Source organism: Pigmentiphaga soli, assembly GCF_039541095.1.
Classification (GTDB): domain Bacteria; phylum Pseudomonadota; class Gammaproteobacteria; order Burkholderiales; family Burkholderiaceae_B; genus Pigmentiphaga; species Pigmentiphaga soli.
Window position 1 is genome coordinate 1 of sequence record NZ_BAABFO010000009.1, and the last position, 112,667, is coordinate 112,667.

Consider the following 112,667-nt stretch of genomic DNA (forward strand, 5'->3'; position numbering starts at 1 on the left):
CCGCGGCAGCCGGGGGCGCGGCGGCGGGCCCGCCGCCCCCGCCCGGCACCGCGGCCTGCGCGCCGCGCAGCGGCGAGGCGCAGGCATAGGCGCCGGCCGCGCTCATGCCGGCCAGGAAGGAACGCCGGCTCACGCCGGCCGGCGCCTGCACGCCGGGATCGGCGCCGACGGTTCGGGATGGATGCTGCATGATCGGACCTCCGTCGTGGGTCCGGCGAAGCGGGACAGGGCCTCCACGTCGCCGCGACAATGAAACGAGGTCCGAAGTCAGCAATACGCATACCCGCGGTGGGCGCCGCCTGGCCCGTGGCCCATGCGGCATGGCATGCCAGGCATGCCCGCCTGCCGCCGCGCGAGGTCGCTTGCCGAGGAAAAAACTGCTCAGGCGCGCTGGCGCCGCCCGGCCGGGACAATGCCCAGCCGTGCCGCCAGCCGCGCCAGATTGGCGCGGTCCAGGCCGAGCGCCCTGGCGCTGGCTGCCATGTTGCCGCGGTTCGCTTCCAGCGCGGCTTCGATCATGCGCCGCTGGAAGGCGTCGACCTCGGAACGCAGGTCGGCGCGAGGCGCCCCGGGCGGCGCGGCGGCGTCCGCGGGCGGCGCAGCGGCCGGTGCCGGCGGCGCCATGTCGAGGTCTTCCGCGGTCAGCGTGGCGATGCCCGAGGCGTCTCCCTTGGCATGCCGCGCCCCTGCCTTGAGCGCGGCGCGCGCGAGCAGGTATTCCAGCTCGCGCACATTGCCCGGCCAGGCGTGCGCCAGCAGCGCGCGCTGGGCCTCCTGCGACAGCCGCAGCCCGCGCAAGCCCGTGCGCCGCCGGTTCTCTTCGATGAAGGCGCCGGCCAGCAGCAGCACGTCGCGGCCGCGCTCGCGCAGCGGCGGCACCCGCAGCGGAAAAACGCTCAGGCGATGATAGAGATCGGCGCGAAAGCGCCCGGCGCGGACTTCCGCGGCCAGGTCGCGGTTGGTGGCGGCGACCAGCCGGATGTCGGCCCGGTGCTCGCGGTCGGACCCGATCCGCTGCAGCTGGCCGTCCTGCAGCACGCGCAGGAGCTTGGCCTGCACGGCCAGCGGCAGCTCGCCGATCTCGTCCAGAAACAGCGTGCCGCCATGGGCCATCTCGAATTTGCCCAGGCGGTCGCCCACCGCGCCGGAGAAGGCGCCGCGCACGTGGCCGAACAATTCGCTCTCGACCAGGTGCTCGGGCAGCGCCGCGCAGTTGACGCTGACCATGGCCTTGTCGGCGCGCGGCGAGCGCGCGTGCAGCTGGCGCGCCACCAATTCCTTGCCGACGCCGGTCTCGCCGGTGACCAGCACGGTCAGGTCGCTGGGCGCCACCAGCTCGATCTCGGAAACCAGTTGCCGATAGGCCGGGCTGTGCCCGACCATCGCCTGCGGCGCCGGACTGGCGGCCAGGCGATAGGACTCCGCCCTGCGGCGCTCGTCTTCGATCGAACGCGCCAGCGCGTCGAGGCGGGCCGTCGCCGCCACGGTGGCAGCCGCCAGGCTGGCGAAGGTATCGAGGATCTTCAGGTCGGCCGGCGAGAAGCGCCCGGTTTCCAGCGCGTCGAGCGTCAGCACGCCCCACGCGCCGGCGCCCACGCGCAGCGTGCAGCCCATGCAGTCGTGGACGTCCAGCTGGCTGCCCTCGCCCGGTATCAGCCCGTCGTAGGGATCGGGCAATCCGCAGTCGGCGGCGAAGCGCACGGCGCCCGGCGCCTGCAGGATGGCGTGCAGCCGGGGATGGGCGGCAACCATGAAGCGCCGGCCCAGGGTGTCGTCGCTCAGCCCGCGCGTGGCCAGCGGCACCAGCGTATCGCCTTCCAGGCGCAGCAGCGCCACGGCATCGCAGGGCAGCAGCCGGCGCAGCGTATCCAGCAGGCGCCGGTAGCGCAGTTCGGCGGGCAGCTCCTGGGCGAGGTCGGAAATCAGCGGAACCAGGGCGTTCAGTACATCTGTGGTTCGAGTCAAAACGACATTTCCGGACAATATCGATCGAGTCAAAAAATAGCTTCCAATTTACCACATTGGGATATAAGTATTTGATTCGAATAATATTTCACTGCTGGCATGCATCGTGCGATTCCGGAAGAGGAACCACCTCCACTTGAATGAACTGGAATTTACCGTGCTGACCGACACCCAACTCGACATCGTCAAAGCCACCGTCCCCCTGCTGGAAAACGGCGGCGAGGCACTCACCACGCATTTCTACCGGCTGATGCTGGACGAATATCCCGAAGTCCGGCCGCTGTTCAACCGCGCCCACCAGGCCAGCGGCGCGCAGCCCAGGGCGCTGGCCAATGGCATCCTCATGTACGCGCGCCACATCGACCGGCTGGAGGCGCTCGGGCCGCTGGCCGCCCAGATCGTCAACAAGCACGTGGCGCTGCAGATCCAGCCCGGACACTATCCCATCGTAGGCGCGTGCCTGCTGCGCGCGATCCGCGAAGTCCTGGGCGCGGAGGTCGCCACCGATGCGGTGGTCGAGGCCTGGGCGCAGGCCTATCGGCAGCTGGCCGATCTGCTGATCGCCGCCGAAGGCGAGGTCTACGATGCCCTCGCGCAGGCGCCGGGCGGCTGGCGCGGCGCGCGCCAGTTCCGCGTCGTGCGCAAGGTGCCGGAAAGCGCCGAGATCACCTCCTTCCACCTGGAGCCGGCCGATGGCGGGCCGGTGCTCGCCTTCGAGCCCGGCCAGTACATCGGCCTGAGCCTGATCGTGGATGGCGAGGAAATCCGCCGCAACTATTCGCTGTCGGCGGCGCCCGGCAGGCGCGGCTACCGCATCAGCGTCAAGCGCGAACCCGGCGGCGTGGCTTCCAATTACCTGCACGACCGGGTGGCCGAGGGGGACACGCTGTCGCTCTTCCCGCCGGCTGGGGAATTCACGCTGGATGGACAGGAAAGCGGCAAGCCGCTGGTGTTGATCAGCGGCGGGGTGGGCATCACGCCCACGCTGGCCATGGCCGAAGCCGCGCTCGAACAGGGCGGGCGCGACGTGGTCTTCATCCACTACGCCCGCAACGCGCAGGTACAGGCCTTCGGCGGCACGATCGACGCATGGGCCAAGCGCTTCCCGCGCTTCAAGGCTTACGTCGTGCACGAGCACCCGGCGACGGATGCCGGCCGCCGGCCCGACGCGACGGGCCGGCCCAGCCTGGCGCAACTGCGGCAGTGGCTGCCCGCCGGCGGCGATTGCAGCGCCTACTTCCTGGGACCCAAGCCGTTCATGGCTTTCGTCCGGCGGGCGCTGCGGGAACTGGGCGTACCCGACAGCCAGGCCAGGTACGAATTCTTCGGTCCCGCCGAGGCGTTGAACTGACGGGACGCGATCGCGCGTTTACGGCGCTTACAGTACGCGGATCTTCGAAGCTTGCGGGCCCTTGGGGCTCTGGGTGGGTTCGAAGCTGACGCGCTGGTTCTCGAGCAGGGTCTTGCGGCCTTCGGCCTGGATTTCGGAAAAATGGGCGAACAGATCCTTGCCGCCATCGTCCGGCATGATGAAGCCGAAACCCTTATCGTCGTTGAACCATTTAACGGTGCCAGTGGCCATGGGACATTCCTTGAATGAGTGAGCTAAATCGGGAACTGCAAGAACGCATCAAGGAGGGCAACGCCATTGAAGCGACGTCGGACCAACGCCAAAGCCACAGCACGAACGAGACCGCAACACTTGAAATCTTGCCGAATGACTATGGCCCGCAAATCCGGCCCCGTCAACGGGGAGGCGGCCGGACAAGCCCGGCACCGGTCTGCGCGCGCCCATCCGCACCCCCCGGCGGCCGCGCTGCCACGCGGTTTTACGTCATTGTAAGAACTCGCAACCTGGCATTCGCCGCGTGCGGGAAGACTGCGTCCGGCGCATATAAAGTAAATACCTACACATAGCCTGGCGAACCGCATTCGCCTGCCGCGCACCATGGCCGCGGGGCAGAAACTGCATGTCCCGCCGCCTTTTTACACGCCCCCCTTGCGCCCGGCCCCGCGGCAGCCGGCGCCGAACCGGGCGGCACAAGGCTTGCTGGAAGACAAAGGCGCCGCCAAGACGGCCGCGACGGCCATGCCCGACATGGCAGACCTGTCTTTCCACCTTGGAGAACATCCATGAATCAGCAGAAGGACCAGAACCGCCAACAGCAGCAAAGCAACCCCCAGCAACAGCAGGCGAACCAGAACCGCCAGCAGAACCAGCAGGGGCAACAGAACCCCCAGAGCCAGCAGGGCCAGAACAAGCCCCAGGGCCAGCAGAACCAGCAGAACCCGTCGGGTTCGAACCAGCAGTCGCAGTCCCAGCAGCGCGGCCAGCAGGCAGGGTCGCAGCAGCAATCGGGCCAGCACAAACAGGCCGGCCACTGATCCGTCCCCCCGGCACGCGCCGCCGCCGTTCGCCGGCCGCACGGCCGGTGCGCCGCGGCGGCGCGGCAGTTTTCAGCGCTTGCGCCAGAAATGCACGTAGGCGCGGCGCAAACCGGTTTCCTCGCGGTAGCCGAGCATGGCCTCGTAGCCTACTTCGAACGGCACCGCGGCGTTCCAGGCCCATACGCCGAGCTGGTAATCGCACGATACGCAGCCCCGCTTGCGGGTACTGATTTCGGCGATGTCCGCAAGATCGAAGGTATCGTTCCATCCGGGCGGCAGGCAGCCGGCCAGTACATCAAGATCGAATCCGGGCAGCATCAGGGTGCGCTGTTCGCCCGGCGCAAAAGAGGCATGGGAGGTATCGAACGACAGCGCGCACAGCTTGCGCGCGCCTCTTTCGCCTTCGCCGTTGACGAGAATTTTTTTCACCTGCGCCCGCTGGGCCGAGGTGTTCTTCACCACGATGCCGACCTGGCTGTCGCCAAGCAGCACCGGCACGACGTCGAGCGCGCCGGCCGAGGCCGACGCGGCCCATCCGCATAACATCGCCGCAACAAGAAGCCGCATAGCATCTTCCCGATACAAGGGGTGCCAACGACCCTGTTAGCGGCAGCGCCAGCGAAAACTCAAGAAGAAATTCGGCGATTTATCCGGCGGCTTATCCGGCGGCTTTTTCCAGGGCGTCGATGTATTTGCGCGCCATGCGCTCGGCGTATCGATGAGCTTCGAATTCGCTGTCGAACACCTGGCCCTCCCCGAGATGGTCGGCGGCGATCTGGTTGTAGTTGGCCGCCGCGTTGCGCGAGATGCTGGCCGACGCCTCGTACAGCACCGAGGCGCCGTGGGGATTGACGGGGTGGGCTACCGTCTTGATGTAGTAGCCTTTGTACTGCTCACCTGCACCGTCGGACATATTTTTCTCCTACAGTCTGCGACTGTATTGGGGCAATCTTTCAGCAGGGAAAGTTCAATAGGCCCATGCGCGTGCCGCGAACGCGGCACGGCTGCCATGGACGGCGTCTGGCCTGGCTGGAGGGACTCGAACCCCCTACCTGCGGTTTAGAAGACCGCTGCTCTATCCGGATGAGCTACAGCCAGAACGGCCATCGGCGGCCGGATTGTAGCCCATCCCCGCGGCGCGACCGGGTTTTCAGGTGGGCTGGGCGGGCGCCGGCGACTCGGCGCGCTCCACGTTGCCGAGCGCGGCGATCAGCTTGGCATTGAAGGCCGGCAGGTCGTCCGGCTTGCGGCTGGTGATCAGGTTGCCGTCGAGCACCACTTCCTCGTCGACCCAATTGCCGCCGGCGTTGCGGATATCGTCCTGCAGCGACGGCCAGCTGGTGAGCTTCTTGCCGTCCACCAGGCCTGCCGACACCAGCAGCCATGCGCCATGGCAGATCACGGCCACCGGCTTGCCCTGATCGTGGATGGCCTGGACGAAACGCCGCGCCCCCGGTTCGCAGCGGATCACGTCGGAATTGAAAACGCCGCCGGGCACCACCACACCCGAGAAATCGGCCGGCTCGGCGTCGTCCCAGGCCAGGTCGACCGGGAAGCTGTCGGCCTTGACGTCATGCTTCATGCCGGTGACGGTGCCCTTCTGCTTCGACAGGATCAGCGGCTTGGCGCCCGCGCGCTCGAGCGCTTCCTTGGGGCCGGTCAGTTCCACCTGTTCGAAATTGTCGGTGACCAGAATCGCGACCTTCGCCTGCGCCAGAGAATTCGCCATGGCTTGCTCCTTCGAATAAATGCCCGAAGAGCTTGTCCGCAGATTGCGTGCCCGCCCTTGCCGCGGCATTCCACATGCCCGCCGGCAGGCCGGAGCCGTCCCCAATTCGGTGCAATCGGCGGCGCCGCGCACCATTCGGTTACGCGGGCACCGGCGGCGCCAGGGCCGGCAGGCTGGCGCCGAGGATCAGGTCGTGCACCGCCTCGGCCACCTGCTTGCGCAGCCAGCGATTGGCCGGGCTGGCGTGGTCGCGTTCGTGCCATAGCTGGTAGAAGCCCAGCGGCGAGAACTCGGCCGGCGCCGGCAGGATCGCCAGCGGCAGCATCTGCGCATAGTGCTGGGCGAAAGCGCGGCCGGTGGTGAAAACCAGGTCGGTGGTAAGCAGCACGTAGGGCGCGAGGTTGAATTCCGGCACGGTCGCCGCGATCACGCGGCGATAGCCGATGCGGGCCAGTTCGCCGTCGATCGGCCCCATGTCGTGCGGCGAGCCGGGCTGCGGCGCCAGGTGCTGGATGTTCAGGTAATCGGCCAGCGACAGGCCCGGACCGGCGGCCAGCGGATGGCCCTGGCGGACCAGGCAGACCGGATCGTCGGCGTACAGGCGGCCGATGCGCAGGTCTGCGCGCGGCTTGGGATTGGTATCGATCGCCAGGTCGATGCGGCCGTCGTCCAGCGCGCGCCCGGCGTCGAAACCGGGATCGGTGGGCCGCACGCGCACGCGGATGCGCCGCCCCGCGCTCGTCAGCCGCGCCACCAGCTGGGGCAGCAGGCAGGGCGGCACGCAGTCGGCGCAGGCGATGTGGAATTCGCGGTCGGCCAGATCGGGCGCGAAATCGCTGCCGGCCTCCAGCCGCGCCACCTGGGCCAGGATCTCCTGCAGCGGCGCGCGCGCCGCCATCGCCCGCTCGGTCGGCACCATGCGCACGCCGTTGCGCACCAGCAGCGGGTCGTCCAGGATCTTGCGCAGCCGCCACAGCATGCGGCTGACCGCGGGCTGGGCCTGGCCCGTCTTCTCGGCCACCTTGGTCACGCTGCCGTATTGCAGCAGCAGATTGAGAACGGTGAGATGGTGTATGTCCAGCGACTGGAGATCGGATCGCATCGGCGCGCCTGCTGAAAGAATTCCCCCGCGGGGAATTAGCAAATTGCGGGCCAGCGGCGCCTACGGCACGGCGCTGGCATATAAGACGAGGAAATATGAGAGCGGGGCCGGGAATCCGAAGCGCATATAAAATTGCCGCTGCGCCGGGCTTGCGGGGGCGAGCCGGCGCGCCGGTCTTCTTCCGGTCTTTCTTCTCATACGGGTTCTCCATGGTCTTGTTCCAACGGCAGCTGGCTTCGATCTATCTGCGGGGCCTGGCGCTGGCCGTGCTGTGCGGCATCCTGGGCGCGCTGGCGGCGCAGTTCTTCCGCTGGGCGACCGACGCCGCCAGCGAGCTGCTGTTCGACAGCGCCGCCGACATCACCGGCATCCTCGCTCACGTGTCGTGGCAGACGCGGCTGCTGGTGCCGGCCGCGGGCGGGGCCATCGCCGGCGCCATTCTGCTGCTGGCGCGGCGCTACGAGCGCCAGGGCGGGCCGCCGGTCGATTACCTCGAAATCATCGACAGCCGCGTCGGCCGCATCCCGGTCGCCGCCTCGCTGCTGCGCTGCCTGTCGTCGTTCTTTTCCATCGTGTCGGGCGGATCGGTCGGCAAGGAAGGCGCGATGGTGCAGTTGTCGGCCACCGCCGCCTCGGCCCTGGCCGGCCGCCTGGGCGGCGGCGACGGCGAACGCACCCAGCTGATCATCGCGATGGCCGCCACCGGCGGCCTGGCGGCGGTCTATCACACACCGCTGGCGGCCGCCATCTTCATTGCCGAAATCGCCTTCGGCGGGCTGGAGCTGTGGCGCATCGGCTTCCTGTTCGCCGCCGCCGTGGCCGCCACCTGGGTGGTCAGCCTGATGGGACAGTACACGCCGCTGTACGCGCTGCCGCCCTACCACTTCGACGTGCAGGGCGAGGCGATGATCGCGGTGATCGCGGTGGGCATCGCCGCCGGCGCGGTCGGCGCGGCCTTCCTGGCCAGCATCCGCGTCTCGCGTTCGCTGTTCGCGCGGCTGCCCGGCTCGGTGCTGGCGCGCATGACGGCCGGCGGGCTGATCGTGGGCGCGGTGCTGATCGCCGCGCCCGACGTGGCGGGCAACGGCTTCGCGCCGCTGTCGAGGCTGCTGTCGGGCGCGCCGCTGGCCGAGCCGCTGCTGGTGCTGCTGGTGCTGAAGATCGTCGCCACCGCGGCCACCGTCGGCGCCGGCGCCATCGGCGGCCTGTTCACGCCGTCGCTGCTGCTGGGCGCGCTGGTGGGCGTGGCCGGCGCCCCGCTGCTGGCGCATTACCTGGGCCTGCCGGAGATCGCCGTGGTGCTGGGCGTGGCCGGCATGGCCGCCTCGCTGGCCGCCGCCACCCAGGCGCCGCTGATGTCGACGCTGATGGTGTTCGAGATGACGCAGGAGCCGACCTTCATCTTTCCCATCATGCTGGCCACCGTGGTGGCCTACGTCACTTCCAACATGCTGGGGCAGACCGGCATGTATGCGGTGATCGCGCGCCACCGCGCGCGCTTTGCCAGCCGCAACAGCCTGTACGACGCCACGGTGCGCCGCCTGATGCGGCCGGCCGACCGGCTGGTGCCCAGCGACGCGACGCCGGCGGCGGCGCGCGAGGCCGGCATGGCGCACAAGAACCGTTTCGTGTTCCTGGTCGGTCCCGGCCAGGTGTTTGCCGGCACGGTGTCGATGCACGACCTGATGTCGCTGCCGGCATCGGCCGCCGGCGCGGCGCTGGCCGACATGGCCGACACGGCGTTCCCGGTGGTCTATGCCGACCAGAAGGTGGTCGAGGCGTGGGAAACCGTCATCGCCTCGCCCGCCGAACGCACGCCGGTCCTCAGCGATGCGCAGGAGCGCAAGGTGATCGGCTTCCTGCAGAAGAGCGACCTGCTGAAGGAAGCGCGGCACCTGCTGCCTTGAAGGCGGTGGCGTTGTCGAAGTAGCTGCGTTGAAGGCGGCTGCCCTCGAAGCCGCCGGGGCGGCCGCGAGGCGCCGCCGCTACGCGGCCAGCCCGCCGTGCACGATCCCGGCCAGCGCCAGCGCCCGCCTGACGTCGTGCCCCCGGCGCAGCCGCGCGCCCAGCCAGGGCTCGATCCGGCGCAGCCGGCCCAGCCAGCGATCCGCCGCCCCCAGCGCGCCGGCCACGCCGGGCGACTGCACGCGCGCCAGGTAGCGCGCCAGGAGGCGGGTGCCGGCCGCCGGGTCGCCGCCGAGATGATCGACCATCGAATGGAAGGTCAGCAGCACGTCGTAGGCCTGCGCGATCGGCAGCGGCAAGGCCGCGCCCACGTTCTCTTCGAAATCGATGCGATAGATGCGGCCATGCATCATCGTCAGGTTGCGCAACTGCGCGCCGCCGTGCCAATGGCCGGCGCGATGGAAATCGGCCAGGTCGTCGACCACCCTGGACAGCAGCGCCAGCCGGGCGGCGGGCCGCATGTGTTCGAGGATTCTTTCCACCGTCAACCCGCAGTACTCGAAGACCAGATGGTTGCCGGTTTCGAGATAGACTCGGGGCACGGCCTGCCCCTGTTCGCGCAGGGCGCGCAGGCGCGCGGCCTCGTGGTGGATGTCTCCCACCCGCAGGCGGCCCGGCGCGGGCCAGACGCCGAACACCGCCAGGCACGACAGCGCGCCGGCCCAGGCGCGCAAGCCGGCCCAGCGCGGCGGCCGGCTGCGTTTCATGACATAGCGCCAGCCGTCCACGTCGAAGGCCTGCACCGAGACGCGCGACGATGGCCACTGTTCGGCCCGTTCCCGCAGCGTGCGCAGCGGCAGGTGCTCGCACGGCGGTTCGCAGTCGTAGGAATGAAGCGGATAAAGCGATGACATTGCCATTCCGGCATGCGCTTTCATGCGCCTGCATCGGAAATACTACAGACCGGTCGTGTCCTCAAACGTTCGAAATGTTTCAGCGAGACTGCGGCGGTAACGGCCTGCTGCACGCAGGGATGGCGTCATCCGCGCGCCGGGATCGCCTGCATCCCCGGCATCCGGTTAGACGGCGCATGCCGTCTCGGCTTATAGTTCCGCGCCGGCGCTTCCAGCGGCGCCGAAGCTGCGCGCGCCGCCGTGCGGCTGCCTTCCCCTTTCCGACCGCCGCCATGTCCACGCCAACCTCCGCCCCCCTCGCCCCCGACGACGCCCCGCCCATCGAGCGTTGGAGGATGCTGCTGTTCGCGGTCACCGCAGGCGCGATGGTCGCCAATCTGTACTACCTGCAGCCGCTGCTGGCCGCGGTGGCCGCCGCTTTCGGCCGCGAAGTGACCGATGCCGGCTACCTGGTCACCTTCACCCAGGCCGGCTACGGCATCGGCGTGCTGCTGATCGTGCCGATCGGCGACGTGCTGGACCGGCGCAGGCTGCTGTCGATCATGATGGCCGCCAACGCCGCGGCGCTGCTGGCGGCCGCCGCCAGCCCGACCTTCGCCATGTTCTGCGCGAGCAGCCTGCTGATCGGGATCACTGCGTGCGCGACGATGATGGTGATCCCCTACGTGGCCTCCATCGCGCCGGCGCGCACGCGCGGCAAATCGATCGCGCAGGCGATGACGGGGCTGCTGCTGGGCATCCTGCTGGCGCGCACGGTATCGGGGCTGATCGCCCAGGCGGCCGGCTGGCGCGTGGTGTTCGTGAGCGCCGCGGCGGCCGTCGCGGTGCTGGCCGTGCTGCTGCGGCGCGCGATGAAGACCGATCCGCCGCGCGGCCGGCTGCGCTACCGGCAGTTGATCGCCTCGCTGGCGGCCGTCGTGCGCGCGCATCCCGAACTGGGGCGGCGGGCGCTGTACGGAATGCTGGCGCTGGCCAGCTTCAGCATGCTGTGGACCGGCCTGACCTTCCTGCTGAGCGCGCCGCCGTTCGGCTATTCCGAAGCGCAGATCGGCCTGTTCGGGCTGGTGGGCGCGCTCGGCGCGGTGTCGGCCAACGCCGCCGGCCGCCTGGCCGACCGCGGCCACGCGCGGCTGGCCACCACCGCGCTGGCCATCGTGCTGCTGGCCTCGTGGGGACTGCTGGCGCTGGGCGCGCATTCGCTGGCGGCCGTGATCGGCGGCGTGTTCCTGCTCGACGTGGGCGTGCAGGGCCTGCAGGTCACGCACCAGTCGGTCATCTACAGCATCGCGCCGGAGGCGCGTTCGCGCGTCACCGCCGTCTTCATCACTTCCTGCTTCGCCGGCGCCTCGCTCGGCTCCGCGCTGGCCAGCGCCTTGTACGCGGCCTACGGCTGGGCCGGCCTGTGCGTGGCCGGCGGGCTCTTCCCGGCCCTGTTGCTGGCGGTGTTCCTGGCCTTCACGCCGCGTGCCAGGAAGGCATAGGAAAGGGCTAGCCTCCTGGAGTAAGCCTGAGCAAGCGGCCATCGTTGCCGTCTTCGAGCACCCATAGCGCGCCGTCGGCGGCCACCGCCACGTCGCGGATGCGGTGGCCCATGTCCCAGCGCTGCGCCTGGTCGGCGCCGCCCTTGCCGTCGAACGCGATGCGCACCAGCGTCTCGCCGCGCAGGCCGCCGATGAAGGCCGACCCCTTCCAGTCGGGGAACAGGTCGCCGGTGTAGAAAGCCATGCCGGCCGGCGCGATCACCGGCGTCCAGTACACCACCGGCGCGGCGAAGTCGGGCCGCGTGTCGTGGTCGGGAATCGGCGTGCCGTTGTAGTTGATGCCCTTCGACACGAGCGGCCAGCCGTAGTTGAGCCCGGGCCGCAGCAGGTCGAGCTCGTCGCCGCCGCGCGGGCCCATCTCGTTCAGCCATAGCTTGCCATCCGGCGCGAAGGCCAGGCCGTAGGGATTGCGGTGGCCCAGCGTCCAGGTCTGCGCGCGCACGCCGCCGGCGCGCACCCATGGGTTGTCGGGCGGCGTGCCGCCGTCGGGCAGCAGGCGCAGCACCTTGCCCTGTGCCGAGTCCGGGTCCTGCGCGGTGTCGGGCGCCATGCGGTCGCCCGAGGTCAGGAACAGGTGGCGGCCGTCCGGCGCGAAGGCGATGATGCCGCCCGGCTGGCCGCCCGATGCCGCGCCGTTGGCGCGCCAGATCACCGCCAGGCCGTCCAGCCGGTCGCCGCCGCCCTCTTGCAGCCTGGCGCGCGCCAGCGCCAGTTGCCCGCCGCCGCCTTTGGCGGGCTCGACATAGCTCAGGTAGATGGTGCGATCGCGGGCGAAGCCGGGCGACGGCGCCACGTCCAGCAGCCCGTTCTGGCCCTGGTAGACGACCTTGGGCACGCCGGCCACCTCGCGCTTCTCGCCGCGCTGCGTAACCAGGTAAAGCCGGCCGCGCTTTTCAGTGACCAGCATGCGGCCGTCCGGCAGGAAGGCGACGGCCCACGGCACCGTGAACGACGCCACCGGCGAGGCGACGAAAGGCTGGTCGGGATCGGCGCGGCGTTCGCCGGCGTTGATGCCGGCCGCCGATGCCGCGGCGCATATCAGCGCGGCGGCAGCCGCCGGCGCGATCCTGGAAAAAAGTATCGATCGCATTGCTGCTCCTTGTTGGCGGGGCCGCCGCCGCGCCGTGCATACATGCCGACCGGCCCGTGCATAACGGCCCGCGATGCGGCCCTGATCCATGTTAGTGCACGCCATGCACTGGAACCGTATCGCCGACGCGCCAGGCCGGCTTCCGTACTGGCGGAACGCAGCGTACGCATCCCGGCCCGCATGCACCGCCCTGGAACACGTGCCAGTCCGGACGATAACGCGCCCCGCTTGCCGCCGCATTGCGGAAGGCATGGCGCCGGGAAGCCGCGTTGACAGCATATTCCGCGCAACCAGATACTTTTTGCGCCGCACCATCCCTTCTCGTCAGATCGCCGGAGTCAACGATCATGCGCCTTTCCGCCCGCTTCCGCATCGCCGCCCTGCTGCTCGGCCTCTGTCCGCTCGCCGTGCCTGCCCAACAATCCGAAACGTTCACTGTCCGCGACAGCTGGACGCCCAGCGGCCTGCAGGCGGGCTGGCACTGGGGACTGGAGAAGGCCATCTTCGCCAGGCACGGCGTGACGGTCCGGCACGAGGACGGCAACGGTTCGACGACCACGGTGCAACTGGTCAGCACCGGCCAGATCGACGTCGGCTATACCGACCTGTCGGTCATGGCCATCGCGCGCGGCAAGGGCGCGCCCATCGTCTCGATCGCCGGCCTGATCAAGAAGACTTCGCTCGGCGTGTTCGTGCCGAAAGGCTCCGGCATGAAGACGCCGAAAGACCTGGAAGGCAAGGAAGTCATCTACACCGCCACCTCGTTCGAGGCGCCCTTCATCGACACCTTCCTGCGCGCCGGCGGCGCCAGCCGCGACAAGGTCAACCTGGTCAGCGTCGACGCCTCGGCCAAGGTGTCGACCTACGTCAACGGCCGCGGCGACGCGATGATCACTTCGCTGCCCTTCGGCGCGCCCTACGTGCAAGGGCCGCGGCCGTCCGACACCATCTCGTTCGGCGATTACGGCCTGGTGCTGCCGTCGTACGGCCTGGTGGTGCGCGAGCAGACCCTGAAGAGCCGGCGCGAGGGGCTGCGCCGGCTGACCGCCGCCTTCCTCGAATCGTGGCAACAGATCGTCGACGGCGGCGAGTCCGCCATCGCCGAGGCGGCCGACATCATGATCAGGCGCCGGCCCGACGCCAAACTGGACCGCGCCCAGACCATGGCCTCGATCCGCGAACACATCCCTTACTTCAAGACCGAGGCGACGAAATCGGAGCCGCTCGGAATCCAGTCGGAACAGGACTGGAAAGCCGTCATCCGCTCGCTGGAAGAAGCCGGGCTGATTCCGGCCGGCAGCCGCCCGGCCCAGTACTACACCAACGACCTGATCGGGAGCGGCAATTGAACACCGTCGCCGACGCCGGTCTCATGGCCGAGGCCGCCTGCGCGGGCGAGGCCCATCTGCAGGTGGCGCAGGTCTGCAAGACCTACGCCTCGCCGCGCGGCGCCACCCACGCGCTGCAGGACATCACGCTGGACGTGCCGGCCGGCCGCTTCGTGAGCGTGGTGGGGCCGAGCGGCTGCGGCAAGAGCACGCTGCTGCGCTGCATCGCCGGTCTGGACCGCCCCACCTCGGGCGAGATCCGGCTCAACGGCGAACCGATCGTCGGTCCCTCCGCGAACACAGGCATCGTGTTCCAGCGCGACCTGCTGCTGGACTGGCGCACCATCCTGCAGAACGTGCTGTTCACCACCGACTGCCGCGGCCAGCCGCGCGCCGCGTGGGCCGAGCGGGCCCGCGACCTGCTGGACCTGTTCGGGCTGGAGAATTTCCACCACCGCTATCCGTGGGAACTGTCGGGCGGCATGCGCCAGCGCGTGGCGATCTGCCGCGCGCTGCTCGACGAGCCCAAGCTGCTGCTGATGGACGAGCCGTTCGCCGCGCTCGACGCCTTCACGCGTGACGACCTGAACCTGGAACTGCAGAAGATCAGCCTGCAGACTGCGTGCACGACGATCTTCATCACGCACAACATCGGCGAGGCCATCTTCCTGGCCGACCAGGTGGTAGTGATGGACCGCCGGCCGGGCCGCATCGCATTGGTGCTCGACATCGACCTGCCGCGCCCGCGCCGGCTGGCGGTGCGCGAAAGCGCCGCCTTCGCGCAATACACCCGTACCGTGCGCCAGGCCTTCGAAGAACTCGGGATTCTGAGGAGCTCGGCATGAGAGCCCTCGCCCCGGGGGCCGGCCTGCTCGCGCTCGCGGCCTGGGAAGTGGCGGTGCGCGCGCTGGGCGTGCCGCTCTACCTGCTGCCGCCGCCGTCGGCCGTGGCCGTCGCGCTGGCCGCCGAGCCGGTCATGTTCCTGCACCACGCCGTCTACACCGCGCAGGCCACGCTGGCGGGCTTCGCGCTGGCCGTGGCGCTGGGCGTGGCCGCCGCCATCCTGATCGTCCAGTTCAGCCCGGTGGAGCGCACGCTCTATCCCTTCCTGGTCACGCTCAACAGTATCCCCAAGGTGGCGGTGGCGCCGCTGTTCATCGTCTGGATGGGCACCGGGCTCGAGCCCAAGGTGTCGATCGCGGCGATGATCGCGATCTTCCCGATCGTGATCGACATGGTGCACGCGCTTCGTTCGGTGGACCCCGACATGATCGACCTCGGCCGCTCGGTATGCGGCCCCAAGGGCATGAAGATCCTGTGGCGCATCCGCTTCCCGCATTCGCTGCCCACGCTGTTCGCCAGCATGAAAGTGGCGATCTCGCTGGCGCTGATCGGCGCGGTGGTGGGCGAGTTCGTCGCCGCCAAGCGCGGCCTGGGCTATCTGATCCTGATGGCGCAGGGCCAGTTCGACGTCGTCAGGATGTTCGCCGCCATCGCCGTGCTGTGCGCGGCGGGGCTGGCCCTGTTCTATCTGGTCGGCCTGGCCGAGCGGCTGCTGCTGCCGTGGCAGACCGCGCGCCGCGCCGCGTCGGCCGGCCACTGACCGCCCTCCCGGAGGAACCCATGACCGCACCCACGACAAGAGCCAAGCCGGCCCCGTTCAACGGCTACTACACCCCTGTCTCGCAAGACACCGACAGCGCGCTGACCGCGGCCGGCCCCGGCACGCCGGGCGGCGACTACCTGCGCCGCTTCTGGCACCCGATCGCGATGGCCTCGGAAGTGAAGGACACGCCGCTGCCGCTGCGGGTGCTGGGCGAAGAGCTGGTCCTGTTCCGCGACCTGAGCGGGCGGCTGGGCCTGGTGCACCGCCACTGCAGCCATCGCGGCACGTCGCTGGAGTATGGCATCATCGGTCCCGACGGCATCCGCTGCGCCTACCACGGCTGGAAATACGCGATCGACGGCACCGTGCTGGAAACGCCCAGCGAACCGCCGCGCAGCCGCCTGAAGGACAGCTTCAGCCACGGCGCCTACCGCACCCACGAATACGCCGGGTTGATCTTCGCCTACATGGGCCCGCCCGAGGCCACGCCGGAATTCCCGGTGTACGACTCGCTGACCTGGCCTGACGGCAACGAGCTGGTGCCGTACAAGCTGGAGATGCCCTGCAACTGGCTGCAGGTGCACGAGAACGCGGCCGACCCGATCCACACCGCCTACCTGCACGCGATCGTATCAGGCGTGCAGTTCACGCCGGCCTTCGCCGAGCTGCCCGAACTGGAATTCATGGAAACGCCGATCGGCCTGCTGTCGATCGCCACCCGCCGCTGCGGCCAGAACCTGTGGATCCGCGCCAGCGACGTGATCCTGCCCAACGTGGCCCAGTTCGGCACCGGCTTCGTCGACGGCAGCAAAGAGAAATTCGCGCTGTGCGCCGCCTTCACGCGCTGGATCGTGCCGATCGACGATACCCATTGCTGGGTCATCGGCGTGCGTCATTTCAACCCGGTGATCGACCCGCGCAACGAGGGTCGCGCCGACCGGATCGGCCTGGGCCGGATCGACCTGATGGGCCAGACCGACGAGCGGCCCTATGCCGAACGCCAGAAAAACCCCGGCGACTGGGATGCGATGGTGGCCCAGGGCCCGATCGCGATCCGCGCCAACGAGCACCTGGCTTCCACCGACAAGGGCGTGGCCATGCTGCGCCGACAGTTGCGCAACGGCATGCGCGACGTGCAGCAGGGCATCGAGCCCCGCATGCCGCAGCGCTACCCGGGCGGCCCGGTGCCCACCTACAACAACGAAACCATCCTCGGCGTGCCCGCCCTGGTGCCGGACGACGCCGCCGTGATGCGCGCCTTCGGCAACAAGATCTGCCGGACCGTGATCGACAGCGCCGCGCTGCCGCCCGGCCGGCGCCAGGCCGAGGTGGAAGCGCGCGTGCGTGCCATGCAGGCCGAGGGCGCGTTCTATCCCCAGGCCCTTCCCGAAACCCGTCTCGCGGAGAACCTCTGATGCAGGACGCGATCTACCATTTTTTCGACGACGGCCCGCGCGCCGTGGCGCCGTACAGCCATGCGGTGCAGGCCGGCGACTGGCTGTTCGTGACCGGCCAGATGCCCTTCCTCGACGACGGCACCGTGCCCGAAGGCATCGAAGCGCAGACCGAAGCCTGTGTGCGCAACCTGCGCACGATCATGGCGCGCAGCGGTTTCGGCGAGGCCGCCGTCATGTTCTCGCGCGTCTACCTGACCCGCTTCGAGACCCACTACGAGCGCATGAACGCCGTCTACCGCACCCTGTTCGAGCCCGGCAGGCTGCCCGCCCGCACCTGCATCGGCGTCACGGGGCTGGCGCGCGGCTGCGACATCGAAATCGACTTCGTCGCCAAGCGCGCATAGGCCAGGCCATGGATACCCGCCGCCATCCCCGCCGCCGCGACGAGCCCGTCTGCGTGCTTCCCGTCCGCGCGCTGGTGGGCGAATGCCCGCGCTGGCACCCTGCGGAAGAACGCCTGTACTGGGTCGACATCTACGAACCCTCGCTGAACTGTTTCGACCCGGCCACCGGCGACAACCGCAAATGGGCGATGCCGGAACGCATCGGCTGCTTCGCCTTCTGCCGAGGCGGCGGCCTGATCGCCGGCATGCAATCAGGCATCGCCATGATCGATCTGGCCGCCGACGGCCGCAGCACGGTGCGCCGCGTGTTCGACTTCGAACCCGACAACCCCGGCACCCGCTTCAACGACGGCCGCTGCGATCCGCTCGGGCGCTTCTGGGCCGGCACCGTCATCGAAACCATGGACCGCCGGGTCGGCTCGCTGTTCCGCTACGATCCCGACGGCCGCTGCACCCGCATGGTGGACGGCCTGATCTGTTCCAACGGCCTGGGCTTCAGCCCCGACGGCCGCACCATGTACCACTCCGACAGCCGCCAGGACTACGTGTGGGCGTGGGACATGGACGCGCAGGGCGAGATATCGAACCAGCGCGTATTCCTTGGCATCGACATCCAGGAAGGCCGGCCCGACGGCGCCGCGGTGGACGCCGAGGGCCACTACTGGCTGTGCCATGTGGGCGGCTGGCACATCGCGCGCTATTCGCCCGACGGCATCATCGATCGCGTCATCGGCCTGCCGGTGCAGCGGCCCACCATGTGCGCCTTCGGCGGCCCGGGACTCGGCATGCTGTACGTCACCAGCGCCACCCATCCGCTGCCCGAGGCGGCGCTGCGCAAGCAGCCGCTGGCCGGCGGCCTGTTCGCCATCGACGTGGGCGTGCCGGGGCTGCCGGAGCCGTACTTCGGCTCGCCGGAATAAAGGGACGGGCCTTCCGGCGCGCCGGCGGCGGCCGACAACGCGGCATGCCCCGTATCCTGCAAATGCCCCGTACCCATATACTGAGCCGTCGGCGCACCCTACCCCGCCCCCTCTCCGACGGCCATGGCGCTTGAGAACTTCGACTTCGAGCTGGACCTGACCCAGCTGCGGCTGCTGGCCGCGCTGGGCGAATCCTGCAACGTCTCGGCGGCGGCCAGCCGCATCGGCCTGTCGCAGTCGGCGGCCAGCCATGCGTTGGCCAAGCTGCGCAAGCGCTTCGGCGATCCCCTGTTCGTGCGCACCTCGGGCGGCCTGCGCCCCACGCCCTACGCCGAACGGCTCATCAACGCCTCGCAGCAGGCCATGCGCGCGATCCAGACCGGCGTCGAAGGCCCGCACCCGTTCGACCCGGCCACCTCGCGCCGCACCTTCACGGCCTACATGAGCGACGTCGGCCAGGCCGTGCTGCTGCCGCGCCTGGTGCAGGCGATGCGCGACGAGGCGCCGCACGCCAACCTCAACGTGCTGCCCTTCCCTGCCTTCAACCAGGAAGCCGCGCTCGAGGCGGGCGAAGTCGACGTCGCGCTGGGCTACCTGCCGTCGCTGTCGGCCGGTTTCCGCCAGCGGCTGCTGTACAAGGAACAGTATGTTTGCGTGGCGCGCGAAGACCATCCCGCCTTCCGCAACGGCATGACGCTGGAAGGCTTCCGTTCGACGCCGCACGCCGTCACTTCGGCCAGCAGCACCGGCCACAAGCTGCTGGGGCAGGTGCTGGCGCGCGAGAAGATCCGCCGCCGCGCCGTGCTCGCCTTGCCGCAGTTCATGGTGCTGCCGATGGTGGCGACCCATTCCGACCTGCTGGCCATCGTGCCGAGCCGGCTGGCGGAGATCTTCGCGCCGCTGGGCAGGCTCAAGATCATGCCGCCGCCGGTCAGGATGCCGGAATACGACGTGCGCATCTTCTGGCACGACCGCTACCATCTGGACCCCGGCAACAAATGGCTGCGCGACCTGTTCGTGCGGCTCTACCAGGTGCGGCGCGGCTCGGAATGACCCGCCGCCGCCGGCAGCTGCCAATGGACGCTCAGTCGGGCAGCGCCACCACCACGTTGCCCAGCACGCGGCCGCTTTCCACCGCCTGGTGGGCCGCGGCGATATCGTCCAGCGCATAGGCCGGCGCCACCAGGTGGGCCAGGCTGCCGTCCGACAGCAGCGCGTTGAGGCCGTCCACCGCCTGCCGGCGCGCGGCCGGCGGCAGCTCGTACACCAGGAAGAACTGCAGGCCGAGCGAGCGCGGCAGCCAGGCGCCGAACTCGACCGGGATCTCGCCGCGGTCGTTCGAGCCATAGCAGACGAACTGGCCGAACGGCGCCAGCGCGCCCGCCGGCACCAGGCGCGAGGTGGTGGAGAAGTCCATGTCGACGATGCCGTCGACGCCCTTGCCGCCGGTCATCGCCAGGATGCGTTCGGCCACCGGTTCGGTCTTGTAGAAAATGACGTCCTCTATGCCCACGCCCGCCAGCACCCGCGCTTTTTCGCCGGAACCCACGGTGCCGATCACGCGTGCCCCGCGCAGCCTGGCGACCTGCGCCGCATAGAAGCCGACGCCGGAGGTCGCGCCGGTGACCAGCACCGTCTTGCCGGCAACGTCGCCCAGCCGGTCGACCGCGTGGATCGCCGTCATCGCAGGAATGCCCAGGCAGGCGCCGGCCTCGAACGATGCGCCTTCGGGCAGCGGCACCGCCTGCGCGGCCGGCAGCGCGATGAACTGGGCGCAAGTGCCCAGCGGGCGCTGGTACTGCCCGTTCCAGACCCACACCCGCTCGCCCACCCGCGCGGCCGGCACGCCTTCGCCCACCTTGTCGATCACGCCCGCACCGTCGCTGTGCGGCACTATCCGCGTGCCGGCCGCGACCGGCCGGCTGCCGGCGCGCGATTTCACGTCCGAAGGATTCACGCCCGAGGCGGCCAGCCTGACCCTGACCTCGCCCGGGCCGGGCTCGGGGGCGGGCAGGTCGCCCAGCTGCAATACCGCTTCGGCCTCGCCGTTTCTTTCATACCAGGCTGCACGCATCGTCTTCGTCCCGTTTGGCGTTCGCATCGTCCTCCCTATATTACGGCTTCGCTGCTCCGGCGAGTCGGCCACCGCCACCGGCCCGGGCGGGCCATCCGGCCACGCGCTCCATCGTGCCGCGGGCAATGGGCAGTACCATGGGCGCTTCCTCTTTGCGACGAGGCCAGGCCATGATCCGGTTCTACTTCCACCCGACTCCCAACCCCGCCAAGATTTCCCTGTTTCTCGAAGAAACCGGGCTGCCGTACGAAGTGCTCGCCGTCGACACCAGCAAGGGCCAGCAGCACGACCCGGCCTTCCGCGCCATCAATCCGAACGGCAAGGTTCCCGCCATCGTCGACACCGACGGCCCGGGCGGGCGGCCGGCCACCGTGTTCGATTCCACCGCGATCCTGCTGTACCTGGCCGAAAAGACCGGCCGCCTGCTGGGCCAGCCGCAGGACCGCCCGGAGCTGCTCTCGTGGCTGATGTTCATCGGCACCGGCCTCGGGCCGTTCTCGGGCCAGGCGGTGCACTTCCAGTATGCCGCCCCGGCGGGACTCGACTATGCCGTCAACCGCTACCGGCGCGAGGCCGAGCGCCACTACAAGGTGCTCGACGACCGCCTGGCCGGGCGCGACTACATCGTCGGCAAGAAATACACGATCGCCGACATCTCCGGCTGGGGCTGGCTGGACCGGGCATCGCGCGTCATGAAAGGCGCCGAGGATCCGCTCGCGGCCTATCCCAACATCAAACGCTGGTTCCAGACGATCGATGCCCGGCCGGCCGCCGCGCGCGCCCGCCAGGTAGGCGCCGGCATCGAATTCAAGAAAGTGAACGACGAGGAAACGCGGCGCGCCCTGTTCCCGTCGAATTTCCCGCCGGCCGCCTGACGCCGCGCGGCTGAGCCGGGGCGCCGGCCGCCCGGGCGCCCGATGGACAGGAAGTGATGGATAAGCTCGGGGAAGGCCCGAAGACTAGGCCGCGCGGCCGGCGAACGCGGGCGCCTCGAAGGCCCGCACCGGCGGCGCCTCGCCTTCCCACTTGGCAATCTCCACCAGCGCCGACAAGGCGCTGGGCGCTTGCGTCAGGCGCGAGGTGCCGATGTCGAGCGTGAGGACGTTGGGATTGCCGTGGCGTTCCAGCGCGTCGCCGGCGGGATCGAACCAGGCGCCGGTCGACATGATGGCCACGCCGGGCATCACGCCGTCGTGCACCACCGCCGCGGCGATGCACGCGCCGCGCGCGTTGTACACCTTGACCAGGTCGCCGTCGGCGATGCCGCGGCGGGCGGCGTCGGCCGTGGCGAGCTGCACCCGCTCGCGGCCGTGGATCTTGCCCGCCGTGGATACCGCGCCGGCATCCAGTTGCGAATGGAGCTTGTCGGCCGGCTGCGACGTCACCAGGTGCAGCGGATAGCGCGCGGCGGCCGGCGCGCCCAGCCATTCGGCCGGCGGAATCCAGGCCGGGTGCGGCGGGCAGTCGTCGGCGTAGCCGAAGCCGGCGATGCGCTCGGAATAGATCTCGATCCTGCCCGACGGCGTCTTCAGCGGATGGGCGGCCGGATCGCGGCGGAAGTCCCCGAACAGCACGAAATCCTGCGCCGGCTCCGGCAGCTCCAGGTAGCCCGCGCGCCAGAACGCATCGAATTCCGGCACTTCGAAGCCGCCGCCGCGCCAGTTCGCCGCCAGCCCGGCATAGATGTGGCGCAGCCACTGGAATTCGTCGCGGCCTTCGGTGAAGGCGTCTTCGAAGCCGCCGCGGGCCGCCAGCTCGCGGTAGATGTCGAAGTCGTTGCGGCTTTGCCCCTGCGGCGGCAGCGCCTTGTGCATCGCCAGCACGAAGCGGTCGCGCGACGAGCCGCCGATGTCGTTGCGCTCCAGCGTGGTGGTGGCAGGCAGCACGATATCGGCGCGGCGCGCCGTGGGCGTCCACCAGCTTTCGTGCACGACGATGGTCTGCGGCCGGCTCCAGGCCCGCAGCAGCCGGTTCAGGTCCTGGTGGTGATGGAAGGGGTTGCCGCCGGCCCAGTACACCATGCGGATGTCGGGGTAGACGTCGGTGCGGCCGTTGAACTCGAACGGCTCGCCCGGCTGGAGCAGCATGTCGGCGATGCGCGCGACCGGGATCGACTTGCCGGCTGGATTGGCGCCGGCCGACATCTCGGGCGCGGCCACGCCCGGCCGCGGATTGCCCACGCCATTCATGGAGGCATGGCCGAAGGCGAAGCCGCCGCCCGGCAGGCCGATCTGGCCCAGCGCCGCGGCCAGCGCGATCACGGCCCAATAGGGCTGCTCGCCGCGGTGGGCGCGCTGCAGCGACCACGCGCAGGTCAGCAGCGTGCGGGTGCCGGCCGCCTGCCGCGCCAGCGCGCGGATCTCGGCTGCGGGCACGCCGCAGATGCCTTGCGCCCATTCCGGGCTCTTGGGCTGGCCGTCGGCGCGGCCCGCCACGTAGTCGGCGAAGCGGTCGAAGCCGGCGCAGTGCGTATGCACGAAATCGGCGGCATGCCGCCCGTCGGCCAGCAGCGCGTGCACCATCGCCAGCATCAGCGCGGTATCGGTATTGGGCCGGATCGGGATCCAGCGCGCGTCCAGCCCGGCGGGCACGTCGGCGCGCGTGGGGCTGACGATCACGAACCGCACGCCGGCGCGCCGCGCCTGTTCCAGCCAGCGCGGCGTGGAATGCTCGCCGGCGCCGCCCGAGGTGATCTGCGTATTGCGCAGCGGCAGGCCGCCGAAGGCCACGAACAGGCGCGTATGCGCCGCCACGTTCTTCCAGTCGGTGACCCGCCCGGTGACCGGCGCATAGGTGCCGATCACGTGCGGCAGCAGGAACTGCGCCGCGCCCCAGCTGTAGTTGCCGGCCTGGTTGACGCAGCCGCCGCCGGCGTTGAGGAAGCGATGGGTAAGCGTGCGCGCGTGGTGCAGCCGGCCGGCCGACGACCAGCCGTACGAGCCGCCGAAGATCGACGTGGCGCCGTATTGGCCGCGCATGCGCGCCAGTTCTTCGGTCACCAGTTCCAGCGCGGCGTCCCACCCGACCTCGACGAAGGGCTCGCTGCCGCGCGCCGCGCGGTCGGCGCCTTCCCGGCGTTCGAGCCAGCCCTTGCGCACGGCGGGCCGCGCGATGCGCAGCGGCGAGTGCACCATGCCCGGCATCGACTGCAGGATGGCCGACGGCGCCGGGTCGCGCTCGAAGGGCTCGCAGGCCTGCAGGCGGCCGTCCGCCACCACGGCGGTGAAGGCGCCCCAATGGGACAGGGAGGGATAGCGTTTCACGTTCATGCGTAGTCCAACGGCAGCGCCGTCGTGTATTTCAGCTCTTCCATCGCGAAACTGGAACTCACGTCGAACAGTTCCACGACCTGTATCAGTTTCTTGTACACCAGATCGAAGCCCTGGATGTCGGGCGCCACGACCTTAAGCAGGTAATCGATGTCGCCGCTCATCCGGTAGAACTCCACCACCTCCGGCATGTCGCGCACGCCGGCCGCGAATTTGCGCAGCCACTCCAGGTCGTGGTGGTTGGTCTTGATGGCCACGAACACCGTCACGCCCACGCCCAGCTTGCGGTTGTCGAGCAGGCAGACCTGCTTGCGGATGACGCCTTCCTGGGTCAGCCGCTGGACGCGCTTCCAGCAGGCCGTGGGCGACAGGCTCACGCGCTCGGCGATCTCGTTCACCGACAGGGTCGCGTCTTCCTGGAGGATGGAAAGGATATTTCTGTCTTTTCGGTCCACGGGAAACCTTGAATCATTCTATTGGCGGAATGGGGAATATTTTTTCCATTTTCCCGCAAAGAAGGCGAAACAAGGAAAAAAATTTAACGCGCCCCGCCCCTACACTTTTCCCATGACGGCACGCAACGCCGCGCATTTCCAAGGACAGCAGGCAGCAATGAAAGAGAAGACCAAGCTGGTGACCGCCGGCCGCCACCCCGAACGTTTCGCCGGCCTCGTGAACACGCCCGTTTGCCGCGGCTCCACGATCCTGCACGGGTCGATGGCCGAATGGGAAGACAAGAAGCGGCGCCGCGCCGCCGACGAGGCCGGCGCCAGCACCTACGGCCGCTTCGGCAACCCCACCCACCACGCCCTGGAAGAGGCGATCGCCGAACTGGAAGGCGGCTACCGTTCGCTGGTCTATCCGTCCGGCCTGGCCGCGGGCACCACCGCGCTGACCTCGCTGCTGGCCGCGGGCGACCACGTGCTGCTGACCGACAGCGCCTATTCCCCCACCCGCACCTTCCTGACCCGCGTGCTGGGCCGGTTCGGGGTCGAGACGACCATCTACGACCCGGCCGCCGGCGCCGGCATCGAAGCCAGCATGCGGCCCAACACGCGGGTCGTGTACGTGGAATCGCCCGGCTCCGAAACCTTCGAGGTACAGGACGTCCCGGCCATCGCCGCGGCGGCGCACCGGCACGGCGCCAAGGTGGTGATGGACAACACCTGGGGCACGCCGCTTTTCTTCAAGCCGTTCGAACACGGGGTCGACGTTTCCATCCAGGCCGCCACCAAATACATCGTGGGCCATTCCGACGCCTTGCTCGGCATCGTCACCTGCACCGAGGAAACCTGGCCGCTGGTCAAGCGCACCACGCAGGACCTGGGCCAGACCGCCGGCCCCGACGACATCTATCTGGCGCTGCGCGGGCTGCGCACCATGAACGTCCGCCTGCACCAGCACTGGCGGGCGGGGGTCGAGGTCGCCGCCTGGCTGCAGACGCGGCCGGAAGTGGAAGCGGTGCTGCACCCGGCGCTGCCCGGCCATCCGGGCCACGCGCTGTGGAAGCGCGATTTCCGCGGCGCCTGCGGCCTGTTCGCCATGGTGCTGAAGCCGGCCGCGCCCGCCGCGGTCGAGGCCTTCGTCGACAGCCTTCGATTGTTCGGCATCGGCGTGTCGTGGGGCGGCTACGAAAGCCTGGTCGTTCCCTTCAACCCGGCCGGCGACCGCGTGACCGCCAAATGGCCTTACCGCGGCCAGGCGCTGCGGCTGCACGTGGGCCTGGAAGACCCGGCCGACCTGATCGCCGACCTGGAACGCGGTTTCGCCGCGCTGGCCGAGCGGCGCGAAAAGGGGCGCCGCGCTGCATGAGCGTCCCCCGGCGCGGCCGCCCCCGGGCGGCGCGCGCCGGCATGCGTGGAGCCCGCCGCCCGGGGAGTATCATGTAACAGTTTTCCAAATCGGTGAATCGCCATGGCCAAGATGCAAATCGAAGGGTCGTTCGTCGCCCTCGTCACCCCGTTCAACAAAGATGGCAGCGTGGATTTCGAAGGCTTCCGCACCCTGCTGAAGTTCCACGAAGACAACGGCACCGCCGCCGTGCTCATCATGGGCTCGACCGGCGAGGTCTCGATGCTGTCGCCGCAGGAACGCCAGCAGATCATCGTCGAGACGGCCAAGATGAAGACCGGCAAGATGAAGTTCTTCTACGGCTGCACCGGCAACAACACCGCCACCACCATCGACTATCTACGCTTCGCCCGCGCCAACGGCGCCGACGGCGCGATCCTGGCGGCCCCGGCCTACATCTGCGCCGCGGAATCCGACATCGAGGACTACTTCCTCGAAGTGGCCGATGCCACCGACCTGCCCCTGGGCATCTACAACAACCCGCCGCGCGTGAAGACCGACCTGCACTGGGACAACCTGCTGCGCATCTTCAAGCATCCCAACTACGTGGTGCACAAGGAATCCACCACCCGCGTGGGCCAGGTGGCGCAGGTCCTGCGCGGCCGCCCCGACGTGTCGGTGATGTGCTGCGACTCGCCCAACCTGGGCCTGGTCGTTCCCACCATGAGCCTGGGCGGCCACGGCACCGCCAACATGACCGGCAACATCGCGCCGGCCGAGATCGCCGTCATCTCCAGGCCGTGGAAAACGCCCGAGGTATCGGTCAGCTTCCGCGACATGTACCTGCACATGCTGCCGATGCTGCATTTCTCGTATTCGGCCATCAACCCGGTGGCGATCAAGTCGCTGATGAAGGCCGTGGGCCTGCCCGCCGGCGAGCTGCGCAAGCCGCTCAAGGGCCTGGCGCCGGAAGCGCTGCAGAAAGGCCTGCGCATCGTGCGCGACCTCGAACTCGACCAGAAATACGGCTGGAGCTCGCCCGAGCTGAAGTCGTTCTGATCGCGCAAGGGGCCAGGGCATGGATCTCGGCATTCAAGGCCGGCGCGCGCTGGTATTCGGCGGCAGCCGCGGCATGGGGCGGGCCTGCGCGCAGCAGCTTGCGGCCGAAGGCGTACAGGTGACGATCGCCGCCCGCACGCTGGCCACGCTGGAACAGGCGGCCGCCGAAATCACAGCCTGCACCGGCCATCCGGTGCAGGCGGTGGCGGCCGACATCACCACCCAGGCGGGCCGCGACGCCGCGCTGGCCGCCTGCCCCGCTCCCGACATCCTGGTGAACAATGCCGACGGCCCGGAGCCGGGCGATTTCCGGCAATGGACGACGGACGACTGGCATGCGGCGCTCGACGCCATGATGCTCGGCCCGATCGAGATGATCCGCCGCACGGTGGACGGCATGATCGAGCGCCGCTTCGGCCGCATCGTCAACATCGTGTCGCGCAGCGTGAAGACGCCGCAGATCGAGCTGGGCCTGTCCAACGGCGCGCGCTCGGGCCTGGTGGGCTTCGTGGCCGGCCTGGCGCGCCAGACGGTGCGGCACAACGTCACCATCAACAACCTGCTGCCGGGCGTGTTCGCCACCGATGCCCAGCGCCGCCACATCCGGGGCATGCTGGAAAGCACCGGCAAGACCTTCGACCAGCTGTGGGAAGAACGGGGCAGCAACAATCCGGCCGGCCGCTATGGAAAGGCCGAAGAACTGGGCGCCTATTGCGCTTTCATCTGTTCCGCGCACGCCGGCTACATCACGGGGCAAAGCCTGCTGATCGACGGCGGCGGATACCCCGGAACGTTTTGAGACGGTCGTTGAAGAAGAATTCGTCGCGTATTTCCTAATAACCGAAAAATATAAAGAAAACAGAGACAATTCTTTTTTCGTACATGGGGAAAAACATGAACCGCTCTACCCGCCGCACCTTTCTCAGCACCGCCATGGCCGTGGGCGTGGCCGGCCTCGCCTTCTCCTGCGCCGCCGCCGCGCAGGACGCCTATCCCACCCGGCCGATCACCATCATCGTCCCGCACGCGCCCGGCGGCGCGGTCGACAGCACGGCCCGCCTGTTCGCCGACAAGCTCAAGGACGAACTGAAGCAGTCGGTGGTGGTGGAAAACCGCGCCGGCGCCTCCGGCATGATCGGCGCCGCCTACGTGGCGCGGGCCGAGCCCGACGGCTACACGCTGTACTTCAACGCGTCCATCCACGCGATCAATCCGCTGCTGTACAAGAAAGACGTCAAATTCGACGCCGTCAAGGACTTCACCCCGATCAGCATGCTGGCGCAGGGCGCGCTGATCTTCAGCGTCAACCCCAAGGTGCCCGCCCGCAACGCGCAGGAGATGGCCGCCCTGCTGAAATCCGATCCCGCCAAGTACACCTTCGTGACCAGCGGCTTCGGCTCGGCCGGCCACCTGGGCGCCGCGCAGTTCCTGTACGACGTGAAGATGGCCGGCGACATCCCCATCGTGCTGTACAAGGGCGCCGCGCCGGCGCTGCAGGACCTGGTCGGCGGGCAGGTCTCGGCCATGATGGACCCGATGCTGTCCTCGCTGCCCTTCGTCAAGGCCGGCAAGCTGCGCGCCCTGGCCGTGACCGGCCACGACCGCAGCCCGCTGCTGCCCGACGTGCCCACCATGCGCGAATCCGGCTTCAAGGATTTCGAGTTCTATTCCTGGTACGGCCTGTGGTCGCCCGCCAAGGTGCCGGCGCCGATCGTCAGCAAGCTCGAAGCCGCCTCGGCCAGGATCATGGCCTCGCCCGACGTCAAGGAACGCCTGGCCTCGCTCGGCTTCGAATCGGCCTACAAGAACTCGGCCGACTTCGCCAAGTACATCGACTCCGAAATGGCCCGCTACCAGAAGATCATCGACGCGGCCCACATCACCGTCGAATAAGGCCGGGCGGCGCCCATGAAAGTGCTCGTGCTGGGCGCCGGCGTGGTCGGCGTGGCCACCGCCTATTACCTGCGGAAGGATGGCCACGACGTCACCGTGGTCGACCGCCAGCCCGGCCCCGGCCGCGAAACCAGCTACGGCAACGCGGGCGGACTGTGCCCCAGCTTCGCCGGCCCCTGGGCCGCACCCGGCATGGTGACCAAGGTGCTGAAGCAGTCGCTGCAGCGCCATTCCCCGATCCGCTTTTCGCCGCTGCCCGAACCGCGCAGGATGGCGTGGGCGCTGCAATGGATGCGCAATTGCACGCCCGAGCGCTTCCGCGTCAACAAGCTGCGCATGCAGCGGGTGGCGCACTACAGCCTGCAATGCCTGCGCGACCTCGTCGCCGCCGAACCGCTGCCAGGTTTCGATTTCCACGAAGGCGGCGTGCTGCAGATTTTCAGGACGCCGGCTGAACTGGAACTGGGCCGACTGTCGGCGCGGACGCTGGAGGAATACGGCGTGCCGCGCCGCATCCTCGACGCCGCGCAGGCGGCCGAAGTCGAACCCGCCCTGGCCCGCAGCGCCGTCGGCATGGCCGGCGCGCTGCATCTGCCGGCCGACGCCTCCGGCGACTGCCACAAGTTCTCCCGCAACCTGGCGGCGCTGCTGCAACAGCGCGGCGTTGCGTTCCGCTATGGCGTGGCGATCGAATCGATCGCGCGCGAGGGCGATGCCATCGGCGCGGTACGCGCGTCGAACGGCGAAACGCTGCGGGCCGACGCCTACGTGGTCGCGCTCGGCAGCCATGCGCCGTTCCTGCTGCGGCCGCTGGGGCTGAAACTGCCCGTCTATCCGCTGAAGGGCTACTCCATCACCGCGCCGGTCGACGATCCGGACGGCGCGCCCACGATGGCTGTGATGGACGAGCACAACAAGGTAATGATTTCGCGCCTGGGCGACCGCATCCGGGCGGCCGGCATGGCCGAACTGACCGGCTACGGCCTGGGCCTGGATCCGGCCCGGCGCGAGCTGCTGGTGGGCGTGGTGCGGGAGCTGTTCCCGCAAGGCCTCGACTGGAGCCGGGTGGAATTCTGGGCCGGTCTGCGCCCGATGACGCCGGACGGCCCGCCCATCCTGGGCCGCACGCGCTGGCCCAATCTGTTCCTGAACGGCGGGCACGGCTCGAACGGCTGGACCCAGTCGTGCGGCACGGCCCGGATCGTGGCCGACATCGTGGCCGGCCGGCGCCCCGCGGTCGACCTCGACGGGCTGACCGCGGAACGTTTCCACCGCGCCTGAAACCGGCCCGGGCTCAGGACCGCACGCTTTCGAGCAGGGCGGTGACGAAGCGGCTGCCGGCGGGTGCCCGATGGCCGGACGTGGGATGAATGACCGCAATGACCTGATGCGCGCGCGAGGACTTGATCGGTATCGCCACCAGCGTGCCATTTGCCACGTCCCGCTCCACGGACAGACGGGACAGGAAGCCCGCGCCGAACCCACGCAGAATGGCTTCCTTCACCCCTTCGACGCCCACCGTCTGGAACTTCACGTTCAAGCGCGCACCGGCGCTTGCCACAAGACGGTCCACCAGGCCCTGCGTGGCCGAGCCGGGTTCGCGGCTGACGATGTCGAGCCCATCGAGCTTGCGCAGGTCGACGCTCTTGAAGCGCGCCAGCTTGTGGCCATGCGGCACCACCAGCACCGTGTCGTCCTTCATCAGATGTTCGGCCACCAGATTCGGGGGCAGCTTCGACAGCAGCGCCGGCGCGCATCTCACGACGGCCAGGTCGCCCTGCCCACGCTTGAGCGCTTCGATGGCGCTTTCCGCCTGATGGCGCGAAATCTTGATGTCGATGCCCGGATAGCCGGCATGGAAAGAGGACAGAACCGGCGGCAGGAAATATACGGCGGTCGATGTGCTCGCCAGCAGATGCAATGAGCCGACCTCCAGCCCCTTGAGCCGGACCACCGCCTGGTTCGCCCCCTCGACGGCCCGCGCGCAGGCTTCGGCATAGGGGAGCAGGGTCTCCGCCTCGCGCGTCAGCGTGACCCCGTAGCGATGCCGCAGGAACAGCGGCGTACCGACGGAATCGGCGAGTTCGCGCAACTGAGCGGACACCGCGGGCTGGGTTTTTCCCAATTCGTTGCCGGCGGCCGTAAGACTGCCTGTGCGCGCCACGGCAGCCAGCGCAAGCAGATGATCGGCGACGATGCGCATGTCTTCCAGATATAAATAAAACGTACATCTTACCCATTTCAAGTCTATTTGACTGTGGTCTGGAGGCTGCCTAGAGTACGGAACACCACCGCTATGCAAAGGAGACGAAGCGATGAAGATCACAAAGGTATCGTGCGAGATGGTCACCATCCCCTACAAGAACCCCTATCGGATGGCGCCGGGCGAGACGCGGTCGAAAAAGCAGATTCTGGTGTTCATCGAAACCGACGAAGGCTTCACCGGCGTCGGCGAGAGCGGCGTCACGCTGCTGGAACGCGGCGGCGAATCGCAGGAAGCGATCTACATCGCCATCAAGAAATATCTGGGCCCGCTCGTCCTCGGCATGGACCCGTTCGAAATCGGCCGCATCATCGACACGATGGAGGGATCGATCCAGGGGCGGACCGGCAACCTGTGCGCCAAGGCGGCCATCGACACTGCGCTCTACGACATCATGGGCAAGGCCACCGGCCGCCCGGTCGCCGCGCTGCTCGGCGGCGTCTACCGGACCGACTTCGGCGTCAGCCGCAGCCTGGGCGTGAAGTCGCCCGCCGAGATGGGCGCCGACGCGCTGCGCCTGAAGGCCGAGGGCTACGCCATGCTGACCGTCAAGGCCGGCTTCGATCCCAGGGAGGACATCGAACGCGTGGCCGCCGTGCGCGATGCCGTGGGCGCCGACTATCCGATCGAGGTGGACATCAACGGCGCGTATACCGTCGAGGTCGCCATTCCTACGCTGAAGAAAATGGAGCGCTACGGCATCGAGGCGGTCGAGCAGCCCGTCGCCTGGTGGGATCTCAAGGGCATGCGCGAGGTGCGCTGCGCGATCGATACCCCGGTCACCGCCGACGAGAGCGCCTGGACGCCCTACGACGTGGCCAACATCGCGCGCGAAGGCGCCGCCGACACGATCTGCCTCAAGCCCATCAAGAACGGCGGCCTGTATCTGAGCCGCCGCATGGCGGAAATCGCCGATGCCGCGGGGATGGGCGTGCTGATGGGCAGCAAGCATCCGTTCGGACCGGGCACGTCGGCGCTGATCCATTTCGCCGCCGCCATCCCGGCCATGCATCCGGTGCTGGGCTATGGCTCTCCGCTGGAACGGCTGGTCGACGACATCTGCGATGACCCGATCCGGATGGTCGACGGCAAGGTCGCGCTGCCGCCCGGCGCCGGCCTGGGAGTAACGGTATCGGAAGAAAAGATGCAGAAGTACCGGGAGACGTTCGCCATCTAGATACCCGGCCCAGGGCGGGCACCCGCCATAACGATAAGGAGACACGACATGAACACGCCTACGCGCCTTGCAGCGGCGTTGGCCCTGCTCTGCACGGCCGCCTGGACGGGGCCGGCGGCGGCGGACGATTTTCCCAGCCAGCCGATTCAGCTCTACGTCGCCTTCGCCCCGGGAGGCGGCGCCGACATCAACGCCCGCATCGTCGCCAGGAAGGCATCCGAAATCCTCGGCCGCAGCATCGTGGTGGTGAACCGCGGCGGGGCCGGCGGCATCGTGGCGGCCAAGCTGGCCGCCGCCGCCCGGCCTGACGGCTATACGCTGCTGCAGGTCACCATCACCCATGCGATCGCCGAAGGCGTCTATACCGGCCTGCCCTATCGCCTGCTGGCCGACTTCGCACCGGTAGCCGCCACCGGTTCGACGCGCTACATGCTGGCAGTCAACGGCAAGGTACCGGCGAACGACGTCCGCCAGTTCATCGACTACGCGAAATCGGCGGCGCATCCGGTAACGTCCGGCACATCGGGCAACAACGGGCCGACCGACCTGGCGACCAAGCTGTTCGCGCGCTCGGCCGGCATCGAGATCCAGGGCATCCCGTACAAAGGCGCCAACGAAGCCGTCACCGACCTGGTGGCCGGGCGAGTCGACATGTCGTTCATCGTGCTGCCCGCCGCCATGCCCCTCATCAAGGCCGGGCAGATCAAGGCGCTCGGCGTCACCGGCCTGCAGCGCAGCGCGCTGGCGCCGGATTTCCCCACCGTGGACGAATCGGGGCTGAAGGGCTTCGAAGCCTCGACGTGGTTCGGCATCGTCGCGCCGGCCGGCACGCCGGATCCCGTGCTCGACAAGCTGCACGACGCCTTCGCCCGGGCACTGCAGGATCCCGACACGCAGAAGCAGCTGATCCAGGGAGGCATCGAAGCCGAACCCCGGTCCCGGCAGGCGTTCGCCGGGTTCCTGAAAGGCGAGGTCGACCGCTGGACGCGGATCGTCGACGAGACGGGAGTGCCGAAGCAGATCCTGAACTAGGCCTGACGATCCAGGCCGGAAGCGGCGGCATGGCGGGCGATCGCATTCCGCAATCCCCGCCCTGCGCCGTCAGGCCGGCCTGTTGGCCGCCACCGGCGCCGCCGGCGAACCGCGCCGCAGCGCCAGGATGATGCCGATGGCCACCAGGATCGACCCGGCGCTGATGATGAAGCCGCCGGTATAGCTGCCCGTCGCGTCCTTGATGGCGCCCATCAGCCAGTTGGTGCTGAGCCCTGACATCACGCCCAGCGAATTGATGATGGCGATGCCCGCGGCCGCGGCCGGGCCGCTGAGGAACGACGCAGGCAGGGTCCAGAACACGGACTGCACGGTGCTCTGCCCCAGGATGCCCAGCACGATGCCCAGCATCTTCATTTCCGGCGACGAGGCCAGCACGAAGATCGCCGCGCCCACGAAGGCCAGGCACAGCGAAGCGATGGCGTAGCCGCTGCGGTCCCTGCCCTTGTCGCGGTCGGACCAGCGGCCGTAGATGATGCAGCCGATGGTGCCCAGCAGATAGGGAATCGCCACCAGCAGGCCGGTCTGCATATTGGTCAGCCCGAAGCCCTTGACGATCTGCGGCAGCCAGAAGCCGTTGGTGTAGACCATCGCCGCGATGACGTAGTACACCGCGGCCAGCAGCAGCACGCGGGGGTTGAGCAGCACCTGCCCGACGCTCAGCTTGACCTGCTTCTCGCGCTCGGCGTTTTCCTGGGCCAGCCGGGTCGACAGCCAATCCCGCTCGGCCGGCGCCAGCCAGCCCGCCTGCCCGGGATTGTCGGGCAGCCAGCGCAGGACCACCGCGGCCAGGATGATGGCCGGCGCTGCTTCCAGCAGCAGCAGCCATTGCCAGCCGCCCAGGCCGCCGATGCCGTCCATGCCGAGCAGCGCGGCCGACAGCGGGCTGCCCACCACGTTGGCGAACGGGCTGGCGGCCATCAGCAGGCCGACGGCGCGGCCGCGGTACTCGTTGGGCATCCACTGCATCATGTAGTAGACCAGGCCCGGGAACAGGCCGGCCTCGGCCAGCCCCAGCAGGACCCGCATGACGTAGAAGCTGTGCTCGCCCTGGATGAAGGCAGACCCGCCGGCGATGATGCCCCAGGTGACCATGATCCGCGCGATCCAGCGGCGCGCGCCGAAACGGACCATCATGAGATTGGACGGCACTTCGCACAGGAAGTAGCCGAGGAAGAACAGGCCCGCGCCGGTGCCGTAGGCGGTGGCGCTCAGGCCCAGCGCCTTGTTCATTTGCAGCGCGGCGAAACTGATGTTGACGCGGTCGAGCCACGCCACCAGATAGATGATGATCAGCAGCGGCATGAGCCGCCACAGAACCTTGCGCATGGTAATGCTTTGCATGATGAAGGGATCCTCAGTTCCGGTAGTCGGAGCCGTTGCGGTCGATGATGCGCTTCAAGGCCTCGAAGTGCAGATCCCACGTCGACTTCGAGCCGGTGATCACGTTTTCTGAATAGATGCGGGCCGTGCGGGTCACCGCCTCTTCGGTGCAGTCCAGCAGTTCCTGGTTGGTCCACATGGCGTACATCTGCACCTGCGCGGCGCGCTCCAGGTAGTACAGCCGGTCGTAGGCCTCGGCCACGGTGCGGCCGGTCACCAGCACGCCGTGATTGGCCATGAACAGGATGTTCTTGTCGCCCAGTACGCGGGCCAGGCGCTCGCCTTCTTCCACGTCGCGCACCGGGCCGTCGAAATGCATGTCGTAGACGGCGTCGCGCGCCACGCCGATCTCGGTCTGGCCGATGAGCTTGATGCGCGGATCCTTCAGGCGCGTCAGCGCGCTGGCGTAGGGCATGTGGGTATGCAGGACGCACTTGGCGTGCGGGGCCAGCCGATGGATGGGCGCGTGGATGCAGTACGCCGAACGCTGGATGCGGCCGTCGCCCTTCAGGATACGGCCGTCTTCCAGCGACACTTCCATGAAACAGCTGGCCGTCACCTCGGCCCAGTGCAGGCCGAACGGCATGTGCAGGTAGCGGTCGGGCTTGCCCGGAACCACCAGCGTGAAGTGGTTCATGATGCCTTCGGCCAGATCGTGCATGACGGCGATCCGATGGGCCGCGGCGAGGTCGACGCGCGCCTGCCATTCGATCGCTTCCTGGTCTTGCGCGCTGACAGCCTGGACAGAGGTATCCATGGCTTTCCTCCTCGATATGCTTGAAGCTTGAAAAAGATGCGTGAAACCCCGGCACGACACGACGCGCGGCCGGGGGTTGTCGGGCGGTGCAGCCGAGGGGATGGGCGGGGGGGGGGGTAATCCCGGATGTTATGCCGACACGCTTGACAAGCGGCTTAAAGCGGCTGTCCGAGCGGCCGGCGGCCCCATGGAGCGGCGCCGTTCAGCGCGCGCCGACGGCAGCCAGCAGCGGAGCGGGCGCGTCGCCGGCCGGCCGCAGCAGCTTGGCCGCGTTGCGGAAAATGAATTCCAGCACCGCTTTCTGCGTGCGCGTGGACGGGCGCAGCGAATACGTGGCCATCGACAGGCGGCTGTACAGCGGCGGATCGACGATCCGGTGCAGACAGAAGGCGCCGGGCCGCGCGGCCGTTTCCACCGCGCGGCGCGACAACAGCGTGCCGCCCACGCCGTCGGCCACCAGGTCGAGAATGGCGGCAATGCTGTCCACTTCCAGCGCAACGTCAGGCTTGCAACCCATCAGCTCCATCTCGCGGTCCACCAGCAGGCGCAGCGTGTGGGGCCGGGTCGGCAGCACCAACGGCTGCGCGGCCACCTCGCGCAGCGTGGCAATTTCCGCCGCGATGCCGCCCCTGCCCGCAGCGCGAACCAGGAACAGTTCCTCTTCCATCAGCGGCACGATGTCGATGTCCGGCGTGGGACCGACGTTGTACAGCAGCGCGATGTCGAGCCGCCGGTCCAGCAGCATTTCGAGCAGGGACTGCGCCATGCCTTCGCTCACCGACAACCGGGCCTCCGGCAGGGTGCGGTGCACTTCGCGGATCAGCGGCGCCGCCAGCACGCGCGCCACGCTATAGGGCAGGCCGATGGCCACGTGGCCGGCCAGCGAGCCGCGCACCTTGCCCAGGTCCTCGCGGGCGCGATCCACCTGGTGCAGGATGGAACGCGCATGGTCCAGCAGCACCGTCCCGGCCTCGGTCGGCATCACGCCGCGCCCGGTGCGCGTCAGCAGCGTCTGGCGCACCTCCACCTCCAGCAGCCGCACCTGGCGGCTCAGCGCCGACTGCGCCACGTCCAGCACCAGCGCCGCGCGCGAGAAGCTGCCGAACTCGATGACATTGACGAAGTACTCGAGTTGCTTGAGGTCCATGGCGTCGTTCCTGGGGGTCGCAGGCATGCAATGTGCCGTGCAATCCCCCAAGATGTCCATGGTTTTATTGGGCATGCGGATTATTCGGGTTTGCCGATAAATACGCAGGGACGCGATGCAGCATAGCCCGGCGGCATCGGGGCCGCCCCCAGGATACTCACACGCGGCCGGCCTGGCGACGCCTCTGGGTCAACGCCATCAATTCTCCGACCCGCCCGCCATGCTCGATCCCGCGCACCCGCTCCACCAGTTCCCCGGCCGCCTCCGTGCCTATCACCGGCGCCGCCAGGCTGGTGAACTTGGCTTCGATCTCGGCATCGCTCATCGGCACCTGGATCGAGCCCTTGGGGTAGTCGACCTGGGCCGAGAACCTGCGGCCGTCCTTCATCGTGACGGTCATCCGGCACGACACGCCGCGCGGCAGCGAGGGATCGGCGGCGATATCGGTGATCCGCATCAGGCGCACGATGGCGGGGTCGTGGAGATTGCGGTCCGAATACTGATCGAGCAGGGCCCGGCCTTCGCGCAGCGCCACCGCGACGGAAAAGTGCAGGCTGAGTTGGGCCGCGTGATACGACTCGGGCGCTTTGTTCTGGTGCTTGTGCGCCCACGACGGATGGCGTTCGACCAGGATGGCGTCGATGTCCTCCAGCCGCGGCTCGTCGCGCCGGCGGATCTGCAGCGCGCAATCGATGGCGTTGTGGATGGGCCGGGCGCAGGAATACGGCTTGAACTCGATGTCGAGCCGGTACGGCGTGTCGAGGCCGGCCGTCAGCTGGGAAGGATCCGGCTCGTCGGTGAAGGCCTTGAGGAAGCCGCGCGGGCCTTCCAGCACGGTGTCCTGGCCGGTGAAGCCGAGCAGCGCCAGGTGGGCCGCCGTCAGGCCGCCGCGCGCGCCGGGGCCCGGGCTGAAGCGCTTCTGCATCGAATGCCCGTGGAACTCCAGGATGCCCGAGGCCTGGGCGCCGGCCAGGCCGATGGCCGACACCATCTGCTCGGCGGACAGGCCCCACAGCTTGCCGGCCGCGACCGCCGCGCCGAACACGCCGCAGGTGGGGGTCGAGTGGTAGCAGCGGTCGCGCAGCGACGGATTGGCCGCGCGGCTGACGCGTTCCATCATCTCGCAGCCGGCCGCCAGCGCCGCCAGCAGTTGCGCGCCGCTGGCGCCGGCTTTCTCGGCGGCGGCCAGGGCCGCGGAGAACACCGGCGGGCTGAAGTGGAAGTAGGCGAAGACGTCGATGTCGTCGAGCTCGATGCTGTGCGAGGCAATCGCATTGGCGAACGCCGCCTGTGCGGCCGGCGCCTTGCCATTGCCGCCGATCAGCGTGGACTGGGGCTGGCCGCCGTCGGCCAGCGCGTAGGCGCCGGCGATGCGGCCGCTTTCGGTCTGGCTGCCGGCCAGCGCCACGCCCAGGTAGTCGAGCAACAGCCGCTTGACGGCGGTCTTCGCCTGGTCGGTGATCGTCTCGGGCGTGAGCCGGGAGAAATGCCGGGCGAGGCGGTCCGCCGCCGTCGCGTTCGCCGTGGCCGTCATCGCCTGGGCTCCAGGTCGAGCCGGGCGACGATGCCTTCCAGCTCGGGCGAAGGCGCCGGGTAGCGCTTCATGACCAGCGGATCGTGGCCGGGGATGATGTGGTCGATCGACGCCGCCAGCGAGCGCAGGATGCGGTAGCCGTCCAGCATCTCGCCGACGTTGAACACCGAACGGAAGAAGCGCTCGGTCTCGATGTGCTCGTAGTAGTGCGAGGCGTCGGAAGCCAGCACCATCCAGCCGCGCTGCGTGTGCACCCGCACCGATTGCAGCCCGTGGGTATGGCCGCCGATGCGGTGCACGCTGACGCCGGGCGCCAGTTCCGCCGTGCCGTTGTGGAAGGTGACGCGGTTCTTGAAGACCCGGCGCACCATCGAAATCACGTCTTCCACTTCGATGCCGTGGCTGAACTGGTGGTTGCCCATGTAGCGGCCGGTGGCGTAGGCCATCTCGTCGTCCTGGATGTGGAACTGGGCGTTGGGAAAGTCGTGCAGCGTGCCGGCGTGGTCGTAGTGCATGTGGGAGATGATCACGTCCTTCACCTGCTCCGTATCGCAGCCGATCATCGCCAGGCCCTCGCGCGGGGTGCGCAGGTAATTGCGCTTGCGCTTGGCGCCGACCTCGGCGGTGAAGCCGACGTCGACCACGAAGCTGCGCTCGGCGTTGCGGATCAGCCAGACGAAGTAATCCATCGGCATCGGCCCTTCGTGCGGGTCGCCGCCCAGGAAGTTGTCTTTTCTCTGCAGGGGACGCCAGGCGTAGCGGATGGCGTAGACCTCGTAGGTGGGAAGCGTCATTCTGGTTTGCCTCGGAGGATGGTTGTTCGGTGGAAGGGGCCGGGCCTCAGCGGCGGGCCAGCAGCCGGCCCAGAGGGGCGGCGTCGTCGAGCCGGTCGAGGTTCAGCACCGTGTCGCGCAGTTCGGCCATCTGCGCTTCGGGCAGCACGTGGCGCACCAGCTTTTCGAACTTGGAAACGATGTCGGCGGCCGGCGCGAAGCGCTTCTCGCTGCCGCGCGAGGTTTCCACCGTGCGCTCCAGCTTCGTGCCGTCCTTGAAGAACACCTCGACCCTCACCATGTGCCGGTAGCGCCCGCCGCGCGCGGTGATGGCGGGATCGTTGACGACCTCGACCTTGTCGGCCAGCGCGATGCGGCGCGGGTCGAAGATTGCTTCCTGGGTGAACTGGTCGACGAACACGTCGCCTTCGAGCAGCAGCGTGGCGATGCAGAACGGCAGGTTCAGCTGGGCCGCGGTCATGCCCTCGGGGTGGTATTTCCAGCCGACGTGGTCGACCGTGACCTGCGAGCCGTGCACCACGATCTTTTCGAAATCGTCCGGGCCGAACGGCCGTTCATCCTGGATCTCGCGGATCGCGTCGAGCGCGGTGTGGCCGCTGAACACGCAGGAATAGAACTTGAGCGAGACGTTCATCGTCTCCCACACCTGGCCCAGGCCGGCGGTCAGTTCTTCCAGCTTGAAGCGATCGGTCGAGCGCGAGAAGGTGGTGCAGAAGCCGCCGTATTCGCATTCGAATACGTTGCGGATACCCGTCAGGCCGTCCTCGGCCATGAAGGCGCCGAGCACGCCGCATTGCGCCGAATGGCCCGCGTGCACGCGCTTGACCATCGCGCCGTACTGCGCCGCCATCAGCCCCGACGATTGGGTGCCGGCATGGCCGAGCGTATGGATGGTCCGTTCGACATCCAGCCGCAGCGCCCGCGCCGCGCCCGCCGCGGCGGCGAACACGCCGATGGTGCCGGCGGGGTGCCAGCCCTGGCCGATGTGATCGGGCGTCATGCAGATGCCGACGCGCGGCCCCACCTCGTAGGCGGCGATGGTCGCGGTCAGGAAATCCTTGCCGCTCATGCCGCCGCGCGCCTCGGCGATGGCCACCAGGCCTGGCAAGGTGGCGGCGCCCAGGTGCACCACGCCGCGGTGGTGCGCGTCGTCCAGCTCGAAGCCCTGCACCTGGGTGCCGTTGACCAGCGCCGCGTTGGGCGCCGACAGGCGCTGGCCGGTGCCCCAGACGGTACATGCGCGGGTATCGTCCAGCCGGCCGAGCGAACGCTGCAGGATCTCGCTCCATTGCAGGCCGGCGCCGTACAGGCCGCAGGCGAAGGCGTCGAGCAGCAGCAGCTTGGTGCGCTCGCGCACCTCGGCCGGGATGGCGTCGTATTCGAGTCCGGCAACGAACCGGGCAATGCCGCGCGAGTAGGTGTCATTGAAGTCGGCCTGTTGTTTTGCCATGAAGTTCTCCTGTCAGGGGCGCGGCGTGGCCGGGCCGCGCGCGATGGTCATGATCTCGGTGATGTCGGGCAGGGTTTCCAGCCGCTCGGCCTGTTCCAGCACCCGGCGCGCGTCCCGTTCGTCGATGGCGTGGCGCGTGCACGAGAAGAATTTCTTCAGGCGCTGCTCCCGCGTGAGCGGGTGGCCGATCCAGCCCGACAGGGTTGCCATGCGCAGGCCGAGCGCGCGGCCGTCCTTGAGCCAGACGTTGACGGTGGCCCAGGTCTGGTCGAAATCGGTGGGGATGGACGGATCCACCGTCAGCGTGACGGCCGGCAGCAGCGCCTCGACGTCGGGCGCGAAGCGGCGTTCGTTGGTGAACGAGTCGACGGTGATATCGCCGTCCAGCAACGCGACCAGCGTCGTGTACTGGATGCTGAACTTGCCGTCCAGGCCGCTGCGCGGATGCGGGCGGTTGACGTAGTCGAACGGCGGGAAGACAACTTCCACCCGCGCGATCTGCTCCGGCCGGATGCGGTGTTCCTCGCGCAGCGCCAGCGCCGCATCGATCGGGCGGTGGGTGAAGTAATTGCTGGGGTACTTCTTGAAGCCGACGCCCGGTTCCACCATCCGCAGCGGCGCCGCGAAGCCTTCGGTGAGCAGTTCGGGCCGGCCGTCGCCGTTCAGGAAGGTGTCGAAGAATCCCTTCGGGCCGAACACGTCGGCCGTGGCCGTCCACCCCATCTGCGCCAGCACGGCGCACTCCACGCCCATGCGCGCAGCGTGTCCGGAATGCGAGGACTTGGTCATCGTTCCGGTGTTGAGCGCGATGCTGCCGGCGCGCGAGCCGGCCAGGCCGAGGGCCATCAGCGTCTGTTCGTGGTCCAGGCCGAGCAACCGGGCCGAGCCGGCCACCGCGCCGAAGGTGCCGGTGGTGCCCGGCTTGTGGAAGCCCTGTCCCGTCTTCAGCCCGGTCGCCGCCAGCCGCAGCCGCGCCTGCACCTCGAAGGCCGCGGCGATCGCCTCGATGATGCGTTCGCCCGGCAGGCGGCGATGTTCCGCGATGGCGAGGATGGCCGGCAGCGTGGGCGAGGTGGGATGGTTGAGCGGATACCAGGTGTTGTCCCAGTCGAGCGCGTGCGCCATCGTGCCATTGGCGTAGGCAGCGTTCTGCATCGAGGTCTTGAAGCCGCCGGTGACGACGGTGGCCTGCTCGGCGCCGCCCATGGCGCGCACGTAGTCGATCGAGATGCGCCCCACGCCCAGCGGTTCAGCGGCGCCGGCGACGATCACGCCGAGGCCGTCGAGGAATACCTGGCGCGCCATGTCGACGGCCGGCGCCGGCAGCGTGCGGTAATCGATGGCCCGCAGCCTTTCGACGAAGGCCGAAGTGGTGGTGGATGGTTTCATTGCCGATTCATTCCGGCGTGGCGCCGGAGTCCTTGAAGACCTTGCCCCATTTGCCGATTTCGGACTGGATGTAGCTGCCGAACTCGGCGGGCGTGGAAGTGGCGGGCTCGACCCCGATGGCGGCCAGCTGCTTCTGCATTTCCGCGCTTCGCATCGCGTCGCCGATGTGCCGGTTGAGCAGGCCGACGATGGGCTGCGGCGTGCCGTGCGGCGCCAGCACGCCGTACCAGCAGGTCGCCTCGAACCCCGGCACGCCCGCCTCGGAAACGGTGGGCAGGTCGGGCGCCTGCGGCGAACGGTGCGACGAGGCGATGCCCAGCGCCTTCAGCCTGCCGGCCTTCAGGTAGGCCGACACCGCGCCCAGCGGGGCGATCATCACGTCGACCTCGCCCGCCATCAGGGCCGTCAGCGAGGGCCCCGCGCCCTTGTAGGGAATGTCGGTGATCTGCGTGCCGGTCATGCCCTGGAACATGATCATGGCCAGCGACGTGATGCTGCCCGGCCCGTTGGACGCGTAGTTGAGCGACTTGGGCTTGGACTTGGCCAGCGCGATCAGCTGCTGCACCGATTGCGCCGGCAGCTTGGGATTGGCCACCAGCACCATCGGCGAATCGGCCACGCGCGAGACCGGGTCGAGATCCTTGACGGCGTCGTACGGCAGGTCCTTGAAGCTGACGGCGCTGATGGCATGGGCACAGGTGTGGAACAGCAGCGTGTAGCCGTCGGCCGGCGCCTTGGCCACCATGTTCGTGCCCAGCGCGCCGGAGGCGCCCGGCTTGTTGTCGATGTAGAAGGTCTGCTTGAGCGACTTGCCGAGATGTTCGCTGAGCAGGCGAGCGACGGTGTCGGAGCTGCCCGGCGGGAAGGGGTTGATGATGCGCACCGAGTGGTTCGGATAGTCGTCCGCCGCCTGGGCGCCCTCGCCTGCCGCCAAGGTGCCGGCGGGGGCGCACAGGAACGACGCGAGCGCGGCCGATAGCGCCGTGCCGAGAAGCTTGAGCCGCATGAATGTCTCCTCTTTCGGGTTGATTCGTTCAACCGCTTGTCGGCGCCGCGGCCTGCCTGCGCGCCGCATTCGCCATGCGCCGAGCCGCAACGCTTGAACGCCCGACCATTATTAGGGAGACGACGCAGCCCACTCATGAAAGTTTGGAACAGCTGCGTTCAAAGTCCGCCGGCCGCGAAACGGCCCGCGCGCGAGAGAAGAAGGAGGGCTCAGTCGGGCTGGTTCTGACGCGTCTGGCGCAGGTAATTGAGCAGGTCGAGGGCGGCGCCGCGCAGGGTTTCCGGGTCGCGCACGCAGATGAAAAAGGCCCGTTCGGCCCACTCGTCGGTAAGCCGCAAGAGGCTCAGCGCAAGCGGCCGCAGATAAGTCCTGACAATGTTCTCCGGGGCGATGGCCAGGCCCAGCCCCTCCCGTACCATGAGGCAGCGCGCCTCCAGGTTCGACACTTGCAGCTTGATCGACGGCGGCCGCGAAATGGTGTGGCCGGCGATGCCCATGAAGGCCTCCAGCGTGTGCAGCGGGAAGTAGCCGAGGAAGTCGTACTCGAGGGCGTCTTCGAGCCGCAGCGCGCTGTGCCTTTCGAGCGGGTGGCCTTGCGGGACCACCAGGCCGATGCGATCCTTGCGATACGGAAACGACACGACGCCGGGGTTCGGATGCAGCGCGTGATAGATGCCGATGTCGGCATCGCCGTCGGAAATCAGGATCGGAATGTTCTTGCTGTGCGCCTCGACCAGGTCGACGCGCACGCCTGGGTGCAGCCGCGCGAATCCGCTCACCACCCGCGGCAGCCACTGGATGGTGGTCGACGGATTGGCCACCAGGCGGATCTTGGAATTGCCGTCGCGGTTGTAGGCGGCCAGCGCGTCTTCGGCCACCTGCACGCTGCGCAGGATGGCCTTGGCGCGGTGGTAGAGCATGGCGCCGGCCGCGGTGGGCTTGACGCCGCGCCCATGCCGCTGGAGCAGCGCCGTCCCCACGCGCGCTTCCAGCATCGACAGGCGCTTGCTCGCGGCCGAGGCCACCTGGTTTTCCAGCTTGGCGGCCTTGGTGAGACTGTTTTCTTCGATGGCCAGAACCAGCAGTTCCAGCGAAGCGATGTCGAGTTTTTTCATTGTGGTCGACGGTGTCGCGCCGTAGTGGCGATGATGCCCGTATGTATAACTCCGGCGCGCGGCGAACGCATCAGCGGGCGCGCGCGGCCCATGCCTTTCCGCACACAGGGAGACCGATGATGCTTACCCGGCGCCTGGCCGAATTCGTGATCGAGACAAGCAAGCAGGATATCCCGGGCGCAGTGCTCGACGCCGCGCGCAATGCCTTCATCGATACCGTGGGATGCGCCCTGGCCGGCGTGTCCGAGCCGGTGAGCGAGCTGGCCGCGCGCTGGGTCGACGAGACCGGGGCCCGCCCGCAGGCCACCGTGTGGGGCCGCAGGCTTTCGAGCTCTCCGGCCGAGGCCGCGTTCGCCAACGGCATCGCCAGCCACGCGCTGGACTTCGACGACGCCATGCCGACCCTGCGCGGCCACCCCAGCACGACCCTGGTGCCGGCGGCGCTGGCGGCCGGCGAAGTGGTGGCGGCCGCGGGCGAGTCGGTGCTGGCCGCCTACGTGCTGGGGCTGGAAGTGGCCGGCAAGCTGGGCAGCGCGGTCGGCGACGGCCACTATTTCCGCGGCTGGCACACCACCGCCACCATCGGCATGCTGGCCTCGACCGCCGCCGCGGCGCGGCTGTGGAAGCTGACCCCGGCCGAGCTGTGCACCGCCTGGGGCCTGGCCGCCTCGCAGGTATCCGGACTGGTGCGCAACTTCGGCTCCATGGCCAAGCCCTTCCACGCCGGCCACGCCGCCCGCGCCGGCATCCTGTCGGCCTGGATGGCCAAGCGTGGCTTCACCGCCGAGCCGGCGGTGTTCGACGTTCCCGGCGGCTTCATGTCGACCTACGGCGGCGGCGACGGGCCGCCGCTGGAAGAATGCGTCGCGCGGCTCGGCCAGCCTTGGGAGATCTTCGAGCCCGGCGTGTTCGTCAAGCGCTGGCCCTGCTGCTATGCCAACCACCGGCCGGTGGGCGGCATTCTCAGGCTGGTGGCCGAGCACGGCATCCGGGTGGAGGAGATCGAAGCGGTCGAAGTGGGTTTCCTGCCGGGCGGCGACGGCGCGCTGGTCAGCACCGATCCGCAGACCGGGCTCGAAGCCAAGTTCAGCATCGAATACTCGGCCGCCGCGGTGCTGCTGGACGGCGACCTGACGCTGGCGACCTTCACCGATCCCATGGTGCGGCGTCCGCAGGCGCGCGCGCTAATGGCCCGGGTGCGCCGCCACCGGCTCGAGGCCGAAGGAACGTATTCCGGCCTGAAGGGCTATACCGACGTCGCCATCGTCACTGCCGGCCGCGGCCGGTTCGCGCTGCGCGTCGACAAGACGCCCGGCTCGCCCGCCTGGCCGCTGACCGATGCGGAACGGGAACGGAAATTCATCGGCTGCGCCGCCCTGGCGCTGGACGACGCGAGCCTGCGGCGCCTGCTGGACCGGCTCGTCGACATGCGGGCGCTGCCCGACGTGCATGCCGTGACGCAGGCCACCGTCCGCCGGGAGTAGCCGGGCGGCGACGGCGATGCGTCCGACGCATCGGGCCCGGTCCACGCACGTTAGAATGGCCGTCCCTCCTTGGCGGACAAACCCGGATCTCCCCATGCCATTTTCCGTCTTCGCCATCGTCCTGTTCGCCGCCGCGCTGCATGCGGGCTGGAACGCCGCCGTCAAACTGGGCAGCGACAAAACCGCCGCCAGCATCCTGGTCGCCGCCAGCGCGGCGGCGATTGCCGCGGCGGTCCTGCCCTTCCTGTCCTTGCCCCAGGCACCGAGCTGGCCGTTCATCGCCGCATCGGCACTCATCCACGTGGCCTATTTCCTGCTGGTCGGCCGCGCCTATCATGCGGGAGACATGGGCCAGACCTATCCCCTGATGCGGGGGACCGCGCCGCTGGTCGTTGCCTTCGTCGGCACGCTTTTCCTGGGCGAGCCCCTGACCGAGGGCGGCGCCGTGGGCATCTTCCTGATCTGCTTCGGCGTGCTCGGCATGGCGCTGGGCAGCCGGCGCGGACAGGCGCGCGGCATCGCCTATGCCCTCGTCAACGCGCTGGTGATCGCGTCCTATACCCTGGTGGACGGCCTGGGGGTGCGGAATTCCGGCGCTCCGGCCGCCTATACGCTGTGGGTCTTCCTGCTGACCGGGCTGCCGCTGGGCGCGTATATGGCGGTCAGGAGCCGGGGCGCTTTCAAAGACCAGACGGTTGCGACGCTGTGGCGCCCGCTGCTTGGCGGGGCGGCCAGCCTGCTGTCCTATTCCCTGGTCTTGTGGGCGATGACTCAGGCCTCCATTCCCCTCGTGGCGGCGCTGCGCGAAACCGCCATCCTGTTCGGCGCGGCGATTTCGATCCTGGTGTTCAAGGAAAACGCCCGGCCCATCCGCATGGCGGCCGCTTGCATGATCGCGGCGGGAGCGACGGCGATGCGGGTGAAATAGGGCTACAACGCAAACCGGAAGGCGCGTTGACCGGCGGCGGGCGTTGGGATCACTCGGGCCGGACGTGGCCGGTCAACGCAGCACCGCGCACGCCACCCTGTCGCCGGCCCCGCCGATCGGCTGCGTCCGATAGTCGTCGGGATTGGCATGGATGACGAGGGCCGAGCCGTCGGCGTCGAGCAGCGCCGGGCGGCTGCTTCCCGACTTCAGCGCCACCAGCGTCGAATAGAGCTCCACCGTTGCCGAACCATCCGAGCCCGCATGGATATTCGGCAGGTCGCCGGCATCGTTGGCATTCGCGTTCAGCAGCCCGTGCACCACCGGCGTTTGGGCATGGACGTGCGCCCCGGCGCTCGTGAATTTCGGCGCGCCGCAATCCCCTTTCTCATGGAAATGGACGCCGTGCCAGCCCGGGGTCAGGCCCTTGATTTCGATGCGCACCAGGACACCGGCCGGCGCCTCCATGACCTGCACGGTGCCATGGGAGGCGCCGTCGGCGCCGATCAGTTCGCCGGATGCCGTATCGGCCAGCGCCCATGCCGGCGCAAGCCCCATGGTGAAGGCAACGGCGGTCGCGAGCCCGCGACGTGAATGAAATAGCATGGTCATCCCTCCATCTGAAGACGGCCACGACGGCCATGGCCGCTGTGGCCATATTACCGGCTTCCGTATCGCAGGCGCGACTCCGCGCAATCCGTGCCAGGCTCAGCGCCCCAGTTCCACCAGCCTGCGATGGATGGCGGCGTCGATCTCGATACCCCGCGTGCGCAACGCCGCCTATCCGTACATGATGGACATCGCCAATCGCTTCACCGCTTCGCTTTCGCTGGCAGGCCGGGCCAACACGAAAATGATCATCGTGCAGCGCGCCGAGGCGCCCGGCACGCTGCGGCTCAACTTCTCGGTCGGGCGAATGCTGTCTATGCGCCGTTCCGCCGTCGGCGCCGCCTACCTGGCTGCCACCTCGGAACAGGAACGCGCCGAGCTGATGGAGCAGCTACGGCGCGAGGCGCCGGAATCGTGGCCTTCGGTCCGGGCATACTTGGACGAGGCCAAGGCCATGTACCAGGAACACGGCTACGTCCTGAACCTGCGCCGCTACCATCCGGACATCAACGCCGTCGGCGTGCCGCTGATCGCGCCGAACGGATGGACCATCATGGCGACCAATTGCGGCGGCCCCAGTTCCGCCATGACGGTAGAACGCCTGACCGGCCCTATCGCGCAAGCCATGTTCGGCCTGGCGGCCACGTTGCGGACCATGCTGTAGGCGTCTAACCCCTTTCCACCCACCCGAGCCCCAGGCTCTTCTGCACCGCGGCGAAATCCTTGACCAGTTCGGCCTGCCCCGCCACGCGGTTCTGCTCGGCCTGGTAGCGCGTACGCTCGGCGTCGAGCAGGTCGAGCGCGCTGGCGGTGCCGCCCTGGTAGCGCTGGCGCGTAAGGGTTTCGGCGCGGGTGGCCGATTGCTCGATGTGGTCGAGGCTGGCCAAGTTATCGCGCTGGTGGCCATAGCGCGACAGCGCCGTGTTGGCGTCGCGCAGCGCCGCCAGCACCACGCTCTCGTAATGCGCGCTGGCCTCGTCGCGGCCGGCCTCCGCCTGGCCGATGCGGGCGCGGGTGCGGCCCATGTCCAGCAAGCTCCACTGCAGATAGGGTACGCCCAGCCAGGAGAAATTGTCGGAGCGGATCAGATGGCCCGGATCGGAGGCGCTGAAGCCCAGCGTGCCCAGCAGCGTCACCTTGGGGAACAGGTCGGCGGTGCGTTCGCCGATCTGCGCGTTCTGCGATGCCAGCCTGCGTTCGGCGGCACGGATATCGGGCCGGTGGGCGATGAGCGCGGCCGGGTCGCCCACCGCCACCGTGGCGGGCACCGCCGGCAATGGCGTGGGCTGGCCGAGCTCGTCGTCGAGCGCGCCCGGCTCGCGGCCCGTCAGCGCGGCCAGTTGGTCGAGCGACTCGGCGATCTGCGCCTGCAGCGGGATCAGGGTGCCGCGCGTCGTCTCGACCTGGGTGTTCAGGCGTTCCACGTCGAGGTCGGAGGCGACGCCACGGTCGCGCCGCTGGCGGGTCAGGTCCAGCATCTGCCGTTCCAGTTCGGCCGAGCGGCGCACCAGCTCCAGCCGGCGCTGGCGGTCGCGCAGGTCAACATAGGCCTGCACCACCTCGGCCGCCAGCGATACGTGCGCGTCGGCCAGGTCGGCCTGCACCGCGTCGGCCTCGGCCACGGCGGCCTCGATGGCGCGGCGCGTGCCGCCGAACAGGTCGAGTTCCCAGGTGGCGTCGAAGCTGGCGTTATAGAGATTCATCGACGTGGCGCCGCCGCCCTCTCCGTCGCCGCCACCCGTCAGCCCGCCAGGGGGCAGGCGCGCATGCACGTAGGCCGCGTTGGCGCTGGCCGACGGCAAGGCGTTGCGGCGCGCCTCGACCAGGCTGGCGCGCGCCTGCCGCAGCCGGGCGCGGGCGGCGCGCAGATCGGGGCTGCGCGCCAGCGCGTCGGCCACCAGCGCGTTCAGTTGCGCATCGCCGAGCGCTTCCCACCAGGCGGCCGCGGCCGGGCCGGCCGTGACGCCGGTGGCCGGCGCGCGCGCAAAGGCGGCCGGCTGCGCCACGTCGGGCGCGCCCCGGTAATCGGGGCCGACGGCGGCGCAGCCCGCCAGCGACAGCACGGCCAGCGCGACGGACAGCGGGACCAGGCGTGGAAAGGATATCGAGAGCTTCATGGTCGTCGGTAGCCGGGTTCAGTGGCCGGCCGAGGGTGTGCCCCGGGCCGGCGTTTTGAGGAGCAGCGCCAGCGGGATGCAGACCAGCAACGCGATCGCCAGCACGTAGAAGGTTTCGCTGAAGGTCATCACCATGGCCTGCAGGCGGATGCTGCCGGCCAGCTGGCCCAGGGCCTGCATCTTGGCGTAGGCCATGTCGCCGTGGCGGGCGAAGAAGCCGGCCGCGCTGCCGGCGATGCGTTCCTGGCCCAGCAGCGAATTGGCGCTGACCGATTCGCGGATGATGTCGTCGTGGAAGGCATTGCGGCGGTCGATGAAGGCGCCCAGGATGGCCAGCCCGATCGAGCCGCCCAGGTTGCGCGCCATGTTGTAGAGCCCGGCGGCATCGCCCGCGTCGGCGCGCGCCACCGCCGCCATCGAGGCCTGGTTGAGCGGCATCATCGCAAAGATCTGCCCAACCCCGCGCAGCAGCTGCGAGGCGTAGAAGTCGTGCCCCACGCTCTGCGCCGTCAGCGAGGTGTCCAGCAGGCAGCTGGCGGCGAAGCAGACCAGGCCCACCACCACCATCAGCGCGGTGGGGGCTTTCTGCAGCAGGCGCGGCAGGATGGGCATCATCACGAAGGCGGGCAGCCCGCTCAGCAGCATGATGGCGCCCGACTGCGAGGCGTTGTAGCCCGACACGTTGGCCAGGAACTGGGGCACCAGATAAGCCACGCTGTACAACCCCGCCCCCACCGTCAGCACGATGACGATCACGCTCAGGTAGTTGCGGTTGCCCAGCAGGCTGAGCCGCACCACCGGCTTCTTCGCGGTGAACTGGCTGACCAGCAGCAGCGCGATGCCGATCGCCGAGACGATGCTGAGCACGACGATCATCTGCGATTCGAACCAGCGTTCGCGCTGGCCTTCCTCCAGCACCACCGTGAGCGAGCTCAGGCCGGCGGCCAGGCCGATGATGCCCAGCCAGTCGGCCTCGACGAACTGGCGCCACTGCGGACGCTCCTGCGGCAGGCCGAACAGCAGGAGCAGCAGCAGGCCGGCGCAGACCGGCAGGTTCAGGAAGAAGCACCAGGTCCAGCTGACGTTCTCGGCCAGCCAGCCGCCCAGCACCGGCCCCAGCAGCGGGCCGAGCAGCACGATCAGGCCGAACATGGTCATGCCGATCGGCATCTGCCGGCGCGGCAGGCGGGTGGCGATGATGGTCTGGCCGGTCGGGATCATCGCGCCGCCGGTGAAGCCCTGGCCGATGCGGCCGGCGATCATCTGGGGTAGGCTGTGCGACAGGCCGCACATGATCGAGAATAGCGTGAACAGCGCGGCTGCGCCGAGCAGGAAGTTGCGCAGCCCGAACACGCGCGTGAGCCAGGCGGCGAGCGGGATCATCACGATCTCGGACATCAGGTAGCCGGTCGAGATCCAGGTGCCTTCGGTGCCGGTGGCGCCGATTTCGCCCTGGATCTGCGGCAGCGCCGAATTGGTGATCGAGATGTCGAGCGTGGCCATCAGCGCGCCCAGGCCGCCGGCCGCCACCGCGATCCAGTCGGCAGCGCTGGCGCGCGCGGGTTCGGCCGGCGGCGCGCCGGCGCCGGCTTCAGCCATGGTCCTGCCCGCCGGCCGAACGTGTATCGACGTCGACCGTTACCGATAGGCCCGGCACCAGCACGGCCCGGGTCCGGTCGTCGGCCTCGACGCGGATGCGCACCGGTACGCGCTGCACGATCTTGGTGAAGTTGCCGGTGGCGTTGTCGGGCGGCAGAAGCGCGAACTGCGCGCCGGTGCCGGGGGCGAAACTGTCGACCGTGCCGCGCACGTCGACGCCGGGCAAGGCGTCGATGTGCAGCGTGGCCGCCTGGCCCGGCCGCATGCCGCCGACCTGGGTTTCCTTGAAATTGGCCTCGAGGTAGATGTCGTGCACCGGCACCACAGACAGCATGCGCGTGCCGGGTTGCACGTATTGGCCGACGCGCACCGAGCGGTCGCCGATGCGGCCGGCGATGGTGCTGCGCACCAGCGTGTCGCCGACGTCGAGCTGCGACTGGCGCAGCGAGGCCTGCGCCACTTCCAGCTGGGCGCGCGCCTGTTCGACCGCGCTGCGGCCCACCGCCAGTTCGCGCTCGGCGGCGCTGACGGCGGCCGACTGCGCGGCCAGCGTGGCGTTGGCCTGCTCCAGCGTATTGCGCAGCGAAGCCAGGTGCTCGGCGGTTTCGGCGCCGGTGCGGGCCAGCGGCTCGTAGCGCTGCACTTCGGCCGCGGCGTGGCGGGCGTTGGCGCGAGCCACTTCGCGTTGGGCACGCGCCTGCTCGATGTCGGCCTGCTGGCGCTGCAGTTCGGCCTCGGCGCGGGCGATGTCGGCCCGGCGCGAATCGACCGTGGCGGCGGCCTGGTCGAGCGCCGCCTGGTACTGGCGGACATCGAGGCGCACCAGCGGGTCGCCAGCCGCCACCAGGGCGTTATCCTTTACGTATACCTCGGTCACGTAGCCCGACACCTTGGGCGCGATGGTGACCATGTCGGCTTTCAGGTAGGCGTCGTTGGTGCTTTCGATGAAACGACCCACCGTCCACCAGTGCGCCAGCCAGGCGATGCCGGCGACGACCGCGACGGCGAGCAGCGCGAACAACAGGATGCGGCCGCGCCGGGAGCGCGCAGGCGGCGGCGCGGCGGGACGTTCGGGCAGGGATTCTTGGCTGGCGGACATCCGCGGCTCCATCGGATCGAACGCGAAGAATTATTCCACTTGGAAAATATCTGTCAAATGGTATATTTTTTGTTGCGTCAGAATTCCTACAAGGTATAACCATGGCCACGGCGGCACGCCCGCGGCATCCGCGTGACGGCGGGTACGCGCGCGGCGAGGAAACCCGGCAGCGCATCATCGAGGCCGCGCTCGACCTGTTCGGCGAGAACGGCTTCGAAGGCACCAGCACCCGCCAGATCGCCGCGCGCGCCGGCGTCAACGCGCCCGCGCTCCAGTATTACTTCGAAAACAAGGAAGGCCTCTACCTGGCCTGTGCCCGCTACATCGCCGACCATTCCTGGGCCCGCCTGGCGCCGCCGGTCGAGCGCGCCGAGGCCCTGCTCGCGCGCGCCGACACATCGCCGGGACGGCTGATCGGCGCCTTCTGCGACATCCAGGAGGTCATCGCCGACTACCTGCTCGGCCCCGACGCCTCCAAGACGCAGAGCTGGCGCCTGTTCGTCGCGCGCGAACAGGGCGGGCGCGGCAAGGACGGGCCGGGCGGCGGCATCGCCTTCAACGTGATCTTCCGCAGCGTCAGCGGGCGCGTGTTCGACGTCGGCGCCCAGCTGGTATCGCGCATTACCGGCCTGCCGCCCGACGATCCGCTCACGCTGATCCGGATGATGACGCTCAAGGGCCCGTTGATGTATTTCCACGGCGGCCGCAGCACCGCGCTGGCGGCGCTGGGGTGGGACCGCATCGACGATGCGCGGCTGGAGATGCTCAAGCGCGCGGCGCGCGAGCAGACGGGCGTGCTGCTGCGCCACTGGCGGGCGCAGGGGCGGCGCGCCGGCGGCGATCAGCGATGGCGCCGCCGGTAATCGTCCATGAAGCCGACCAGTTTCTCCACCGCCCCGAGCTGCAGCCCGTTGTAGATCGAAGCGCGAATGCCGCCCACGCTGCGGTGGCCCGCCAGGCCGGAAAAGCCGGCATCCTCGGCTTCGGCCAGGAACCGCTTCTCCAGTTCGGGCGAGGCCAGGGTGAAGGCCACGTTCATTGTCGAGCGGTCCGGCACGGCCGCGCGCGGGCGGTAAAAGCCATCGGCACGGTCGAGCGCCCGGTACAGCAGGCGGGCCTTCGCGGCATTGATCCCGCCCATGGCCGCCAGGCCGCCCACGTCATCGCGCAGCCAGCGGGTCACCAGCAACACGGCATAGATCGCGAACACCGGCGGTGTATTGAAGATCGAGCCGGCCTCGATCTGCCTGCGGTAATCGAGGAAGCCGGGCATGGCGTCCGGCGCGCCGTCGAGCAGTCCGTCCTTCAGCACTACCACGGTCACGCCCGAAGGGCCGATATTCTTCTGCGCATGCGCATAAATCATCGAGAACCGCCCGAACTCCCCGGGCGCGGAAAGAAAATCCGACGACATGTCGCATACGCGCGGCACCTCGTCGCGCCCGATGACGCGATGGAACTGGAGCCCTTCGACCGTCTCGTTCGAGACATAGTGCAGATACGCCGCATCGGACGCGAAATCCAGCTCTTCGTCGCGCGGCAGCCGGCCGAACCCGCAGGCCTGGCCGCTCCACACCACGCGCACCGGGCCCTCGCGCCGGGCCTCGGGCAGCGCCTTGCCGCTCCAGTAGCCGGTCTGCAGATAGTCCGCCGGCCGCGACCGGCCCGCCAGCAAGGCCATCGGCACCATGGAGAACTGCTGCGTCGCCCCGCCTTGCAGGAAAAGGACGTGATAGCTTGGCGGCAGGCCCAGCAGCCCTCGGATGTTGGACTGCAGCTCGGCCACCACCGCCGCGAACCAATCGGAACGGTGGCTGATTCCGAGGATGGACAGGCCGACCTCCGGCACGGCATGGATCGCCTCCTGCAACTGCCGCAACACGCTTTCCGGCAGCGCCCCCGGCCCGCCGGAGAAATTGAGCTGGTTCCGTTCCCGGACCGACACGGTTTTCATGCGGCTCACGCGATCAAAGGGGTTGGGACTCGCGGGCCGTCAGGGCGAAAAGAAACGCCTCGAACGCCTGCCTGACCTTCAGCATGTGCACCTGCTTGTGCGGAAACATGTCTTCGGGATCCATCGCATGGACGACCATCGCATGGTCCACTTCGAAGACGAGCAGTTCGCCCTCTCGGCTTTCGGCGCAATCCACGCACAGGTAATCCAGGCCGCAGCACCGCGCGATCGCGTCCAGCGCCGTCCGGTGGCGGCGAGCGAACGCGTCGAATGCCTCCATGAAAGCCGCCTCCTCGGCGCGCTTGGCGGCATCGGCATACATGCCGGCATTGGCATAGTGGACCATCCAGTGCGACGAGATCGCCATATGGCAGGCGAACGGCTCGCCGGCGATCAGGGCGATGCGATATTTGCGAAACAGCCCGTCCGCGCCGCTGTAGTCGACGAAGCGCGAGAGATAGAACTCGCCGCCGGGCACTTTTTCCAGGTAGGCCCCGATGCCCGGCGCGTCGTCGATCCGGTCGAGGTCGTTCCCGGCGTGCGAGCCCACCGGGCGCAGGATGATCGGGAAACGGAGTTCTTCGCTCAGTTCGCCGAGGCTAGACGCGCCGCCGGCGACTGCCTCCAGGCGCTCGCGGGCCACCTGGTGCGTCAGCGGCATCGCCAGGCCGGGCACGCCTTGCAGCAGCACACTGGCGGCATTGCGCTCGACGTTCGGAATATTGCGCGGCCGGTTGATGACCGGCCGGCTCCAGTCCGCCAGCAGCGGATCCAGCGTTTCCAGGATGGGCCGGTTCTTGCCCGTGTCCGACAGCGCCACCAGCAGCGCGTCGTGGGCCGGCGGCGCGGGCGGCAGCGGCGCTTCCGGCGTGACGTAGTACAGGGTCAGGTCGATGCTGCCGGATTCGAGCAGGCAGTCGAGCGGCGTGTTTTCCGCGAGGTCTCCCGGCGCCATCAGCACCAGCACGCGGCAGCGCGCCGGCTGTGCGGAAGCCGGCAGATGGAACAGCCGGCCCCCTTGCAGCGCCTGCTGTTGTATGGCCAGGCCGAGCTGGCGCTCGTTGACGGAAAAGAACGCGGTCGCCAGGTTCATCCAGAGCACCGCGTTGTCCTGCTCCTGCGCCGCCCGGTCCAGCAAGGCCTGCGCCACATGGCGCAGGTCGCCGCATTCGACGCTCAGCCGCAGGAACGGCGCCAGGCCTAGGAACTCGCCGGCCGAGCGGGCGATGACCTCGCCGCAGCGCCTGGCCGTTTCGGCATGCTGCTCGCGCCGCGGGAAGGACTGCGGCGGGCGGGCGAGGAAGGCCTCGAAAAACGCCGCCTTGGCGCGGCTGCGCGGCTGGGTCCAGAACCCGCCGTAGGCGGCGGCCAAGCGACCGTCCTGGTGGATCCGGACTTCGTGCGGTTGGTCCAGCAGCACCGCGTGCACGTAGGTGGCGAAGGATTCGGCAAAATCCTCGTGCACGCTGCTGGCGGCATACAGCGTGGGGAATACCGTGTCGTCCAGATTCCGGTAGATCTGCGCGATCTGGCTTCCTACCAGCCGCGGGGCCGAATACAGGCCGATCTGCTCGCGCAGCGGGAAATCCTGGCCCGCCAGCGGCGCCATGGCGCCGTCTGCCATCCGTCGCCAGGCCAGCGGCGGAAAGCTGTCCTGCCCGAAAGGCGTGGCGGGAATGCGCTCCTGCCACCAATCCGGCATGGCGTCGCTGCCGCTCGCCAGCACATGCCCGAACTCGTGCAACAGCACGTAGCGCAGCGCGGCCCGGCGGTCGTCTTCGCCGTCGCGGGCGATGCGAACCTCCAGACGGGCCCCCGGCTCGGGCGCGAACGCTGTGTTTTCCCGCCAGCTTGCCCATTCGTTGGCGCGGCGACAAGAGAAAACGTCCGTATCGATCGCCACCACGGCCCCCAGCAGGTCGCCGTTCGCATACGCGACCAGATCGGTAATCGCCGACCCGCCCACGCCGTTCATGAAGAACACGCCAAGCAGCCGGGGCTCCAGGTGCCGCTTGACGGCCGGCGGAAGGGACTCCATGGCGGCGCGCACGTCGGCCAGCAGGTCGTCGGCGGCCGCGGCGGCCTGCGGCCGGGCGGTGCTGCCCGTGGCGGCGTTGTAGCGCGCGACGAAACCCACCAGTTCGTCGGGGGCCGGCGCCAGGCGCTGCAGGAGCGGCCTGGCCAGCATCTGTTCCCACCCGGTGGGCAATCCTGTCAACATCATGGCTCGGCTTCCAAGAGCAAAAAACGCGGCGACGAGCGAGTCTGCCATGGCGCCGGGAAGCGGCATCGCGCGATTTGCGGGGACAAAATGGGGGATTGCCGGGGACCGGCCTTGATTTACGCGGGGGAGCCCTGCCAGAGACTTACTCCGAACGCGCAAGACGGCGCTTGGATCTCTCGCCGGGTGCGTCGTCCACCGGCAACACGTCCTGATCCGTCAGCGTCCTGAGAAAGGCCGCCACGCTGGCGATGTCGGCCTCCGACCAGACGGGCTTGCCGCCGGAAGGGGTGTCGAACGGCGCGTTGAGGAAATCGACGTTGCCCTGCAGGTCCGGCGGCAGATCGTCGTAACGCTGCCTGCCGCCGGGATGCGGATACCACTTGCCCGGCGCCGTGTTGCGCTCCACATAGAAGCGCAGCACTTCGGTCAGGTCATGGAAACGGCCGTTGTGGAAAAAGGCGCCGCGCGACGCCACGTTGCGCAGCGACGGCGTCTTGAACATGCCGCAATACTTGCGCTGGGCGCTCTGGTCGCCGCGCACCGGGCCGCACAGGCCCAGGTCGTAATAGGCCGGATCGGCATTGGCCGGGATTTCCGGATTGCGCGGCACGCCCACCACCTGGAAATTGAAATCGGTGAACACGGGATGCGCCCCTGCCCCGCCCATCGCGGCCAGATGGCAGGACGCGCAATTGCCGCGCGCAGGGTCGACGAACAGCGCGAAACCGCGCTGCTCCTGCGCATCGAGCCGGACCTTGCCGTCCAGGTATCGATCGAACTTGCTGCTGAATGGCTGGAAGCTCGGATCGTCGAGTTCGAAGCGCTCCAGCGCCTTGCCCAGCGCGGCCAGCGCCCGGTCGGGGCGCGACAGGATGTCGCGCCCGAACGCCTGCCGGAAACGCTCGGCATAGGCCGCCTTGGCAAGGCGGGCCGCCACGGCGGCGGCATCGGCATTCGCCATTTCGTCGGGATTCAGGAGCGGGAATGCGGCCTGGTCGGCCATGCTGTTGAAGCGGCCATCCCAGGCGAAGCCGCCGGAGGGCTTGAGATCCGGCTCGGACAGGCGCTCTTTCATGCTGACCGGGATCGCATGCGACCAGATCGGCGTGCGCCGCAGATAGCGCAGCGAAGGCACCGCGCGGGTGCCCGGATGCTTCATATCCGGGCCGCCCAATTGCACGGCCAGCGAATTGGGCGGGCCGTACGCATGCTCGGGGCTATGGCAGCTCGCGCAGGACTGGCGGCCCGACGCCGACAAGCCCGGATCGAAGAAAGCCAGCCGCCCGATGTCGGCCAGCTCCTGCGCGGACACGGGCCGGGCGGCTGCCGGCGGGTCGTCCTGGCGGCCGCAAGCTGCCAGCACAAGAACGAGTGCCAGGGCAGCGAGCCTGCCCATCCATCCGGACATCGGCCTACTGCATATTGTTGAAGATGTCGTCGCCGAACGTCTTCAGGTTCTTGTCGTCGGCATAGCCCAGGTAGCCCTTGGTCTGGAAGATATCCTCCAGGCTCTTGAGCATCGAGTAGTGGTTGTAGGCCATGTCGCTGATCGTGCCCGGCTTGATCCATTTGGACAGCATGATGGCGCCGGTGCGGTCGCCGCCGATGCCCTGGTAGTGCAGGACGTACTGCATGGTGGGCGACAGGGGGATGATCTGGTCGTCTGGGCGCGGCACGTTGGGGCCGGCTTCCTGTCCGCAGCACGAATCGCCCGTCATGTTGAGGGTGATCTTGGTGACGCCGGTGGTGGCGTCGGTCGTGGTCGTCGTGCCGCCCTTGCTGGCGTCGGACTCGTCGAAGTTGATGATGATCAGGCCATCCTGCTGATAGGCCGGCGAAGCCTGGATGATCGCCACCCACTTCTTCACGAAGTCGTTGATGCCGGCCAGGCCGCCCGGCTGGCCGTTGACGCAGGCATTGCCCGAGCCGTCGGCCGCGAAGCCGTCGTGGCCGTCGTCGCACAGGTTGGGGGTGATGAATACGAAGTTCGGCGTGGTCTCGATCTTTTGCAGGTCATGCTGCAGGCCGAGGCTGGCATCGTCCAGCGGAACGACGTGCTGGTCGCAGTACTGCAGGTCGTCGATGATCGAATGGAAGTACACGAAGGGATTGTGGCGAGTCGCGTACTGATCGCCCAGGGGCACGTCGGCAGACGGCGCCTCCGCCGATTGCGTGCCATCCAGCACCGTGGCCGGGTCATAGGCCGGGCCGCCCTTGGCCGCGGCCAGTTGGGCGGTGCGGGTCGGGAAGCTACAGGTCTTGGTGCCGTCGCGGTTCAGGTCGTTGCCCATGTCGCCCATGTAGCCCTTCCAGGTGGCGCCGACCTCGTCGAGCTGGTTGACGAAGGTCTTGATCTCCTTGGGATACACGCATCCCTGGCGGCCATCGGCATTGGCCTTGGCCTTGAGCACCTTGGGATTGGCAGCGTCCCAGCCGTCCGAAACGATGTCGATCCACGGCTGGAAGCAATCGCTTTCAGTGTCATTGGTCGAGGGCTGGCCGCTCATCATGGCGATGTAGTTGTCCAGGCTGACGTGGCCCGTGCCGTAGTACTCGCGCAAGGTGGCGCCTTGATTGGCGATCGCCTGGAAATCCGGATCCTGCTTGCTGGATACGAAAGAATCTAGGAAATCCTTGTTCTCCATCGTCAGGACGAAGACGTGCTTGATCGACTGTTGCGTGACGGGGGTGGGGGTGGTGGGGTTGGTGTCGGCTGGCGGCGTGTCGTCATCGTTGCCGCCGCAGCCGCCGAGCAGGACTGCCGCGGCGGTACAGGCGAGCAGCAGGGATGCGAGGCGTCCCGGAATACTGCGCGAGGCCTGGCTCGTGAATGTGGGCATTTGGCTTCCCTTGGGGTGGAAACGGGTGTGTGCGGGTGGGCCGCGCCCAGTAGGATAGGGGGAGCCATATGGCGGAGAAATGACAGTGCTGTCTTTTTTGCGCGTGCTTACATTGCTCGGAAATATGCTCGGGAAAAGAAAAAGGACCCACAGACCCAAATCTGTAAGCCCTTGATTTCATTGGTCGGGGCGGCGGGATTCGAACTCGCGACCCTCTGCTCCCAAAGCAGATGCGCTACCAGGCTGCGCTACGCCCCGACTGATCCACTTGAAATGGACGTGAATTGTACAACGGGATGAAGCGACGCCCCCCGCGCCCCGTCGCTAGTGGATCATGGTCGCCAGCAACACGGTGTCGGCATGCGCCTGCAGCGAATAACGTTCGCCGGCCGGCAGGACCACCAGTTGCCCGGCCACGACCCGGCACGTGGCCTTGGGCGTCAGCACGCTTGCGTCGCCTTCAAGGCACTGGATGGCGACTTCTCCGGCCACGTGGTGCTCGGGCACCTGCTGGCCGGCGGCCAGCACGAGGCGCAGGATCTGCAGTTGTGCCGTTCTGAGCAGGCTGACGCTCTGGGACGTCGCCTGCGGCGGCCCGGGCGCATGGAGGTCGATGACATCGAGCAGTTGGGCATGTTTCAAAGCCATATTGGTCGTCTCCTCGATCAATGCCCCGCCGGATGAGCGGCTGCGGTCAGGCCCACGATACCAGCAACCACCCATGCTGTCGGGAAATCAGCCCGCTGCCGGCTTGCCGGCGTTGACCGCCAGCTGGGCGGCGAAAGCCCGCTCGTATGCGGGCCGGGCTTCGCCGCGGGCGACATAGGCCGCCAATTTCGGGAATTCGCCCAGGATGCCCGACGCTCTAAGCCTGAGCAGCACCGACACCATCATCAGGTCGCCCGCGCTGAACGCGCCATCGAGCCAGTCCGCATCGCCCAGGCGAGAAGAAAGCTGGCCCAGCCGATGGCGGACGCGGTCCTCGACCAGAGGCAGGCGCTCCTTGGTCCACGGCTTATCGCCCTCCAGGATCCTGGCGGTGACGAGTTCGAGGATCACCGGCTCCACGGTATTGACCGCGGCGAACATCCATGTGATCGCACGCGCCCGGGCATTGGCATCGTCGGACAGCAGGCCCGCATGGCGTTCGGCGATGTGCAGGACGATGGCGCCCGTCTCGAACAGGGCGAGGTCGCCTTCCTCATAGGTGGGAATCTGGCCGAAAGGATGAAGGCGCAGATGCGCGGGTTCCTTCATCTCAAGGAATGAAACCAGGCGAACCTCGTACGGTTGGCCTGCTTCTTCGAGCGCCCAGCGAACGCGCGTATCGCGCGCCAGTCCCTTGCCGCCGTCGGGCGAGCGTTCAAAGGCGGTAATGATGATGGCCATCGCGATACTCCTGTTGGCGAAAGTCATTGGTTGCGGAAGCGGCCGCGGGCCCGTAGCAATTGCATGCAAGCAAAGCCATCCGCATCCTGGATTTTCAGTAGAATGCAACATCCTGGATACGGCAGCCGCGGCGATCGGGCCGCACGCGCTCTTCCGTAGATGCTTCGATGATGGTTTCCGCAAACGGCAAACGACTCACGGCCTGGCTTGGCATCATTGCCATGCTATTGCTCGTGTGCGCGCCAACGGTCACCCATCTCCTGGCGGCCGCGCAGAACATCACGCTGTCGATCTGCAGCGAAGCCACCACGCCCGGTCAATCATCCGTCGCCCTCACCGTCTCGCTGGATGAGCAGCATGACGCATCGGGCCACCAGCCGGGCTCGCATGCCCTGGGCGATTGCGGCTACTGCGACCTGCTGACGCACGAGGCGGCGTTGCCGGCAATGCCTCCGGCGCTGCCCTCTCCGCTCCTGCTCGTCATGCTGGCGCTGCTGCTGCCGCCGCTGCGCCGGTTCACGCCGATTGGCGCCTTCCCTTCCGGCCGGCCACGCGACCCGCCTCGTTTTTCCTGATCCCTTGAGTCTCAGATGCCTTGATGCGCCCCCTGGGCGACATCGGGCCGTCCTCATCCGCCAGGAAAAACCATGCCAGATATTCTTGTCGGCGCCATGGTCCGGCGCGCAGGGCCGGTAGCCGGCCACGCGCTGGGCGTGCTGCTGCCCCTTCTTTCCATTGCGCCGCCCGCGCACGCCGCGGACGCCGCCGCCTCGGAATTGCCCGCCATTACCGTGACGGCGGGCCAGGCGGACCGGCCCGCCACGGACCCTGACATCCCTTCGACGACCGAATCCGTCACGCGCGACCAGATCCGGAACTGGAACGTGATCAATAGCGAAGACGCCTTGAAGTACCTGCCCAATCTGGTGGTGCGCAAGCGCTACATCGGCGACCAGAACGCCACCATTGCCGTACGCGGCACCAACAACGTCCAGAGCGCGCGCGGCCTGGTCTACCTCGATGGCCTGCTGGTGAGCAATCTGCTGGGCAACAGCTACGCATTCCCGCCGCGCTGGTCGATGGTGTTTCCCGAGGACATCGAACGGGTCGACGTGGCCTATGGGCCGTTTTCCGCCCTGTATCCGGGCAACTCGCTGGGCGCCACGGTGCTCGTCACTACCCACATGCCGGACGCCTTCGAGGCCAATGCCGACCTGAAGGGCTTCACCCAGCATTTCGACCTGTTCGGCGTCGATCGCAGCTTCAATGGCTCCGAGGCATCGGCCTCGATCGGCGACAAGGTGGGCAGGCTTTCCTACCTGATAGGCGTCAACCGCCTGGAGAGCACCAGCCAGCCGATGCAGTTCGCCACGCTGGCGCAGTCGAACACGCCCGCCACCGGCGCGGACCTGCCCGTGGAGGGCGCCTATTTCTACGACAACCAGACCGGCAAGCGCACCGCCGTGCTGGGGGTGAGCGGCGAGGGCATCGTCCACACCAGCCAGGATCAGTTCAAGCTCAAGCTGCAGTACGACTTCACGCCCACCCTGCAGGGCGGCGCGACGCTGGGGTACTGGCACGACAGCTACCACAGCGACAATCCGACCTTCCTGCGCGATGCGGCCGGCAATCCGGTCTACCAGGGCAAGGTCGACATCGGCGGCTACGAATATACGATCCCCGCGCCGGCCCTGGCCCCGAGCAACGGCGAGGCGGAGAACTGGCTCTATGGGCTGTCGCTGCGCACGCGCCGGGCAACGGGCTGGAACGGCCAGGCCATCGTGTCCTACTACGATGTCAGCCACAGCGTGGACCGCGCGGCCGGCCAGGGCGGTCCCGGCAGCGGGCCCGGCACCGCCACCTTCGGCGACGGCACGGGCTGGAAGACCGTGGATCTGCAGACCACGTACACGCCCGAGACGGCGCAAGGCGGCTGGCGCGCGCACTGGCTCACCTTCGGCTACCACTTCGACACCTACTACACCAGCAACGTCACGTACGACAGCCTGGACTGGCGCGCGGGCGACCGCGCCGCCTTCGACAACGCCTTCGCCGGCCGCACCCGCGCGCAAGCCTTGTATGCGCAGGATGCGTGGCGCTTGCTGCCGCGGTGGAAGCTGGTGTACGGCCTGCGCTACGAGGATTGGCACGCCTATGGCGGTTCGCAGGCGCTGGGCGATGTGCGCCTGCCCTATCCCGAAGCCGGCCAGCAGCATGTTTCGCCCAAGGCTTCGCTGTCGTTCGAGGCCACGCAGGACCTGACGCTGCGCGCCTCCATCGGCCGTGCCTACCGCTTCCCGACCGTGGGCGAGCTGTTCCAGGGCCGGATCAGCGGGACGAACCTCGTCAACAACAATCCCAACCTGCAACCCGAGAACGACCTGTCCAAGGAACTGAGCGCGCAATGGGCGCACGGCAACGGGGTGTACCGCGTGTCGCTGTTCGAGGACGACGTCAAGAACACGATCTTCAGCCAGACCGACACGACCGTCCTGCCCAACGTCACGAGTTTCCAGAACGTCGACCGGGTGCGCTCGCGCGGCATCGAGACCAGCTACCAGGGCCAGGATGTGGGCATCAAGGGGCTGGACCTGATCGCCAACGCTGCCTATACCCGCTCGCGCATCCTGGCCAACGACCGCAATCCGGCGTCGGTGGGCAAGTATTTCTACCGGATTCCGCTGTGGCGCGCGAACGTGGCCGGCACCTACCACATCGACGATCGCGCGTCGGTTACGGGGGCGGTCCGCTACTCCGGGCGCCAGTACAACACGCTGACCAACGAAGACAGCAATCCGAACGTGTACGGCGGCACCAGCACCTATGCCGTGGCGGACGCGAAGTTCACCTATCGGCTCAACCGCCACGCCGATCTGAGCCTGGGCATCGACAACATTTTCGACAAACGGTATTTCGTCTATCACCCCTATCCGGGGCGGACGGTCTACCTCGAGACGAAACTCCGGCTGTGAGGCCGGGCGCGAGGCCATTCATGCAGACCCTTTCCTCTTCCGCGCGGCCGGCGGACGCCCACAACGCCGCCTATCGCACGCTGTGGCGCTGGCACTTCTATGCGGCGCTGTTCGTCATGCCCTTTCTGGTGGTGCTGGCGGTGACGGGCACGCTGTATTGCTTCCAGCCGCAGATCGAGCCGCTGCTGTATCCCGGCCGGCTGGTCGTGACCCCGGCCGGCACGCCCCGGCTGTCCGAGGACGCGCTGCTGGCGCGGGCCAGGGCCGCGGTGCCGCCGGGCGCGCGTCCCGCCACCGCGACCATCGGGTCCGATCCGCGGCGCAGCGCGGAATTCGTCTTCCGCTATCCCGACGGCGAGAAATACAGCGTCTATCTCAACCCCTATACCGGCGACATGCTGGGCACGCTGAACGTGGAGCGGCGCTTCATGCAGGTCGACCGGATGATCCACCGCAAGCTGCTGCTCGGCAAGCCGGGCGAGCTGCTGATGGAGTTGGCGGCCTGCTGGACGCTGGTGATGGTCGGCACCGGCATCGCGCTGTGGTGGCCGCGCGGGGCCTTCGCCTGGCGCGGCACGCTGTGGCCGCGGCTGGAACTTCGCGGGCGGCCGCTGTGGAAGAGCGTGCACGCCGCGATGGGCATCTGGCTGGCCGCCGGCGCGGTGGCCTTCATCCTTACCGGCCTGCCGTGGTCGGGGTCGTGGGGACAGCAGTTCAAGTCGCTGGCCACGCGCGCGCACCTGGGCTCGCCGCCGGGCGCCTGGGGCGGTTCGGCGCTGCAATCTACGATTCCCGGTCAGGCCGCGGCGGCGCCGGCCGGCCAAACGCAGTACGGCGGCACGCCGCACGAAGGTCATGGCATGGATGGGATGGGCGATATGGGCGACATGCCCGGCATGGTCATGGACGACCTGCCGCTGCCCCAGACACCGTGGGCGGTAGGCGCGACGGCCGTACCGGAATCGCATCCCGCCGGTCGTCCCGCGACGGCGTTGCCGCTGGGCCGCGTACTCGATATCGCCAGGCAAAACGGCATCTCCGATGGATACGACGTGGCTTTTCCCACAGGCCCGTCCGGGGTCTACACCGTCTCGTATTTCCCGGCCGACCCGAAGCGCGAACATGTGCTGCATATAGACCAGTACAGCGGCAAGGTGCTGGAAGACATCGGCTACGCCGACTACGGCGCGGTGTCGCGGGCGGTGTCGTACGGCACGGCGCTGCACATGGGCCGTTACTTCGGCCTGGCCAACCAGCTGGTCTGTGCGCTCATCTCGCTCGGCCTGGCGGGCATGGTGGTCACGGGATTCGCGATGTGGTGGAAGCGGCGGCCGCGCAATGCCCTCGGGGCGCCCGCCCGGCTGCTCACGCCGGTGACGATGCGCCGATGGAAGATCGGGCTGACGGCGCTGGGCGTGATCTTCCCGCTCATGGGCGGGACGATGCTGCTGGTGTGGGCGCTGGATAGCGTGGCCATGAGGCGCCGCGCGGCCGGCTGACGCGCGGCGTCCCGGGGCAACGATGTCTTGCCCGGCTACCCCCGGAACCGCGCCGCCGCCCGCGCGATCGCCTGCAGCTTTCCTTGCGCGATCTGCGCCGAGCAGATGGGATTGTCGGCGAAGGTCGCGAACCCGCAGTCGGGATGCAGCAGCAGCCGTTCCTGCCCGAACAGCTCGATGCCGCGCCCGATGCGGGCGGCGATCGCGTCTTCGCTTTCCACCGCGGGATCCTTCTGGTTGACCACGCCGATGCCGATGCGCGCATGGTCGGGCAAGGCCTTCAGTATCGACACGTCGCCCGCGCGCGGCGTGCACATCTCCAGCAGGTAGGCGCCGACGCGGACTTGCGCCAGCGTGGGCAAAAGCGGCACGTAGTCGCCGCTCAGCGCCACGCTCTCGTCTGCCGTCCAGTTGCCGCGGCACACGTGCAGCGCGGTGCGTTCCTGCGGCATGCCGTCGAGCACGGCGTTGAGCAGTTCGCGGGCAAACGCCAGTTCGTGCTCGGGCGCGAGCGATTCGGACAGCGCGCCGCACATGAAGCTGCGCTTGTTCTTGGCGCCGGCGAAGACGACCTCCGACAGCACGGGCTCGTCGAACTGCACCAGCGCCGCGCCGGCGTCGAGCAGCTCGGCCAGTTCCTCGCGCAGCACGCGCACCACGTCGGCGGCCAGCGCCTCGCGGCTTTCGTAGGCGCGGTCGGAAATGCACTCCATCCACATGGTGCGCGTCAGCAGGTAGGGCCCGGGCAGGGCTACCTTGACCGGCCGGCCCGTTATCGAGCGCGCGAAATCCACCTCGTGCGCGACCAGCGGGCGCGAGCGCGACAGCCGGCCGAACACGGCCGGGTGCCGCACGTCGCCGGCCGGGATGTCGAGCGCGCGCAGCTCGGTGGCGAATTCCTCGGGGTCGTCCACCAGGGGCAGTAGGTCGGTCAACGGGATGAGCTGGCAGTTGTCCAGGCGGGAGGCGACGAAGCTGGCGTAGCTGTCGCGCCGCTGTTCGCCGTCGGTGACCATGTCCACGCCGGCCTTTTCCTGGGCAGCGATGGCGAGCCGCACGGCATCGTCGGCGGTTTCGTGGAAAGCGGCCTCGGCCAGGCGGCCTTCGACGTGCGCATGCATGGCGTCGATCATCCAGCGCGGCCGGGGCCAGCTGCCCACCCCCGTGACGGCGAGCGGCGGCACGGGCGCGGCCGGCACCGGCTGCCGCTCGCGGCTCGGCGACGAAGGCGCGGCCGACGCAGGTGCAGTCGATGCGGGCGCGGCCGGTGCGGACGGCCGCCGGCTCATCGGCGCCGCCACGCTTGGTGCCGGCTCGGCCTCCACCGGCGCGGCGGCGCGTTCGGCGAGCCGCCCCTTGCAGACCAGGAAACTGCGCTGGCCGCCCGCCTTGGTCCACGAGACGAGTTCGTTGCCCGTCAGGCGGCACCAGGCGGGCAGGTCTTCGTCGACCGAAATTTCGCGCGAAAGGATTTCCAGCAGGCCGCCGCGCGGCAGCGGGTCGATGTGCTTGCGGATCAGCAGCAGCAGGCCGTTGCCGCAGTCGAGGTCGCCGCCGTCGAAGCTGACGTCGGGCGCGTGGGCGTGTCGGGCGATGGGGTCCATGGACGATGCTCCAGTCGGTGCGCTAGCGCCGGCGCTTGCCCCACTCGAAGCCCACCCCCAGGCAGCCGAGGGCGAGAATGACGAGCACTGCGATCATCGACGGCGACAGGCCGTCGGCCGGCGCGGCCGGTTGGGAAGATGGGGCCGCGGGTGCCGGCGCGGGCGTGGCCGGCGCCGCGCCCTCGTCGGCCCGCTGCGCGGCGGCGTAGGTGCGGGCCAGCATGGCGCGGCCGACGTCGGCCAGGATCGCCTGGCCGGCCACGCGGCCCTGTCCCAGCACGAGGTCGACGTTGGCGACCTCGGGCCCGCCCAGGTTGATCGAGCGCGCGCCGCCGCGGTCCTCCACGTGCCAGCCGGTCACCTTGTCGCCGTCGATGGCGTCGACCACGATCTTGAAATAGCCTTCGGGACCGGTGAACGACTCGCCCGGCTTCAGGCGGACTTCGCTCTTGTTGACCAGCATGAAGCCGAAGTCGTGGCCCGTGGGGCAGCCCACCGGATAGCTCGCGTAGCGCGGATCGGGCGCGTAGTCCTGGCCGTAGCGCAGGCTGAAGGCCTTGCCGTAGACCTTGAGGCTGGCCTTGCCACCGTCGAAGGCGGCGGGCCAGGGCGACAGGAAGGCGACCATGTCGCCGTCCTCGAACACCAGGGCCTTGCGGGCGGCGGTGTCCTCGATCAGGCGGTCCTGCCGCACCGGCCCGAGGGTGCGCGCGCTCTTGACCTGGCCGTTCTCCAGCAGTTCCAGCCGGACGGTGCCGGCGGCCGCGTCGACGGCGGCCACGCGCACGGTGCGCGCGCCGACCTGCCATTCATCGCCGGCGGCCGCCAGGCCCGCGAAGACCTTGTCCTGCGCATACAGCATGCGGTCCATGCGCACGCCGCTCAGCCAGTCGAACACCATCTTCTGCGGCGTGATTTCGCGCGCCTGGCCCTGGTTGTAGAGCTGGGTGAAACGGTTGCCCCACCAGCCGGTTTCGGTGGCCGACAGGATGGGGTTGCCGAACGCCCATTCCCAGTCGGTGCCGGCGATGGTGCGCACGTGCAGGGCATGGTTGGACAGGGTCTGGTGGCCGACCGTGGCGTAGTAGTAGTACACCTGGCCGCCCACCACGGCGCTGCCGCCGGCGGGAATGGTCACGTTCTCCCGCACCTCGATCGACATGTCGTAGTCGACGTAGGTGGCCATGCGGCCGAGGATGGGCACCTGTTCGCCGCGCAGCGCGACCTCGCCGCCCCAGGTGTCTTCCAGGTAGTAGAGGCCGCCGGCGGGGATCACGACCTCGCCGTTCTCGACCTTGCTCTGGCGGATGAATACGCCGTCGTACTTGGGAATCTTGCGGCCGAAGTCGTCGGCGACCATGCGGTTCTGGGCCAGCCCCGGCAGGCCAGGCACGTAGGCCGGCTGCACCGGCCGGTCGGCCATCAGCGAAAGCGGCGGCGGCTCGATCGCCTCGGCGGCGATCGGGTGCGCCAGCGGCAGGCCCTGGCGGGCCGGGGTGAGCACGGTCGAGTAATCGACGGCGGCGGCGGGCATGGCGTGCAGTGCGGCCAGCGCCGCCAGCCCCAGGGTGGCGAGTCGGGTTTTCATGTGGGTGCGCGTCCTATGGGGTGCTCAATGCTCAAGCCTGTGGGGAAGGCTCCGGCGATGCGGGCGCGCGGGGCGGCAGCGCGCAGGCGCTGGCGCGGCGCGACAGGAACAAGGTTCCCCAGCTGGTCAGCAACAGGGTGTTGAGGGCGATCAGTCCTTTCGGCACGCCGGCCAGGAAGCCGCCGGCGATGCCCAGCCCGACCACCGACAGCGCCGGCGCCAGGCAGCTGACGCACAACGCCGAGACCGCCAGCACGCCGCTGCCGGCCGCCACGCCGGCCGAGGCCGCGCCGCCGCGCCGGCCGACCGCCAGCGCGAAGGCCATGAAGGCCAGCGCCAGGCCTACCGTGATCGCGGTGAAGTATTCCTGCTTGCGCACGAAGCTGATGGCCCAGGCCTGCGAACGCTCGTAGGCCAGCGTGCCGGTGGCGGCGAATTCGCCGGGCAGGAAACCGCATTCCTCGGCCGCGGCCGGCGTGGCGGGCAGCTTGAACACGGCATAGCTGACGGCCACGTAGCCGAGCGCGGCGAGCAGGAAGACGATGAGCATCAGGCGTCGGGGGATCATGGGAGTCGTCCTTGGTGGTTGCGGGCGTGGCCGGCCATGCGGCGCTGCGTTCAATAGCTGATGCCGGGAGCGCCGTCGCTCATGAATTCCACCAGCTTGGCGCCGCCGACGATCTTGGCGCCGTCGATCAGATTGTTCTCGTCCAGGCCGCGCTTCTTGAAGCAGGGCGAGCAGACGTAGATCTCGCCGCCGGCCGCGACAAAATTGGCGATCAATTCCTTGAGCGGCGCGAAGCCTTCTTCGTGGATGTCGTCGGCGTAGCCCTTCTGCGAGAGCCGCGTGCCCTCGACCGACAGGAAGACCAGGGCCTGCTTGTCGGAGGCCACCGCCGCGTTGGCGACGACGAAGGCCACCGTCGCCTTGTCGGTATCGTTTTTCGAGCAGGTCAGCGAGACGACGAATTTTCCAGCCATGATGTTCTCCGTGAGCAAAGTGAGCAGAAAAAAGGACCGGCAGCCTATCGGGATCCCGGGCTTACCAGTCCAGCCGCGACCGTATCCAGAACGTATGGGTTTCGGGTTCGTGGCGCAGCAGTTCGTTGCGCGTCATGCGGCAATACGCCGGGATGTCCGCCGCCGCGCCGGCGTCGCGGGCGACGAGCTGCAGTACCTGGCCCGGCATGCTCCGCAGGTGCTTGCGCAGCTTGAGGATGAGTTCGCCGCAGCCCATGTGGCCTGCGTCCCAGAAATCGGCGGCGTCGCCGCCGGGCGTTGGTGTCGGCATGACGAATCGTGTAGGTGCGTCTGCGCGCAGAGCGCACGAGCGAATGGGAGGAACCGAGGAAGTGCCCGGACGCGGCCGGCCGGATGCCATCCAGGCGGCGGCGGGCATGAATGGCGACCGCGCGTCACGCGCGCGGCGGACGGGCCAGGGACGGCGGATGGATGCGGAGGTAGACGATCATGGGGGCAAGGCCATTGCGCAGCGGAGCCGTTGGCACGGCCGGGTTGTATCCAAATCGGGATCTAATGATACCTGCGGCTATATACAGGCGATAGTACCCGCGGCTCTTGTAATTTCGGCAAGCGTGGCGCGGCGGCGTCAGCGTTGCGCCGCCGGCGGCCTTGCCGCCTTTTGCCGGTTCCACCAGAAACCGGCGCACAGCGCGATCACCATCAGGGCCTGCGCGAACAGGGTCTGCACGGTCGGGAACACGCCCAGCAGCTCGACGCGCGGCACGGACGACAGCGGCGCGATGCCGACGATGCCGGCCTCCTGCAACGCCGAGATGCCCTTGCCGGCCAGGACCACCGTCAGGATCGCCATCAACCAGGCGCTGTAGACGAAGAATTTGCCGATCGGCAGCGCGCGGCTGTAGCGCAACATGGCCCAGGCGACCAGCGCCAGCGCGACGCAGGCGGTCGCCGCCCCGGCCAGCATCGCGCCGCCATTGCCCTGGGTCCACAGCGCGGCATAGAACAGGATGGTCTCGAACACCTCGCGGTAAACCACGACGAAGGCCAGGCCGAACAGGAACCAGGCCGAGCGGCCCGACAGCGCCTTGGCCATTTTTTCGCGGATGTAGCGCTGCCATTGGCCGGCCTGGGCTTTGCCGTGCATCCAGATGCCGACCGACAGCAGGACCACGGCGGCGAAGACCGAGCCGAAGCCTTCGGTCAGTTCGCGGCTGGCGCCGCTGATGCCGATGACCCAGGTCGCCACGGCCCAGGTGAGAAGGCCGGCGGCCAGCGCGCCGATCCAGCCCGCGTGGACATAGGGCATGACCTCCGTGCGCCCGGCCTTGCGCAGGAAGGCGATCATCGCCACCACGATCAGCAGCGCCTCCAGCCCTTCCCGCAGCAGGATCGTGGCGGCGCCCAGGAAAGTGGAAAGGCTGCTGGCGGCGTCCGGCGACAGCGCCGCCTCGGCGTCGTCGAACAGGCCGTCCAGCGCCTGCACGCGGCGGGCAACCGCGTCCGGCGCCTCGCCCTGCTGGATGGCGGCGCGGTACTCGCCCATCGCGCCTTCGATGTGCGCCAGCAGCGCCGAGTCGCGCGATCCCAGCATCGGCTCGACGGGCTCGAAGCCGTCGAGGTAGGCCGACAAGGCCAGCTGGCCCGCCTGCCGGCGGTTGCCCGCCCGGTAGGCGGCCAGGCTGTCCGCCAGGCGGCCGCGCGCCAGCGCCAACGGGGATCCCGCCGGGGCCTGCTGCGCCACGGCTTCGGGATGGCGGCGCAGATAGGCCATCAGGGCGTCGGCCTTCTGCTGCCCGATCCGGCCGCCCAGTGCGGCGGGCGTCGTGCCCGCCAGGGTCTTCAGGTCCGGCACCAGCGCGCGGAGGGAAGAATCGTCTTTCCAGAGCCGCTCGCCTTCGGCCGCCTGCTGGTCGGAAAAGGCGAAATGGCCGGCGAACAGCGCGAGCGCCCAGCGGTCGTCGGTGGGCAGGCTGGCGAAGCTCTGCATCGGCGTGCCGTCCAGGCCCTGGGTGATGACCTGGTAGAGCGCGAACAGGCTGCGCTGCCGCGCGCGTTCGACGTCGGTGAAGGCGATGGGCGGCGTGGCGAGCGCCGCCGCGGCAGGGCCATGGCCGTCGCCGGCGACGCCGTGGCAGGCGGCGCACTGCTGACCGAACAAGGCGGCACCCCGGGCGAAGACGGGCGGCGTGCCGGGCGCGAGCGGCACGGGATACGCGGCGAGCAGCGACGCAGCCAGGCCGTGGGCGATGTCGGCCACCTGCGCCGGGTCGGCCTTGTCGGCGATGGCCCGCTGCAGGCGCCCGGCGCCGGCGACCAGCTCGGGCTGCGCGGGCCTGGGCGGCAGCGCGGCAAGCCTGGCGGCGACCGTCGCCGCGAATTCGCTCTGCTCCGCATACTCGGATGGGCTCGACACCGCGCCGTTGGACACGGCGCCGGCGTAGTCGACGGCGATGTAGTCGAGCAGGCGCCAGGCGGTCTGTACCTCGTCGTCCTGGGTCTGCGCCACGGCGGGCCAGGCAGGCGCCAGCAACAACGCCAATATGGCGATCAGTTTTCCGAGCAGCAGAGGCGCCAGCGGGCGATTCATCGTGCAGGACTACATCTCATTCTCACTTGCAGATACTACCATCCGGGCCACCCGGATCGTCGCCGCCGCCGTTGTCGCGGCGGCCAGGCCAGGCCATCCCATGGCATCGGCCGCATTCCGTTCGCGAAGCTCGATTAACATGCGTTTCCCGACACGCATTGGGGGCAACGCATGGCCGGCTCTCGCATCGACGATCGTGGCCGTGGCGCATGGCCGGTGTTCCTCGTTTTCCTGCGCCTGGGGCTGACGTCTTTCGGCGGCCCGGTCGCGCACCTGGGCTATTTTCACGACGAGTTCGTGACCCGGCGGCGCTGGCTGACGGCACGCGGCTATGCGGATCTGGTGGCGCTCTGCCAATTCCTGCCAGGGCCGGCGAGCAGCCAGGTCGGCATGGCCGTGGGGATGGCGCGCGCGGGCTACCGCGGGGCCTTGGCGGCCTGGGCCGGCTTTACGCTGCCGTCCGCCCTGCTGCTGGTCCTGTTCGCGCTCGGGATCTCGCATCATGGCGACGCCGTGGCGCCCGGCGCGCTGCATGGCCTGAAGGTGGTGGCCGTGGCAGTGGTGGCCCAGGCGGTGTGGGGCATGGCGCGCAATCTGTGCACCGGCGCATCGCGCGTGACCATCATGGCGATCGCCGCCTGTGCCGCGCTGCTCATACCGTCGGCGTGGGGACAGGTGGCGATCATCGCCGCCGCCGGCGTGGCGGGCCTCTTGCTGTTCGAGCCTTCGGCGGGCGAACCGCACGAACCGCTGCCCATCGCGATCGGCCGCCGCGCCGGGCTGTTCTGGCTTGGCCTGTTCTTCGCACTGCTCGCCGGCCTGCCTGTGCTGGCGCAGCTGCTGCCGGGCCGGAGCGTGGCGATGGCGGATGCCTTCTACCGCGCCGGGTCGCTGGTGTTCGGCGGGGGCCACGTCGTGCTGCCGCTGTTGCAGGCGCAGGTCGTCCCGCCGGGCTGGATCGACAATGAAACCTTCCTGGCCGGATACGGCGCCGCGCAGGCCGTGCCGGGTCCGCTGTTCACGTTCGCCGCGTTTCTCGGCGCATCGATGCGCGGCGAACCGTCGGGGTGGACGGGCGGCGCGCTATGCCTGCTGGCGATCTTCGTGCCTTCCTTCCTGCTGGTGGCGGGCGCCCTGCCCTTCTGGGAACGGCTGCGCCACAGCCTGCGAACGCAGGCCGCGCTGGCCGGCATCAATGCATCGGTGGTCGGCCTGCTGCTGGCCGCGCTTTACCAGCCGGTGTGGACCAGCGCCATCTTCGCGCCGCAAGACTTCGCCCTGGCGCTGGCCGCACTGGTTGCGCTGATGTTCTGGCGGCTGCCGCCGTGGCTGGCGGTAATCGCCGGCGGCGCGGCCGGATGGCTGCTGGAGGTTGCCGGCTGAGCGTCAGCTGCGTTCGTACCAGGCGCGCGAGCGGTTGACGATACGCACCACCATCAGCATGACGGGCACTTCGATCAGCACGCCGACCACCGTGGCCAGCGCGGCGCCCGAGTGCAGGCCGAACAGGCTGATGGCGGCCGCCACGGCCAGCTCGAAGAAGTTCGATGCGCCGATCAGCGCCGACGGGCAGGCCACGGCGTGGGACTCGCCGGTTCGGCGGTTGAGCCAGTACGCCAGGCCGGCGTTGAACAGGACCTGGATCAGGATCGGCACAGCGAGCAGCGCGATGACCAGCGGCTGGCGCAGGACGGCCTGCCCCTGGAAGGCAAAAAGCAGCACCAGGGTCAGCAGCAGCGCAACCGTCGACAGCGGCCCGATGCGCGCCATTGCGCGGTCGAATGCGCCTTGTCCGCGGCGCAGCAGCGCGCGCCGCCAGGCCTGCGCCAGGATGACCGGGATGACGATGTAGAGCGCTACCGAAGCCAGCAGCGTGTCCCACGGCACGGCGATGGATGAGATGCCGAGCAGCAGGCCCACGACCGGCGCGAAGGCGAACACCATGATGGCGTCGTTCAGCGCCACTTGCGACAGCGTGAACATCGGATCGCCGCCGGTCAGGCGGCTCCAGACGAACACCATGGCCGTGCAGGGCGCGGCCGCCAGCAGGATGAGCCCGGCCACGTAACTGTCGAGTTGATCGGCCGGCAGCCAGGCGGCGAACGCATGGCGGATGAACAGCCAGCCGAGCAAGGCCATCGAGAACGGCTTGACCGCCCAGTTCACGAACAGCGTTACGGCGATGCCGCGCCAATGCCGGCGGACCTGGCCGAGCGCGCCGAAATCGACCTTGACCAGCATGGGGATGACCATGACCCAGATCAGCACGCCGACGGGCAGGTTCACCTGCGCGATTTCCATGCCCGCGATGGCCTGGAACGCGGCCGGCGCACCCTGGCCCAGCGCGATGCCGGCCACGATGCAGGCCAGCACCCATAGCGTCAGGTAGCGTTCGAAACGGTTCATCGCGGCGGCGGGCGCGATGGATCCCGCAGCGGTCGCGGCAGCCAATTCGAAGCCCCTATTGTTTGCCGATGCCTTGCAGTTCGTGCTGCAGCGACATGGCATCGAGCCGCTGCAGCGGCAGGGACAGGAACAGTTCGATGCGCCGCTTCAAGACCACCGCCGCGTCCAGGAAGGCCTTGAACCGCTGTTCCTCGCTGCCTTGGACGGCGGCCGGATCGGGCAGGCCCCAATGCGCCGATACGGGCTTGCCGGGCCAGACGGGACAGGCTTCCCCTGCCGCGTTGTCGCACACCGTGAAGATGAAATCGAAGCGCGGCGCATCGGGCCGGGTGAACTCGTCCCAGCTCTTGCTGCGGTAGCCCGCGGCAGGCAGGTGCAGGCGCTCCAGCGCAGCCAGCGCCAGGGGATGCACTTCGCCCTTGGGATGGCTGCCGGCCGAATAGGCGCGGAACCGCCCCTGCCCCATGCCGTTGAGCAAGCCTTCGGCCAGGATGGAGCGCGCCGAATTGCCGGTACAGACGAAGAGGATGTCGTAGAGCTTGTTTTCCACGAGGGTGACTCACAGGCAGGTTGAGGATATGGAGGCGGCCTTCCCGCACCGGTTCAGCATGACGCGCAGCCTGCGGCATTGCCGACTTCGCAGGGCTGGCCCTGGCAGCAATGTTCGGTCAGGTAGCCCAGCAGGCCATTCATCCGGCCGAAGTCGGCGCGGTAGATCAGGTTGCGGCCCTGCTGTTCGATGCCGACGAGGCCGGCGTGGGCCAGCTCCTTCAGATGGAAGGACAGCGCGTTGCGCGCCACGCCGAGGCGGTCGGCCAGGACGCTGGGGGTAAGCCCCGCGGGGCCGGCTACGACGAGGGCGCGGAACACGCGCAAGCGCTGGGGGTGGGCCAGCGCGCCGAGAGCGGAAACGGCTTGGTCTTCGTTCATTATTCAATTGTACAACAATTATTGAATTGTTGTACCGCCAGCATATGCCGCCCCGCCCGAATGGTCGTCTGCTAGGCGGCCACCACCGGTTCGTGCACCGCAAACCGGGCCGCCTCGGGTACGAATACAAGGCATCGACGCGTAGCTGCCATGCTCATTTCCCTGTGGCCGGCGTTGCGGCCATTGCTTCGGCCGGTCTGCCAGGCTTGGCGATCACCAGCGCATCGGCCGCCACGACGCCGTGCGGCGCCAGGAACAGCGGGTTGACGTCCACCTCCTGCACCGCGTCCCGGTGTTCCCAGGCGAAGCGCGACAGCGCCGCCAGCGCGCGCGCCGCGGAACGCACGTCCAGCGTCGCGCCGCCCCGCACGCCGTCGAAGATCGGGCGGCAGCGCAGTTCGTCCAGCATGGCCATCGCGGTCGCCTCGTCGAACGGGGCCAGCCGGTAGCTGGCGTCCTTGAATATTTCGGCGTGGATGCCGCCGGCGCCGACCATCACGACGGGGCCGAAGACTTCGTCGTCGACCGCGCCGGCGATCAACTCGTAGCCGCCGGCCACCATCTCGGAAACCAGCACGCCTTCCAGCCTGGCGTCGGGCGCCAGGCGCCGGGCGTTGGCCGCCACCTCTTCGATGGCGGCGCGCACCGCCTGCTCCGACGCCAGGTTCAGCTTCACGCCGCCGATGTCCGATTTGTGCGGGATGTCGGGCGAGGCGATCTTGACGACGACCGGATACGTCATCCCGCCCAGGTCCGGCTGCTCGCCGGGCCCGACCAGCACGTCGCGCGTGACCGGCACGCCGGCGCGGGCCAGCAGATCCTTGGACTGGGCCTCGGAAAGCACGCTGCCCGGCGCGATGGAAACCGCCTGGACGGCCGCGTCGGCCGGCCTGGCCGCCGCCGGCAGCAACCGGCGCGCCTGGCCCAGCCTGAGCAGCATGGCCAGCGCATTGGCGGCGCGCGACGGCGACGGGAACACGGGCACCCCGGCTTCCTCGAACAGCGCCAGCGCTTCGCCGTTGATGGAACGCGGCATCGAGGAGAAGACCACCACCGGCTTGCGGCCGTCGCCCGCCACGCGCACGATCGCCCGCGCCGCCGCCAGGCTGCCCCGGGCTCCCGTGGTGGCGAGGTTGACGCACACGCCGCCCACGGCGGGGTCTTCGGCCAGCGCGCGCAGGACGGCCTCGATCTTGTCTTCGTTGCCCGGCGCGAAGTAGCCGGCCGTCAGGTCGACCGGATTGTGGATGGCGCCGATGCCGGGCACCCATGGCGCCAGCCGCTGCCGGGTCTGCTCGCCCAGGTCGCACAGCACCAGCCCGTGGCGGGCGCCGGCGTCGGCGAACACGATGGCCGAGCCGCCCGATACGCCCAGGATGGCGATGCCGTTCGAGTCCAGCGATTTGCCCGCTTGCAGCATCTGCAGGTAGTCGGCGGCCTCGTGCAGTTCCGATATTTCGACGATGCCGGTCTGCTTGTACAAGGCCTTGTAGAAGTCGTAGGTGCCAGTCATGCTGGCGGTGTGCGAGGCCGCCGCGCGCGCGCCCTGGTCCGTCACCCCGCCCTTCCACAGCAGCAGCGGCTTGCCCGCCGCCAGCGCCTTGCGGCCTGCTTCGAGCAGGCGCCTGCCGTCGCGCGTGCCTTCGATATAGGCCACGATGCAGCGGGTCTGTTCGTCGTCGATCAGCGCGTCGATGAATTCCACGGTGTCGACGTCGGTTTCGTTGCCGGTGGCGATCACATGGCGAAAGCCGATGTGCGCCTGCGCGCAGGCCAGCGCGATGCTGTAACCGAAGCCGCCGCTTTGCGTGACGAGCGAGACGCCGCCGGCCTCCAGCCGGGGTTCGCGGGTCATGCTGCCGAAAGCGGCATAGACGTTGGCGTGCACGTTGACCAGGCCCAGGCAGTTGGGCCCGACCAGACGTATGCCCGAGCGGCGCGCCAGTTCGAGCAGCCGGCGTTCGAGCCCGATGCCGTCCGGGCCGCTTTCCCGGAAGCCGCCGCTGAGCACGAGCACGTAGCCCACTTTCTTCGCGGCGCACATTTCCATCACCGCCGGCACCGCCTTGGCGGGCACGCCGACGATGACCAGGTCGATCGGCTCGTCGATCGCCTCCACCGAGGGATAGCACCTGAGGCCGTCGAATTCCTCGTATTTCGGGTTCACCGGGAAGATCTTCCCCGCATAGCCGTTCCTGCGCAGCGCGCGCACGGCCTGGGAGCCCGGGCGGGCGGCTTCGTCCGACACGCCGACGACGGCGATCGAACGAGGTTCCAGCAAGTACCTGAATTTGTTCATCTCGTTCCGATCCGTTCGGAATGGCCGGGCGCCGCCGTCATGGCAAGGCCGTCATGCCCATCCAGTACTGCAATTCGCCGGCCGGCGTCTCTACCGCGTAGCGGCGCACGTACTCCAGGCGCCGGCCGGCGACGCGGAACACCGATAGCGCGGCCGGCACGCGCTCGAGCTCGCCCCCGCGGTCGACGTCCATCGGCCTGATGCTGGCCGCCACCAGCAGGCCGGCCGTCGGGTCGAGCGCGAACGTCCGCGCGTGGAAGGCGTGGATGTCCGCATGCTGGACCAGGTTCGGCGCGCCGGTCCGCGGATCGATCTCGTACACCGCGATGCTGTTCTCGCCGCCGGCGAAGACTGGCCGGCCGTCTTGCTCGGCCACGCCGTCGGCCCGGTTGGCCACGTAGACGGCATCGCCACGCGGATGCACGTGGATGGGGCCGCTCAACTGCCGCGGCCCCGCCGCCGCGGGCCGCGCGAGCGTCGGCACGCTGAAGGCCGGCGCATCGTCGATGCGGTCGCCATGCAGGCGGAAGGCGTGCAGGCGGTTGAAGCGTTCGTCGGACACGTACATCCACGAGCCGTCGGGATGGAAGTCGACGTGGCGCGGGCCGAAACCGTAGCCGCCGCCGGGCGCGACGACCTGCCCGGGTCCGAGCTGGCCGTCGGCGAAGTCGTAGCTGCGCAGCGCGCCCGGATCCTCCGGCCGCCCGGGCTGCGGATTGTTGCCGCGGTCGACGATCAGCGCCCGCCGGCCGGAGGGCAGGCACATGACCTGGTGGGGATAGATGCCGAAGTCCTGCGGATGCCGCTGCGCCAAGGCCGCGCCGAGCGAGCCGTCGGCGGCCAGCGGATGGACCGTCATCGCCCCGCCGCCGAAGTTGTGGCCGCTCAGCAGGTACCGGCCGGACGGGTGGACGCAGATGTGAACCGCGCGCGCCGGCAGCGGGCGCGGCTCGCCCATGGCGCGCAGCCGGCCGTCCGGCTGGATGCGCCATGCGCTGACGTGATTGAAGGCCGATTGCTGCCGGGGACCGCTGCTGGCCGTGGCTACGTACCAGACCGGCAGCGCCGGGTGCCGCCATGCGTACTGCACGCGGCTGGGCATGTCGATCTCGTCCAGCCGGTCCAGCCCGGCGCCATCCAGGTCTACATGGTAGATGGCCAGTTTCGGCCCGACGGCGCTGTACAGGGCCACCCTGGGCGTCATTCGCGTCTCCTCGTGCGGCCGCGGCGCCGGCGCGGGCATGGCATGCGGCGATGGCATTGTGTTTCATTGATCGGAACAAGGATCAATGAATGGATGTCATGGTAGCATGCGCCGGAGCGTGGCCGGAAGCGCCACCCGCCGCGGGAACGGCAGGAACTGACGGAGACGAGATGAACGACGCAGCAGGCACCGTGACGTATGGCAAGCGCGGCCGGGTGGCCATCGTCACCATCGACAACCCGCCGTTGAACGCGCTGGGACCCGGCATCCGCGAAAGCATCGTCGACCGCGTGCGCGAGGCCAACGCCGACGGCGGCATCGAGGCCATCGTGCTGGCCGGCGCTGGCCGCCACTTCATCGCCGGCGCCGACATCCGCCAGTTCGGCAAGGCGCGCGCCATGTCAAGCAGCACCAGCGCCGCCGCGCTGGCCGCCAGCGCCAAGCCGGTGGTGGCCGCCATCGACGGCTATTGCCTGGGCGGCGGGCTGGAGCATGCGCTGGCCTGCCACTACCGGATCGCGACCACGGATGCCAGGCTCGGACTGCCGGAGGTCAAGCTCGGGCTGATCCCGGGCGCCGGCGGCACTCAGCGCCTGCCGCGGCTGGTCGGGATCCGCAATGCCCTGGACATCATCCTGAGCGGCCGCCACGTGGCGGCCGACGAAGCGCTGGAACTCGGCCTCGTCACGAAAATCGTCGAGCCGTCCGTCCTGCTCGACGCGGCGGTCGACTTCGCCGCCGGCGTGGCCGCGGTCCGGCCGCTGCCCTCGGTCGACGCGATGGAAACCTGGCGCGAAGCCGACCGCCGGGACCCGCACGCCTTCGACGCGGCGGAGCAACTGGCGAGCCGCCAGGGCCGCCATCTCAAAGGCCCGCGCTACGCCGTCGAACTGGTCCGGGCCTCGCTGCAGCTGCCGCTGGAAGAAGGCATCCGGCTGGAAGGCGAGCGTTTCGCCGAACTGGAAAACTCCGAGGAATCGCGCGCGCTGCGCTACGCCTTCTTCGCCGAACGGACCGCGGCCAAGATCCCGGGCGCGCCGCCCGGCTACGTCCCTCCGCGCGTCGAGCGGCCGGCCGTGATCGGCGCCGGCACCATGGGCAGCGGCATCGCCATCGCCTTCGCCGACGCCGGCGTGCCGGTCAGGCTGCTGGAGGCCGATGGCGAAGCCCTGCAGCGCGGCATGCAGCGGATCGCGGCCACCTACGCGGCCAAGCTCAAGCGCAAGACGATCACGCAGGAAGAGATCGACGCCCGCATGGCCTTGATCAGGCCCGTGGCCGGCTACCACGACATCGCCGACTGCGACGCGGTGATCGAGGCGGTGTTCGAGCGGATCGACGTGAAACGCGAGGTGTTCGCCAGGCTCGACGAGGTCATGAATGCCGACGCGCTGCTGCTGACCAACTCGTCGGCGATCGACATCGACACCATCGCCGCCGCCACCCGCCGGCCGCAAAGCGTGGCCGGCTCGCACTTCTTCGCGCCGGCCAACGTGATGAAGCTGTGCGAGATCGTCAAGGGCGACGCCTCGTCGATACAGACCATCCTGCGGGCGGCGCGCATGGGCCGCGACCTGGGCAAGATCAGCGTGGTGACCGGTTCCTGCGACGGCTTCGCCGCCAACCGCAGCCGCGCGCCGCTGGTGACCGAGATGATGCTGTTGCTGGAGGAAGGCGCGCTGCCCGGGCAGGTCGACAAGGTGATGACGGATTTCGGCTACCCGATGGGCCCGTTCGCGGTCAGCGACCTGTCCGGCCTGGACATCAGCTACGACACGCGCAAGCGCCGCGCGGCGGCCGATCCCGGCTATCGCAAGCTGTACGTGCCCGACCGTCTGGTCGAGATGGGCCGCAAGGGCCAGAAGGTGGGCGCCGGCTGGTATCGCTACGAACCGGGCGACCGCACGCCGCGGCCCGACCCCGTGGTGGCGCAGGTGATCGCGGAGGTGGCCCGGGAGCTGGGCATCCCGCAGCGTACGTTCACCGACGACGAAATCCTGCGCCGCCTGCTGTTCGCCTCGGTCAACGAGGCCTGCAAGATCGTGCAGGAAGGCAAGGCCCTGCGCGCCAGCGACATCGACGTCATGTGGCTGAACGGCTTCGGCTTTCCGCGGCATCGCGGCGGCCTGCTGTACTGGGCCGACGGCATCGGCGCCGCGGCCATCCACCGCCAGGTTTGCGAATGGCACGAGCTGTACGGCAAGCGCTGGAAACCGGCCGGGCTGCTGGCCGGCATCGCGGCGGCCGGCGGCCGCCTGCGCGACGCCGTGGCGCCCTGAGAACGCTCCCCGGCACATGGTCGGCATGGACGCCACGAGCCCCGCTTCCACAGGAATCGCCACATGGATCTCGGCCTGAAAGGAAAAGTCGCGCTGGTCACCGCCTGCAGCGGCGGCATGGGCCGCAACATCGCGCTCGCACTGGCGGCGGAAGGCGCGCACGTGGCGCTGTTCGCGCGATCGCGCGACAAGCTGGAGGCGCTTGCCGCCGACATCGAGCGCCTGCACGGCGTGCACGCGCTGCCCTGCCCGGGCGACATGCGCGAAGCGGCCGACGCCGACCGGCTGGCCGCGACGCTGGAGCGCGAGTTCGGCGGCCTGGACGTGGCCGTATTGAACACCGGCCGCGCGCCCGTGCCGCTGCGGGCCACGGTGGACGAAACCGACGGCGAGCGGTGGGACGCGGCCTACCGGACGCAGCTTTGGGGCGCCATCCAGATCGCGCAGCGGGTCCATCCGCTGATGGGCGCCGCCGGCCCGGGCCGCATCATCGCCGTCACCTCGGCCTCGGTGCAGCAGCCGATGCCGCATCACGCGCTGTCCACCGTGTTCCGGGCCGGAGTCACGGCCTATCTGAAGCACCTGGCCAACGAGCTCGGCGCGCGCGGCATCACCGTGAACTGCGTGGCGCCCGCGCTGATCGAAACGCCGCACCGCACGGGCGTGGCCGCCTATACGGCGGAACAGGCGCAGGCGCGCAAGAAAATGAATGTGCTGCAGCGCATGGGCAGCCAGGAGGAAGTGTGCGCCGCGGTCGTCTTCCTGGCCTCGCGGCAGGCCGGCTTCATCACCGGTTCGACCCTGAGGCTCGACGGCGGGATGGTCGGGACGCTCTTCTAGCCTGGCCGACGGCCGCGCAAGCCATGCCAGTGTCCCAGGGCGCTACGCGCCTTCCACGGCGCATGAACCCGCGCCGCTGCATCCAGGATGCGGCGGATCCGGCTCCGCCGGTCCGCCCGCATCGCCCCCTTGAGGGGGCGCGCGAAGCGCGTAGGGGGTGGGTTCATCCTAGCGCCGCGCCGCCGAACTGGCGGCTGATCTCGCTGGCCGCCTCGACCACCAGCTTGACGAACTGCTTTTCGCTGGCCTGCACGCGCACCGAGGGCCCGCCCAGCGACAGGCAGTAGCGCACTTCTTCGTTGACGTCGGTAATGGGCGCCGACATGGCCGTCACGCCCAGCAGGCGCTCGCCATGCGAGACGGCATGGCCGGCCTGGCGAACGGCCTCCAGCTCGGCCTGCAGCGAGGCCTGCGTGCGCTTGACGCTGCGGGCCAGGCCCGGCAGCAGCGCGGCCAACTCTTTCTTCGGCATGTAGGCCAGCAGGACCCGGGAGGCCGAGCCCGCCATGCTCAGCGGCACCTGCTCGCCGGGCTGGACCACGCTGCGCAGCGTGGACGCCGCCGACACCGATTCGATGCAGACCCGGTTGTTGCCGATCACGGTGTGCACCGATACCGCTTCCTGGGTCTGTTCGGCCAGGTCGGCCATCACCGGCCGGGCGATCTCGCGGATGCCCAGCGTGCTCCTGACCAGCCCCGCCAGGCGCAGGAAACGGAAGGAAAGGCAGTACTGGCGGTCGTTCAGACGGACCAGGTAGCCGGCCTTCTCCAGGCTCTGCACGATGCGGAAGGCGGTGGACTTGGGCAGTTCGATGCGGTCTGCGAGTTCCTGCAGGGAAAGGCTGGTGCGCTCAGGACTGAAGCTCTCGAACACGGCCAGTATCCGTTGGACCGAGCGCATCATGGTCATCACCCTCGAAGTTTCTGTTTTTGGAACCGCTCCCGTCGCGGGAGGGGCGAGTATATACCACCGTGCCGGGCTTCAGCCCTGACTCAAGTTTCATTGATCGGAACTCGTATTGACAAACAGAACCCCATGTTAATATGTGCCATATGCCGCGGCAGGCGCCCCGTCGGTCGCCGCCATGGCCATCGCACATTCGCAGGAGGTTCGACCCATGATCCATACCCGCAGCGGCGCCGAGGCCATCGCCCAACGCCGCGCCGTCATTTCCCCCGGGACGGGCAGGCAGCACTGGGGCACGGTCTATTTCGGGCCGCGCTCGTCCAACGCCCACGCGCCCGGCCCGCAGGCCACGCTGTCCGAGCTCAACGCCCACGAAACCATCGTCCCGCACTTCCACGGCGTGTCCATGTTCCAGCTGTTCCTGGCGGGCTCGGGCGAGATCGGCAACCGCGGCCAGAAGCTCTTGCCGCTCACCGTCCAGTTCAAGGACCATCACACCGCATACGGCCCGATCACGGCCGGCCCCTACGGCCTGACTTTCGTGGCGCTGCGCATATTCACCGGCAATTCCGAGCCCGTGTACATCGACAAGCCGGGTTTTCGCGAACGGCTCAAGCCCAGCAAGCGCCGCAACCTGACGACGGACCCGATCGGCTTTTCGATCGAACCCGTCATGCAGTCCCGCACGGAAGTCCAGTGGGACACGGTGCTCAAGGGCGACGACGAAATGCAGGCTCAGGTGGTCCGCCTGGGCGGCGGCATGAAGGCGATCGGGCCCGACCCGTCGGCTTCGGGCGGCTATTACGTCTTCGTGGGCAACGGCAGCCTGATCCACGACGGCCAGGAACTCGGCCTGTGGTCCATGGTGGTGGTGGAGAACGACGAACCGGAATTCGTCATCCAGGCCGGCGAAAAAGGCGCCGAGGTCCTGATACTGCAGTACCCGCGCAGCGATCTCGAATGACGGCGGCGGGGCGCCATGCCAGAAGCCGGACGGATCGAATGCGATGTGGCGGTGATCGGCGCCGGGGTTGCCGGCATGATCGCCGCCGTGCGCGCGGCGCAGGGCGGACTGCGCACGGTGGTGCTGGAAAAACTCGAAGAAGACCGCTACGTCTGCAACTCGCGGCTGACCGCCGGCGTCTGGCATTGCTGCGCCACCGACATCCCGGCCGATCCCGGCCTGCTGTATCGAAGATCATGGAAACGACCGCCGCCACCGCGCGCCCCGACCTGGCACAGGCGGTCGCCCGCGACGGGCCGCGGGCAGTGCGCTGGATGCAGTCGGTGGGCGTCCGCTTCATCAAGGGTCCCCTATAGCTACCAGAGCTTCGTCCTGGCCCCGCCTTCGGTCACCCCGCAGGGATGCGAATGGAAAGGCCGCGGCGGCGACGTCATGCTGCGCGCCCTCGAAGCGGAACTGAAGCGCCTGGGCGGGCAGCGCGACCGGCGGGCTGGAGGGAGGCCGCCAGGCGGGTACGTGGGCGGGCTGGCGAAGGCGAGCGTGACGGCGCTGCGGGCGGCCGAGCACATCGTCGCGCACCGGCCGCCGCAGTGGGCGTGAAGGCGGACAACTACATGGACATCAACGGAGACAGCTATGCATACCGCAGGACTTCCGGAGCTGCGCATTTTGGCCGGCGCGGCGCTGCTCGTCGTGTCGGGCCAGGCCGTATCGGCCGGCGATGCCGCATCGCAGGCGGCCGCCAATTATCCTGACAAGCCCATCCGCATCATCGCGCCGTCGTCGCCCGGCGGCGGCATCGACGTGCTGGCGCGGCTGCTGGGCGCCAGGATCACCGAAAGCTGGGGCAAGTCCGTAGTGGTCGACAACCGGCCGGGGGCCAGCGGCATCATCGGCACGCAGGCCGTGGCGCAGGCCGCGCCCGACGGCTACACGATCCTGCTGGTGGCGGGCGGCTATACGCTCAACCCGAGCCTGTACAAGAAACTGCCCTACGACACCATGAATGACTTCGAACGCGTGTCGCTGCTGGCCTGCGCGCCCAATATGCTGGTGGTGGCCAACTCGGTGCCCGCGAAGTCGGTCCAGGAACTGGTGGCCTACGCCAAGGCGCATCCCGACAGCCTCACCTACGCCTCGTCCGGCATCGGCACGACCAGCTATCTGTCGGCCGCGCTGTTCCAGCAGCGGGCCGGCATCAAGATGGTCCACATTCCGTACAAGGGCGCCGGCGAATCCAACAAGGCGATGGTGGCGGGCGAGGTCAACCTGATCTTCTCGGCGCCGCATGAAATGATCCCGTATGCCCGCGACGGCCGCGTCCGCCCGCTGGCCGTCACGTCGGCGCAGCGGCTGCCGCTGGTGGCCGACATTCCGACCGTGGCCGAATCGGGCTTCCCCGGCTTCGACGTCAATACCTGCTACGGCGTGCTGGTTCCGGCCAAGACGCCGCGCCCCATCGTCGACAAGCTCAGCGCCAAGTTCGTCGAACTGCTGCGCACGCCCGAAGTCCGCAGCCAGCTCGAAGGGCTGAGCTTCGCCCTCATCGGCAGCACGCCGGAAGAATTCACCAAGTGGGCGCGCAAAGACATGGCGCGCTGGCCGAAGGAGCTGAGCGCGGCCGGCATCCAGCCTCAGTAAAATAAAAAGCCGCAAACCCGGGACGCCGCGGATCCGGCTCCGCCGGTCCGCCAGCGTCGCCCCTTGAGGGGTGCGCGAAGCGCGTAGGGGTGGGCTACATGCTGCGCAGCCGCTCCACCACGTGCCTGTTCACCAGGATGCCCTGCCGGCGGCGGATTTCGCGTTCGCGGAATCCGCGCTCGGAAGGAATGCGGATCTCGGGCACGCCCGGCTGGCGCGGCAAGTTTCTGATCTTCCCCAGCAATTCCTCCAGTTCGTCCGTGAACCGCTCGCGCGGCATCAGCAGTTCGGGATCGAAGGCGAGGAATAGCGAACCGAAGTCACTGACCTCGCCATTGCGAAAGCGGGAGCCCGCGAGCAGCCCCATGGCCTGGATCGCCACCGAGATGCCGTAGCCCTTGTGCCCGCCGAACGGAAACACGCCGCCCTCCTTCAGCTCGCTGGCCACGCGCGTGGGCACGCCCTTGCCGTCAATGCCGACAATCTCCTCGAACGACTCGCCGAGGAAGGCCTTCAGCATGATTTCGCCCGTCATCACCGAGCCGGTTCCCATGTCGAAGATGAAGGGATTGTCCTTGCCCGGCAGCGCGATCGCCAGCGGATTGGTGCCCAGGATCTTCCTGGCGGCGCCCGGCGGCACCACCGTGGGCGTGCTGCTGCCGAAGTAGACGACGGCATGGCCCGCGCGGGCGATCCTCTCCAGATAGTAGGCATTGCGGCCGGCGAACCAGCTGTTGCGCAGGCCGACCACGGCCACGCCCGACTGGCGGACCTTGTCGAGGACCACGTCCACCGCCTTCGGGATCGACACGTAGCCGACATGGTTGCCTCCGTCCAGCAAGGCCGAGACCGGCGTCTCCTTGACGATGGAGACCGGCTGGCGCGGCTTCTTCAGCTCGGGCCGGTCGGCGATGACCAGGATGCGGGGCAGGCCGGCGAACTCGTAGCCCCAGGTGGTGGCGTCCACCAGGTGCGTGGCCACCATCGCGGCCTCTTCCGGCGTGTAGCCGAGCTTGCGCAGCGCCGCCTCCCCGAGGGCGCGCGCTTCGTCCACGCTCAGTCTGACGGTATCGGCGGTGTCTTGGTCGAGCAGGGTATCGTTCATGGGATCCGGGGAGGGTTGCGGTAGAAGGATGGGCGCCGCGGCGGTCGGCCGGCGGCAGACGGCATGAGGCTCATTGCCGCTCCCGCGCCTCAGGCCAGCCAGGGCATGTCGGCGTGGCGTCTGGCCTCGAAGGCCTCGATCGCGCCGATGTGCTGCATCACCAGGCCGATGTCGTCCAGACCCTTGAGCAGCCGCTCCTTGTAGGCCGGGTCGATCTCGAAGCGCCAGCTGCGGCCCGAGGGCGCGGTGACGGTCTGCGCCGGCAGGTCGATGGCGACCGCGGCGCCCGGCCGTTCGTGCAGTTCGCGGCGCAGCGCCTGGCAGTCGTCCTCGGGCAGGATCACCGGCAGCATGCCGTTCTGCAGCTCGTTGGCGTAATGGATGTCGCCGAACGAGGGCGCGATCACGCTGCGGATGCCGCGATCGGCCAGCACGTACACCGCCGCCTCGCGCGAGGAGCCGCAGCCGAAATTGGCGCCGGCCACCAGCACCTGCGCCGCGCGGTAAGGCGCCTGGTTGAGCACGAATTCGGGCCGTTCGGCGCCGTCGGCGTCGAAGCGGATGTCGTGGAAGGCCAGGTCGGCGTAGCCGGGATCGCCGCGGTGCTTGCGCAGGAAACGAGCGGGAATGATCTTGTCGGTATCGATGTTGGCCATGTCCAGCGGCGCGGCCACGGCGGTCAGGGTGGTGAAGGGTTGCATGGCGGCCTCCTATCGCCCGGCCATCAGCTTGCGCACGTCGGTCAGGCGGCCGGTCACGGCGGCGGCGGCGGCCATCGCCGGGCTGACCAGATGGGTGCGCGAACCGGCGCCCTGGCGGCCCTCGAAATTGCGGTTGGAAGTCGAGGCGCAGCGTTCGCCGGCGGGCACCTGGTCGCCGTTCATCGCGGCGCAGCCGGAACAGCCCGAGGCGCGCCATTCGAAGCCGGCCGCCTTGAAGATGCGGTCCAGCCCCTCGGCTTCGGCCTGGCGCTTGACGGCGGTGGAGCCGGGCGACACCCAGGCCGGGATGACGATCTTGCGGCCCTTGAGCACCTGGGCCGCGGCGCGCAGGTCTTCGATGCGGCCGTTGGTGCAGGTGCCGATGAAGGCGCGGTCGATGCGGATCTGCTCGACCGGCGTGCCCGGCGCCAGGTCCATGTAGCGCAGCGCCTGTTCCATGTGGGCGCGCCGGTCGGCGTCGGGCGCCTGCCGCGGGTCGGGCACCGCGGCGTCGATGGGCACGGCTTCTTCCGGGCTCGTGCCCCAGGTGACCATGGGCGCGATGGCTGCGCCGTCGAGCACGACTTCGCGGTCGAAGCGCGCGCCGTCGTCGCTGGGCAGCCGGCGCCACATCGCTACCGCGCGGTCCCAGTCGGCGCCTTTCGGCGCATGGCGCCGGCCGTACAGATAGTCGTAGGTGGCGTCGTCGGGCGCCACCAGCCCGGCGCGCGCGCCGGCCTCGATGGACATATTGCACACCGTCAGCCGCCCCTCCATGGACAGCGAACGGATCGCCGAACCGGCGTACTCGATGGTGTGGCCCGTGGCGCCCGCGGTGCCGATGCGGGCGATGATCGCCAGCACCACGTCCTTGGCCGACACGCCCGGCGCGAGCGCGCCTTCCACCGCGATGCGCAGGGTCCTGGGCTTCTTCTGCCAGATGGTCTGGGTGGCCATCACCAGCCGCAGCTGCGACTGGCCGATGCCGAAGGCATAGGCCCCGAGCGCGCCGTGGGTGGACGTATGCGAATCGCCGCAGGTGATGAGCAGGCCCGGCTGGGTAAGGCCCAGTTCGGGCCCGATGACGTGCACGATGCCCTGGTCGGGATCGTCCAGGCCGAAATGCCGGATGCCGTGCCGCGCGGTATTGGCGTCGAGCAGCTGGATCATCTCGCGCATTTCTGGATCGGGCACCGCGGCGATGCCCTGCTCGCGGTTCAGCGTGGGCGCATAGTGATCGGCCACCGCGAAGGTCTGGCGCGGCTTGCGCACCGCCAGGCCGCCCGCCTGCAGCGCGGCGAAGGCGTGGAAGGAACCCTCGTGGATGAAATTGCGGTCCACGTGCAGCAGCGCGTCGCCGCCGGCGCCCGTGACGATGACGTGCGCGTCCCAGATCTTTTCGAACATCGTGCGCGGTGCGCTCATGCTGTACTGCCTCGTATCGTTCGGAAAAAAGGGGCGCGCGGGCTGGTGCGGACGCTGGCGGGCCCCGGCTATTCCGGGCGCAGGTTCGCCCGCTTGACCACGGGGCCCCATTTGGCGAGCTCGCTATCGACCCACTGCGTGAACCGCTCGGGCCCGCCGCCCTCGATGTCGTAGCCGTTCTCGGCCAGGCCCTTGCGCACCTGCGGATCCTGCATGGCCTTGTTGAAGGCGGCATTGAGCCTGGCGATCACGTCTTTCGGAGTGCCGGCCGGCACCATCACGCCGTTCCAGGAACTGACCTCGTAGCCGGGCACGCCCGCCTCGGCGATGGTGGGCACCTCGGGCAGCACGTCGGTACGCTTGGCGCTGGTCACGCCGATCGCGCGCAGCTTGTCGCCCTTGAGCTGCGGCGCTGCCACCACCGGCACCATGAACAAGGCATCCACCTGCCCGCCCAGCACGGCGTTCATGGCCGGTCCGCCGCCACGATAGGGAACGTGCAGCAGGTTGGCGCCGGTCATCGAGGCGAACAGCACGCCGGCCAGGTGGTTGATCGAACCCGGCCCCGAGGAGCCGAAGGTAAGCTGCCGCGTCTTGGCCAGCGCGATGAATTCCTTGACGTTCTTCACCGGCAGGTTGGCGTTGACCACCAGCGTCAGCGGCACCTTGGCCAGGAAGATGACCGATTCGAAATCGCTCTGCTTCCATTGCGTGTCGGGATAGACGAAGGGGTTGATGGCCAGCGTGCCCGAATAGCCGAAAGTGATGGTGTAGCCGTCGGCCGGCGCCGTGGCGCCGATCTGCGTGCCGATGTTGCCCGCCGCGCCGCCGCGGTTGTCGATCACGATAGGCTGGCCGAGGATCTCGCCCGCCTTGGTGTTGATGATGCGTGCCATCAGGTCGGCGCCGCCGCCCGGCGGCCATGGCACCACCCAGCGGATCGGCCGGTTCGGGTAGCCCTCGGCCGCGGCAGGCCGCATGGCGGTGCCGGCCGCGGCGGCGAGCGCCGCACAGGCCAGCCCGTGCAGCATGGTCCGTTTCTGCATGATGTCTCCTCCAACCTCGTACTGTCTGTGCAGCAATGGGTGGGGCCGGGAGGGGAACGGCGCCCATGCCCGGCGGCATGGGCCGATGGTATCATCGGTTCCATTCTTCAAGCAATGTTCCACTGATCGAAACCAAAGATGATGCCCATGCTCTTGCATGACAAAACGGCAGTCATCACCGGCAACCCCTACGGCATCGGCCGCGCGACCGCCCGGCTGTTCGCCGCCGAAGGCGCCAAGGTGGTCTGCATCGACGATTCGGACGAGGGCTGGACGCCCGCCGGCGGCGAGGCCCGGGACACACCGCGCTTGTTCGCCGACGTATCGGATGCCGGGCAGGTGGCGGCCATCGTGCCGCGGTGCGAGCGCATCCTGGGGCAGGTCGACATCCTGTTCAACCTGGCCGGCCGGGCCGAGGGGCAGCGTTTCGAAACCACCACCCTCGAAACCTGGCAACGCATGGTCGGCCGCAACCTGACGGCGGCCTTCGTCTGTTCGCAGGCCTTCCTGCCGCTGATGAAGCGGCGCCCCGGCGGGGCCATCATCCATCACGGCTCGATCGACGGCATCCTGGGCAATCCCGCGCTGGCGGCCTATTCCGCGGCCAAGGGCGGGCTGGTCGCGCTGACCCACGTCATGGCGCACGACCTCGCGCCGTACGGCATCCGGGTCAATTGCATCTCCACCGGCGCCATCCGCGACGGCGTCGCCCGCCCCAAGGACGCCGGCCTGGTCGGCCTCACGCCAGCCGGCCGCACCGGCACGCCCGACGACGTGGCGCGGGTGGCGCTCTTCCTGGCCAGCGAGTGGTCCGCCTACGTCAACGGCGCGAACATCGTGGTCGACGGCGGGCGGACCGGCATCACGCAGGGATGCTACGGCAGCTGAGCCGCCACGGCCGACTGCGGCTCAGCCGCCTTCGTCCTGGCGCGCCAGGTCGGCCTCGATCGACTGCACGGCCTCTTTCAGGCAGCGTACCGCCATGTCCTGCCAGCCTTTGCTGAAGCGCGACGCCAGCGTCGAGATGCTCAGCCCGAGGGCGGGCGTGGCGTCGGGATAGCGCGCCGCCACCCCCACCGCCATCACGCGCGGCGTGTCGAGCGCCTTGTTGACGGCGAAGCCGCGGCGGCGCGTGGCCGCCACGTTGGCGCGCAGCACGCTGGCGGAAAACGACGGGTCTTTCTTGCGGGTGCGCTCCACATTGACCTGCGCCACGCGCCGTATCTCGTCGTCGGGCAGCGCGCTGAGCAGGGCCAGCCCGCCGGCGCCGACGTTCAGCGGCCGATGCAGGCCGACCTCGATCATGTGCACCTTGAGCGGGAAGGCGCCTTCGGCGCGGGCCACGCACACGCCGTCGAAGCCCGAGCGCACCGTCATGAACACCGTATCGCCGGTATACCTCGCAAGCGACTTCATGTAGGGATGGACGATGTCGCGCAGCGCCGCCTTGGGTGCGGCCGCCAGGCCCATTTCGTAGATCAGCGGGCCCAGGTAGTAACGCTTGCTCTGCCTGTCTTGCCGCACCACCTGTTCGGCCAGCATGCCTTGCAGGATACGGTGCACCGTGGGCCGCTCCAGCCCCGAGCGCGTGTACAGGTCGACCAGCCGGCTGCCCAGGCTGTTGTTCTTGGTGATGATGCGCAGCAGCGTGAAAGCGCGCTGCACGGTTTGCGTACCGGCCGCCGCGTTGGCCGCGGGCGCGTCGCCGCCTGGCCTCATGGTCGTCTCCTTCTTTATTGCGCCTGATCCGCATCATCGCTCCGGGGCCGCGCAGGCACAAGCAAGTATCTCGATATGTGGACTATTTGCCGTCACACGCCCCACCCCCGTTCGTAGAATTCGCCACAACGACGAATGGAGACGACCTTGCTGCAGACCGCAGGCCCGCACTTGCTCAGGGACGCCCGCGACGGCGTCCTGCTGCTGACCTTCAACCGGCCCGAGCGCCGCAATGCCTTCAGCATCGAACTGTACGAAGACCTGCGCGGCGCGCTGCAGGAAGCGGCCGCCGCGCCGGCGATCGGCGCGGTGGTGCTGACCGGCGCCGGCGGCTCATTCAGCGCGGGCGGCGACGTCGCCCGCATGGCCGGCAGCGCGGCCGCGCCGCTGCCGCGCGAGGAACGCATCGCCGCGCTGCGGCGCCGCACGCAGATATCCGAATTGCTGCACACGATGGACAAGCCCTGCATCGCCATGATCCGCGGCTTCGCGGTGGGCGCCGCGCTGTCGATCGCGATGGCCTGCGACCTGCGCATCGCCGACGACACGGCCCGGCTGCGGACCGGCTTCGTCAACATGGGCCTGTCGGGCGACTACGGCGGGCATTACTTCCTGCCGCGCCTGGTCGGCATGGCCAAGGCGCGCGAGCTGTACCTGACCTCGCCGCTGCTCGACGCGCAGGCCGCGCTGCAGATCGGCCTGCTGAACCAGGTGGTGGCGCCGGAGGCGCTGCAAGACACGGTGATGACGATCGCCTCGCGGCTGGCCAACGGGCCGCGCACCGCCATCGCCTGCATGAAGCGCAACCTGAACGACGGGCTGCGCGCGCCGCTGTCCGACCTGCTCGACATCGAGGCGCGGCGCCACGCGCTGTGCACCGGTACCGCCGACCACCGCGAGGCCGCGCAAGCCTACGTGGAAAAACGCCCGCCCCGCTTTTCGGCCTTCGCCGAAGACCTGGGCGATGCCTGACAACCATAACGATGCCGGCCGCGGCGCAACGGCGCCGCGTGCCGGCCGGAGAAGCCACCCATGAGCAAGAAACTGTGTGAAGGCCGCGTCGCCATCGTCACCGGCGCCGCGCGCGGCATCGGCCGCGAACACGCGCTGGCCCTGGCCGCGCACGGCGCGCGCGTGGTCGTCAACGACCTCGGCACCGGCCGCGACGGCCACGGCCGCGACCTGTCGGCCGCCGAGGAAGTGGTGGACGAGATCCGCCGCGCCGGCGGCGAAGCCGTTGCCAACGGCGACGACGTGAGCGACTGGGAAGGCGCCGCCCGCCTGGTCTCCAGCACGGTCGAGCACTTCGGCGCGCTGCACGCGCTGGTCAACAACGCGGGCATCCTGCGCGACCGGATGCTGGTCAATATGGAAGAGAGCGAGTGGGACGCCGTCATCCGCGTGCACCTGAAGGGCAGCTTCGCGCCGATGCGCCATGCCGCCGCCTACTGGCGCAACCTGCAGAAGCAGACCGGCGAACCGGCCGGCGGCCGCATCATCAATACTTCGTCATCGTCCGGCGTGTACGGCAACATCGGCCAGGCCAACTACGGCGCGGCCAAGGCGGGCATCGCCGGGCTGACCATCATCGCCGCGCGCGAACTCAAGCGCTACGGCGTCACCGTCAACGCGCTGTGCCCGCACGCGCAGACCCGCATGACCGAAAGCATCCGCGAGCGCACGCCGGAAGAGATCGAGGCCCGGCACCCGCGCTGGATCTCGCCGGTGGTGGTGTGGCTGGCCAGCGCGCACAGCGGCGACGTCACCGGCCGCATGTTCGAGGTGGGCGGCGGCATTCTGTCGGCGATGGAAGGCTGGCACCGCGGCCCCAGCGCCGAGCCGGTCGACGACCCCGAACGCATCGGCCCCATCCTGCAGGACCTGGCGCGCCGCGCGCGGCGCAACGCCGACATGAAAGGCAAGGACCTGGACTGAGCCGGAGCCCGCGATGATAGAAGTCGACACCCACCAGGACCTGCGCCCCTACGTCGGCCGCAAGCTGGGCACCAGCGGCTGGCTGACGGTGGACCAGGCGCGCATCGACGCCTTCGCCGCCGTGTCGGGCGACCACAACTGGATCCACGTGGACGTGGAACGCGCGCAAAAGGAAATGCCGGGCGGCAAGACCATCGCCCACGGCATGCTGACCCTGTCGCTGCTGGCCTGGCTGGGCGCCGGCACCTACCGCGTCCGCCGGCGCACGCGCGCGATCAACTACGGTTCGAACAAGGTCCGCTTCACCGCGCCGGTGCCCAGCGGCTCGCGCATCCGGCTGCACCGCTCGCTGCTGGCCTACGACCCGGTCGAAGGCGGCGCGCGCCTGACCTTCGACAACCGTGTCGAGATCGAAGGCGTGGAGCGCCCGGCGCTGTATGCCGAAACGATCTCCATCGTCTATTCCGGAGAAGAACAATGAACGCGCCCGCGGCATCGCATCCGCCGTCCCCTCACGCGGTCTACCTCGGCCACCTGAAAGAGGGCCGGCTGGCCTACCAGTTCAGCCTGGCGGCCGGCAGGCCGGTGTTCTTCCCGCGCGTGGCCTGCCCGTACACCGGCTCGACCGCGCTGGAGTGGCGCATCAGCAAAGGCCTGGGCACGGTCTACAGCAGCTCCGTCCTGTATCCGCGCGACGGCGAGCCTTACAACGTCGCGCTGGTCGACTGCGACGAGGGCTTCCGCCTGATGACGCGGATCGAACGGATTCCGCCGCAGGACGTGGCCATCGGCATGCGCGTGCGGTTCGCCGTGTGCGCGGCGGACGCCGAAGAACCCTGCCCCGTCTTCATTCCCATGGACGCATCATGAATCGCACCGGCATCGTTGAACGCGGCTCGACCGCGATCGTGGGCGCGGCGGAGTCCGAACTGGGCGAGGTCGGCCCCGGCTACTCGCCCATCGACCTGATGGCGCAGGGCGTGGTGCGGGCGCTGGACGACTGCGGCCTGGCGCTGGGCGACGTCGACGGCCTGTTCTGCGCCAGCACGCAGGCGCGGCTGGCGGGCGTCGCACTGGCCGAGTACCTGCGGCTGCCGACGGCCTACATCGACTCCACCTCGACCGGCGGCTCGTCCTTCCTCGGCCACCTGGCCAAGGCGCGGCACGCGATCGCCGCCGGCGCCTGCGAGGTGGCGGTGATCGCCTACGGCAGCACGCAGCGCTCGCTGGGCCGCAAGAACACCAGCCCCACCGAACGCAATCCCTACGAGGCGCCGTTCAAGCCCTTCCTGCCGCCCACCGCCTATGCGCTGGCCGCCGCGCGCCACATGCACGAGTTCGGCACCACGCGCGAACAGTTGGCCGAGGTAGCCGTTGCCGCGCGCCAATGGGCGCTGCTCAACCCCGTGGCGTGGGAGAAAAAGCCGCTGACGGTGGAAGAAGTGCTCGATGCGCGGATGATCAGCCACCCGCTGACCATCCGCGACTGCTGCCTGGTGACCGACGGCGGCGGTGCCGTCGTGGTCACCTCGGCCCAGCGCGCCCGGCACCTGAAGAAGCCGCCGGTATACGTGCTCGGAGCCGGGCACGCGACCACCCACCAGAGCATCTCCAGCATGCCCGACCTGACGACCACCGGCGCCCGCCAGTCGGGCGAGATCGCCTACGCCCAGGCCGGCATTGCGCCGGCCGACGTCGACGTCATCGAGGTCTACGACGCTTTCACCATCAACACCATCCTGTTCCTGGAAGACCTGGGCTTCTGCAAGAAGGGCGAAGGCGGCGCCTTCGTCGGCGGCGGCCGCATCGCGCCGGGCGGCGCGGTGCCGGTGAACACCAACGGCGGCGGGCTTTCGTACTGCCATCCGGGCATGTACGGCATCTTCCTGCTGATCGAGGCGGTACGCCAGCTGCGCGGCGAATGCGGGCCGCGCCAGGTGCGCGATGCCGAGATCGCGGTAGCGCACGGCAACGGCGGCGTGCTGTCGTCGCAGGCCACCGTGGTGCTGGGCGGCCCCTCCACCGTATGACCCTAGACAGAAACCCATACAGAAACCAATAGGACTGCACATGGACTTCAGATTGAGCGAACAGCAACGGATGTTCGTCAGCTCCGTCGAGGATTTCGCCCGCCGCGAACTGGCCGACGGCGCGCTGGCCCGCGCCCACGAGCCCAAGTTCCCCCACTCGCTGGCCGAGAAGATGGCGGCCGCCGGCCTGCTGGGCATCACCATCCCGCAAGAGCACGGCGGCCTGGGCGGCACGCTGATGGACGCGGTGCTGGCGATCGAGAGCATCGCCCGCTTCTGCCCGCGCAGCGCCGACGTGATCCAGGAAGGCAATTTCGGCGCCGTGCGCGTGCTGGCGCAGTTCTCCGACGACGACCAGAAGGCGCGCTACCTGGCGCCGGTGCTGGCCGGGCGGGAGATCATCGCGGTGGCGATGACCGAACCCGACGCCGGCTCGGCCGTGACCGACCTGCGCACCACCGCCACGCCCGACGGCGACGGCTTCCGCATCAACGGTTCCAAGGTCTTCCCCAACCCGCACGCCGACATTTACCTGGTGTACGTGCGCTACGCCCCCGGCCTGAACGGCATCGGCTCGGTGCTGCTGCGCCGCACGGCGCCCGGCTTCTCGATCGGCAAGACGTCGACCTTCATGTCGGGCGCCCACTGGGCCCCGCTGTTCTTCGACAACGTCTACGTGCCGCGCGAAGACGTGCTGCTTCCCGAGGGCGGGTTCAAGAAGCAGATCAGCGGCTTCAACGTGGAGCGCATCGGCAACGCCGCCCGCTCGCTGGCCTACGGCCAGTACTGCTTCGACCTGGCGCGCGACTACGCGTTGCAGCGCAATCAGTTCGGCCGTCCGCTGTGCGAGTTCCAGGGCCTGCAATGGAAGTTCGCCGAGATGAAGGTCAAGCTCGAAGCCTCGCGCATGCTGCTGTACCGCGCGGCCACCAATGCCGACGACGGCTTCCCCTCGGGCGACGAGACCTCGCTGGCCAAGCTGCTGTGCAACCAGACCGGCTTCGAGGTGGCCAACGAGGCGATGCAGGTGATGGGCGGGCTGGGCTACACGCAGGAAACGCTGGTCGAGTACTGCCTGCGCCGCAGCCGCGGCTGGATGATCGCCGGCGGCTCGATCGAGATGATGAAAAACCGGCTGGCCGAGACCATCTTCGGCCGGCGCTTCTCGCAGCGGCCGCCCAGGGCCGCCGAATGACGGCGGCCGCGCGCGCCGCATGCCCACACCGGAGACAAGCAAGGTGACTGATACCCCATCGCAGCGCGGCGCCTCCGCGGCGCCCGACGCCGGCCTGGCGCAGGCCTTCCTGCGCCCGCGAGCGATCGCGCTGATCGGCGCTTCCGGCGACCCGAAGAAGCTGACCTCGCGCCCGCATCGCTTCCTGCGCGCGGCCGGCTACGCGGGCCGCATCCTGCCCATCAACCCGGGCCGCGACGAGGTGCTCGGCGACAAGGCCTACCGGCGCGTGGCCGACGCGCCGGGGCCGGTGGACCACGCTTTCATCATGGTCGGCGCGCGCGACGTGCCGGACGCCATCGACCAGTGCGTGGAGGCCGGCGTCAAGGTGGCCACCCTGTTCAGCGCCGGCTTCGCCGAAACGGGCGAGGCCGGCGCCGCCCTGCAGCGCGACATCGTGCAGCGGGCGCGCGACGGCGGCCTGCGGCTGCTCGGCCCGAACTGCCTGGGCCTGATCAACGTGAGCGACGCCATCCCGCTGACCGCCAATGCCGTGGTCGAGCAGGAGACGCTGATACGCGGGCCGCTGAGCGTGGTCTCGCAGAGCGGCAGCATGCTGGGCACGCTGCTGACGCGGGCGCAGGCGCGCGGGCTGGGCTTTTCCAAGCTGGTGTCGGTCGGCAACGAGGCCGACCTGGCGGTGGGCGACATCGCCGGCATGCTGGTCGACGACGCCGACACCGGCGCCATCCTGCTGTTCCTGGAAACCTTCCGCGACGCCGATCGGCTGGCGGCCGCCGCGCGCCGCGCCTTCGACGCCGGCAAGCCGGTCCTCGTCTACAAGCTCGGCCGGTCCGCGGTCGGGCGCGAGATCGCCAACAGCCATACGGGCGCCATCGTCGGCGCCGACGACGTGGCCAACGCCTTCTTCCGCGACCACGGCATGATCCGGGTCGACACGCTCGAAGGGCTGATCGAGGCGCCGCAACTGGTGCGCGGCCACCGGCCGCCCGCCAACCGGCAGGTGGGCGCGATCAGCGGCACCGGCGGCGTGGCGGCGATGGTGGTCGACCGGCTGGGCGCGCTCGGCAGCCGGGTGGTGGGGCCGCCCGAGCCGCTGCGCGCCCGCCTGCGCGAAAAAGGCATCGACATCTCGGCCGCGCCGCTGACCGACATCCCGATGGGCGGCAGCGAAGGCGGCCGCTATTCGGCCATCCTGTCCGAGCTGCTGGCCTCGGACCACTGCGGCGCGGTGGTGTCGGTGATCGGCTCCAGCGCGCGCACCAATCCGCAGGTCATCGTCGACCGCGTGCTCAACGCCTCGCCGCTCGACGGGAAGCCGCTGGCCGTGTTCCTCGGCCCCAAGGCGGAGGCCGGCCTGGCGCTGCTGCAGCAGCACGGCGTGGCCGCGTTCAACACGCCGGAGTCGTGCGCCGATGCCGTGCACGCCTACCTGAGCTGGCACGCGCCGGCCCGCCGCGACGCGGCCACGACGGAGCTGCCGCCGGCCGCGCGCGAACTGCTGCCGCAACTGCCCGCGGGCGCGCTCAACGAGCGCGACGCCGCGCGGCTGTTCGCCGCCTGCGGCGTACCGATGGCTCCCAACGCGCTGCTGCGCGCCGCCGGCCAGCGGCCGCCATTCGCCGGCCCCTACGCGGTCAAGATCCTGTCGGCCGCGATCCCGCACAAGACGGACGCCGGCCTGGTGGCGCTGAACGTGAGCGAGGACCGCCTCGACGGCGTGGTGGACGACATGCTGGAACGCGCCGTCCGCCAGTTCCCCGGCGCCGCCATCGACGGCGTGCTGGCGCAGCCGATGGTCAAGGGCCTGGCCGAAGTCATCGTCGGTTTCCGGCGCGACCACGAAGTCGGGCCGATCGTGATGCTGGCCATGGGCGGCATCACGGCGGAGCTGGGACGCAGCCGGTCGGTGCGCATCGCGCCGGTCGACCTCGCCACCGCGCGCGAAATGATCGACGAAGTCCCCGAGCTGGCCGTCCTCAAGGGCTGGCGCAACCGCCCGGCGGGCGACAGCGAAGCGCTGGCGCGCGCCATCCGCGCCATGTCCCTGCTGGCGAATGCCGATGGCAAAACCATAACCGAAGCGGAAATCAATCCGCTGATAATCATGGAGACAGACAATGGAGTCCACGCAGTCGACAGTTTGGCATTCATCGCGTAGCGGCCGCGGCGCGCTGCGGCGGGCCCTCGGCGCGACGCTGCTGTGCGCCGCCGCCGCAGCGGCATCCCAGGCATGGGCAGCGCCCGGCGACGGCGCCGGCGATTATCCCAACCGGCCGGTACGGCTGATCTCGCCGTTCTCGCCCGGCGGCGGCACCGACACCGTCGCCCGCCGCCTGGCCCAGCAACTCTCCAAGGTGCTGGGCCAGACGGTGGTGGTGGAGAACAAGCCGGGCGCCGAAGGCGCCATCGGCACCCAGTACGTGGCCCAGGCCGAACCCGACGGCTACACCCTGCTGCTGGGCAACTTCGGCACCTTCGCCGTGCTGCCCTTCATCAGCAAGGTGCCGTACGACCCGATCAAGAGCTTTACCGGCGTGAGCCAGACGACGGCCTCGTCCACCGTGCTGGTGGCCTCGAAGAAGCTGCCCGTCAATTCCGTGCGCGACCTCGTCGCGCTGGCCAAAAAGCAGCCGGGCAAGCTCAACTACGGCGCCAGCTCGTCGTCGCCCATGATCGTCATGGAGCTGTTCAAGCAGATGACCGATACCGACATGGTCCAGATCCCGTACAAGGGCACCGGGCCGGCGCTGGTGGCAATGCTGGCCGGCGAGGTCGACGTCATGTTCGGCGGCGCGATCAACACCATCCCCTCGGTCAAGCAGGGGCAGCTGAAGGCGCTGGCGGTGGCCGGTGGCCGCCGCACCGCCGCGCTGCCCGAGGTGCCCACCATCGCCGAGGCCGGCGTGCCGGGCTTCAAGGCCGAGAGCTGGAACGGCGTCATGGCGCCGGCCGGCACGCCGGCCCCCATCGTCCACAAGCTGAGCCAGGCCATCGCCCAGGCGATGAGCGCGCCCGACATCCGCGAAGCGGTGGCGGCCGACGGCGCCGAGCCGGTCACCAGCACGCCCGAGGAATTCGACGCCTTCATCCGCGCCGAGGCCAGGCGCTGGAAGCAGGTGGTCGACAAGGCCAATCTGGCAGGCAAGCAATGAACGCCCCCATCGATGCCTCGGCCGCCGAGGAACTGCACGGCGCCAGCCGCCGCCTGGCCGCCTTCGTGGCCGGCCTGCGCTTCGACGATCTGCCGGCCGGCACCGTGCACGCCGCCAAGCGCGCCCTGCTGGACTACGTGTCGTGCGCGGTGGCCGGTTCGGCCATGCCGGTGTCGCGCGCCCTGGCCGACTACTTCGAGCAGGAAGACGCCAGCCGGCACGCCAGCGTGATCGGCAGCGGCCTGAGGCTGTCGGCGCCCAACGCCGCGCTGCTCAACGGCGCCAACACGCACGGGCTGGATTTCGACGACGGCCACACGCAGGGCTCGGCCCACCCGGCCGGCGCCGTGTTCCCGGCCGTGCTGGCGGCCGCCCAGCGGCACGGCGCCGCGCCGCGCGAGATCCTCGCGGCCGCGGCCGCGGGCTACGACGTCATGCTGCGGATCGCCGCCACTGTCCATCCGTCGTCGGCACGGCGCGGCTACCACAACACCGCCATCGCCGGCGTGTTCGGCGCCGCGGCCGGCGCCGCCTCGATCCTGCGGCTGGACGCCGAGGCCACGCTGAACGCGCTCGGCCTGGCCGGCAGCTTCGCCGGCGGCATCCGCGAATACCTGGAGGAAGGCGCCGAGATCAAGCGCCTGCATCCGGGCAAGGCGGCGCGCGACGGCCTGCTGTGCGCCGAGCTGGCGCGGCGCGGCATCACCGGCCCCACGCGCGTGCTGGAAGGCAGGCTGGGTTTCCTCAACGTGTTCGGCAACGGCCAGATCCGCCCCGCCGCGCTGCTGCAAGACCTGGGCCGCCGCCACGCCATCGCCGAGGTCTACTTCAAGCCCTACCCCTGCTGCCGCCATTACCACGCCGTGCTCGACGGCATCCGCCAACTGCACGCCGAGCACGACTTCGGCACGCAGGACGTGGAGCGCGCCGAGGTGGGCCTGTACGCCGTCGGCGCGCTGGGCCACGACCACCAGCACTGCGAAACCCTGCTGGAAGCGCAGATGAGCGCGCCCTGCGCGGCGGCGATGGCGATCGCCGACGGCGACGTGACCGCGCCGATGTTCCTGCCCGACAACCTCGCGCGCGCCGACCTGGCCGATCTGATGCGGCGGATCTACACCGTGGTCGACCCGGAATGCGAACGGATCTATCCGGGCGTGCGGTCGGGCGCCGTCACCCTCGCGCTCAAGGACGGCCGCAGCCTGCACGCGCGCATCGTCGAGCCCAAGGGCGAACGCGCCAACCCGCTCACCGATGCCGACCTGGAGCACAAGTTCCGCGCCAACTGCGAGCCGCTGATCGGCGCGGCGCGCGGCGCGGAGCTGCTGCAGGCGATATGGGGCTTCGAGCGCCTGGACGACGCGGGCGCGCTTTACCGGTGGTAGGCCGCGCGGCGCGGCGCCGATCCCGGCGGGCCCGGCCGCCACACCTCATCAAAACGATATGGAGGAAAAGACACCATGACCGCCTTGCAACACCCAACACGTCCGTCCCGCCGCGCGGCGGCCGGCCGCCTGACCGCCGCCCTGTGCGCTGCCGCCGCCCTGGCCGCGCTGCCGGCCGCCCGCGCCGCCGACGCTGCGGCCGGTTATCCTGACAAGCCGGTGCGCTTCGTGCTGCCTTATCCGGCCGGCGGCCCGACCGACATCCTGGGCCGCATCCTGGCGCAGAAGCTGTCCGAACGCTGGGGCCAGCCGGTCGTGGTCGTCAACCGCGGGGGCGGCGGCGGCACCATCGGCGCCGCCTACGCGGCCGGCGCGCCGGCCGACGGCTACACGCTGTTCCTGGGCGGCATCTCCACGCTGGCCATCAATCCCTTCATCCAGAAAAGCATCAGCTACGACCCCGTGAAGGATTTCAGGCCGGTCTCGATCGCCACCCGGCAGCCCGAGATCCTGGTGGTCGCGCCATCGTTCCAGGCGCAGACCTTGAAAGACTTCATCGCCTACGCGCGCGCCAATCCGGGCAAAGTCAACTTCGCCACCTCCGGCATCGCCACCTCGGGCCATCTGGGCGGCGAACTGTTCAACCAGTTCATGAACGTCAAGCTTGTCCATATCCCGTACATCGGCGCCGGCGGCGCGCTGAACGCCGTGATGTCGGGCGAGGTGCAATCGGCTTTCGCCACCGTGCTGGGCACCGTGCCGCTGATCAAGAGCGGCCGCCTGCGCGCGCTGGCCATCACCGGCCAGACCCGCTCGCCCGCCCTGCCCGACGTGCCCACTTTCGCCGAACAGGGCTTCGGCGACTACGACGCCACCGCGTTCAACGGCGTGCTGGTGCCGGCCGGCACGCCGGAGGCCATCGTGCGCAAGATCAACGCCGATCTCGTGGCCGTGCTGGCCGATCCCGAAGTGGTGCAGAAACTGTCGGCCGACGGCACGCTGGTGCGGTCGTCGAGCCCGGATGAATTCGCGGCGTTGATCAAGGCCGAGCAGGCGAAGTGGGAGCAGGTGATCCGGCAGGGCAACATCAGGATCGATTGACGGCCCGCGGCGGCCTGCGCCGGCCCGCCTGCGCGCGGGCCCCGGCGCCGCAGAACTCGCGCCGCGCATCGGCCAGGATCCGCTGCGCCAGCGACGCTCGGGGCCCGCCGTCGTCCCACACCACGCCGACTCTGCGCACCGGCGCGCGGTTCGGCAGCGGCACCCGCACGATACCCAGGTCGCCGCTCCACATCGGCGCCCAGTCCGGCAGCAAAGCCACGCCGATCCCTTCTCCCACCAGCGCCGCCACCGCCATCATGCCGTCGATTTCCAGGCGCTGGCGCGGGCGGATGCCGTTGTCGCGCAGGTAGCGGTCCGCCAGTTGCCCCCCCCCCCAGCACCGAACGATCGAAGCGGATGAAGGGCCGGGTGCGCGGCAGTTCGTGCGCGTCGCGGCCGCCCAGCGCGGCGGGCGCCACCACCACCAGCGGCTCCTCGACGAACGACTGCCATTTGCAGGTCTTGCCCAGCGAGAACTGCGGCTCGACGACGATCGCCGCGTCCAGCGCGCCTGCGCCGACCTTGCGGCACAGATCCACCGACGTGCCCGGCATCACGAATACCCGCTGCTGCGGATTCGCGCCGATGACGTCGTCCTGCCTCGACTTCAAGGACTGCACGGCATCGCCCAATTCACGAGCCGGAATCGCCGCGAATTTGGGCGTGTCGAGAAAACATTCGACATCCTGGATGCGGAAGAGCGGCGTCAGGTCGACCGGCAGCGGGACGGCGGGAAAGGTATCGCGGCGGCGCAGGGGAACCACCACGCGCGTAGCCAGCGCCGCAAGATGGTCGCTTTGCGCGTCCAGCAGGAATGGCGTGGCCGCGGCATGCGCGCCGCGGTTGCGAAAGACGTCGAAGCGGGCCATCAAAAGCTCCGCCACGATTCCAGCGGCAAGCCGTCTTCCTCCACGGAGCGGTTATAGGCCTCGATGAAAGCGGCATGGTCGGCCGACCAGCGCCTGGACTTCTCGGCCTGGATGACCTCGCGCAGGAGCTGGTCGCAGGTTTGGGAAATATTGAGGCCCAGCGCCTTGGCGTCGTCGTAGACGTCTGCCGATAGCGAGATGTTGGTGGCCCGCTTGGCGGGTTTCGCGCTCACATCGACCATGCACCACCCCTGAGCACAGATTGCATGCGCATTATATATGCGCATCGCTTCTCCATTCCCAACAGGACATGCCGCACTCCGCGCCGGACTGCGCCTTTCATCGCCTTGACATTCGCCCATGCGGTAATCCAAGCCCTCGGCCCTTGCGGCGCGCGCCGCGGCTTGGGCCATCTATCCCCGCTTTCATCCACCCAACGACAGAGCCCCCTATGGACCGCCGCGAATTCCTGAAATGGAGCAGCTTCCTGACTGTTTCCGTCGCCAGCTCCACCCTCCTGACCGCCTGTGGCGGCGACGACGACACCGCGCCGCCCACGGACGGCGGCGGCAATGATGGCGGCGGCGATGCCGGCGGCCCGGATCTGGGCTTCTCGCTGGGCGTGGCCTCGGGCGATCCGCGGCCGGACAGCGTCATTCTGTGGACCCGGGTCGACGGCGCCGGCGGCGATCCGGTCAAGGTGGGCGTGCAAGTAGCCACCGACGATCAGTTCAAGTCGCTGGTGGTCGACACCACGGTGGACGCCATCGTCGACTGGGACTACACCGTGCGCCACAAGGTGACCGGACTGCAGCCCGCCACGGTCTACTACTATCGCTTCGTCGCCGGTTCGGCCGCCAGCGCCGCCGGCCGCACCAAGACCGCGCCGGCCGCCGATGCCGACATCTCGCAGCTGAAGTTCGCCTTCGTCTCCTGCCAGGACTGGAACGCCAACCACTGGGCTGCGTTCTCGGAACTGCAGAAGGAAGAACTCGATTTCGTCGTGCACCTGGGCGACTACATCTACGAATCGATCGGCGCGCCCAACGCCGACGATCCGCGGCACACGCCCATCGCGCTGCCCGACGGCACCGAGCGCGACGACGGCTCGGTCTACGCGACCTCGCTGGCCGACTACCGCACGCTGTACAAGACCTACCGCTCCGACCCGCGCCTGCAGTCGCTGCACGCCAGCGCGCCGCTGATCGCGATCTGGGACGACCACGAATTCTCCGACGATGCGTGGCAGGGCCACCAGACCTACGACGCCGACGACTCGGCCCACATGACCGCGCGCCGCCGCAACGCCAACCAGGCCTGGTTCGAGTTCATGCCGGCCGACGTCGAGCTGCACCCCGAGAATCCCGCGTTCGACAGCATCCGGATCTACCGCTCGTTCGTATTCGGCAAGCTGGCCACGCTGGTGATGACCGACGAACGGCTGTACCGGGCCGACCACGTCATCCCCGAGATCGCGGCCGGCGGCATGGCCGGCAGCCGCTACCTCGTCAACGAAACGCTCCTGGCGCAGGCCGAACAGGCCAAGATGAACGCCGCCGGCGGCGCGCTGACGCCGGTCTCGATGCTGGGCGATACCCAGCGCGGCTGGTGGCGGGAGCAGATGCAGGGCGCCACCACGACCTGGAAACTGTGGGGCAACGAGGTGTCGCTGCTGCGCATGCAGGTGGACGGCCTGGACGCCGTGGCCCGGCTGCTGTTCGCCGGCCTGGTCGCCGGCAATCCGGCCCTGGCCCCGATGCAGGATGCATTGCTGACGCAGATCAAGCTCGACCTGGCCGACATCCAGACCGGCGGCCTGCCCGGCACCTTCGGCCACCTGACCGGCGCCCTGGGCCTGACCGGCGGCGACGCCGAAGCGCTGGCCGCCCAGCTGAACGCCGGCGTGCAGCAGGTGCCGCCCACCATGCTGGGCACCGTCCTGTTCGACGCCGACCAATGGGACGGCTACAACGCCGAGCGCAAGAACCTGATGGCGTTCCTGAAGGCGCAAGGCATCCAGAACGTGGTCGCGCTGACCGGCGACATCCACGCCTTCTTCGCCGGCGCGGTGATGGACGACTTCGATGCCGGCGAACCGCAGCCGGTGATGGTGGACCTGGTGACCGCCGGAATTTCCAGCACGTCGCTGTTCAGCTATTACAAGAGCTTCGTGGATGCCACCGCCAGCCTGGCGCCGTTGGCATCGCTGGTCTACGACGGCGACGACAACAGGCTCGACGGCACGATGACGGGCTACAACCCGTGGCTCAGGCATGCAGACACCGACGCGCAAGGCTATGCGGTGGTCACCCTCACCCCTGCCGCGCTGAACTGCGTCTTCACCAGAATGAAGAAGTCGCAGGACGGCCAGGTGCCGTCGCCGGCGGTGGACGGCACCACGCAACTGGTGGTGCGCGCCGGCACGCCCGAGGTCGAAAAGACGCCTGGCTGACGAGCCCGGTGTCCGGCGCGCAGCCGGGCACCGCCAGGCCTACGACGCCGAGGCCGCCTTCACCAGCACCGGATCGTCGCGGTAGAGCGAAGGAAACACCCGCTTCAGGTTCCCGACCTTGGGCAGATCGTTGATGACGATGTACGGATACGACGGGTGCTCGGTCAGGAAATCCTGGTGGTAGGCCTCGGCGGGATAGAAGGCCGCACCGTCCTCGATGCGGGTGACGATCGGCCCGCCGAACGCATGCGCGGCCTCCAGCTGCGCGATGTAGGCCTGCGCCACGCGCTTCTGCTGCGCGTTGGCCGGAAACAGGGCCGAGCGGTATTGCGTGCCGCTGTCGGGCCCCTGCCGGTTCAGCTGGGTGGGATCGTGCGCCACCGAGAAGAACACCTGCAGCAGCGTGCCGTACGACACCTGCGACGGGTCGAAGGTGACCTGCACCGACTCGGCATGGCCGGTGCGGCCCGAACTGACGGTCTCGTACTGCGCGGTGTCGGCCGTGCCGCCGGCATAGCCCGACACCGCCTTCTGCACGCCGCGCACGTGCTGGAACACGCCCTGCACGCCCCAGAAGCAGCCGCCGGCAAACACCGCGGTCTCAGTATGGGCCGTGCCCGCCGGCTCGTCCATCGCCGGCGCGGGCAGGGTCACGGCCTCGTCCGTGCGCAGCGAATAGGCCGGGCGCTGCCAGGCGAACAGGCCGGCGGCCGCGACGCCGGCGGCCAGCAGGCCGAGCGCGCCGCGGCGGCGGGAGAAGAAAGAATCCGATGTCGTCACGATGAACCGTCCTCCTGGAAGGTCGTGCAAGGGGCGCTGCTCAGCCGAAGGTGAACGCATAGGCCGAGACGCCGGAATCGAGAAACTCGATGGCGAAAGTATGGTCCGCTTCGGGCCCCGACTGGCGCAGCAGCTGATACAGGCGCTGCTCGTTCACGGTGCCGCTGCCGTCGGGCGCCACGTCCACGCCATGCGCCGCGCCCGGCGCCGCGCCGTCCAGCGTCACCTTGAAGCGTACCGGCTTGCCGCCCGGCGCGGGGCCCAGCACCAGGTGCAGGTCGCGCGCGCGAAAGCGGTAGACGATGCGGCCCGCGGGCCCGGCCAGCGTCGCCTGTTCTGGGCCCACGGCCCAGCGGCCGCCCAGGCCCCAGGCGTTGAGCGCCGGCGCCGCGGGCGCGGTGTAGTCGGCGGCCTTGTCGGGCACCGCCGCGCCGGACGCGAAACGCTCGGCGCGCTCGTAGCCCAGGTAGGTTTCGGGGGAGCCGATGGCTTCCATGTCGGCCGCCATCTCCACACCCTGGCCGTGCACCTCGGCCACGCCGTCCGCCACGTTATGCATGCCGGCCTCGCGCAGCAGTTGCTGGATCACGCGTTCCGATTCCGCATACTCGCCTTCGCCGAAGTGATGGTGGCGGATGCGGCCCTGCGCGTCGATGAAATAGTGCGCCGGCCAGTAGCGGTTGCCAAAGGCGCGCCAGATCGCGTAGTTGTTGTCGATGGCGACGGGGTAGTCGATGCCCAGCCGGGCCGCTTCGCGCTTCACGTTGGCCGTGTCGCGCTCGAAGGCGAACTCGGGCGCGTGCACGCCGATCACCACCAGCCCCTGGTCGCGGTACTTGTCGGCCCAGGCCTTCACATAGGGCAGTGCGCGCAGGCAGTTGATGCAGGAGTAGGTCCAGAAGTCGACCAGCACCACCTTGCCGCGCAGCGCCTGCGCGCTGAGCGGCGGGGAGTTGAGCCACTGCACCGCGCCGTCCAGCGGCGGCAGGCCGCCTTCGTCGGGCAGCGCCGGCGCGGCGCCGGGGCCGGCCATGCGCATGGCGTCGCCGGCGGACATCGTCATGGTGACAGGCGCTGCGCCGCTGAGGTCAGACATCATCATGGCAGGCCCGCCGCCCTGACTGCCCGCCGCTTCCCCGGCACTGCCCGCCATCGCCGCGCCGGAGCCGCCGGCCGCACCCGCGCCGGCCAGCCGGTCCACCAGCTTCTGTTCCAATCCACCGGTGGACGCCGTGGATACCTGCGCCAATACGCCGGTATCCAGCCCTAACGCGATCGCCGCCACGCCGGCCAGCATGGCCAGCCCCGCGCCGCGCCGCAGCCACTCGCCGGCGCCCAGCGCCCGCTTAATCGCCACCAGCACGCGGCCGCCGGCCAACAGCGCGAGCGCCAGCGAGGTGGCCGCGCCGGCCGCGTAGGCCAGCAGCAGTGCCGCGGTTTCCAGGTTCGCGCCCTGCAGCGCCGCGCCCGTCAGCACCAGCCCGAGGATCGGCCCGGCGCACGGCGCCCACAGCAGCCCGGTCGCCACGCCCAGCAGCAGCGGCGCCCACGGCCGTTGCCCGTCGCCCTGCGCCGCCGACAGGCGGCCGCCGGCCATCACCAGCGGCTGCGTCAGGCGCTCGGCCAGGCCGGGCCACAGCAGCATCAGCGCGAACACCGCCGCCAGCACGAGCGCCAGCCCGCGGCCATATTGATTGGCGGCCACCACCCAGCCGCCCGCCACCGTCGCCAGCGAAGCCACCAGCGCAAAAGTGAGCGCCATGCCGATCAGCAACGGCAGCCCGCCGCGCGAGAACGGCCGGCCGGCGAACGAGAACACGAAGGGCAGCACCGGCAGGATGCAAGGACTGACGATGGTCAGCACGCCGCCCAGGTAGGCAAGCAACAACAGCAGCATGGAATACTCCGGGTGGACCTTCAAGCAACCGCGAATGTCATCGCAAGGCCGTTCATGCAATAGCGCAGGCCGGTGGGCGGCGGGCCGTCGTTGAACAAATGGCCCAGGTGGCCGCCGCAGCGGCGGCAATGCACCTCGGTACGGGCCATGCCGTAGCTGGTGTCGGCGCGCGTGCCCACCGCCTGCGGCAAGGGCTGCCAGAAACTCGGCCAGCCGGTATGGCTGTCGAACTTGGCGTTCGAGGCGAACAGCGGCAGGCCGCAGCCGGCGCAGGCGAAGGTGCCGGCGCGGTGCTCGTCGTTCAGCGGGCTGCTGTACGGGCGCTCGGTGCCTTCCTGGCGCAGCACGTCGTACTGGGCCGTCGTGAGGCGGGCGCGCCATTCCGCATCGCTGTAGTCCACCTCGAAGCGTTCGGCTTCCGCGACCTGCGCGCCAGCAGCGCTGGCGGCCGACAAGGCCGGCCGGCGCGCCCACAGCAGGGGCAGCGCGCCGGCGGCCAGCACGGCGGCCGATCCGGTAAAGAATTGTCGTCTGTCCATCGCGTCGTCCTCCATGTTTCCGGGGCCTGCCGGCATCCGATGCACGCAGCGTAGCGAGGGCCCTGTCCCGAAGTCCTCACGTAAACTTAAACAAATCGTGATGATTCGACGGGCCGAACGCCCCCACAATGCAGGGCCGCGCCCGCGCATCCGGAACCGCCGCCGATGGATCAGCCCAGACGCCTCCTGCTGGTCGAGGACGACCGCCACATCGCCGACATGCTCGCGCTGAACCTGCGCGACGAAGGCATGGAAGTCACTCACTGCGCCGACGGCGAGGCCGGCCTGCGCCAGCTGGAACAGGGCGGCTGGGACGCGCTGGTGCTCGACATCATGCTGCCGGGCGTCGACGGCCTGGAGATCTGCCGGCGCGCCCGCGCCATGGCGCGCTACGTTCCCATCATCATCATCAGCGCCCGCGCCACCGAGATGCATCGCATCCTCGGCCTGGAACTGGGCGCCGACGATTACCTGGCCAAGCCCTTCTCGGTGCTGGAGCTGATCGCCCGCGTGAAGGCGCTGCTGCGGCGGGTCGACGCGCTGGCGCGCAATGCGCGCCTCGACGCCGGCAGCCTGTCGGTGGCGGGCCTGTTCATCGATCCGGTGGCGCGCGAAGCCAGGCTGGACGGCCGCCCGCTGGACCTCACGCCGCGCGAGTTCGACCTGCTGCACTTCTTCGCGCGCCAGCCCGGCAAGGTGTTCTCGCGCATGGACCTGCTCAATGCCGTGTGGGGCTACAGCCACGAGGGCTACGAACACACCGTCAATACCCACATCAACCGGCTGCGCACCAAGATCGAGGCCGACCCGGCGCAGCCGGCGCGCATCCTCACCGTCTGGGGCCGCGGCTACAAGTTCGCGGGCGGCGCCGAATCGTGAAGTTCACCCTCACGCAGCGCCTGTCGCTGGTGTTCGCCCTGCTGCTGCTGGTGTGCAGCGGCACCTCGGCCTGGCTGCAGGTGCGCGCCACACGCATGCACGAACTGGAAGTGGCGCAAGGGCTGTCGCGCGACCTGGCCGGACACATCGCGCGCAATGCCCAATTGATGGACGCCGGCGGGCTGAAACCGGACGCGGTGCGGCGCCTGTTCGGCCAGCTGATGGCGGTCAACCCCAGCGTCGAGGTCTACCTGCTCGACAACGACGGCCGCATCACCGGCCACGCCGCGCCGGCCGACCGCCTGCGGCGCGAGCGCGTGGACCTGGCGCCGGTGCGCCGGCTGCTGGCCGGCGGCCGGCTGCCCATCCTGGGCGACGACCCGCGCAGCGCCGATGGCCGCAAGGTGTTCAGCGCGGCGCCGCTGCGCGTGGATGGCCGCGACGCGGGCTACGTGTATGTCGTATTGCTGGGCGAGGCGCACGACAGGCTGGCCGCGCGCGGCGCCACCGGCGCCGCGCTCGACCTGGCGCTGTGGTCCATCGGCCTGGTGGCGCTGCTGTGCCTGCTGGCGGGCCTGGCGGCCTTCGCGCTGATCACGCGTCCGCTGCGGCGGCTGGCCGAGACGATGCGGCAGTTCGATCCGGACGATGCGGCGGCCGCGCTGCCCGCCGCTGACACGTCCGCCGCTGTCACGTCCGCCGCTGTCCCGCCGGCCGCTGTCCCGCCGGCTTCGCCCGTTGCCGCCGCGGCCGGCGCCTCCCCGCCGATTGCCGCCGAGCCGTCCACGCGCGGCGCCGCCCGCGACGAGATCGCCGTGCTCGACGGCGCCTTCCGCCAGATGACTGGCCGCCTGGCCGAGCAGTTGCGCGCGCTGACGCGGCAGGATCAGGAACGGCGCGAGCTGATCGCCAACATCTCGCACGACCTGCGCACCCCGCTGGCCTCGCTGCACGGCTACCTGGAAACCCTGGCGCTGAAGGACGACACGCTCGCCCCGGCCGAGCGGCGCCGCTACCTGGGCATCGCGCTGGACCAGAGCCGCAATGTGGGCGCGCTGGCGCAATCGCTGTTCGAACTGGCGCGGCTCGAATACGGCTTCGTCAAGCCCGAGCCGGAAGCCTTCTCGCTCACCGACCTGGTGCAGGACGTGTTCCAGAAACTGGAGCTGGCGGCGCAGGCGCGGCAGGTGGAACTGCGCGCGGCGTTCGCCGGCCCGATCCCGCCGGTGCGCGGCGACCTGGGCCTGATCGAACGGGTGCTGACCAATCTGCTGGACAACGCGCTGCGCCATGCGCCGGCCGGCGGCCGGGTGGAGGTGGCGCTGGTCCCGCACGCGCAGGCCGTCGAAGCTACCGTGGCCGACACCGGCCCCGGCATCGCGCCCGAACTGCGCGAGGGCCTGTTCCACCGGCCGTTCGACGTGGGCGGCGCGCGCCGCGCGGGCGGCCTGGGGCTGCGCATCGTGCACAGCATCCTGCAGCTGCACGGCAGCGCGATCCGCCTGGTCGACCTGCCTGGCTACGGCGCCGCCTTCCGCTTCGAGTTGCCGGCGGCGCGGGATTGACGACGGGCCGGCCAGCGTCCGCCGGGCCGATGCGCAGCGCAGCCACGCCCAGGCGGCAACGCAGGCCGGGCCGCCCCGCCGGCGCAGCGGCGCGCCTCTCCACGCGCGTTCAGAACGACGCCGTCATGCTCACGTAGAAGGTACGCCCCGGCTGGTTGTACGTATAGGCGCCGGCGCCCGCGATCTCGTTGGGCGTGCCCACGTTGACCCCGGCCGCGTTGCCGCGGCGGAACAGGCGCTTGTCGAGCAGGTTGTCGATGCCGGCCGTCAGCCGCAGGCTGCGGTTGACGCGGTACGTGCCGCTCACGCCCAGCAGCACATAGGGATCGACCTCGTCGGCCGCCGAGCCGGTCACCGGATTGCCGTAGTAGTCGTACTTCTGCGGCTTCTGCGTGCCGTACCAGGTGAAGGTGGCCAGTGCCGAGAAGCGCTCGTCGGCCTGCCAGCTCAGCGACGAGTTGACGGTGTATTCGGGGATGGTCGACAGCCGTTCGCCGGTGGACTTGTTCTTCGACTGGAACATATAGGTGAAGTTGGTGGTCCAGGTCAGGCTGCGCGCCAGCGGCAGCGTCAGGTTGCCCTCCAGCCCCTCGGTCACCGCCTTCGGCACGTTCTCCCACTGGAACACCGCGCGCCCGGCCTGGGTGCCGACCACGTCGTGCCCGGCATCGACCTTGTTGCGGTAGTCGTTGCGGAAATAGGCCAGGCTGCCCAGCAGGCCGCCGCGCGCGTACTGCACGCCGATTTCCTTGTTGATGCTGGTCTCGGGCTTGAGATCGTCGTTGCCCATCAGGAAGCAGCCCGCCAGCCCGCCCCAGCAGCCGTTGCCCGCGCTGTACAGCGTGTAGCCGGTATTGCCCTGGTACAGGTTGGGCGCCTTGTAGGCGCGCGCCACGCCGCCCTTGATCGTCCACGCCGAGGTCAGCGCATACGACAGGTTCAGCGCCGGGCTCCAGTTCGGGCCGTACTGGTCGTGATGGTCGAAGCGCAGCCCGGGCGTGGCCGTCAGGCGGTCGGTCAGGTAGATGTTGTCTTCGGCGAAGGCCGAGAAGATCTGCGCCTTGGCCGTCGGCTGGTACGGCGTGGGCGGCGCCGGCACCTGCGCCTGCGGATTGCGCGCCTTCAGGTCGGAAGCGTTGTCCTCCAGTTTCGATTGCACCCATTCCAGGCCGAAGGTGCCGACCTGGTCGACGCCGCCCAGCTTGAAGCGCCGGTTCAGCTCGGCATGCGCGGTGACCGTGCGCAGGTCGATGTCGCCGAAGCCGCCGTCGGCGATGGCGGGGTTCGTGGGGTCGTTGAACGCGCCCTCGGTACCGCCGGCCAGCCCTTCGAGCAGGCGCGTGTTGCGGGTGCGTTCGTACTGCAGGTAGGCCAGCGTGTCGGTGGCGTCGTTCCAGTGGCCGCGATGCGTGATCGAATAGGCCTGGCGATACAGCCGGTTGGTCTCGCTGCCCAGTTGCCGCTGCACCTCGGCATTGGTGTTGGTGTTCTGCGTGTCGCCCGCATAGATGTTGCCTTGCCGGCTGTAGCTGGCGCCGAAGTCCACTTCCTGGCCCGGCAGCAGCTTCCAGGTCAGCGTGCCGTCCAGGTCGCGGTTGCGCACGCCCTCGCGGCCGGCCGGGAACGACGCCGCGTTGGCGCCCAGCCGGGTCGAGGCGTGGTCCTTGTTGATGTCGAAGGCGTCGGCGTCGGTCTTGGCAACGTTGCCGTACAGCCGGAACGACAGCCGGTCCGACAACGGGCCGTTCAGGCCGAAGCTCATCCGCTTGGTATTGCCCTCTTCCGAATGCTGCGGCATGTTGAAGTACACGGTGGCGCTGCCGCCGATCCTGTCGCCGGGCTTCTTGGTGATGATGTTGACCACCCCGCCGGCCGCGCCGTTGCCGTAGCGCGCGGCGGCCGGGCCGCGCAGCACCTCGATGCGCTCGATCTGGTCGGCCGGCACCCAGTTGGTGTCGCCGCGCGAATCGCGTTCGCCGCGCCAGCCGTAGCGCACCGAGTTGCGCGAGGTGACCGGCTTGCCGTCGATCAGGATCAGCGTGTTCTCCGGCCCCATGCCGCGGATGTCGATCTGCCGGTTGTTGCCGCGCTGGCCGCTGGCCGAGTTGCCGGTCAGGTTCACGCCCGGCATGGTGCGCAGGATCTCTGAAATATCGTTGACCGGCGGGCGCTGGGCCAGGTCTTCGGCTGTGATGACCGACACCCCGAGCGACTGCTTGAGCTCTTCCTCGGCGGTGACCGTCACCGGCGCCAGCTCGGCCGCCGGCGCCGGCTGCGCCGGGGTTTGCGCCTGCGCGCCGAAGCCGGCGCCCGCCAGGCCGGCGGCCAGCAGCGCCGGACCGCGGCAAGAAAGAGGGGAAGATCGGCGGCTACGGCTCATGGCATTCCTTTCGCGTGGGAGAGCGGCGTTCCCCCGCCCGGCGGCATGCCGCGCCGTCGATGAGAACGAATCCTATTTACGGAAAGGGAAAGTATAGGAATGACAACGGGCCAAAGGCCTTTGCA

Annotated in this window: 101 protein-coding genes, 2 tRNA genes and 1 pseudogene; 46 read left to right on the forward strand and 58 right to left on the reverse strand. The window is 69.2% G+C overall.

Annotation, left to right across the window (positions count from 1 at the left end; all coding sequences use genetic code 11):
• Both ABD927_RS10885 and norR read right to left on the reverse strand, forming a co-directional pair.
• Positions 1-190: hypothetical protein (locus ABD927_RS10885; protein WP_345249220.1), on the reverse strand; the 190-nt coding region annotated here is incomplete at its 3' end.
• 191 nt (positions 191-381) lie between these two features.
• A complete protein-coding gene (gene norR, locus ABD927_RS10890; protein WP_345249222.1) occupies positions 382-1,965 on the reverse strand; it encodes a nitric oxide reductase transcriptional regulator NorR in 1,584 nt (527 codons plus the stop codon).
• A gap of 157 nt (positions 1,966-2,122) precedes the next feature.
• Here norR and hmpA point away from each other — a divergent pair, with 157 nt between their 5' ends.
• Entirely contained in the window at positions 2,123-3,316 is a 1,194-nt protein-coding gene (gene hmpA / locus ABD927_RS10895) for an NO-inducible flavohemoprotein (protein WP_345249503.1), read from the forward strand.
• 27 nt (positions 3,317-3,343) lie between these two features.
• On the opposite strand, the gene ABD927_RS10900 is transcribed toward hmpA, so the two are convergent.
• The gene (locus ABD927_RS10900; RefSeq protein ID WP_345249224.1) at positions 3,344-3,547 is read right to left on the reverse strand and encodes a cold-shock protein; all 204 of its coding nucleotides are present in this window, start codon (positions 3,545-3,547) and stop codon (positions 3,344-3,346) included.
• Positions 3,548-4,098: 551 nt separating this feature from the next.
• Here ABD927_RS10900 and ABD927_RS10905 point away from each other — a divergent pair.
• Positions 4,099-4,350, forward strand: a complete 252-nt coding sequence (locus ABD927_RS10905; RefSeq protein WP_345249226.1) for a hypothetical protein — start codon at positions 4,099-4,101, stop codon at positions 4,348-4,350.
• 72 nt (positions 4,351-4,422) lie between these two features.
• On the opposite strand, the gene ABD927_RS10910 is transcribed toward ABD927_RS10905, so the two are convergent.
• The 5 genes from ABD927_RS10910 to ABD927_RS10930 form a co-directional block, all read right to left on the reverse strand.
• Positions 4,423-4,920, reverse strand: a complete 498-nt coding sequence (locus ABD927_RS10910) for a hypothetical protein (protein ID WP_345249229.1) — start codon at positions 4,918-4,920, stop codon at positions 4,423-4,425.
• A 91-nt stretch (positions 4,921-5,011) separates the two neighbouring features.
• The gene (locus ABD927_RS10915; protein ID WP_345249231.1) at positions 5,012-5,266 is read right to left on the reverse strand and encodes a hypothetical protein; all 255 of its coding nucleotides are present in this window, start codon (positions 5,264-5,266) and stop codon (positions 5,012-5,014) included.
• A gap of 108 nt (positions 5,267-5,374) precedes the next feature.
• A tRNA-Arg gene (locus ABD927_RS10920) sits at positions 5,375-5,451 on the reverse strand.
• A 52-nt stretch (positions 5,452-5,503) separates the two neighbouring features.
• A complete protein-coding gene (locus ABD927_RS10925) occupies positions 5,504-6,082 on the reverse strand; it encodes a type 1 glutamine amidotransferase domain-containing protein (protein ID WP_345249232.1) in 579 nt (192 codons plus the stop codon).
• A 139-nt stretch (positions 6,083-6,221) separates the two neighbouring features.
• Complete coding sequence (locus ABD927_RS10930) at positions 6,222-7,184, reverse strand: LysR family transcriptional regulator (RefSeq protein WP_345249234.1); 963 nt, start codon at positions 7,182-7,184, stop codon at positions 6,222-6,224.
• A 209-nt stretch (positions 7,185-7,393) separates the two neighbouring features.
• On the opposite strand from ABD927_RS10930, the gene ABD927_RS10935 reads away from it, so the two are divergent.
• Positions 7,394-9,091, forward strand: coding sequence for a chloride channel protein (locus ABD927_RS10935; protein ID WP_345249236.1), 1,698 nt, complete (start codon positions 7,394-7,396; stop codon positions 9,089-9,091).
• A gap of 78 nt (positions 9,092-9,169) precedes the next feature.
• Here ABD927_RS10935 and ABD927_RS10940 read toward each other — a convergent pair whose 3' ends face one another.
• Complete coding sequence (locus ABD927_RS10940; protein ID WP_345249238.1) at positions 9,170-10,003, reverse strand: BUD32 family EKC/KEOPS complex subunit; 834 nt, start codon at positions 10,001-10,003, stop codon at positions 9,170-9,172.
• A 272-nt stretch (positions 10,004-10,275) separates the two neighbouring features.
• Here ABD927_RS10940 and ABD927_RS10945 point away from each other — a divergent pair, with 272 nt between their 5' ends.
• Positions 10,276-11,484 carry an MFS transporter gene (locus ABD927_RS10945; protein WP_345249240.1) on the forward strand — a complete coding sequence of 403 codons (1,209 nt, stop codon included), beginning with the start codon at positions 10,276-10,278 and terminating at the stop codon, positions 11,482-11,484.
• Positions 11,485-11,491: 7 nt separating this feature from the next.
• Here ABD927_RS10945 and ABD927_RS10950 read toward each other — a convergent pair whose 3' ends face one another.
• Positions 11,492-12,634: a PQQ-dependent sugar dehydrogenase gene (locus tag ABD927_RS10950; protein ID WP_345249242.1), complete on the reverse strand. Its 1,143-nt coding sequence runs from the start codon at positions 12,632-12,634 to the stop codon at positions 11,492-11,494.
• Positions 12,635-12,981: 347 nt separating this feature from the next.
• On the opposite strand from ABD927_RS10950, the gene ABD927_RS10955 reads away from it, so the two are divergent.
• The 7 genes from ABD927_RS10955 to ABD927_RS10985 all read left to right on the forward strand — a co-directional run bounded on the left by ABD927_RS10955 (position 12,982) and on the right by ABD927_RS10985 (position 19,342).
• Positions 12,982-13,983 (forward strand): ABC transporter substrate-binding protein, encoded by a 1,002-nt coding sequence (locus tag ABD927_RS10955; RefSeq protein ID WP_345249244.1) that lies wholly within the window; start codon positions 12,982-12,984, stop codon positions 13,981-13,983.
• A gap of 23 nt (positions 13,984-14,006) precedes the next feature.
• Positions 14,007-14,807, forward strand: coding sequence for an ABC transporter ATP-binding protein (locus ABD927_RS10960; protein ID WP_425570241.1), 801 nt, complete (start codon positions 14,007-14,009; stop codon positions 14,805-14,807).
• Positions 14,804-15,565: an ABC transporter permease gene (locus tag ABD927_RS10965; protein ID WP_345249248.1), complete on the forward strand. Its 762-nt coding sequence runs from the start codon at positions 14,804-14,806 to the stop codon at positions 15,563-15,565. The genes ABD927_RS10960 and ABD927_RS10965 overlap by 4 nt, the downstream gene beginning before the upstream one ends.
• Before the next feature lie 20 nt (positions 15,566-15,585).
• Positions 15,586-16,983: a Rieske 2Fe-2S domain-containing protein gene (locus tag ABD927_RS10970; protein WP_345249250.1), complete on the forward strand. Its 1,398-nt coding sequence runs from the start codon at positions 15,586-15,588 to the stop codon at positions 16,981-16,983.
• The gene (locus ABD927_RS10975) at positions 16,983-17,369 is read left to right on the forward strand and encodes a RidA family protein (protein WP_345249252.1); all 387 of its coding nucleotides are present in this window, start codon (positions 16,983-16,985) and stop codon (positions 17,367-17,369) included. Before ABD927_RS10970 ends, ABD927_RS10975 begins: the two co-directional genes overlap by 1 nt.
• An 8-nt stretch (positions 17,370-17,377) precedes the next feature.
• Positions 17,378-18,289: an SMP-30/gluconolactonase/LRE family protein gene (locus ABD927_RS10980; protein ID WP_345249254.1), complete on the forward strand. Its 912-nt coding sequence runs from the start codon at positions 17,378-17,380 to the stop codon at positions 18,287-18,289.
• Positions 18,290-18,412: 123 nt separating this feature from the next.
• Positions 18,413-19,342, forward strand: coding sequence for a LysR family transcriptional regulator (locus ABD927_RS10985; RefSeq protein ID WP_345249256.1), 930 nt, complete (start codon positions 18,413-18,415; stop codon positions 19,340-19,342).
• A 31-nt stretch (positions 19,343-19,373) separates the two neighbouring features.
• Here the strand turns inward: ABD927_RS10985 and ABD927_RS10990 are convergent, their stop codons facing one another.
• A complete protein-coding gene (locus ABD927_RS10990) occupies positions 19,374-20,363 on the reverse strand; it encodes an NADPH:quinone reductase (RefSeq protein WP_345249258.1) in 990 nt (329 codons plus the stop codon).
• A 170-nt stretch (positions 20,364-20,533) separates the two neighbouring features.
• On the opposite strand from ABD927_RS10990, the gene ABD927_RS10995 reads away from it, so the two are divergent.
• Entirely contained in the window at positions 20,534-21,238 is a 705-nt protein-coding gene (locus tag ABD927_RS10995) for a glutathione S-transferase family protein (RefSeq protein WP_345249260.1), read from the forward strand.
• An 84-nt stretch (positions 21,239-21,322) separates the two neighbouring features.
• On the opposite strand, the gene ABD927_RS11000 is transcribed toward ABD927_RS10995, so the two are convergent.
• Both ABD927_RS11000 and ABD927_RS11005 read right to left on the reverse strand, forming a co-directional pair.
• On the reverse strand, positions 21,323-23,632 hold the full coding sequence (locus ABD927_RS11000) for a molybdopterin guanine dinucleotide-containing S/N-oxide reductase (protein ID WP_345249262.1): 2,310 nt from the start codon (positions 23,630-23,632) through the stop codon (positions 21,323-21,325).
• A complete protein-coding gene (locus ABD927_RS11005; RefSeq protein WP_345249264.1) occupies positions 23,629-24,087 on the reverse strand; it encodes an Lrp/AsnC family transcriptional regulator in 459 nt (152 codons plus the stop codon). The genes ABD927_RS11000 and ABD927_RS11005 overlap by 4 nt, the downstream gene beginning before the upstream one ends.
• Positions 24,088-24,244: 157 nt before the next feature.
• Between ABD927_RS11005 and metC the strand changes: the two genes are divergently transcribed.
• From metC to ABD927_RS11030, 5 genes are all read left to right on the forward strand, one after another.
• Entirely contained in the window at positions 24,245-25,444 is a 1,200-nt protein-coding gene (gene metC, locus ABD927_RS11010) for a cystathionine beta-lyase (protein ID WP_345249266.1), read from the forward strand.
• Positions 25,445-25,546: 102 nt separating this feature from the next.
• Positions 25,547-26,482, forward strand: coding sequence for a 4-hydroxy-tetrahydrodipicolinate synthase family protein (locus ABD927_RS11015; RefSeq protein WP_345249268.1), 936 nt, complete (start codon positions 25,547-25,549; stop codon positions 26,480-26,482).
• 19 nt (positions 26,483-26,501) lie between these two features.
• Positions 26,502-27,281: an SDR family oxidoreductase gene (locus ABD927_RS11020; RefSeq protein ID WP_345249270.1), complete on the forward strand. Its 780-nt coding sequence runs from the start codon at positions 26,502-26,504 to the stop codon at positions 27,279-27,281.
• 95 nt (positions 27,282-27,376) lie between these two features.
• The gene (locus ABD927_RS11025; RefSeq protein WP_345249271.1) at positions 27,377-28,375 is read left to right on the forward strand and encodes a Bug family tripartite tricarboxylate transporter substrate binding protein; all 999 of its coding nucleotides are present in this window, start codon (positions 27,377-27,379) and stop codon (positions 28,373-28,375) included.
• Between the two features lie 15 nt (positions 28,376-28,390).
• Positions 28,391-29,656 (forward strand): D-amino acid dehydrogenase, encoded by a 1,266-nt coding sequence (locus ABD927_RS11030; RefSeq protein WP_345249272.1) that lies wholly within the window; start codon positions 28,391-28,393, stop codon positions 29,654-29,656.
• A 13-nt stretch (positions 29,657-29,669) separates the two neighbouring features.
• Here ABD927_RS11030 and ABD927_RS11035 read toward each other — a convergent pair whose 3' ends face one another.
• Complete coding sequence (locus ABD927_RS11035) at positions 29,670-30,578, reverse strand: LysR family transcriptional regulator (protein ID WP_345249273.1); 909 nt, start codon at positions 30,576-30,578, stop codon at positions 29,670-29,672.
• 112 nt (positions 30,579-30,690) lie between these two features.
• On the opposite strand from ABD927_RS11035, the gene ABD927_RS11040 reads away from it, so the two are divergent.
• Positions 30,691-31,815, forward strand: coding sequence for a mandelate racemase/muconate lactonizing enzyme family protein (locus ABD927_RS11040; protein WP_345249274.1), 1,125 nt, complete (start codon positions 30,691-30,693; stop codon positions 31,813-31,815).
• Between the two features lie 48 nt (positions 31,816-31,863).
• Complete coding sequence (locus ABD927_RS11045; protein WP_345249275.1) at positions 31,864-32,847, forward strand: Bug family tripartite tricarboxylate transporter substrate binding protein; 984 nt, start codon at positions 31,864-31,866, stop codon at positions 32,845-32,847.
• Between the two features lie 69 nt (positions 32,848-32,916).
• Here the strand turns inward: ABD927_RS11045 and ABD927_RS11050 are convergent, their stop codons facing one another.
• From ABD927_RS11050 to ABD927_RS11090, 9 genes are all read right to left on the reverse strand, one after another.
• A complete protein-coding gene (locus ABD927_RS11050; RefSeq protein ID WP_345249277.1) occupies positions 32,917-34,209 on the reverse strand; it encodes an MFS transporter in 1,293 nt (430 codons plus the stop codon).
• A gap of 13 nt (positions 34,210-34,222) precedes the next feature.
• Positions 34,223-35,005 carry a class II aldolase/adducin family protein gene (locus ABD927_RS11055; RefSeq protein WP_345249279.1) on the reverse strand — a complete coding sequence of 261 codons (783 nt, stop codon included), beginning with the start codon at positions 35,003-35,005 and terminating at the stop codon, positions 34,223-34,225.
• 202 nt (positions 35,006-35,207) lie between these two features.
• On the reverse strand, positions 35,208-36,152 hold the full coding sequence (locus tag ABD927_RS11060; protein ID WP_345249281.1) for a LysR substrate-binding domain-containing protein: 945 nt from the start codon (positions 36,150-36,152) through the stop codon (positions 35,208-35,210).
• 157 nt (positions 36,153-36,309) lie between these two features.
• Positions 36,310-37,686 (reverse strand): MmgE/PrpD family protein, encoded by a 1,377-nt coding sequence (locus ABD927_RS11065; protein ID WP_345249283.1) that lies wholly within the window; start codon positions 37,684-37,686, stop codon positions 36,310-36,312.
• Complete coding sequence (locus tag ABD927_RS11070; RefSeq protein ID WP_345249285.1) at positions 37,683-38,480, reverse strand: N-acyl homoserine lactonase family protein; 798 nt, start codon at positions 38,478-38,480, stop codon at positions 37,683-37,685. The genes ABD927_RS11065 and ABD927_RS11070 overlap by 4 nt, the downstream gene beginning before the upstream one ends.
• Positions 38,481-38,526: 46 nt before the next feature.
• A complete protein-coding gene (locus ABD927_RS11075; protein WP_345249287.1) occupies positions 38,527-39,930 on the reverse strand; it encodes an MmgE/PrpD family protein in 1,404 nt (467 codons plus the stop codon).
• 12 nt (positions 39,931-39,942) lie between these two features.
• Positions 39,943-41,319, reverse strand: coding sequence for an MmgE/PrpD family protein (locus ABD927_RS11080; protein ID WP_345249289.1), 1,377 nt, complete (start codon positions 41,317-41,319; stop codon positions 39,943-39,945).
• Positions 41,320-41,326: 7 nt separating this feature from the next.
• Positions 41,327-42,325: a Bug family tripartite tricarboxylate transporter substrate binding protein gene (locus tag ABD927_RS11085; protein WP_345249291.1), complete on the reverse strand. Its 999-nt coding sequence runs from the start codon at positions 42,323-42,325 to the stop codon at positions 41,327-41,329.
• A 209-nt stretch (positions 42,326-42,534) separates the two neighbouring features.
• The gene (locus tag ABD927_RS11090; protein WP_345249293.1) at positions 42,535-43,440 is read right to left on the reverse strand and encodes a LysR family transcriptional regulator; all 906 of its coding nucleotides are present in this window, start codon (positions 43,438-43,440) and stop codon (positions 42,535-42,537) included.
• Between the two features lie 116 nt (positions 43,441-43,556).
• Between ABD927_RS11090 and ABD927_RS11095 the strand changes: the two genes are divergently transcribed.
• Both ABD927_RS11095 and ABD927_RS11100 read left to right on the forward strand, forming a co-directional pair.
• The gene (locus ABD927_RS11095) at positions 43,557-44,924 is read left to right on the forward strand and encodes an MmgE/PrpD family protein (protein WP_345249295.1); all 1,368 of its coding nucleotides are present in this window, start codon (positions 43,557-43,559) and stop codon (positions 44,922-44,924) included.
• A 94-nt stretch (positions 44,925-45,018) separates the two neighbouring features.
• Positions 45,019-45,852, forward strand: a complete 834-nt coding sequence (locus ABD927_RS11100; RefSeq protein WP_345249297.1) for an EamA family transporter — start codon at positions 45,019-45,021, stop codon at positions 45,850-45,852.
• A 72-nt stretch (positions 45,853-45,924) separates the two neighbouring features.
• Here ABD927_RS11100 and sodC read toward each other — a convergent pair whose 3' ends face one another.
• The gene (gene sodC / locus ABD927_RS11105; protein WP_345249299.1) at positions 45,925-46,461 is read right to left on the reverse strand and encodes a superoxide dismutase[Cu-Zn]; all 537 of its coding nucleotides are present in this window, start codon (positions 46,459-46,461) and stop codon (positions 45,925-45,927) included.
• 154 nt (positions 46,462-46,615) lie between these two features.
• Here sodC and ABD927_RS11110 point away from each other — a divergent pair, with 154 nt between their 5' ends.
• Entirely contained in the window at positions 46,616-47,122 is a 507-nt protein-coding gene (locus ABD927_RS11110) for an IclR family transcriptional regulator domain-containing protein (RefSeq protein ID WP_345249301.1), read from the forward strand.
• A 4-nt stretch (positions 47,123-47,126) separates the two neighbouring features.
• Here the strand turns inward: ABD927_RS11110 and ABD927_RS11115 are convergent, their stop codons facing one another.
• From ABD927_RS11115 to ABD927_RS11125, 3 genes are read right to left on the reverse strand one after another with little or no spacing between them, the layout of a single operon-like run.
• Positions 47,127-48,575: an efflux transporter outer membrane subunit gene (locus tag ABD927_RS11115; RefSeq protein WP_345249303.1), complete on the reverse strand. Its 1,449-nt coding sequence runs from the start codon at positions 48,573-48,575 to the stop codon at positions 47,127-47,129.
• 18 nt (positions 48,576-48,593) lie between these two features.
• Positions 48,594-50,174, reverse strand: coding sequence for a DHA2 family efflux MFS transporter permease subunit (locus ABD927_RS11120; RefSeq protein WP_345249305.1), 1,581 nt, complete (start codon positions 50,172-50,174; stop codon positions 48,594-48,596).
• Entirely contained in the window at positions 50,167-51,273 is a 1,107-nt protein-coding gene (locus tag ABD927_RS11125) for an HlyD family secretion protein (protein WP_345249307.1), read from the reverse strand. The genes ABD927_RS11120 and ABD927_RS11125 overlap by 8 nt, the downstream gene beginning before the upstream one ends.
• A gap of 101 nt (positions 51,274-51,374) precedes the next feature.
• Here ABD927_RS11125 and ABD927_RS11130 point away from each other — a divergent pair, with 101 nt between their 5' ends.
• Positions 51,375-52,136 (forward strand): CerR family C-terminal domain-containing protein, encoded by a 762-nt coding sequence (locus ABD927_RS11130; RefSeq protein ID WP_345249309.1) that lies wholly within the window; start codon positions 51,375-51,377, stop codon positions 52,134-52,136.
• Here the strand turns inward: ABD927_RS11130 and ABD927_RS11135 are convergent.
• From ABD927_RS11135 to ABD927_RS11165, 7 genes are all read right to left on the reverse strand, one after another.
• The gene (locus ABD927_RS11135) at positions 52,115-53,227 is read right to left on the reverse strand and encodes a phosphoserine transaminase (protein ID WP_345249311.1); all 1,113 of its coding nucleotides are present in this window, start codon (positions 53,225-53,227) and stop codon (positions 52,115-52,117) included. The genes ABD927_RS11130 and ABD927_RS11135 overlap by 22 nt on opposite strands.
• Before the next feature lie 13 nt (positions 53,228-53,240).
• Positions 53,241-55,451, reverse strand: a complete 2,211-nt coding sequence (locus ABD927_RS11140; RefSeq protein WP_345249313.1) for an ATP-grasp domain-containing protein — start codon at positions 55,449-55,451, stop codon at positions 53,241-53,243.
• A gap of 142 nt (positions 55,452-55,593) precedes the next feature.
• A complete protein-coding gene (locus ABD927_RS11145) occupies positions 55,594-56,859 on the reverse strand; it encodes a cytochrome-c peroxidase (RefSeq protein ID WP_425570238.1) in 1,266 nt (421 codons plus the stop codon).
• A 4-nt stretch (positions 56,860-56,863) separates the two neighbouring features.
• Complete coding sequence (locus ABD927_RS11150; protein ID WP_345249317.1) at positions 56,864-58,291, reverse strand: alkaline phosphatase family protein; 1,428 nt, start codon at positions 58,289-58,291, stop codon at positions 56,864-56,866.
• 181 nt (positions 58,292-58,472) lie between these two features.
• A tRNA-Pro gene (locus ABD927_RS11155) sits at positions 58,473-58,549 on the reverse strand.
• A 66-nt stretch (positions 58,550-58,615) separates the two neighbouring features.
• The gene (locus ABD927_RS11160; protein WP_345249319.1) at positions 58,616-58,939 is read right to left on the reverse strand and encodes a cupin domain-containing protein; all 324 of its coding nucleotides are present in this window, start codon (positions 58,937-58,939) and stop codon (positions 58,616-58,618) included.
• Positions 58,940-59,026: 87 nt separating this feature from the next.
• Complete coding sequence (locus ABD927_RS11165; RefSeq protein ID WP_345249321.1) at positions 59,027-59,680, reverse strand: glutathione S-transferase family protein; 654 nt, start codon at positions 59,678-59,680, stop codon at positions 59,027-59,029.
• Positions 59,681-59,847: 167 nt separating this feature from the next.
• Between ABD927_RS11165 and ABD927_RS11170 the strand changes: the two genes are divergently transcribed.
• The 3 genes from ABD927_RS11170 to ABD927_RS11180 all read left to right on the forward strand — a co-directional run bounded on the left by ABD927_RS11170 (position 59,848) and on the right by ABD927_RS11180 (position 64,151).
• Entirely contained in the window at positions 59,848-60,255 is a 408-nt protein-coding gene (locus ABD927_RS11170) for a DUF2946 domain-containing protein (protein ID WP_345249323.1), read from the forward strand.
• Positions 60,256-60,327: 72 nt separating this feature from the next.
• Positions 60,328-62,652, forward strand: coding sequence for a TonB-dependent receptor (locus ABD927_RS11175; protein ID WP_345249325.1), 2,325 nt, complete (start codon positions 60,328-60,330; stop codon positions 62,650-62,652).
• Positions 62,653-62,672: 20 nt separating this feature from the next.
• A complete protein-coding gene (locus ABD927_RS11180; RefSeq protein ID WP_345249327.1) occupies positions 62,673-64,151 on the forward strand; it encodes a PepSY-associated TM helix domain-containing protein in 1,479 nt (492 codons plus the stop codon).
• A gap of 35 nt (positions 64,152-64,186) precedes the next feature.
• Here the strand turns inward: ABD927_RS11180 and ABD927_RS11185 are convergent, their stop codons facing one another.
• The 6 genes from ABD927_RS11185 to ABD927_RS11210 form a co-directional block, all read right to left on the reverse strand.
• Positions 64,187-65,755 carry a 5-methyltetrahydropteroyltriglutamate--homocysteine methyltransferase gene (locus ABD927_RS11185; protein ID WP_345249329.1) on the reverse strand — a complete coding sequence of 523 codons (1,569 nt, stop codon included), beginning with the start codon at positions 65,753-65,755 and terminating at the stop codon, positions 64,187-64,189.
• Between the two features lie 22 nt (positions 65,756-65,777).
• Positions 65,778-67,343: a hypothetical protein gene (locus tag ABD927_RS11190; RefSeq protein ID WP_345249331.1), complete on the reverse strand. Its 1,566-nt coding sequence runs from the start codon at positions 67,341-67,343 to the stop codon at positions 65,778-65,780.
• A 31-nt stretch (positions 67,344-67,374) separates the two neighbouring features.
• Positions 67,375-67,911, reverse strand: coding sequence for a hypothetical protein (locus ABD927_RS11195; RefSeq protein ID WP_345249333.1), 537 nt, complete (start codon positions 67,909-67,911; stop codon positions 67,375-67,377).
• A 50-nt stretch (positions 67,912-67,961) separates the two neighbouring features.
• A complete protein-coding gene (locus ABD927_RS11200) occupies positions 67,962-68,324 on the reverse strand; it encodes a DsrE family protein (protein ID WP_345249335.1) in 363 nt (120 codons plus the stop codon).
• A 61-nt stretch (positions 68,325-68,385) separates the two neighbouring features.
• Positions 68,386-68,634, reverse strand: coding sequence for a sulfurtransferase TusA family protein (locus ABD927_RS11205; RefSeq protein ID WP_345249337.1), 249 nt, complete (start codon positions 68,632-68,634; stop codon positions 68,386-68,388).
• A 318-nt stretch (positions 68,635-68,952) separates the two neighbouring features.
• The gene (locus tag ABD927_RS11210; RefSeq protein WP_345249339.1) at positions 68,953-70,914 is read right to left on the reverse strand and encodes an FTR1 family protein; all 1,962 of its coding nucleotides are present in this window, start codon (positions 70,912-70,914) and stop codon (positions 68,953-68,955) included.
• A gap of 171 nt (positions 70,915-71,085) precedes the next feature.
• Here ABD927_RS11210 and chrA point away from each other — a divergent pair, with 171 nt between their 5' ends.
• Positions 71,086-72,297, forward strand: a complete 1,212-nt coding sequence (gene chrA, locus ABD927_RS11215; RefSeq protein ID WP_345249341.1) for a chromate efflux transporter — start codon at positions 71,086-71,088, stop codon at positions 72,295-72,297.
• 3 nt (positions 72,298-72,300) lie between these two features.
• Here the strand turns inward: chrA and arsB are convergent, their stop codons facing one another.
• The 5 genes from arsB to ABD927_RS11240 form a co-directional block, all read right to left on the reverse strand.
• The gene (gene arsB, locus ABD927_RS11220; RefSeq protein WP_345249505.1) at positions 72,301-73,320 is read right to left on the reverse strand and encodes an ACR3 family arsenite efflux transporter; all 1,020 of its coding nucleotides are present in this window, start codon (positions 73,318-73,320) and stop codon (positions 72,301-72,303) included.
• Positions 73,321-73,375: 55 nt separating this feature from the next.
• Positions 73,376-73,870 carry an arsenate reductase ArsC gene (locus tag ABD927_RS11225; RefSeq protein ID WP_345249343.1) on the reverse strand — a complete coding sequence of 165 codons (495 nt, stop codon included), beginning with the start codon at positions 73,868-73,870 and terminating at the stop codon, positions 73,376-73,378.
• A gap of 53 nt (positions 73,871-73,923) precedes the next feature.
• Complete coding sequence (locus ABD927_RS11230) at positions 73,924-74,250, reverse strand: ArsR/SmtB family transcription factor (protein ID WP_345249345.1); 327 nt, start codon at positions 74,248-74,250, stop codon at positions 73,924-73,926.
• A gap of 154 nt (positions 74,251-74,404) precedes the next feature.
• Positions 74,405-76,549: an acetate--CoA ligase family protein gene (locus tag ABD927_RS11235; protein WP_345249347.1), complete on the reverse strand. Its 2,145-nt coding sequence runs from the start codon at positions 76,547-76,549 to the stop codon at positions 74,405-74,407.
• A gap of 37 nt (positions 76,550-76,586) precedes the next feature.
• Positions 76,587-77,753 (reverse strand): lactonase family protein, encoded by a 1,167-nt coding sequence (locus tag ABD927_RS11240; RefSeq protein ID WP_345249349.1) that lies wholly within the window; start codon positions 77,751-77,753, stop codon positions 76,587-76,589.
• A gap of 170 nt (positions 77,754-77,923) precedes the next feature.
• Here ABD927_RS11240 and ABD927_RS11245 point away from each other — a divergent pair, with 170 nt between their 5' ends.
• On the forward strand, positions 77,924-80,032 hold the full coding sequence (locus ABD927_RS11245) for a 3-hydroxyacyl-CoA dehydrogenase NAD-binding domain-containing protein (RefSeq protein ID WP_345249351.1): 2,109 nt from the start codon (positions 77,924-77,926) through the stop codon (positions 80,030-80,032).
• Positions 80,033-80,095: 63 nt separating this feature from the next.
• The gene (locus ABD927_RS11250; RefSeq protein ID WP_345249353.1) at positions 80,096-80,872 is read left to right on the forward strand and encodes an SDR family NAD(P)-dependent oxidoreductase; all 777 of its coding nucleotides are present in this window, start codon (positions 80,096-80,098) and stop codon (positions 80,870-80,872) included.
• Between the two features lie 163 nt (positions 80,873-81,035).
• On the opposite strand, the gene ABD927_RS11255 is transcribed toward ABD927_RS11250, so the two are convergent.
• Positions 81,036-81,776 (reverse strand): IclR family transcriptional regulator, encoded by a 741-nt coding sequence (locus ABD927_RS11255; protein ID WP_345249355.1) that lies wholly within the window; start codon positions 81,774-81,776, stop codon positions 81,036-81,038.
• 214 nt (positions 81,777-81,990) lie between these two features.
• Between ABD927_RS11255 and ABD927_RS11260 the strand changes: the two genes are divergently transcribed.
• From ABD927_RS11260 to ABD927_RS11270, 3 genes are read left to right on the forward strand one after another with little or no spacing between them, the layout of a single operon-like run.
• Positions 81,991-82,743 (forward strand): hypothetical protein, encoded by a 753-nt coding sequence (locus ABD927_RS11260; protein ID WP_345249357.1) that lies wholly within the window; start codon positions 81,991-81,993, stop codon positions 82,741-82,743.
• 15 nt (positions 82,744-82,758) lie between these two features.
• Positions 82,759-83,343, forward strand: coding sequence for an FAD-binding protein (locus ABD927_RS11265; protein WP_345249359.1), 585 nt, complete (start codon positions 82,759-82,761; stop codon positions 83,341-83,343).
• Positions 83,344-83,379: 36 nt separating this feature from the next.
• The gene (locus tag ABD927_RS11270) at positions 83,380-84,384 is read left to right on the forward strand and encodes a tripartite tricarboxylate transporter substrate binding protein (RefSeq protein ID WP_345249361.1); all 1,005 of its coding nucleotides are present in this window, start codon (positions 83,380-83,382) and stop codon (positions 84,382-84,384) included.
• A gap of 94 nt (positions 84,385-84,478) precedes the next feature.
• Here the strand turns inward: ABD927_RS11270 and ABD927_RS11275 are convergent, their stop codons facing one another.
• The 4 genes from ABD927_RS11275 to ABD927_RS11290 form a co-directional block, all read right to left on the reverse strand.
• Positions 84,479-85,489, reverse strand: coding sequence for an Ldh family oxidoreductase (locus ABD927_RS11275; RefSeq protein ID WP_345249363.1), 1,011 nt, complete (start codon positions 85,487-85,489; stop codon positions 84,479-84,481).
• Between the two features lie 89 nt (positions 85,490-85,578).
• Entirely contained in the window at positions 85,579-86,190 is a 612-nt protein-coding gene (gene leuD, locus ABD927_RS11280) for a 3-isopropylmalate dehydratase small subunit (protein ID WP_345249365.1), read from the reverse strand.
• 9 nt (positions 86,191-86,199) lie between these two features.
• Entirely contained in the window at positions 86,200-87,615 is a 1,416-nt protein-coding gene (leuC, locus tag ABD927_RS11285) for a 3-isopropylmalate dehydratase large subunit (RefSeq protein ID WP_345249367.1), read from the reverse strand.
• 68 nt (positions 87,616-87,683) lie between these two features.
• Positions 87,684-88,661 (reverse strand): Bug family tripartite tricarboxylate transporter substrate binding protein, encoded by a 978-nt coding sequence (locus ABD927_RS11290; RefSeq protein ID WP_345249369.1) that lies wholly within the window; start codon positions 88,659-88,661, stop codon positions 87,684-87,686.
• Positions 88,662-88,808: 147 nt separating this feature from the next.
• On the opposite strand from ABD927_RS11290, the gene ABD927_RS11295 reads away from it, so the two are divergent.
• On the forward strand, positions 88,809-89,549 hold the full coding sequence (locus tag ABD927_RS11295) for an SDR family NAD(P)-dependent oxidoreductase (RefSeq protein WP_345249371.1): 741 nt from the start codon (positions 88,809-88,811) through the stop codon (positions 89,547-89,549).
• A 21-nt stretch (positions 89,550-89,570) separates the two neighbouring features.
• Here ABD927_RS11295 and ABD927_RS11300 read toward each other — a convergent pair whose 3' ends face one another.
• The gene (locus tag ABD927_RS11300; protein ID WP_345249373.1) at positions 89,571-90,380 is read right to left on the reverse strand and encodes an IclR family transcriptional regulator; all 810 of its coding nucleotides are present in this window, start codon (positions 90,378-90,380) and stop codon (positions 89,571-89,573) included.
• A gap of 147 nt (positions 90,381-90,527) precedes the next feature.
• Between ABD927_RS11300 and ABD927_RS11305 the strand changes: the two genes are divergently transcribed.
• The 10 genes from ABD927_RS11305 (at position 90,528) to ABD927_RS11350 (ending at position 101,181) form a co-directional block, all read left to right on the forward strand.
• The gene (locus ABD927_RS11305; protein ID WP_345249375.1) at positions 90,528-91,352 is read left to right on the forward strand and encodes an enoyl-CoA hydratase-related protein; all 825 of its coding nucleotides are present in this window, start codon (positions 90,528-90,530) and stop codon (positions 91,350-91,352) included.
• Positions 91,353-91,412: 60 nt separating this feature from the next.
• A complete protein-coding gene (locus tag ABD927_RS11310) occupies positions 91,413-92,315 on the forward strand; it encodes an SDR family oxidoreductase (protein WP_345249377.1) in 903 nt (300 codons plus the stop codon).
• Positions 92,316-92,328: 13 nt separating this feature from the next.
• Complete coding sequence (locus ABD927_RS11315; protein ID WP_345249379.1) at positions 92,329-92,796, forward strand: MaoC family dehydratase; 468 nt, start codon at positions 92,329-92,331, stop codon at positions 92,794-92,796.
• Positions 92,793-93,185: a Zn-ribbon domain-containing OB-fold protein gene (locus ABD927_RS11320; RefSeq protein ID WP_345249381.1), complete on the forward strand. Its 393-nt coding sequence runs from the start codon at positions 92,793-92,795 to the stop codon at positions 93,183-93,185. Before ABD927_RS11315 ends, ABD927_RS11320 begins: the two co-directional genes overlap by 4 nt.
• Complete coding sequence (locus ABD927_RS11325) at positions 93,182-94,345, forward strand: thiolase (protein WP_345249383.1); 1,164 nt, start codon at positions 93,182-93,184, stop codon at positions 94,343-94,345. Before ABD927_RS11320 ends, ABD927_RS11325 begins: the two co-directional genes overlap by 4 nt.
• A gap of 40 nt (positions 94,346-94,385) precedes the next feature.
• The gene (locus ABD927_RS11330; RefSeq protein WP_345249385.1) at positions 94,386-95,540 is read left to right on the forward strand and encodes an acyl-CoA dehydrogenase family protein; all 1,155 of its coding nucleotides are present in this window, start codon (positions 94,386-94,388) and stop codon (positions 95,538-95,540) included.
• Positions 95,541-95,583: 43 nt separating this feature from the next.
• Positions 95,584-97,701 carry an acetate--CoA ligase family protein gene (locus ABD927_RS11335; RefSeq protein WP_345249387.1) on the forward strand — a complete coding sequence of 706 codons (2,118 nt, stop codon included), beginning with the start codon at positions 95,584-95,586 and terminating at the stop codon, positions 97,699-97,701.
• Complete coding sequence (locus ABD927_RS11340) at positions 97,661-98,695, forward strand: Bug family tripartite tricarboxylate transporter substrate binding protein (RefSeq protein ID WP_345249389.1); 1,035 nt, start codon at positions 97,661-97,663, stop codon at positions 98,693-98,695. Before ABD927_RS11335 ends, ABD927_RS11340 begins: the two co-directional genes overlap by 41 nt.
• A complete protein-coding gene (locus ABD927_RS11345) occupies positions 98,692-100,080 on the forward strand; it encodes an MmgE/PrpD family protein (protein ID WP_345249391.1) in 1,389 nt (462 codons plus the stop codon). Before ABD927_RS11340 ends, ABD927_RS11345 begins: the two co-directional genes overlap by 4 nt.
• 75 nt (positions 100,081-100,155) lie before the next feature.
• The gene (locus ABD927_RS11350; protein WP_345249393.1) at positions 100,156-101,181 is read left to right on the forward strand and encodes a Bug family tripartite tricarboxylate transporter substrate binding protein; all 1,026 of its coding nucleotides are present in this window, start codon (positions 100,156-100,158) and stop codon (positions 101,179-101,181) included.
• Here ABD927_RS11350 and ABD927_RS11355 read toward each other — a convergent pair.
• The 3 genes and pseudogenes from ABD927_RS11355 to ABD927_RS11365 form a co-directional block, all read right to left on the reverse strand.
• On the reverse strand, positions 101,168-101,716 hold the full coding sequence (locus tag ABD927_RS11355) for a LysR substrate-binding domain-containing protein (RefSeq protein WP_345249507.1): 549 nt from the start codon (positions 101,714-101,716) through the stop codon (positions 101,168-101,170). The two genes, ABD927_RS11350 and ABD927_RS11355, sit on opposite strands and share 14 nt — an antisense overlap.
• Positions 101,717-101,819: 103 nt before the next feature.
• A pseudogene (locus ABD927_RS11360) lies at positions 101,820-102,050 on the reverse strand (CcdB family protein); the annotation flags it as partial.
• Positions 102,050-102,283, reverse strand: a complete 234-nt coding sequence (locus ABD927_RS11365; protein ID WP_425570240.1) for a type II toxin-antitoxin system CcdA family antitoxin — start codon at positions 102,281-102,283, stop codon at positions 102,050-102,052. The gene ABD927_RS11365 and the pseudogene ABD927_RS11360, both read right to left, overlap by 1 nt.
• A gap of 218 nt (positions 102,284-102,501) precedes the next feature.
• On the opposite strand from ABD927_RS11365, the gene ABD927_RS11370 reads away from it, so the two are divergent.
• Positions 102,502-104,502 (forward strand): alkaline phosphatase D family protein, encoded by a 2,001-nt coding sequence (locus tag ABD927_RS11370; RefSeq protein ID WP_345249397.1) that lies wholly within the window; start codon positions 102,502-102,504, stop codon positions 104,500-104,502.
• Between the two features lie 39 nt (positions 104,503-104,541).
• On the opposite strand, the gene msrA is transcribed toward ABD927_RS11370, so the two are convergent.
• From msrA to msrB, 3 genes are read right to left on the reverse strand one after another with little or no spacing between them, the layout of a single operon-like run.
• Positions 104,542-105,285: a peptide-methionine (S)-S-oxide reductase MsrA gene (msrA, locus tag ABD927_RS11375; RefSeq protein WP_345249509.1), complete on the reverse strand. Its 744-nt coding sequence runs from the start codon at positions 105,283-105,285 to the stop codon at positions 104,542-104,544.
• Positions 105,286-105,322: 37 nt separating this feature from the next.
• The gene (locus ABD927_RS11380; protein ID WP_345249399.1) at positions 105,323-107,179 is read right to left on the reverse strand and encodes a cytochrome c biogenesis protein DipZ; all 1,857 of its coding nucleotides are present in this window, start codon (positions 107,177-107,179) and stop codon (positions 105,323-105,325) included.
• A 20-nt stretch (positions 107,180-107,199) separates the two neighbouring features.
• The gene (gene msrB / locus ABD927_RS11385) at positions 107,200-107,718 is read right to left on the reverse strand and encodes a peptide-methionine (R)-S-oxide reductase MsrB (protein ID WP_345249401.1); all 519 of its coding nucleotides are present in this window, start codon (positions 107,716-107,718) and stop codon (positions 107,200-107,202) included.
• Positions 107,719-107,883: 165 nt separating this feature from the next.
• On the opposite strand from msrB, the gene ABD927_RS11390 reads away from it, so the two are divergent.
• On the forward strand, positions 107,884-108,597 hold the full coding sequence (locus tag ABD927_RS11390; RefSeq protein WP_345249403.1) for a response regulator transcription factor: 714 nt from the start codon (positions 107,884-107,886) through the stop codon (positions 108,595-108,597).
• A complete protein-coding gene (locus ABD927_RS11395) occupies positions 108,594-110,162 on the forward strand; it encodes a sensor histidine kinase (protein WP_345249405.1) in 1,569 nt (522 codons plus the stop codon). The genes ABD927_RS11390 and ABD927_RS11395 overlap by 4 nt, the downstream gene beginning before the upstream one ends.
• A gap of 109 nt (positions 110,163-110,271) precedes the next feature.
• Here the strand turns inward: ABD927_RS11395 and ABD927_RS11400 are convergent, their stop codons facing one another.
• Positions 110,272-112,542 (reverse strand): TonB-dependent siderophore receptor, encoded by a 2,271-nt coding sequence (locus ABD927_RS11400; protein WP_345249407.1) that lies wholly within the window; start codon positions 112,540-112,542, stop codon positions 110,272-110,274.
• Positions 112,543-112,667 lie beyond the last annotated feature (125 nt).

Coding starts and splice junctions, on each gene's coding strand:
- ABD927_RS10900 (WP_345249224.1), bottom strand. CDS start 3,547: ATGGCCACTGGCACCGTTAAATGGTTCAACGACGATAAGGGTTTCGGC.
- ABD927_RS10905 (WP_345249226.1), top strand. CDS start 4,099: ATGAATCAGCAGAAGGACCAGAACCGCCAACAGCAGCAAAGCAACCCC.
- ABD927_RS10910 (WP_345249229.1), bottom strand. CDS start 4,920: ATGCGGCTTCTTGTTGCGGCGATGTTATGCGGATGGGCCGCGTCGGCC.
- ABD927_RS10915 (WP_345249231.1), bottom strand. CDS start 5,266: ATGTCCGACGGTGCAGGTGAGCAGTACAAAGGCTACTACATCAAGACG.
- ABD927_RS10925 (WP_345249232.1), bottom strand. CDS start 6,082: ATGGCGAATTCTCTGGCGCAGGCGAAGGTCGCGATTCTGGTCACCGAC.
- ABD927_RS10930 (WP_345249234.1), bottom strand. CDS start 7,184: ATGCGATCCGATCTCCAGTCGCTGGACATACACCATCTCACCGTTCTC.
- ABD927_RS10935 (WP_345249236.1), top strand. CDS start 7,394: ATGGTCTTGTTCCAACGGCAGCTGGCTTCGATCTATCTGCGGGGCCTG.
- ABD927_RS10940 (WP_345249238.1), bottom strand. CDS start 10,003: ATGTCATCGCTTTATCCGCTTCATTCCTACGACTGCGAACCGCCGTGC.
- ABD927_RS10945 (WP_345249240.1), top strand. CDS start 10,276: ATGTCCACGCCAACCTCCGCCCCCCTCGCCCCCGACGACGCCCCGCCC.
- ABD927_RS10950 (WP_345249242.1), bottom strand. CDS start 12,634: ATGCGATCGATACTTTTTTCCAGGATCGCGCCGGCGGCTGCCGCCGCG.
- ABD927_RS10955 (WP_345249244.1), top strand. CDS start 12,982: ATGCGCCTTTCCGCCCGCTTCCGCATCGCCGCCCTGCTGCTCGGCCTC.
- ABD927_RS10960 (WP_425570241.1), top strand. CDS start 14,007: ATGGCCGAGGCCGCCTGCGCGGGCGAGGCCCATCTGCAGGTGGCGCAG.
- ABD927_RS10965 (WP_345249248.1), top strand. CDS start 14,804: ATGAGAGCCCTCGCCCCGGGGGCCGGCCTGCTCGCGCTCGCGGCCTGG.
- ABD927_RS10970 (WP_345249250.1), top strand. CDS start 15,586: ATGACCGCACCCACGACAAGAGCCAAGCCGGCCCCGTTCAACGGCTAC.
- ABD927_RS10975 (WP_345249252.1), top strand. CDS start 16,983: ATGCAGGACGCGATCTACCATTTTTTCGACGACGGCCCGCGCGCCGTG.
- ABD927_RS10980 (WP_345249254.1), top strand. CDS start 17,378: ATGGATACCCGCCGCCATCCCCGCCGCCGCGACGAGCCCGTCTGCGTG.
- ABD927_RS10985 (WP_345249256.1), top strand. CDS start 18,413: ATGGCGCTTGAGAACTTCGACTTCGAGCTGGACCTGACCCAGCTGCGG.
- ABD927_RS10990 (WP_345249258.1), bottom strand. CDS start 20,363: ATGCGTGCAGCCTGGTATGAAAGAAACGGCGAGGCCGAAGCGGTATTG.
- ABD927_RS10995 (WP_345249260.1), top strand. CDS start 20,534: ATGATCCGGTTCTACTTCCACCCGACTCCCAACCCCGCCAAGATTTCC.
- ABD927_RS11000 (WP_345249262.1), bottom strand. CDS start 23,632: ATGAACGTGAAACGCTATCCCTCCCTGTCCCATTGGGGCGCCTTCACC.
- metC (WP_345249266.1), top strand. CDS start 24,245: ATGAAAGAGAAGACCAAGCTGGTGACCGCCGGCCGCCACCCCGAACGT.
- ABD927_RS11015 (WP_345249268.1), top strand. CDS start 25,547: ATGGCCAAGATGCAAATCGAAGGGTCGTTCGTCGCCCTCGTCACCCCG.
- ABD927_RS11020 (WP_345249270.1), top strand. CDS start 26,502: ATGGATCTCGGCATTCAAGGCCGGCGCGCGCTGGTATTCGGCGGCAGC.
- ABD927_RS11025 (WP_345249271.1), top strand. CDS start 27,377: ATGAACCGCTCTACCCGCCGCACCTTTCTCAGCACCGCCATGGCCGTG.
- ABD927_RS11030 (WP_345249272.1), top strand. CDS start 28,391: ATGAAAGTGCTCGTGCTGGGCGCCGGCGTGGTCGGCGTGGCCACCGCC.
- ABD927_RS11035 (WP_345249273.1), bottom strand. CDS start 30,578: ATGCGCATCGTCGCCGATCATCTGCTTGCGCTGGCTGCCGTGGCGCGC.
- ABD927_RS11040 (WP_345249274.1), top strand. CDS start 30,691: ATGAAGATCACAAAGGTATCGTGCGAGATGGTCACCATCCCCTACAAG.
- ABD927_RS11045 (WP_345249275.1), top strand. CDS start 31,864: ATGAACACGCCTACGCGCCTTGCAGCGGCGTTGGCCCTGCTCTGCACG.
- ABD927_RS11050 (WP_345249277.1), bottom strand. CDS start 34,209: ATGCAAAGCATTACCATGCGCAAGGTTCTGTGGCGGCTCATGCCGCTG.
- ABD927_RS11055 (WP_345249279.1), bottom strand. CDS start 35,005: ATGGATACCTCTGTCCAGGCTGTCAGCGCGCAAGACCAGGAAGCGATC.
- ABD927_RS11060 (WP_345249281.1), bottom strand. CDS start 36,152: ATGGACCTCAAGCAACTCGAGTACTTCGTCAATGTCATCGAGTTCGGC.
- ABD927_RS11065 (WP_345249283.1), bottom strand. CDS start 37,686: ATGACGGCCACGGCGAACGCGACGGCGGCGGACCGCCTCGCCCGGCAT.
- ABD927_RS11070 (WP_345249285.1), bottom strand. CDS start 38,480: ATGACGCTTCCCACCTACGAGGTCTACGCCATCCGCTACGCCTGGCGT.
- ABD927_RS11075 (WP_345249287.1), bottom strand. CDS start 39,930: ATGGCAAAACAACAGGCCGACTTCAATGACACCTACTCGCGCGGCATT.
- ABD927_RS11080 (WP_345249289.1), bottom strand. CDS start 41,319: ATGAAACCATCCACCACCACTTCGGCCTTCGTCGAAAGGCTGCGGGCC.
- ABD927_RS11085 (WP_345249291.1), bottom strand. CDS start 42,325: ATGCGGCTCAAGCTTCTCGGCACGGCGCTATCGGCCGCGCTCGCGTCG.
- ABD927_RS11090 (WP_345249293.1), bottom strand. CDS start 43,440: ATGAAAAAACTCGACATCGCTTCGCTGGAACTGCTGGTTCTGGCCATC.
- ABD927_RS11095 (WP_345249295.1), top strand. CDS start 43,557: ATGATGCTTACCCGGCGCCTGGCCGAATTCGTGATCGAGACAAGCAAG.
- ABD927_RS11100 (WP_345249297.1), top strand. CDS start 45,019: ATGCCATTTTCCGTCTTCGCCATCGTCCTGTTCGCCGCCGCGCTGCAT.
- sodC (WP_345249299.1), bottom strand. CDS start 46,461: ATGACCATGCTATTTCATTCACGTCGCGGGCTCGCGACCGCCGTTGCC.
- ABD927_RS11115 (WP_345249303.1), bottom strand. CDS start 48,575: ATGAAGCTCTCGATATCCTTTCCACGCCTGGTCCCGCTGTCCGTCGCG.
- ABD927_RS11120 (WP_345249305.1), bottom strand. CDS start 50,174: ATGGCTGAAGCCGGCGCCGGCGCGCCGCCGGCCGAACCCGCGCGCGCC.
- ABD927_RS11125 (WP_345249307.1), bottom strand. CDS start 51,273: ATGTCCGCCAGCCAAGAATCCCTGCCCGAACGTCCCGCCGCGCCGCCG.
- ABD927_RS11130 (WP_345249309.1), top strand. CDS start 51,375: ATGGCCACGGCGGCACGCCCGCGGCATCCGCGTGACGGCGGGTACGCG.
- ABD927_RS11135 (WP_345249311.1), bottom strand. CDS start 53,227: ATGAAAACCGTGTCGGTCCGGGAACGGAACCAGCTCAATTTCTCCGGC.
- ABD927_RS11140 (WP_345249313.1), bottom strand. CDS start 55,451: ATGATGTTGACAGGATTGCCCACCGGGTGGGAACAGATGCTGGCCAGG.
- ABD927_RS11145 (WP_425570238.1), bottom strand. CDS start 56,859: ATGTCCGGATGGATGGGCAGGCTCGCTGCCCTGGCACTCGTTCTTGTG.
- ABD927_RS11150 (WP_345249317.1), bottom strand. CDS start 58,291: ATGCCCACATTCACGAGCCAGGCCTCGCGCAGTATTCCGGGACGCCTC.
- ABD927_RS11160 (WP_345249319.1), bottom strand. CDS start 58,939: ATGGCTTTGAAACATGCCCAACTGCTCGATGTCATCGACCTCCATGCG.
- ABD927_RS11165 (WP_345249321.1), bottom strand. CDS start 59,680: ATGGCCATCATCATTACCGCCTTTGAACGCTCGCCCGACGGCGGCAAG.
- ABD927_RS11170 (WP_345249323.1), top strand. CDS start 59,848: ATGATGGTTTCCGCAAACGGCAAACGACTCACGGCCTGGCTTGGCATC.
- ABD927_RS11175 (WP_345249325.1), top strand. CDS start 60,328: ATGCCAGATATTCTTGTCGGCGCCATGGTCCGGCGCGCAGGGCCGGTA.
- ABD927_RS11180 (WP_345249327.1), top strand. CDS start 62,673: ATGCAGACCCTTTCCTCTTCCGCGCGGCCGGCGGACGCCCACAACGCC.
- ABD927_RS11185 (WP_345249329.1), bottom strand. CDS start 65,755: ATGGACCCCATCGCCCGACACGCCCACGCGCCCGACGTCAGCTTCGAC.
- ABD927_RS11190 (WP_345249331.1), bottom strand. CDS start 67,343: ATGAAAACCCGACTCGCCACCCTGGGGCTGGCGGCGCTGGCCGCACTG.
- ABD927_RS11195 (WP_345249333.1), bottom strand. CDS start 67,911: ATGATCCCCCGACGCCTGATGCTCATCGTCTTCCTGCTCGCCGCGCTC.
- ABD927_RS11200 (WP_345249335.1), bottom strand. CDS start 68,324: ATGGCTGGAAAATTCGTCGTCTCGCTGACCTGCTCGAAAAACGATACC.
- ABD927_RS11205 (WP_345249337.1), bottom strand. CDS start 68,634: ATGCCGACACCAACGCCCGGCGGCGACGCCGCCGATTTCTGGGACGCA.
- ABD927_RS11210 (WP_345249339.1), bottom strand. CDS start 70,914: ATGAATCGCCCGCTGGCGCCTCTGCTGCTCGGAAAACTGATCGCCATA.
- chrA (WP_345249341.1), top strand. CDS start 71,086: ATGGCCGGCTCTCGCATCGACGATCGTGGCCGTGGCGCATGGCCGGTG.
- arsB (WP_345249505.1), bottom strand. CDS start 73,320: ATGAACCGTTTCGAACGCTACCTGACGCTATGGGTGCTGGCCTGCATC.
- ABD927_RS11230 (WP_345249345.1), bottom strand. CDS start 74,250: ATGAACGAAGACCAAGCCGTTTCCGCTCTCGGCGCGCTGGCCCACCCC.
- ABD927_RS11235 (WP_345249347.1), bottom strand. CDS start 76,549: ATGAACAAATTCAGGTACTTGCTGGAACCTCGTTCGATCGCCGTCGTC.
- ABD927_RS11240 (WP_345249349.1), bottom strand. CDS start 77,753: ATGACGCCCAGGGTGGCCCTGTACAGCGCCGTCGGGCCGAAACTGGCC.
- ABD927_RS11245 (WP_345249351.1), top strand. CDS start 77,924: ATGAACGACGCAGCAGGCACCGTGACGTATGGCAAGCGCGGCCGGGTG.
- ABD927_RS11250 (WP_345249353.1), top strand. CDS start 80,096: ATGGATCTCGGCCTGAAAGGAAAAGTCGCGCTGGTCACCGCCTGCAGC.
- ABD927_RS11255 (WP_345249355.1), bottom strand. CDS start 81,776: ATGATGCGCTCGGTCCAACGGATACTGGCCGTGTTCGAGAGCTTCAGT.
- ABD927_RS11260 (WP_345249357.1), top strand. CDS start 81,991: ATGATCCATACCCGCAGCGGCGCCGAGGCCATCGCCCAACGCCGCGCC.
- ABD927_RS11265 (WP_345249359.1), top strand. CDS start 82,759: ATGCCAGAAGCCGGACGGATCGAATGCGATGTGGCGGTGATCGGCGCC.
- ABD927_RS11270 (WP_345249361.1), top strand. CDS start 83,380: ATGCATACCGCAGGACTTCCGGAGCTGCGCATTTTGGCCGGCGCGGCG.
- ABD927_RS11275 (WP_345249363.1), bottom strand. CDS start 85,489: ATGAACGATACCCTGCTCGACCAAGACACCGCCGATACCGTCAGACTG.
- leuD (WP_345249365.1), bottom strand. CDS start 86,190: ATGCAACCCTTCACCACCCTGACCGCCGTGGCCGCGCCGCTGGACATG.
- leuC (WP_345249367.1), bottom strand. CDS start 87,615: ATGAGCGCACCGCGCACGATGTTCGAAAAGATCTGGGACGCGCACGTC.
- ABD927_RS11290 (WP_345249369.1), bottom strand. CDS start 88,661: ATGCAGAAACGGACCATGCTGCACGGGCTGGCCTGTGCGGCGCTCGCC.
- ABD927_RS11295 (WP_345249371.1), top strand. CDS start 88,809: ATGCTCTTGCATGACAAAACGGCAGTCATCACCGGCAACCCCTACGGC.
- ABD927_RS11300 (WP_345249373.1), bottom strand. CDS start 90,380: ATGAGGCCAGGCGGCGACGCGCCCGCGGCCAACGCGGCGGCCGGTACG.
- ABD927_RS11310 (WP_345249377.1), top strand. CDS start 91,413: ATGAGCAAGAAACTGTGTGAAGGCCGCGTCGCCATCGTCACCGGCGCC.
- ABD927_RS11315 (WP_345249379.1), top strand. CDS start 92,329: ATGATAGAAGTCGACACCCACCAGGACCTGCGCCCCTACGTCGGCCGC.
- ABD927_RS11320 (WP_345249381.1), top strand. CDS start 92,793: ATGAACGCGCCCGCGGCATCGCATCCGCCGTCCCCTCACGCGGTCTAC.
- ABD927_RS11325 (WP_345249383.1), top strand. CDS start 93,182: ATGAATCGCACCGGCATCGTTGAACGCGGCTCGACCGCGATCGTGGGC.
- ABD927_RS11330 (WP_345249385.1), top strand. CDS start 94,386: ATGGACTTCAGATTGAGCGAACAGCAACGGATGTTCGTCAGCTCCGTC.
- ABD927_RS11340 (WP_345249389.1), top strand. CDS start 97,661: ATGGAGTCCACGCAGTCGACAGTTTGGCATTCATCGCGTAGCGGCCGC.
- ABD927_RS11345 (WP_345249391.1), top strand. CDS start 98,692: ATGAACGCCCCCATCGATGCCTCGGCCGCCGAGGAACTGCACGGCGCC.
- ABD927_RS11350 (WP_345249393.1), top strand. CDS start 100,156: ATGACCGCCTTGCAACACCCAACACGTCCGTCCCGCCGCGCGGCGGCC.
- ABD927_RS11370 (WP_345249397.1), top strand. CDS start 102,502: ATGGACCGCCGCGAATTCCTGAAATGGAGCAGCTTCCTGACTGTTTCC.
- ABD927_RS11380 (WP_345249399.1), bottom strand. CDS start 107,179: ATGCTGCTGTTGTTGCTTGCCTACCTGGGCGGCGTGCTGACCATCGTC.
- msrB (WP_345249401.1), bottom strand. CDS start 107,718: ATGGACAGACGACAATTCTTTACCGGATCGGCCGCCGTGCTGGCCGCC.
- ABD927_RS11390 (WP_345249403.1), top strand. CDS start 107,884: ATGGATCAGCCCAGACGCCTCCTGCTGGTCGAGGACGACCGCCACATC.
- ABD927_RS11400 (WP_345249407.1), bottom strand. CDS start 112,542: ATGAGCCGTAGCCGCCGATCTTCCCCTCTTTCTTGCCGCGGTCCGGCG.